General features: G+C 73.7%; 73 protein-coding genes and 1 pseudogene. 29 read left to right on the plus strand and 45 right to left on the minus strand.

Annotated elements, in window-relative coordinates; all coding sequences use genetic code 11:
* The 5 genes from AWH51_RS11625 to AWH51_RS11645 all read left to right on the plus strand — a co-directional run.
* Positions 1-850: class I SAM-dependent methyltransferase (locus tag AWH51_RS11625; RefSeq protein WP_254654555.1), on the plus strand; the 850-nt coding region annotated here is incomplete at its 5' end.
* 158 nt (positions 851-1,008) lie between these two features.
* Positions 1,009-1,839 (plus strand): thioesterase II family protein, encoded by an 831-nt coding sequence (locus tag AWH51_RS11630; RefSeq protein ID WP_063072234.1) that lies wholly within the window; start codon positions 1,009-1,011, stop codon positions 1,837-1,839.
* Positions 1,836-2,609 carry a class I SAM-dependent methyltransferase gene (locus AWH51_RS11635; RefSeq protein WP_063072235.1) on the plus strand — a complete coding sequence of 258 codons (774 nt, stop codon included), beginning with the start codon at positions 1,836-1,838 and terminating at the stop codon, positions 2,607-2,609. Before AWH51_RS11630 ends, AWH51_RS11635 begins: the two co-directional genes overlap by 4 nt.
* Positions 2,606-4,420, plus strand: coding sequence for an ABC transporter ATP-binding protein (locus AWH51_RS11640; RefSeq protein ID WP_063072236.1), 1,815 nt, complete (start codon positions 2,606-2,608; stop codon positions 4,418-4,420). Before AWH51_RS11635 ends, AWH51_RS11640 begins: the two co-directional genes overlap by 4 nt.
* Positions 4,420-6,162 (plus strand): ABC transporter ATP-binding protein, encoded by a 1,743-nt coding sequence (locus AWH51_RS11645; RefSeq protein WP_063072237.1) that lies wholly within the window; start codon positions 4,420-4,422, stop codon positions 6,160-6,162. The genes AWH51_RS11640 and AWH51_RS11645 overlap by 1 nt, the downstream gene beginning before the upstream one ends.
* Here AWH51_RS11645 and AWH51_RS11650 read toward each other — a convergent pair.
* Genes AWH51_RS11650 through AWH51_RS11660 form a run of 3 tightly spaced genes read right to left on the minus strand, consistent with a single transcriptional unit; the run spans position 6,096 to position 9,251 of the window.
* On the minus strand, positions 6,096-6,974 hold the full coding sequence (locus AWH51_RS11650; protein ID WP_254654556.1) for a GNAT family N-acetyltransferase: 879 nt from the start codon (positions 6,972-6,974) through the stop codon (positions 6,096-6,098). The two genes, AWH51_RS11645 and AWH51_RS11650, sit on opposite strands and share 67 nt — an antisense overlap.
* Positions 6,971-8,239 carry a dipeptidase gene (locus AWH51_RS11655; protein ID WP_254654557.1) on the minus strand — a complete coding sequence of 423 codons (1,269 nt, stop codon included), beginning with the start codon at positions 8,237-8,239 and terminating at the stop codon, positions 6,971-6,973. Before AWH51_RS11655 ends, AWH51_RS11650 begins: the two co-directional genes overlap by 4 nt.
* Before the next feature lie 7 nt (positions 8,240-8,246).
* Entirely contained in the window at positions 8,247-9,251 is a 1,005-nt protein-coding gene (locus AWH51_RS11660; RefSeq protein ID WP_063072238.1) for an aldo/keto reductase, read from the minus strand.
* A 169-nt stretch (positions 9,252-9,420) separates the two neighbouring features.
* On the opposite strand from AWH51_RS11660, the gene AWH51_RS11665 reads away from it, so the two are divergent.
* Both AWH51_RS11665 and AWH51_RS11670 read left to right on the plus strand, forming a co-directional pair.
* Entirely contained in the window at positions 9,421-9,771 is a 351-nt protein-coding gene (locus AWH51_RS11665; protein WP_254654558.1) for a hypothetical protein, read from the plus strand.
* 90 nt (positions 9,772-9,861) lie between these two features.
* Positions 9,862-12,045: an alpha-galactosidase gene (locus tag AWH51_RS11670; RefSeq protein ID WP_063072240.1), complete on the plus strand. Its 2,184-nt coding sequence runs from the start codon at positions 9,862-9,864 to the stop codon at positions 12,043-12,045.
* Positions 12,046-12,057: 12 nt separating this feature from the next.
* Here AWH51_RS11670 and AWH51_RS11675 read toward each other — a convergent pair whose 3' ends face one another.
* The 8 genes from AWH51_RS11675 to aztB form a co-directional block, all read right to left on the minus strand.
* Positions 12,058-14,250 carry an AAA family ATPase gene (locus AWH51_RS11675; RefSeq protein WP_081235080.1) on the minus strand — a complete coding sequence of 731 codons (2,193 nt, stop codon included), beginning with the start codon at positions 14,248-14,250 and terminating at the stop codon, positions 12,058-12,060.
* Between the two features lie 78 nt (positions 14,251-14,328).
* Positions 14,329-15,222: a dihydrodipicolinate synthase family protein gene (locus tag AWH51_RS11680; protein WP_063072241.1), complete on the minus strand. Its 894-nt coding sequence runs from the start codon at positions 15,220-15,222 to the stop codon at positions 14,329-14,331.
* 77 nt (positions 15,223-15,299) lie between these two features.
* Positions 15,300-16,328, minus strand: a complete 1,029-nt coding sequence (locus AWH51_RS11685) for an NAD(P)/FAD-dependent oxidoreductase (protein ID WP_063072242.1) — start codon at positions 16,326-16,328, stop codon at positions 15,300-15,302.
* A gap of 85 nt (positions 16,329-16,413) precedes the next feature.
* Complete coding sequence (locus AWH51_RS11690) at positions 16,414-17,610, minus strand: glycosyltransferase (protein ID WP_063072292.1); 1,197 nt, start codon at positions 17,608-17,610, stop codon at positions 16,414-16,416.
* Positions 17,611-17,894: 284 nt separating this feature from the next.
* Positions 17,895-19,106, minus strand: a complete 1,212-nt coding sequence (gene aztD / locus AWH51_RS11695) for a zinc metallochaperone AztD (RefSeq protein ID WP_063072243.1) — start codon at positions 19,104-19,106, stop codon at positions 17,895-17,897.
* 35 nt (positions 19,107-19,141) lie between these two features.
* Complete coding sequence (gene aztC, locus AWH51_RS11700) at positions 19,142-20,074, minus strand: zinc ABC transporter substrate-binding protein AztC (protein ID WP_063072244.1); 933 nt, start codon at positions 20,072-20,074, stop codon at positions 19,142-19,144.
* Positions 20,071-21,303, minus strand: a complete 1,233-nt coding sequence (locus AWH51_RS11705; RefSeq protein ID WP_063072245.1) for a hypothetical protein — start codon at positions 21,301-21,303, stop codon at positions 20,071-20,073. The genes aztC and AWH51_RS11705 overlap by 4 nt, the downstream gene beginning before the upstream one ends.
* Positions 21,304-21,358: 55 nt before the next feature.
* Positions 21,359-22,306 carry a zinc ABC transporter permease AztB gene (gene aztB, locus AWH51_RS11710; protein WP_063072246.1) on the minus strand — a complete coding sequence of 316 codons (948 nt, stop codon included), beginning with the start codon at positions 22,304-22,306 and terminating at the stop codon, positions 21,359-21,361.
* A 55-nt stretch (positions 22,307-22,361) separates the two neighbouring features.
* On the opposite strand from aztB, the gene aztA reads away from it, so the two are divergent.
* On the plus strand, positions 22,362-23,009 hold the full coding sequence (aztA, locus tag AWH51_RS11715) for a zinc ABC transporter ATP-binding protein AztA (protein ID WP_063072247.1): 648 nt from the start codon (positions 22,362-22,364) through the stop codon (positions 23,007-23,009).
* Between the two features lie 42 nt (positions 23,010-23,051).
* Here the strand turns inward: aztA and AWH51_RS16500 are convergent, their stop codons facing one another.
* Both AWH51_RS16500 and AWH51_RS11720 read right to left on the minus strand, forming a co-directional pair.
* Entirely contained in the window at positions 23,052-23,195 is a 144-nt protein-coding gene (locus AWH51_RS16500) for a hypothetical protein (RefSeq protein ID WP_254654559.1), read from the minus strand.
* A gap of 12 nt (positions 23,196-23,207) precedes the next feature.
* Positions 23,208-24,161 (minus strand): GTP-binding protein, encoded by a 954-nt coding sequence (locus AWH51_RS11720; RefSeq protein ID WP_254654560.1) that lies wholly within the window; start codon positions 24,159-24,161, stop codon positions 23,208-23,210.
* Between the two features lie 127 nt (positions 24,162-24,288).
* Here AWH51_RS11720 and AWH51_RS11725 point away from each other — a divergent pair, with 127 nt between their 5' ends.
* Both AWH51_RS11725 and AWH51_RS11730 read left to right on the plus strand, forming a co-directional pair.
* Positions 24,289-24,645, plus strand: coding sequence for an Lsr2 dimerization domain-containing protein (locus tag AWH51_RS11725; RefSeq protein ID WP_063072248.1), 357 nt, complete (start codon positions 24,289-24,291; stop codon positions 24,643-24,645).
* Between the two features lie 49 nt (positions 24,646-24,694).
* Positions 24,695-25,288 (plus strand): GNAT family N-acetyltransferase, encoded by a 594-nt coding sequence (locus tag AWH51_RS11730; protein WP_081235082.1) that lies wholly within the window; start codon positions 24,695-24,697, stop codon positions 25,286-25,288.
* 174 nt (positions 25,289-25,462) lie between these two features.
* Here AWH51_RS11730 and AWH51_RS11735 read toward each other — a convergent pair whose 3' ends face one another.
* The 8 genes from AWH51_RS11735 to AWH51_RS11770 all read right to left on the minus strand — a co-directional run bounded on the left by AWH51_RS11735 (position 25,463) and on the right by AWH51_RS11770 (position 35,920).
* A complete protein-coding gene (locus tag AWH51_RS11735) occupies positions 25,463-25,996 on the minus strand; it encodes a hypothetical protein (RefSeq protein ID WP_063072249.1) in 534 nt (177 codons plus the stop codon).
* Between the two features lie 280 nt (positions 25,997-26,276).
* Positions 26,277-26,834, minus strand: coding sequence for a hypothetical protein (locus tag AWH51_RS11740; RefSeq protein WP_063072250.1), 558 nt, complete (start codon positions 26,832-26,834; stop codon positions 26,277-26,279).
* A gap of 258 nt (positions 26,835-27,092) precedes the next feature.
* Positions 27,093-28,616 carry an alpha-N-arabinofuranosidase gene (locus AWH51_RS11745; RefSeq protein WP_063072251.1) on the minus strand — a complete coding sequence of 508 codons (1,524 nt, stop codon included), beginning with the start codon at positions 28,614-28,616 and terminating at the stop codon, positions 27,093-27,095.
* Positions 28,617-28,803: 187 nt separating this feature from the next.
* On the minus strand, positions 28,804-30,522 hold the full coding sequence (locus tag AWH51_RS11750) for a carbohydrate-binding protein (protein ID WP_063072252.1): 1,719 nt from the start codon (positions 30,520-30,522) through the stop codon (positions 28,804-28,806).
* A gap of 124 nt (positions 30,523-30,646) precedes the next feature.
* Positions 30,647-32,698 (minus strand): glycoside hydrolase family 127 protein, encoded by a 2,052-nt coding sequence (locus AWH51_RS11755; RefSeq protein WP_081235084.1) that lies wholly within the window; start codon positions 32,696-32,698, stop codon positions 30,647-30,649.
* A 62-nt stretch (positions 32,699-32,760) separates the two neighbouring features.
* On the minus strand, positions 32,761-33,522 hold the full coding sequence (locus AWH51_RS11760) for a carbohydrate ABC transporter permease (RefSeq protein WP_063072295.1): 762 nt from the start codon (positions 33,520-33,522) through the stop codon (positions 32,761-32,763).
* Between the two features lie 194 nt (positions 33,523-33,716).
* Positions 33,717-34,658, minus strand: a complete 942-nt coding sequence (locus AWH51_RS11765) for a carbohydrate ABC transporter permease (RefSeq protein ID WP_063072253.1) — start codon at positions 34,656-34,658, stop codon at positions 33,717-33,719.
* Between the two features lie 5 nt (positions 34,659-34,663).
* Entirely contained in the window at positions 34,664-35,920 is a 1,257-nt protein-coding gene (locus AWH51_RS11770) for a sugar ABC transporter substrate-binding protein (protein WP_063072254.1), read from the minus strand.
* A gap of 161 nt (positions 35,921-36,081) precedes the next feature.
* Between AWH51_RS11770 and AWH51_RS11775 the strand changes: the two genes are divergently transcribed.
* Entirely contained in the window at positions 36,082-37,107 is a 1,026-nt protein-coding gene (locus AWH51_RS11775; RefSeq protein ID WP_081235091.1) for a LacI family DNA-binding transcriptional regulator, read from the plus strand.
* Complete coding sequence (locus AWH51_RS11780; RefSeq protein WP_063072255.1) at positions 37,107-37,631, plus strand: hypothetical protein; 525 nt, start codon at positions 37,107-37,109, stop codon at positions 37,629-37,631. Before AWH51_RS11775 ends, AWH51_RS11780 begins: the two co-directional genes overlap by 1 nt.
* A gap of 4 nt (positions 37,632-37,635) precedes the next feature.
* On the opposite strand, the gene AWH51_RS11785 is transcribed toward AWH51_RS11780, so the two are convergent.
* Together AWH51_RS11785 and AWH51_RS11790 are read right to left on the minus strand one after the other, a co-directional pair.
* On the minus strand, positions 37,636-38,877 hold the full coding sequence (locus AWH51_RS11785; RefSeq protein ID WP_063072256.1) for an ATP-binding protein: 1,242 nt from the start codon (positions 38,875-38,877) through the stop codon (positions 37,636-37,638).
* A 62-nt stretch (positions 38,878-38,939) separates the two neighbouring features.
* Positions 38,940-39,860, minus strand: a complete 921-nt coding sequence (locus AWH51_RS11790) for a serine hydrolase domain-containing protein (RefSeq protein ID WP_063072257.1) — start codon at positions 39,858-39,860, stop codon at positions 38,940-38,942.
* 138 nt (positions 39,861-39,998) lie between these two features.
* Here AWH51_RS11790 and AWH51_RS11795 point away from each other — a divergent pair, with 138 nt between their 5' ends.
* Positions 39,999-40,334, plus strand: a complete 336-nt coding sequence (locus AWH51_RS11795) for a hypothetical protein (protein ID WP_063072258.1) — start codon at positions 39,999-40,001, stop codon at positions 40,332-40,334.
* On the opposite strand, the gene AWH51_RS11800 is transcribed toward AWH51_RS11795, so the two are convergent.
* Genes AWH51_RS11800 through AWH51_RS11810 form a run of 3 tightly spaced genes read right to left on the minus strand, consistent with a single transcriptional unit; the run spans position 40,300 to position 41,497 of the window.
* Positions 40,300-40,866, minus strand: coding sequence for a GNAT family N-acetyltransferase (locus AWH51_RS11800; RefSeq protein WP_063072259.1), 567 nt, complete (start codon positions 40,864-40,866; stop codon positions 40,300-40,302). The two genes, AWH51_RS11795 and AWH51_RS11800, sit on opposite strands and share 35 nt — an antisense overlap.
* Before the next feature lie 31 nt (positions 40,867-40,897).
* Positions 40,898-41,296: a polyketide cyclase gene (locus tag AWH51_RS11805; RefSeq protein ID WP_063072260.1), complete on the minus strand. Its 399-nt coding sequence runs from the start codon at positions 41,294-41,296 to the stop codon at positions 40,898-40,900.
* A 9-nt stretch (positions 41,297-41,305) separates the two neighbouring features.
* Positions 41,306-41,497, minus strand: coding sequence for a hypothetical protein (locus AWH51_RS11810; protein ID WP_063072261.1), 192 nt, complete (start codon positions 41,495-41,497; stop codon positions 41,306-41,308).
* Positions 41,498-42,017: 520 nt separating this feature from the next.
* Between AWH51_RS11810 and AWH51_RS11815 the strand changes: the two genes are divergently transcribed.
* Together AWH51_RS11815 and AWH51_RS16315 are read left to right on the plus strand one after the other, a co-directional pair.
* Positions 42,018-45,368, plus strand: coding sequence for an RHS repeat-associated core domain-containing protein (locus tag AWH51_RS11815; protein WP_254654561.1), 3,351 nt, complete (start codon positions 42,018-42,020; stop codon positions 45,366-45,368).
* Between the two features lie 280 nt (positions 45,369-45,648).
* Entirely contained in the window at positions 45,649-45,786 is a 138-nt protein-coding gene (locus AWH51_RS16315; protein WP_175345520.1) for a hypothetical protein, read from the plus strand.
* Between the two features lie 351 nt (positions 45,787-46,137).
* Here the strand turns inward: AWH51_RS16315 and AWH51_RS11820 are convergent, their stop codons facing one another.
* Both AWH51_RS11820 and AWH51_RS11825 read right to left on the minus strand, forming a co-directional pair.
* Positions 46,138-46,674: a GNAT family N-acetyltransferase gene (locus AWH51_RS11820; RefSeq protein WP_063072263.1), complete on the minus strand. Its 537-nt coding sequence runs from the start codon at positions 46,672-46,674 to the stop codon at positions 46,138-46,140.
* 29 nt (positions 46,675-46,703) lie between these two features.
* The gene (locus tag AWH51_RS11825; protein WP_063072264.1) at positions 46,704-47,384 is read right to left on the minus strand and encodes an SDR family NAD(P)-dependent oxidoreductase; all 681 of its coding nucleotides are present in this window, start codon (positions 47,382-47,384) and stop codon (positions 46,704-46,706) included.
* Between the two features lie 101 nt (positions 47,385-47,485).
* Here AWH51_RS11825 and AWH51_RS11830 point away from each other — a divergent pair, with 101 nt between their 5' ends.
* Positions 47,486-48,343 carry a helix-turn-helix transcriptional regulator gene (locus AWH51_RS11830; RefSeq protein WP_063072265.1) on the plus strand — a complete coding sequence of 286 codons (858 nt, stop codon included), beginning with the start codon at positions 47,486-47,488 and terminating at the stop codon, positions 48,341-48,343.
* A 122-nt stretch (positions 48,344-48,465) separates the two neighbouring features.
* Here the strand turns inward: AWH51_RS11830 and AWH51_RS11835 are convergent, their stop codons facing one another.
* From AWH51_RS11835 to AWH51_RS11850, 4 genes are read right to left on the minus strand one after another with little or no spacing between them, the layout of a single operon-like run.
* The gene (locus tag AWH51_RS11835) at positions 48,466-50,844 is read right to left on the minus strand and encodes a glycoside hydrolase family 3 N-terminal domain-containing protein (protein WP_081235093.1); all 2,379 of its coding nucleotides are present in this window, start codon (positions 50,842-50,844) and stop codon (positions 48,466-48,468) included.
* Positions 50,841-51,746, minus strand: a complete 906-nt coding sequence (locus AWH51_RS11840) for a carbohydrate ABC transporter permease (protein ID WP_081235095.1) — start codon at positions 51,744-51,746, stop codon at positions 50,841-50,843. The genes AWH51_RS11835 and AWH51_RS11840 overlap by 4 nt, the downstream gene beginning before the upstream one ends.
* Entirely contained in the window at positions 51,743-52,771 is a 1,029-nt protein-coding gene (locus AWH51_RS11845) for a carbohydrate ABC transporter permease (protein WP_063072266.1), read from the minus strand. Before AWH51_RS11845 ends, AWH51_RS11840 begins: the two co-directional genes overlap by 4 nt.
* Before the next feature lie 10 nt (positions 52,772-52,781).
* Entirely contained in the window at positions 52,782-54,071 is a 1,290-nt protein-coding gene (locus AWH51_RS11850) for an extracellular solute-binding protein (RefSeq protein WP_063072267.1), read from the minus strand.
* A 223-nt stretch (positions 54,072-54,294) separates the two neighbouring features.
* On the opposite strand from AWH51_RS11850, the gene AWH51_RS11855 reads away from it, so the two are divergent.
* The 3 genes from AWH51_RS11855 to AWH51_RS16070 all read left to right on the plus strand — a co-directional run bounded on the left by AWH51_RS11855 (position 54,295) and on the right by AWH51_RS16070 (position 57,269).
* Positions 54,295-55,305: a LacI family DNA-binding transcriptional regulator gene (locus AWH51_RS11855; RefSeq protein WP_063072268.1), complete on the plus strand. Its 1,011-nt coding sequence runs from the start codon at positions 54,295-54,297 to the stop codon at positions 55,303-55,305.
* Positions 55,306-55,333: 28 nt separating this feature from the next.
* Positions 55,334-55,834 (plus strand): tetratricopeptide repeat protein, encoded by a 501-nt coding sequence (locus AWH51_RS11860; protein WP_063072269.1) that lies wholly within the window; start codon positions 55,334-55,336, stop codon positions 55,832-55,834.
* Between the two features lie 598 nt (positions 55,835-56,432).
* Complete coding sequence (locus AWH51_RS16070; protein WP_131798135.1) at positions 56,433-57,269, plus strand: hypothetical protein; 837 nt, start codon at positions 56,433-56,435, stop codon at positions 57,267-57,269.
* Positions 57,270-57,482: 213 nt separating this feature from the next.
* Here AWH51_RS16070 and AWH51_RS11870 read toward each other — a convergent pair whose 3' ends face one another.
* The 4 genes and pseudogenes from AWH51_RS11870 to AWH51_RS16505 all read right to left on the minus strand — a co-directional run.
* A complete protein-coding gene (locus tag AWH51_RS11870) occupies positions 57,483-58,850 on the minus strand; it encodes an MFS transporter (protein ID WP_063072271.1) in 1,368 nt (455 codons plus the stop codon).
* Positions 58,851-58,938: 88 nt separating this feature from the next.
* On the minus strand, positions 58,939-59,808 hold the full coding sequence (locus tag AWH51_RS11875) for an anti-sigma factor family protein (protein ID WP_063072272.1): 870 nt from the start codon (positions 59,806-59,808) through the stop codon (positions 58,939-58,941).
* On the minus strand, positions 59,805-60,311 hold the full coding sequence (locus AWH51_RS11880) for a sigma-70 family RNA polymerase sigma factor (RefSeq protein ID WP_063072273.1): 507 nt from the start codon (positions 60,309-60,311) through the stop codon (positions 59,805-59,807). The genes AWH51_RS11875 and AWH51_RS11880 overlap by 4 nt, the downstream gene beginning before the upstream one ends.
* Positions 60,312-60,744: 433 nt before the next feature.
* Positions 60,745-60,897 (minus strand): annotated as a pseudogene (locus tag AWH51_RS16505) (NADP-dependent oxidoreductase); the annotation flags it as partial.
* A 150-nt stretch (positions 60,898-61,047) separates the two neighbouring features.
* On the opposite strand from AWH51_RS16505, the gene AWH51_RS11890 reads away from it, so the two are divergent.
* Together AWH51_RS11890 and AWH51_RS11895 are read left to right on the plus strand one after the other, a co-directional pair.
* Positions 61,048-61,740: a YceI family protein gene (locus AWH51_RS11890; protein WP_063072275.1), complete on the plus strand. Its 693-nt coding sequence runs from the start codon at positions 61,048-61,050 to the stop codon at positions 61,738-61,740.
* A 294-nt stretch (positions 61,741-62,034) separates the two neighbouring features.
* A complete protein-coding gene (locus AWH51_RS11895; RefSeq protein ID WP_063072276.1) occupies positions 62,035-62,946 on the plus strand; it encodes an alpha/beta hydrolase in 912 nt (303 codons plus the stop codon).
* A 74-nt stretch (positions 62,947-63,020) separates the two neighbouring features.
* Here the strand turns inward: AWH51_RS11895 and AWH51_RS11900 are convergent, their stop codons facing one another.
* A complete protein-coding gene (locus AWH51_RS11900) occupies positions 63,021-63,395 on the minus strand; it encodes a PH domain-containing protein (protein ID WP_063072277.1) in 375 nt (124 codons plus the stop codon).
* A gap of 222 nt (positions 63,396-63,617) precedes the next feature.
* Positions 63,618-64,193: an AAA family ATPase gene (locus AWH51_RS11905; protein ID WP_063072278.1), complete on the minus strand. Its 576-nt coding sequence runs from the start codon at positions 64,191-64,193 to the stop codon at positions 63,618-63,620.
* A gap of 159 nt (positions 64,194-64,352) precedes the next feature.
* Between AWH51_RS11905 and AWH51_RS11910 the strand changes: the two genes are divergently transcribed.
* The 3 genes from AWH51_RS11910 to AWH51_RS11920 all read left to right on the plus strand — a co-directional run bounded on the left by AWH51_RS11910 (position 64,353) and on the right by AWH51_RS11920 (position 69,699).
* A complete protein-coding gene (locus tag AWH51_RS11910) occupies positions 64,353-66,848 on the plus strand; it encodes a glycosyl hydrolase family 95 catalytic domain-containing protein (protein ID WP_063072279.1) in 2,496 nt (831 codons plus the stop codon).
* Between the two features lie 74 nt (positions 66,849-66,922).
* Positions 66,923-68,440 carry an alpha-N-arabinofuranosidase gene (locus AWH51_RS11915; protein WP_063072280.1) on the plus strand — a complete coding sequence of 506 codons (1,518 nt, stop codon included), beginning with the start codon at positions 66,923-66,925 and terminating at the stop codon, positions 68,438-68,440.
* Complete coding sequence (locus tag AWH51_RS11920) at positions 68,437-69,699, plus strand: glycoside hydrolase family 27 protein (protein ID WP_254654562.1); 1,263 nt, start codon at positions 68,437-68,439, stop codon at positions 69,697-69,699. The genes AWH51_RS11915 and AWH51_RS11920 overlap by 4 nt, the downstream gene beginning before the upstream one ends.
* Positions 69,700-69,783: 84 nt before the next feature.
* On the opposite strand, the gene AWH51_RS11925 is transcribed toward AWH51_RS11920, so the two are convergent.
* From AWH51_RS11925 to AWH51_RS11935, 3 genes are all read right to left on the minus strand, one after another.
* The gene (locus AWH51_RS11925; RefSeq protein WP_081235097.1) at positions 69,784-70,689 is read right to left on the minus strand and encodes a carbohydrate ABC transporter permease; all 906 of its coding nucleotides are present in this window, start codon (positions 70,687-70,689) and stop codon (positions 69,784-69,786) included.
* Positions 70,689-71,690, minus strand: coding sequence for a carbohydrate ABC transporter permease (locus tag AWH51_RS11930; RefSeq protein WP_063072281.1), 1,002 nt, complete (start codon positions 71,688-71,690; stop codon positions 70,689-70,691). Before AWH51_RS11930 ends, AWH51_RS11925 begins: the two co-directional genes overlap by 1 nt.
* Positions 71,691-71,757: 67 nt before the next feature.
* Positions 71,758-73,029 (minus strand): ABC transporter substrate-binding protein, encoded by a 1,272-nt coding sequence (locus tag AWH51_RS11935; RefSeq protein WP_063072282.1) that lies wholly within the window; start codon positions 73,027-73,029, stop codon positions 71,758-71,760.
* A gap of 230 nt (positions 73,030-73,259) precedes the next feature.
* Here AWH51_RS11935 and AWH51_RS11940 point away from each other — a divergent pair, with 230 nt between their 5' ends.
* The gene (locus tag AWH51_RS11940) at positions 73,260-74,261 is read left to right on the plus strand and encodes a LacI family DNA-binding transcriptional regulator (protein WP_063072283.1); all 1,002 of its coding nucleotides are present in this window, start codon (positions 73,260-73,262) and stop codon (positions 74,259-74,261) included.
* 48 nt (positions 74,262-74,309) lie between these two features.
* On the opposite strand, the gene AWH51_RS11945 is transcribed toward AWH51_RS11940, so the two are convergent.
* Positions 74,310-75,350: a LacI family DNA-binding transcriptional regulator gene (locus AWH51_RS11945; RefSeq protein WP_081235101.1), complete on the minus strand. Its 1,041-nt coding sequence runs from the start codon at positions 75,348-75,350 to the stop codon at positions 74,310-74,312.
* A gap of 200 nt (positions 75,351-75,550) precedes the next feature.
* Here AWH51_RS11945 and AWH51_RS11950 point away from each other — a divergent pair, with 200 nt between their 5' ends.
* The 4 genes from AWH51_RS11950 (at position 75,551) to AWH51_RS11965 (ending at position 79,322) form a co-directional block, all read left to right on the plus strand.
* The gene (locus AWH51_RS11950; RefSeq protein ID WP_063072285.1) at positions 75,551-77,230 is read left to right on the plus strand and encodes a hypothetical protein; all 1,680 of its coding nucleotides are present in this window, start codon (positions 75,551-75,553) and stop codon (positions 77,228-77,230) included.
* A 57-nt stretch (positions 77,231-77,287) separates the two neighbouring features.
* On the plus strand, positions 77,288-78,097 hold the full coding sequence (locus AWH51_RS11955; RefSeq protein ID WP_063072286.1) for a GNAT family N-acetyltransferase: 810 nt from the start codon (positions 77,288-77,290) through the stop codon (positions 78,095-78,097).
* Positions 78,098-78,144: 47 nt separating this feature from the next.
* Entirely contained in the window at positions 78,145-78,594 is a 450-nt protein-coding gene (locus AWH51_RS11960) for an MSMEG_6728 family protein (protein WP_063072287.1), read from the plus strand.
* A 236-nt stretch (positions 78,595-78,830) separates the two neighbouring features.
* Complete coding sequence (locus tag AWH51_RS11965) at positions 78,831-79,322, plus strand: FBP domain-containing protein (RefSeq protein ID WP_063072288.1); 492 nt, start codon at positions 78,831-78,833, stop codon at positions 79,320-79,322.
* 122 nt (positions 79,323-79,444) lie between these two features.
* Here AWH51_RS11965 and aroQ read toward each other — a convergent pair whose 3' ends face one another.
* The 3 genes from aroQ to AWH51_RS11980 form a co-directional block, all read right to left on the minus strand.
* Positions 79,445-80,035 carry a gamma subclass chorismate mutase AroQ gene (aroQ, locus tag AWH51_RS11970; RefSeq protein ID WP_063072289.1) on the minus strand — a complete coding sequence of 197 codons (591 nt, stop codon included), beginning with the start codon at positions 80,033-80,035 and terminating at the stop codon, positions 79,445-79,447.
* Between the two features lie 187 nt (positions 80,036-80,222).
* Complete coding sequence (locus AWH51_RS11975) at positions 80,223-80,888, minus strand: HAD family hydrolase (RefSeq protein WP_254654563.1); 666 nt, start codon at positions 80,886-80,888, stop codon at positions 80,223-80,225.
* On the minus strand, positions 80,885-82,174 hold the full coding sequence (locus tag AWH51_RS11980; protein ID WP_254654565.1) for an ROK family protein: 1,290 nt from the start codon (positions 82,172-82,174) through the stop codon (positions 80,885-80,887). Before AWH51_RS11980 ends, AWH51_RS11975 begins: the two co-directional genes overlap by 4 nt.
* Between the last annotated feature and the right edge of the window lie 4 nt (positions 82,175-82,178).

Below are 82,178 nucleotides of genomic sequence, written 5' to 3' on the forward strand. Positions count from 1 at the left end.
CGTCGGGCACGGCAATACAGCTTCCCTGAAATCTCTTTCCGCATCGAGTAGATCCTGCATCAAAAGGTCTTGGAGCTCGAAGACTCCCGCCGATCCAGCACCCGCCGACCCCTACGGCCCCGCCGCCGAGCTCTTCGACCTCGCCGCCGCCGCGCACGCGGAGCTCACGGCCGCCGCCGTCTGCCGCCTGCTCGAGGGCCGCGACCTGTCACGGGCGCCCGTGCTCGACATCGGCGCGGGCACGGGCGTCGTGATCCGGGCCGTCGCGCGCGCCCATCCCGAGGCGCGCGTGGTGGCCGCCGAGCCGTCCGAGCCGCTGCGGGCCGTGCTGACCGCGCGGATCCTCGACGCCCCGGGCCTCCAGGAGCGCGTGACCGTCACCGCCGGATCCGCCCCCGACCTCGACCTGCCCGACCGCCTCTCCGCGGTGCTGCTCTGCGGCGTGCTCGGCCACCTCGACCGTGGGCAGCGCGCCCGGCTCTTCGAGCGCATCGCCGCGCGGCTCCTCCCGGACGGGGTCGTCGTCGTCGAGACGATGGGCCTCGAGGCCGGGGCGCGCGTGCCCGAGTCGCGGCTCGCCCGCACGCGCGTGGGCGACGACGAGCTCGAGTGGTGGTTCCGGTCGGATCCCGCGCCCGACGGCCTGCTCGCCCTGCGCACGCGCTGGCGGAGCGTCGAGCCGGGCGGTCGCGCGCGCGAGGTGCACGACGCCTACTCGTGGGATCCGGTGGGCCTCGAGGAGCTCGCCCGCGAGGCCGGCATGGACCTCGTGCGCCTGCCCGCCGCGGCCGACGCCTCCCTGCCGCTGGCCGCGTTCGTCCCGCGGCGCGCGGATCCGCCCGCCGGGTGACGCGTCCCTCCCCATCCGATACCGCTCTTATCGCGGATGGTTCTCAACAAGGGCTACGCTCCTCCCGACCGCCGACCCGCGCGCACGAGCATCCGCACGACCGCCCACCCGCATCCGCACCCGCACCCGCACCCGCACCCGAGCACGAGGAGCCCGCCGTGATCGACACCCCACGCATGGAGGACGCCTGGCTGCGGCGCATCCAGGCGGCGCCCGCGCCCCGCATCCGCCTCGTCTGCCTGCCGCACGCCGGCGGCGCGGCGTCCGCCTACCGCGGGTGGGCGCCGTTCGTGCCGCGGGGCGTCGAGCTCCTCGGGGTGCAGTACCCGGGCCGCGGCGACCGCTACGGCGATCCCGTCAGCCCCGACCTCGACGCGCTCGCCGCCGACGTCGCGACGGCCGTCGGCGCGCTGCCGGACCGCCTGCCGGTCGTGCTCTTCGGGCACAGCATGGGCGCCCTGGTCGCCTACGAGACCGCGCGCCTCCTCGCGGCCGCGGGCCGCCCCGCCGTCCGGCTCGTCGTGTCGGGACGCCGCGCGCCGACCGAGCGGTGGGGCGGCACCCTGCACCGGCAGGACGACGCCGTGCTGCTCGCCGACCTCGTGCGGCAGGGCGGCACCGCGCCGGAGATCCTGGCCGACGACGACATGCGCCGCACCGTGCTCGCCTGCCTGCGCGACGACTACCGGCTGGTCGAGACGCACCGCACCCGCCCCGGCCCGGGGCCCGGCTGCCCGGTGAGCGTGTTCAGCGGCGACGCGGATCCGGAGCTCCGGCCCGCGGAGGCCGAGGCGTGGCACCGGCTCGTCGGCGACGCGGATGCCGGATCCGACGGGGACGCGCGCCCCGACGGGGACGCGCGCCTCCGGGTGTTCCGCGGCGGTCACTTCTACCTGGCGGAGCGGCCCGCGGAGGTGGTGGAGGCGATCGTCTCCCTGCTGGATCCGGCGCTCGCGTTCCCCGCCGACGCGGAGGCGATGTTCCCGTGACGCTCGAGCTCCAGGACTACTCCCCCGGCGCGGAGTTCTACGACCTCGTGGCCCGACGGCACACGGGGGCCATGGCGGGCGTGCTGGCCGAGGCGCTGGCGGGCGCCTCGGCGAGCGGGGCCGACGCGGGCCGCGGCCCCGACGCGGATCCCGACCCCGGCACGATCGTGGAGCTCGGCGCGGGCACCGGCCGGGTCACGCGCCTGCTGGCCGACCTCGTGCCCGGCGCGCCGATCCTCGCCGCCGAGCCCTCCCCCGTCATGCGCGCCGTGCTGCGGAGCCGCGTGCACGAGGATCCGGCCCTCCGCCACCGCGTGACCATCCGCCCCGAGACGGCGCAGGAGGTCGCGCTGCCCGACCGGATCCGGGCGGTCGTGCTCGTCGGCGTCGCCGGGCACCTCGGGAGCGACGACCGCGCCGACCTCTGGCGGCGCTGCCTCGAGCGGCTCGTGCCGGGCGGCGTGGTCGTCGTCGACCTGATGGGGACGAGCGCGCGCTCCCTCCCGCCGACGCGCCTGCTGCGCGAGCGCATCGGCACCCAGACCTACGAGTGGTGGACCACGGCCGAGCCCGGCCGCGACGGCGCCACCCGCTTCACCACGCGCTGGCTCGTGCTCGACGGCGAGCGGACGGTGCGCGAGGTCCGAGGAGGATACGAATGGCACAGCCTGGACCCCGCGACGCTCGAACGGGAGGCGGGGCGGTCGTGGACCGTGCTGCGCGGCGGGGCGGAGGACGCGGCGACCGAGCTCGCGGTGCTGGGCCGATGACGGGCACGGAGGGCGCCCCGGTCGCGACCGGCCAGCCCGCCACCGTGGCGGTCGCCGTCCGCGCGGTCCGCGTCCGGCTGGCGGCCGCCGTGCTCCTGCAGGCCGCGGCCTCCGCGAGCGGGCTCGCCGCCGTCGTCGCGGTCGCCGAGATCGGCCGGGCCGCCGTCGCCGACCCCGGCGGTCCCCCGGCGTGGGGCGGGGTGGTCCTCGCGGCCGTCGCCGGCCTCGCGAGCCTCCTGCTCGGCGCGACCGCCGACACCCTCACCCATCTCGCCGACGCCGACCTCCAGCTCGACCTCCGACGCCGGATCGTCGCCCGGCTCGGCCGCGTGCCCCTGGCCTGGTTCGACGCGCACGACGCAGGCCGCGTCCGCCAGGCCGTTCAGCAGGACGTCGCGGCGCTGCACGCGCTCGTCGCGCACACCCTGCTCGACGTCACGCGCCTGGTCGTGGTCACCGTCGCGTCGCTCGTCTACCTCCTCACCCTCGACGTGCCGCTCGCGCTCGTCTGCCTCCTGCCGCTCGTCGCCGGCGTGTTCCTCTTCGCGCGGGCGATGTCCGGCGCCATGTCGTCGATGGCCGAGTACGGGCGCGCGTCGGCCGAGATCGCGGGCAGCGTGGTGGAGTTCGCCGACGGGATCCAGGTGGTCCGCTCCTTCGGCCGGCCCGGCCGCGCGCACGCCCGCTACCTGCAGGCGGTCGACGCCTTCGCCGCGTTCTTCGGCGCCTGGGTCGCGCGCACCACGGCCGTCACCACGGCGTCGTGGCTGACCGTCTCGCCGATCGGCGTGCTCGCCCTCGTCGTGCCCGTGGGCGGCGCGATGGTCGCGGCCGGCGCGCTGCCCGCCGCGGACCTCGCGCCGTTCCTCCTCCTCGCGCCCGCGATGGCGGCGCCCGTCGGCGTCATCGGCCCGCGCGCGCAGGCCATCCGGGGCGCGGTGGATGCGGCGAAGGCCGTCGACGAGGTGCTGCGCGCGCCCGTCGAGCCGGAGGTCGCCGACCCGCGCGAACCCGATGCCCGCCACGGCGCCGGCCTCGTGCTCCGCGGCGTCGGCTTCTCGTACGACGGCGAGCGGGACGCGCTCCGCGACGTCGACCTCGACCTGGAGCCTGGATCCGTGACCGCGGTCGTCGGCCCGTCCGGATCCGGCAAGTCCACCCTCGCGGCCCTCGTCGCCCGCCTGCGCCTGCCCACCCGCGGCACCCTCGAGCTCGGCGGCGTCGACGTGCGCGACGCGACCCCGGCGGCCTGGCACGCCCAGGTCGGCTGCGTGCTGCAGGACACGGTGCTGCTGCGCGACACGGCGCTCGAGAACCTCCGGCTGGGACGCCCGGACGCCTCGCTCGACGAGGTGCGCGCCGCCGCCCGGATCGCCCAGGTCGACGACGTGATCGACGCCCTCCCGGACGGGTACTCGACCGTGCTGGATCCCCGCGGCGGCCTCTCCGGCGGCGAGGCCCAGCGCATCGCCCTCGCCCGCGCGCTCGTCGCCGACTGCCCGGTGCTCGTGCTCGACGAGCCGATGGCGCACGCCGATCCGAGCACGGCCGCCAGGATGCAGCGCGCCCTCACCGAGGCGACCCGCGGCCGGACCGTGCTGGTCGTCGCGCACCGGCTGGAGACGGTGGAGGACGCGGACCGCATCGTCGTGATGGACGCCGGCCGCATCGTGGAGCAGGGCACGCACGCGGAGCTCCTGGCGCTCGACGGCCTGTACGCGCGGCTCCGGCGCACGGGCGCGCTGGAACCGGCCCCGACCGCCACGACCCGCACGACCCGCACGACCGACACCGACCGGGAGGAGCGCTGATGGGCGCGATCGACGACATCCGCCGCACCCTCGGTCCCGCGGGCGAGCGGGAGCTGCGCCCGGTGGTGGCGCGCATGGCGGCGGCGTCCGTGCTGCACGGCGCGGCGGTGGTCGCCCTCGTGCCGGTGCTGGAGCGCCTGTTCGGGCCGGATCCGTCGTCCGCGTGGCCGTGGATCGCCCTCTTCCTGCTCCTCGCCGCCGCCCACCTCGCCGTGCAGGCGCGGGCGCAGTCGGCCGCGTTCGGCGCGGGCGTGCGGGCGGCGAACGCGCTGCACCACCGCATCGGCGACCACGTGGTGCGCCTCCCGCTCGCCTGGTTCGACGCCGCGCACCGCGCCGAGCTCACGGGTGCGGCGGGCGGCAGCGTGCTCGCGTCGATGGGCGTGCCGGCGTACCTGCTGCGGCCGCTCATCACCGCGACCGTCGTGCCCGCCGTGATCGCGGTCGCGCTCCTGGTGCTGGATCCCCCGCTCGGCGTCGCCCTGCTCGTGCTCGCCCCGGTGCTCGTGCTGGCCCTCCGCCTCGGCGGCCGGATCGTGGCGCGCGCCGACGCCGCGCGCGCCGCGGCCGACACGGAGATCGCCGAGCGCGTCGTGGAGTTCGCGCAGGCGCAGCACGTGCTGCGCGCGCACGGGCGCACGGGACGCGACGCGGGACTCGTCGACGGGATCCTGGTGCGGCACCGCGCCGCGTCCCGGGCGCTCATCGGCCGCATCGTCGCGGGGCTGGTCGCGTTCGGCACGGTCATGCGCGCCGCGCTCGTCGTGGCGCTCGTGCTCGCGGTCGACCGCGTCGGCGGCGGCCCGGTCGACGCCGGCCGCACGGTCGCGACGCTCGTGCTCGTCTTCCACGCCGCCGACCTCGTCGGCCAGGCGGCGGAGCTGGCCGTCGGGGTGCGCGCCGCGCGCCGCGATCTCGGCGCCGTCCGCCGGATCCTCGACGCCGCCCCCATCCCGGAGCGCCCGCTGGGCACGACGCTCCGGCCCGTCGGCGCCGACGTGGAGCTCGACGGCGTCTCCTTCTCCTACCCGGGATCCGCGACCCCGGCCGTCGCGGGCGTCGACGCCGCCCTGCCCGCCGGCCGCATGATCGCGCTCGTCGGCCCGTCCGGATCCGGCAAGACGACGATCGCCCGGCTCCTCGCCCGCGCCGCCGACGTGACCGACGGCGCCGTGCGGATCGGCGGGGTCGACGTGCGCGACATGGCGCTCGCCGACGTGGCCGCGTCCGTGTCCACCGTCTTCCAGGACGTGCACCTGCTCGCCGGCACGCTCGGCGACAACGTGCGCCTCGCGGATCCGGACGCGGACGACGCCGCCGTCACCGACGCGCTCCGCCGCGCCGGCCTGCCGCTCGGCGCCGGGCTCGACCTCGACACGCCCGTGGGCGAGGGCGGCCGGCAGCTGTCGGGCGGCCAGCGCCAGCGCGTGTCCATCGCCCGGGTGCTCCTCGCGGACACGCCCGTGGTCGTGCTCGACGAGGCCACGGCGGCGCTCGACGCGGAGAGCGCCGCGGCCGTGGGCGAGGCGATCCGGCTCCTGCGCGGGCGCCGGACCCTGCTCGTGATCGCGCACCGGCTCGACACGATCCGCAGCGCCGACGAGATCCTCGTGCTCGACGGCGGCCGACTCGTGCAGCGCGGCACGCACGACGCGCTCGCCGCCGAGCCGGGCGTCTACGCGCGGTTCCTCGCCGATCTCGAGGCGGCCGACGGCTGGCGGGTGCGGGCCCAGTACTCGTAGCGCGACGCGGGCTGGAAGCCGAGCCCGTCGTAGAGGGCGAGCGCGCCGTCGTTCTCGGCCACGACCTGCAGCCAGAGGTCGGTGATCCCCCGCTCGACGCCCGCGCCGACCACAGCTCCCATGGCCGCCCGCGACAGGCCGCGCCGCCGGGCCTCGGGGCGCGTCGCGACGGCGAACAGCCCGCCCCAGCGGCCGACGAGCGCGAGGCGCGCGGTGGCGAGCACGCGGTCGCCGTCGCGCACTGCGGCGTACACGGCCGGGCCGCGCGCGAGGATCCCGCGGGCGACGGCGAGCTCGGCGGTTCCGCCGCGCCCGTCGACGCTCCACCACGCGTCGAGCCAGGCGTCGTCGGGCGCGTCCGCGACCGTGAGCGCGAGCACCGGATCCGTGGGGGCCGCGTCCGCTAGAAGCGCCGCCACCGCGCCGGCGTCGGCGACCTGCACGAGCGTCCGCGCCTCGGCGACGTAGCCGCGGGCGGTGAGCCGGGCGGCGAGGTCGGCGGGCTCCGACGCGGGCGACACCTGCACGCAGGGGTCGATCCCGTGGCGGTCCGCGAACGCCTCGACCGCGTCGAGGGCAGCGTCCGTGTCGTCGACCGGGCCGGCCGGGAGCACGGAGTTCGCGCGCTTCGTCACGCCGCCCGCGGCGCGCAGGATCCAGCCGCCGTGCCGCTCGCGGTGCTCCGCTGGCCAGCCGCGGTCGGCGAGGTCGTCGAGGAGCGCGGCCGCGGCGCGCGCGTCCATGGCGCGCAGGGCCGCGGCGGATGCGGCGCCGAGGGCGTCGCCGCCCCGGGCGCCGCCCTCCGCGCTCACGCCAGGTCCCCCGCGTCCGCCGGCGCGCGCGACACCTCGTCGTCCGCATCCGCCGCCCGCAGCACGCGCAGCGCGTTGCCGCCCGCGAGCGCCCGCAGGTCTCCGTCCGACCAGCCCCGCTCGGCGAGCGCCGCGATCAGCGCCGGGTAGCACGACACGTCCTCGAGCCCGTCGGGAGTGCGGTCGATGCCGTCGTAGTCGCCGCCGAGGCCCACGTGCCGGGGTCCGGCGACCTCGCGGATCCGCTCCACGTGCCGCACGACGTCGGCGAGCGTCGCGCGCGGCCGATCCCCCGGGCGGCGCGCGGCGACGGCCTGCACGCCCTCGTGGTCGCGCGGATCCACGCCCTCGGCCACGGCGAGCGCCAGCGTCTCGTCGTGCCACGCCGCCACCGCGGGTGACACGAACTGCGGGACGAAGGTCGCCATGCAGACACCGTCGTTCGCGGGGAGCGCGGCGAGCACGTCGTCCGGCACGTTCCGCGGCACGTCGCACTCGGCGCGCGCCCCGGAGTGCGTGAACAGCACGGGACGGCGGGCGATCCGCAGCGCGTGCCGCATCACGTCGGCCGACACGTGCGAGAGGTCGACGATCATGCCGATCCGCTCCATCTCGGCGACCACGCGCTCGCCGGCCGGGCTCAGCCCGTGCAGCACGGGCGCGTCGGTCGCGGAGTCGGCCCAGGGCACGTTCGCGTTGTGGGTGAGCGTCATGTAGCGGACGCCGAGCGCCCGCATCGCCCGCAGCACGCCGAGGGATCCGCCGATCGAGTGGCCGCCCTCCATGCCGAGGAGCGATGCGATCCGGCCGGACGCGACGACGCGCTCCACGTCGTCGGCCGTCACGGCGAGCGCGAGCCGGTCCGGGTGCGCGGCGACGAGCCGGCGCGCCACATCGATCTGCTCCAGCGTGGAGCGCACCGGATCCACGTCCGGCAGGTCCGGCACCCACACCGACCAGAACTGCGCCGCCATGCGGCCGCGGTCGAGGCGCGGCAGGTCGGTGTGCAGGCCGGGCACGGCGTCCTCCACCGCGAGCCGGGCGAGCACGTCGTCGCCGACGGACGCGCCCCGGCCGCCCTCCCGCACCGCGCGCTCGCGGAGCGCCCAGGCGAGGTCGTCGTGGCCGTCGACGATGCCCTGCGCGTCGAGGATCCGGCTCACCCGGTCGGCGAGGGCGGCGCGGTCGGCCGGAGCGGGGAGAGCGGCGAGGCCGGCGGGAGCGGCGCCCTCGGCGAGGTGGGCGGGGGCGGGGGCGTCCGTCATCCGCGGATCAGCGCCCGGTGCCGTCGACCGCGAGCGGCTCGATGGCCGCCAGCTCGTCGTCGGTGAGCGCCGGGGCGCCGGCCGCGGCCACGTTCTGCTCCAGCTGCTCCACGCTCGACGCGCCGATGAGCGCGCTCGTGATCCCGGGGTGCCGCAGCACCCACGTGAGCGCCAGCTGCGCGAGCGTCTGCCCGCGCCCCTCGGCCACGGCCTGCAGGCCGCGCGCCCGCTCCAGGTAGGTCGCGGACACGGCCGACTCGTCGAGGAACCCGCTCGTGGCGGCGCGCGAGTCGGAGGGGATGGATCCCGACAGGTACCGGTCCGTGAGCAGACCCTGCGCGAGCGGCGAGAACACGATGCAGCCGGATCCGGCCTCCTCCAGCACGGGCAGCAGCCCGCGCTCGACGTGCCGGTTGAACATCGAGTAGCTCGGCTGGTGGATGGTCAGCGGCACCTTGTGCTCGGCGAGCGCCGCCACGGCGCGCTCGGTCTGCTCGGGCGAGTAGTTGCTGATGCCGGCGTAGAGCGCCTTGCCCTGGTGCACCGCGGTCGCGAGCGCGCCCATGGTCTCCTCGATGGGCGTCTCGGGATCCGGGCGGTGCGAGTAGAACACGTCGACGTAGTCGAGGCCCAGGCGCCCGAGGCTCTGGTCGAGCGACGCGAGCATCGACTTGCGAGAGCCCCACTCGCCGTAGGGGCCGTCCCACATGAGGTAGCCGGCCTTGGAGGAGATGACGATCTCGTCGCGGTACGGGCGGAGGTCCTCCGCGAGGATCCGGCCGAACGCGGTCTCGGCGCTGCCGGGGGGCGGGCCGTAGTTGTTGGCGAGGTCGAAGTGCGTGATGCCGAGGTCGAACGCGCGGCGCACGATGGCCCGCTGGGTGTCTATCGGGCGGGCGGTGCCGAAGTTGTGCCAGAGGCCGAGGGAGAGCTCGGGCAGCTTCAGGCCCGAGCGGCCGGAGCGGCGATACGGCATGGACGAGTAGCGATCGGGATGAGCGACGTAGGTCATCCGCCGAGCGTACCGAGGGAGGCCGCCGCACCCGCCCGCCGCGACCGCCCCGACCGCCCCGCGCGGCCCGGGCGGCCCGGGCGGCCGTCGCGCGGGGCGGACCCTCCACCCCCTGTCCGCTGGCGACAAGCCCCTAGGCGACCGGCGGGCGATGGCCTTCACTGAGAGCGTGCACACCATCCACTACGCCGACGGCCGCTACCTGACCGGCGACGACATCGCCAGCGCCGTGGTGGAGTGCGCGCAGGCGCTCGCTCGGGAGGGCACCGCCGCCGCGACCGTCGAGGTGCCCGTGCGGCTGCCCGAGGGCGGGGTGGGCACGATCGAGATCCTCATCGGGCCGGCCAGCCAGATCGTGGTGGAGCCCGCGGGCTCGTCCGACGACGAGCTGCGCGACACCGACGCCGTGGAGCGGATCCGCGCCCGCACCGTCCGCGCCCGCCAGTCGCAGTCGGGCACGAGCGTCAGCGCCGACCGGCAGGACGGCACGGCCGTCCCGGGGCTCGAGGACCTGGACTAGGCGCGGGCACCCGCACCGGCACCGGCGCCGGCAGCCGCACGAGCGCGGGAGGATGGATCCGTCCCCACCCGCACCGACGCGAGGAGCCCCATGTCCGACACCGCCGTCCCCTCCGCCCTCCTGCACCTCCGGGCGTCCGGCGTCTCGCTGGTCCTCGACCTCGTCGACGGCCGCCTCCCCGCCGTCGTGCACTGGGGCGCGGACCTCGGCGAGACGACCGCGGCCGACCTCGAGACCCTGGTGCTCGCGTCCGTCGAGCCGATCGTGGGCAGCATCGCGGACACGCCCGTGCGGCTGTCGATCCTGCCCGAGGCGCACACGTCGTGGATGGGCAAGCCCGGTCTCGAGGGGCACCGCGACGGCGCCGACTGGTCGCCGATGTTCCGCGTCACGGCCGCGACGGTCGACGGCTCGCCGCTGCCGTCGGGCGTCGACGGCCGGCCCGGATCCGCGTCCGCCGGCCCCGCGCTCGTGCACGTCGACGCGGTCGACGACGCCGCGGGACTCGCGCTCGCGATCGACGTCGAGCTGCTGCCCTCCGGCCTCGTGCGGATGCGCGCCGAGGTCCGCAACCTGCGCGACGGCCTCTACTCCGTCGGCGCCCTCCAGCTCGCGCTGCCGCTCCCGGCCGAGGCCCGCGAGATCCTCGACTTCGCCGGACGCTGGGGCCTCGAGCGCACGCCGCAGCGCCGGGAGCTGGTGGTGGGGATCCACGAGCGCGAGGGCCGCAAGGGCCGCACCGGCCCCGACGCCGCGACCCTCCTCTCCGTCGGCACGCCCGGCTTCGGCTTCCGCCACGGCGACGTGCGCGGCGTCCACGTCGCGTTCAGCGGCAACCACCGCCACTACGCCGAGCGCCTCTCCACCGGCCGCCAGGTGATCGGCGGCGGCGAGCTGCTCCTGCCCGGCGAGGTGCGCCTCGCCCGCGACGAGTCCTACGCGAGCCCGTGGGTCTACGCCGCGTACGGGCACGGCCTCGACGATCAGGCCGCCCGCTTCCACCGCTTCCTTCGCGCCCGGGACTCCCACCCGCGCCGCGACCGGCCCATGACGATCAACGTGTGGGAGGCCGTCTACTTCGACCACGACCTCGCGCGCCTGCAGGACCTCGCGGATCGCGCCGCCGCGCTCGGCGTCGAGCGCTACGTGCTCGACGACGGCTGGTTCCGCCACCGCCGCGACGACCACGCCGGGCTCGGTGACTGGTACGTCGACGAGGCCGTGTGGCCCGACGGGCTCGACCCGATCATCGACCACGTCACGGGCCTCGGCATGGAGTTCGGCCTCTGGTTCGAGCCCGAGATGGTGAACGAGGACTCCGACCTGGCCAGGGCGCACCCCGAGTGGATCATGGCCACCGGCGGCCGCCTCCCCCGCCGGGCCCGCGACCAGCAGGTGCTCGACCTCGTGATCCCCGAGGCGTACGCGTACGTGCTCGAGCGGATGACGGCGATCCTCACCGCCCACGACATCGCCTACGTCAAGTGGGACCACAACCGCGACCTCGTCGACGCCGGGGTCCACCCGCGCGGCGAGGCGGGCGTGCACCGGCAGACGCTCGCGGCGTACCGCCTCATGGACGAGCTGCGGGCGCGCTTCCCCGGCCTCGAGATCGAGGCGTGCGCGTCCGGCGGGGCCCGCGTCGACCTCGGCGTGCTCGAGCGCACCGACCGCGTGTGGGTCTCCGACTGCATCGACCCGCTCGACCGCCAGCAGATGATGCGCTGGACCATGCAGCTCCTCCCGCCGGAGCTCCTGGGCTCGCACATCGCCTCGGGCGTGAGCCACACCACCGGCCGTGCGCACCGCCTCGCGTTCCGCGCGGGCTCGGCGCTGCACGGCCACCTCGGCATCGAGTGGGACCTCGCGCAGGCCACCGACGAGGAGAACGCCGACCTCGCGGCGTGGATCGCCCTCTACAAGGAGGAGCGCGCGCTGATGCACACGGGCACGGTCGTCCGCGCGGACGAGAGCGACCCGACGCTGCTGGTCCACGGCGCCGTGGCGCTGGACGCCGCTTCCGCGCTGTTCTTCCTCGCGTCGATCGGCCGCTCCGAGGTCTCCCCGCGCGGCCGCTTCCTGCTGCCGGGCCTCGATCCCGACCGCCGCTACCGCGTGGAGCCCGTGCGCGTCGGCACCCCGGAGCCCGGCTTCACGGCCCCGGCCTGGTGGGACGGCGTCGAGCTGACCGGCCGCGCGCTGGCCGCGTCGGGCCTGCACGCGCCGGCGATGCTGCCCGAGTCGATCGCGATCCTGCGGGTGACGGCGGTCTGAGCCGCGAGGACGTCAGGCGCTCGGCGCCTGCTCCCCCGGCTCGTCGCTCCACGCGCGGCCGACCGTGAGGCCCTCGCCGTCGGGCGCGAGGTCGACCCGCACGGCGTCGCCGTCGCGGATGTCGCCCGCGAGCAGCTCGCGCGCGAGGCGGTCGTCGATCTCGCGCTGCATCAGCCGGCGGAGCGGGCGCGCGCCGTACAGCGGGTCGTGGCCGCGCTCGGCGAGCCAGCGGCGGGCATCCGGGGTGACGCCGAGCGTGAGCCGGCGCTCCGACAGCCGCACGCCGAGGCGGTCGATGTAGAGCTCCACGATCTGGCCGAGGTCCTCCAGCGACAGCGTCTGGAACACCACGATGTCGTCGAGCCGGTTCACGAACTCCGGCTTGAACGTCTGGCGCACGAGCTGCTGCACGGCCTGCTCGCGCTGGTCGAGCGGCAGCGAGGCGTCGCTGATGAACTGCGAGCCGAGGTTGCTGGTGAGCACGAGGATCACGTTGCGGAAGTCGACCGTGCGCCCCTGGCCGTCGGTGAGCCGGCCGTCGTCGAGCACCTGCAGCAGCACGTCGAACACCTCGGGGTGCGCCTTCTCGACCTCGTCGAGCAGCACCACGGAGTACGGGCGGCGGCGCACGGCCTCGGTGAGCTGGCCGCCCTGCTCGTAGCCGACGTACCCGGGAGGCGCGCCCACCAGGCGTGAGACGGCGAACTTCTCGCCGTACTCGCTCATGTCGATGCGCACCATGGCCTTCTCGTCGTCGAACAGGAACTCGGCGAGCGCCTTCGCCAGCTCCGTCTTGCCGACACCGGTGGGCCCGAGGAACAGGAAGGACCCGGTGGGCCGGCCCGGGTCGGAGATGCCGGCGCGCGTGCGGCGCACCGCATCCGCGACCGCCCGCACGGCCGGCTTCTGGCCGATGAGCCGCTTGCCGAGCTCCTGCTCGAGGTGCAGCAGCTTCTCGGTCTCGCCCTGGAGCAGCCGGCCGACGGGGATCCCCGTCCAGGCCGCCACGACCGCCGCGATGTCCTCGGCGGTCACCTGCTCGTTCACGAGCCGGTCCTCCGCCGACGGCACCGACTCGGCGGCCTCCGCCTGCGCGACCTCGCGCTCGATCACCGGGATCTCGCCGTAGAGCAGGCGCGACGCCTTCTCCAGGTTCCCCTCGCGCTGGGCCCGCTCGGCGCGGATCCGCAGCTCGTTCAGCTCGTCCTTCAGCTTGCCGACGCGGTTGACGCTCGCGCGCTCCGCCTCCCACCGCCGCTGCAGGTCGCCGAGGGACGCCTCGCGCACGGCGATGTCCTCCCGTAGCTTCTCCAGCCGCGCCTTCGACGCCTCGTCCTTCTCGCGCTTCAGCGCGAGCTCCTCAAGGCGCATGCGGTCGACCGCGCGCCGCAGCTCGTCGATCTCCACGGGCGACGAGTCGATCTCCATCCGCAGGCGCGAGGCGGCCTCGTCGATGAGGTCGATGGCCTTGTCGGGCAGCTGGCGGGCCGGGATGTAGCGGTTCGAGAGCGACGCGGCCGCGACGAGCGCCGCATCCGTGATGGGCACCTGGTGGTGCGCCTCGTAACGGCCCTTGAGCCCGCGGAGGATCGCGACGGTGTCCTCGACGCTCGGCTCGCCGACGTAGACCTGCTGGAACCGGCGCTCGAGGGCCGCGTCCTTCTCGATGTACTGGCGGTACTCGTCGAGCGTGGTGGCGCCGATGAGGCGGAGCTCGCCGCGCGCGAGCATGGGCTTCAGCATGTTGGACGCGGCGACGGATCCCTCGCCGCCGCCCGCGCCCATGAGCGTGTGCAGCTCGTCGACGAACGTGATGACCTCGCCGTCGGCCTCGTCGATCTCCTTGAGCACGGCCTTCAGCCGCTCCTCGAACTCGCCGCGGTACTTCGCGCCCGCGACGAGCGCCGCGAGATCCAGCGAGACGAGCTGCTTGCCCTTGAGCGAGTCGGCCACGTCGCCCGCGACGATGCGCTGCGCGAGGCCCTCGACGACGGCGGTCTTGCCGACGCCGGGCTCGCCGATGAGCACCGGGTTGTTCTTGGTGCGCCGCGTGAGCACCTGGCTGATGCGCCGGATCTCCGCGTCGCGTCCGATGACCGGGTCGAGCTTGCCGCTCTTCGCGATCTCGGTCAGGTTCACCCCGTACTGCTCGAGCGCGGTCTTCGCGTCCTCGTCGGTGGCGGGTGCGCCCTGCATGTTGGCCACTGCGTTCCCTTCGGTCATACTTGAGTCGTGCGGGCTCAAGTTTACTGCGGGAGTTGGCTCAGCGCCAGCGGACGGAGGTCACTCCCCGAGGCGGAGCGACTCCACGGCCTCGGCGACGCGCGCGCGGGCGACCGAGCCGAGGCCGCGGACGGGTCGCGGGAGCGGGTCGTCGCCGACGAGGCCGAGCTGCGCGGCGATCGCGGCGATCACGCGGTAGCTGCCGTGCTCGGCGAAGAGGTCCCACACCGGCCGCAGCCGATCCGACTCCGCGCGTGCGGCCGCGTGGTCGCCCGCCCGCACGGCGCGCGTGATCGCCGACACCGGGCCGGGCAGCGTGCCGCCGATGGCCGAGTACCAGGTGTCGCAGCCGGCGATCAGGCCGGCCGCGCCCCGCGCGTCACCGGACACGCCCACGGTGACCGACTCGGGGATCCGATCGCGGATCGCCCGCACGTGCGCGGCCGCCGCGTCCGGGTCGACCGGGACGCCGGGGATCTTGATCGACGCGACGTGCGGGAGCCGGGCGATGGCGGCGTAGAGGTCGAGCGTGAACCGGACGTGCGTGGTGCCCGGGTTGTCGTAGACGACGAGCGGCACGGACAGGCTCGCGGTGACGTCCTCGTAGAGGCCGAGCACCTCGTCGTCCGTGAGCGCCTGGTACGTCACGGGCGCCAGGAGCACCGCGGCGGCGCCCGCCTGCTGCGCGTCCTCGGCGAGGGCCAGGACGTCCGACGTGCCGAGCGCCCCGATGCCCACGATCACCGGCACCGGACCCGCGTGCCGGACGGCGGCGGCCGCGACCCGCCGGCGCTCGTCGCGATCGAGGTACATGTACGCCCCCGTCGACCCGAGCGCGGCGATCGAGTCGACGCCGGCGGCGGCCAACCGCTCCACCAGACCCGCGAAGGCGGCCTCGTCGACGGCGCCGTCGCGCAGCGGGGTGAGGGGGAAGGCGCTGTGACCCGTGAGCATGGCGTGTCCGATCGGTCGACGACGGGGATGCCGCCACGGTAGCGCCGCGTGCGGGACGGCCGAGCCCGGGGTCGCGCTCAGGCCGCGGCGGTGCGGGTGATGCTGGCGCCGGGCGCGGCAGCATGCGCGACGGCGACCGCGGCGGCGACGTCCTCGGTCACCATCCCGGCGTTCGCCATCGCGCCCGCCATGGTGCCGGCGGCCATGGCGACGGGCACGTTCGCGGATCCGCTCGACGCGTTGCCGGCGATGAGCAGGCCGGGCACGCTCGTGCGGCCCATCGGATCCGCCGCCACGAACGGACCCCAGGGCGTCTCCTCGGTCGCGGCGCCGAGCGCGCGGGCGAACCCGTCGCGGGGCGCGACGCCGGGCATCGCGAAGAGCGAGTCGAGCGGGAGGACCCGGCCGTCGGCGAGCTCGACGCCCTCGAGCGCGCCGCGCTCGCCGAGCACGCGCGTGACGACCGCCTCCTCGATGCGGATCCCGCGGGCGTCGAGCCCGGCGCGCGTCGCGGCGTCGATCTCGAGCGGCTGGCCGTCCGCCGTCCCGCCCGCGACGAGGAAGGTGATGTCGGCGGACCACTGGCGCAGCATCTGCACGTGGTGGAGGCTGCCGGGCCCGGTGGCGAGCACGCCGATGCGGCGGTCGCGCACCTCCCAGCCGTCGCAGTAGGGGCACACGACGATGCCCGCGCCCCAGTGCGCGGCGAGGCCGAGCACCTCGGGCAGGACGTCGGCGAGGCCGGTCGCGAGGATCACGCGGCGGGCGCGCACCTCGGCGCCGCTGTCGAGGCTCACGCGGAAGCGCGGGCCGGCGGGATCCTCGATCGCCGCGATCCCCTCGACCCGCCCGTCGAGCACGACGCCGCCGTAGCCCTCGATCTCGCGGCGCCCCTCCGCGAGGAGCTGCCGCGGCGGCTTCCCGTCGTGGCCGAGCACGCCGTGCATGTGCGCGGCGACCGCGTTGCGCGGCTGGCCCGCGTCCACGACGAGCACGCTCCGGCGAGCGCGCGCCAGCATGAGCGCCGCGCTCGATCCCGCGGCGCCGCCGCCGACGACGACCGCGTCCCACTCGTGCCGGCCGTCGATCCCTCGTGTGATGTCCATGGCTCGAGCCTCGCGGACCCGGGCGCTCGGCGCACGGCTCCTTGCGGGATCAGCAAGGCGGAGCCGCCTGTCGCGGCCGCCGACCTCAGCGCAGGAGCGCCTCGATGCGCCGCAGCACGTCGTCGGGCGACGGCAGCGCGCGCATCTCCGCGGCGACGGCCGCGGCGGCCGCGCGCGGGGTCGGATCCGCGAGCATCGCCCGGATCCGCGCCGCGATCTCGTCCGGCGTCGCGCGCGCGTCGAGCATCGCGCCCGCCCCGAGCTCCCGCACCCGCTCGCCGTTGGGGAGCTGGTCGGCGCCCAGCGGCAGCACGAGCAGGGGCACGCCGTGCGCGAGCGACTGCGTCATGGTGCCGGATCCGCCGTGCGACACGACGAGGTCGGCCACGTCGAGCACGCCGTCATGCGGCACGTACCGCTCGAGCCGCACGTTCTCGCCCGCCACCGCGAACCCGGCCGGGTCGATGTCGGGCCCGGTCGTGACCAGCGCGCGCACGGGCAGCGTCTCGAGGGCCTGGATGATCCGCGGCAGCAGGTCGCCCGACGCCCTGTTGAAGATCGTGCCGAGGGTCGCGTAGACGCGGCGCTCCTCCTCGCCCGCCGCGAACCAGGCCACGGCGGGATGGTCGCGGTCCGGCCGCGGGGCCTCCGGGCCCATCCGGGTGACGGGCGAGCGGCGCTCGCGGACGCGGCGGAACGACGCGGGGAACGGGATCACGGCGAGCTGCCCGTCGATCACGCGCAGCTCGGGGTCGGGCGCCAGTCCGACCTCCGCACGGAAGCCCTGCATGGGCTCGCGGAGCTGCTCGATCCACCCCTCGGGCGCGGTCGCGAACACCTCGACCACGACGCACGGGATGCCGACGCGCTCGGCCGCGACCATGGCGCCGAAGTCCTGCCCGTCGCAGACGACGACGTCGGCCGGCCAGGCGGACGCGATCCCCGAGACGGCGTCCCGCGCCTCCCGGCCGGTGGGCCCGAGGAAGTACGGCGCCACGTTCCGCAGCACCCCGGACGCGGCGACGGGCGTCAGGACGCCGGTGCCGTCCTCCCGCCAGCTCGGCTGCGCGGTCGACGGCATGGTCGACACCTCGCGCGGGTGGAGGTGGTCGAAGCCGGTCTCGTCGAGCACGACGGACCGCGCTCCGCAGAGGGCCGTCTCGTGGCCCGCCGCCGCGGCCGCGTGCGCGAGGGGCATCAGCGGCCCGAGGTGGCCCCGGCCGCGCGCGAACGAGAAGAGGATGCGCGCGCGGCGGCGGGATCGGGTCGCGGTCGTCGTCATGCGGTCGGGCTCCTCCGGGTCGGCCGATGCCGGTTCGGACCCGACGGGGATCGGGAGTCGGGGCGGGCCGCGGGGATCCGGCGCGGACCGCATGGCGTGCCGGCAGCGGGAACGAGGATCGTGGCACGCCGTCGCCCGCCCGCGGCGACCGTGCCCACAGACGGGTCCGCGTCGCGTGCGCATCCGCCTGCGCACCCGCGGACCTGCGCACCCGCGCACCCGCGGACGCCGGACGCGCGAGGGGCGCGGAGCATCCGCCCCGCGCCCCGCGACGCCCCTGCGGATCAGCCCGCGGCGACCGCCATCTCGTTCGGCGTGACGTCGAGGGTCGTGCTCGAGCGCACCTCGCCCGTCGTGAGGTCCACCGCGTGCACCTCCTGCGCGGCCGGCTCCGTGACGTACCCGATGCCGTCGGCGACGACGATCGCGGGGTGCGGGTCCTGCCACTCGACCGGGCTCTCCCATGCGTCCATGACGGGGAAGGAGCCGGTCAGCTCGCCGGTCGCGGGGTCGAGCACGTGGATCGCGCCGTCCGAGCCCATGATGTAGGCCATGTCGTCCGGGCCGCGCGCGACGTCGCGGAACGTGTAGCCGACGCCCTCCGGCAGGTCGACGACGCGGAGGGTCCCCGCCTCGGTGTCGATCAGGGTCACGGCCTCGAGCAGGTAGCCCTCGGCGTCGCGGTCGGACTTGTAGTCGCCGACGACGATCGGGCTGGTCTCGCTCACGTAGGCGTTGCCCATCCGGCCGTACGGCTGGTCGGGCGCGGTGAGCTTGGTGATCGCGCCGTCGTCGTAGAGGAGCGCGCCGTCCTCGCAACCGAAGACCACGACCTCGCCGGCCGCGGTGCCCTCGCCGTGGACGCCGGGGCACTGGTCGCTCTGCGCGACGACCGCGCCGGACGCGTCGCGGACCTCGATGCCGTTCCGGCCGTCCGCGTTCCCGACGGTGGTGAGGAACGTGCCGTCCTCGAGCACGATCGAGACGCCGTGGTGCGCCTCGACGCCCGCGATCGTCTCGGTCTCGGGCATGCCGTCCGTGGTGGCGAGGGCCGCGGTGTCGAAGACCGTCGTGTCGCTCGTGCCGTCGGCGTAGAGGATCGTCTTGCCCGCGTGGCGGACGACGTGGCCGGGGGTGTCGGCCGCGAAGACCGTGTCCGTCAGCTCGGGCTCGTCGCCGGTGCCGGCCGCGGTGTCGAGCACCTGGAAGCCCTCGCTCATCGTGACCATGACGTGCCGGTCGTCGCCCGCGGGGTTGAGGCGGGTGAACTCCTCGGAGTCGAGGTCGGCGACGGTCTCGAGCGTCTCGCCGTCGAGGACGAGGATGCCGCCCTCGTACGCGACGGCGAGGCGGGGTCCGGCTGCCTCGCCGGATCCGGCCGCGGCGTCGGAGGACGGGGAGCCCTCCGGGGCGGGGGTGGAGCAGGCCGCGAGCGTCGCGGCGAGACCCAGGGTGACGGCGGCGATGCCGGTCCGTCGTAGTCGGGGGGTGCGCATGGTGGTTCCTTCTGTGTGGGAGGGATCGCGGGCACTCAGGGGGAGAGCCCGGTGGCGATGCGCTGCGTGTTCACGCGCATCATGGCGAGGTAGTCGGGGGCGCCGCCCTCGGGACCCGTGAGGGACTCCGTGAACAGCTCGACCACCTCCACGCGGATGTCGGCCTCGCTCGCGAGCGCCTGCACGAGGCGGTCGGGTTGCGAGGACTCCGCGAAGATCGTGGGGACGCCGGTCTCCTCGACCGCGTCGACCAGGTCGGCGAGGTCGCTGGCGGACGGCGCGGCGAGGGTGGTGCCGCCGGGGATCACGGCGCCGACGACCTCGAAGCCGAAGCGGTCGGCGAGGTACCCGAAGACGTGGTGGTTGGTGACGAGGGCGCGGCGCTCGTCGGGGATCGCGGCGAACGCGGCCGTCATCTCGGCGTCGAGCGCCTCCAGCTCGCCGCGGTAGGCGGCGGCCTGGCCGGCGACCACGTCCGGATCCACGCCCTCGATCCCGGCGACCACGGGCTCCAGCGCGTCGACGACGTCGACCATGCGGGCGGGATCCGTCCAGAAGTGCGAGTCGGGCATGCCCTCCGCGTCGCCCTCGGCGTAGTCGAGCACCTCGATGGCATCGCCCGCGACGAAGCTCGGCACGTCGGCGGCGGTGGCCGCGTCGAGGTGCTGCTGCAGCCCCTCCTCCAGTCCCAGCCCGTTGGAGACGACGAGGTCGGCGGAGCGGAGGCGGGCGGCCTCCTGCGCGGAGATCTCGAAGGAGTGCGGATCCGCGTCCGGCTTCATCAGCGTCACGACCTCGGCCTCGTCGCCCACGAGCTCCTCGACGACGTCGCCGAGGATGTTGGTGGAGACGTAGACGGTCGGGCGGTCGTCGCCCGCGGTCGCGCAGCCGGTGAGGGCGAGGGCGGTCGCGGCGGAGGCGGCTGCCGCTGCGAGGGCGGCGGGCAGGCGCCGGGCACGCGCGCTCATCGCCCGGTCTCCGCGGTGAAGGCGGGCTCCGCCTGCGTGTCGAAGGTGCGCGAGACCCGGGCGCCGTCCGCGAAGTCGATCTCGTGCAGCCGCCGTTCGAACGGGCCCGCGAGGTAGGCGCGCTGCTGGTCGGCGACGAGGGTCGGGATCCGCCCGGCCGCCAGCGAGTCGGCGACGAGCGGGCCGGTGTCGGCGATCACGGCGCCGTCGGCCCCGGACAGCACGAGCACGCGGCCGTCGCGGGCGAGGGCGAGCAGGTGCTCGTCGGCGTCGTCGACCGCGGTCACGTGCACGAGCGGAGACGGCGCCGGGAGCAGCCGCCAGGAGCGCTCGCGGGTGTCGAGCAGCCAGATCCCCTGGTCCCCGGCGAGGGCGGCGACCGTCGGCCGGCCCTCGCGGTTGTCGAAGGACGTGGCGGCGGGGGCCGTCGTGCCGTCGGGGTACGGGATCCGCTCGACGCTCAGCTCGTCGCCGTCCACGCTCGCGAGCAGGGCGCCGTCGGAGCAGCCGATCACGGCGCCGACGCGGGTCGTGATGGTGCCGGCCGCGTCCGGGCACGCCTCGACGAGGCCCGTGCGCGCGCCGTCGGCCGTGTATCCGGCCACCGTCGCGTCGGCGCCCCGGCCCTCGGTGACGAGCGCGAGGGACCCGACGGGCACGACCATGCCGGGGCCGGGCTCGCCGTCGAGGCGGAACCGCTCCTCCACCTCGCCCTTCGCGAGCGCCTCGGTGTCGAGCAGCACGGCCTCGCCCGATTCGGGGAAGAAGAGGCCCGTGCCGCCCGTGGTGGAGAGGTTGGTGGTCGCGACCGTCGCGGTGCCGGCACCCTCGACCGTGCCCAGGAGGCGCGGATCCGCCCGGTAGTAGTGGAAGTGGTCCACGTGGTCCCAGGTCCAGACGCCGCTGTCGACGATCTCGACGCCCGCGTCGGTCTGCGCGAAGAGGTACCGGCCGTCGGTGTCCATCGCGGCGGGGGCGCCGACGCTGCCGAGCTCGGCGACCGATCCGTCGAGGAGGTCGAGGTGCGTGACGGCGCCGGCCGGGTCGATGGACGTGAGGCCGAGGCGGGGCTCCGACAGCTCGGCGGCACCGGAGACGGCGCCGTGCCCCTCCCCCTGGTCGTCGGCGGTCGGATCCGCGGTCGGCGCCGCGGCGGGCGCGGTCGAGCAGGCGGTGAGGGCGAGCGCGAGGCCGGCCAGGAGTGCGGGAGCGGTGGTGCGGGGGCGCACGGGGTCCTCTCGGTGGGGTGGATGGCAGGGTCGCGGCGGTCGTCCGCCGCGGAGGTCAGGGGGCGGGGGCGGTGGATCCGGCGGACGGGCCCGCGAGGACCGGGTCGAGGGCGGCGGCGCGGGCGGCGTCATCGCGGTCGACCGCGCCGGCTGCGCTCCCCCGGCCCCGCGCGCGCAGCGCCGTGACGGCCGCCCGCGCCACGCCGGAGAGCGCGGCCACGGCGATGGCGGTGGCCGCCACCGACGCCCCGGCCGCCGTCGCCGCGTGCCAGGAGACGAGCAGCCCGACGAGCACCGAGGCGATGCCGAGCACGGCGGCGAGGGCCATCCGGGTGGGGATCCGCGCGGTCCAGTGCCCGGCCGCGACCGCGGGTGCGAGCAGCAGGCCGACGACGAGCAGGGATCCGACCGCCTGGTACGACGCGACGACCGCGAGCGTCACGAGCCCCACGAGCGCGGCCTGCGCCGAACGGGGGCCGAGGCGGAGCACGGCGGCGATGCGCGGATCCAGCGCGAGCGCCACGAGCGGTCGGTGGAACGCCCACGCGACGCCGAGCCCCACGACCGCGGCGCCGGCCAGCAGGGCGATGTCGACGGGCGCGATGGCGAGGATGTCGCCGAAGAGGATCGAGGTCGCGTCGGTGGCGAAGCTGCCCGAGTGCGAGACTACGACGACGCCGAGGGCGAGCATCGCGACGAAGAGCAGGCCGATGCTCGTGTCGTAGGAGAGCCGGCCGCGGCGCTGGAGGGCGGCGATCCCCAGGCTCATCGCGACCGCGCTCAGCGCGCCGCCGACGAGCACCGGCAGGCCCAGCACCGTGGCGAGCGCGACGCCGGGCAGCATCCCGTGCGCGAGCGCCTCGCCGAGGAACGCCATGCCGCGGATGACGACCCACGTGCCCACGACGCCGCAGAGGATCGCGACGAGGGCGCCGCCGAGGAGGGCGCGCTGGAGGAAGTCGAGCGCGAACGGCTCGAGTATTCCGCGGGTGAGGAAGGACACGATCCCCGACCGTAGTCGAGAATGAGAACGCTTATCAAATGCGTAGGATCGGAGCGTGCCCCCTCCTCCACCCGCCGTCGCCCTCCGCGGCATCCGCGTCGACTTCGGCGACCGGCGCGCGCTCGACGGCGTCGACCTCGACCTCCTGCCGGGGACCCTCACGGTGATCGCCGGCCCCAACGGCGCCGGCAAGTCGACCCTCCTCGAGGTCGTCGCCGGCACCCGCGCGCCCGCCGCAGGGACCCGCTCCGCCGCGGATCGCGCGGCCTTCGTGCCGCAGCGCGCCGCCGTCTCGGACCGGTTGCCCGTCACCGTCCGCGACGTCGTGACGGTCGGCGCGTGGGGTCGATCCGGGAGGTGGCGACGCCTCGACGCGGACGCCCGCCGGGCGGTCGACGACGCGCTCGACCGCCTCGGCCTGATCCCCCTCGCCTCGCAGGGATTCGCCGCGCTGTCGGGCGGGCAGCGCCAGCGGGCGCTGCTCGCGCAGGGGCTGGCGCGCGGCGCCGACCTGCTGCTCCTCGACGAGCCGACCACCGGCCTCGACGCCGCGAGCGCCGCGCGGATCCGCGCGATCATGCGCGCGGAGGCCGACCGCGGGATCGCGGTGGTCGCCGTCTCGCACGACCCGGCGGTGCTGGCCGAGGCGGACCGGGTGGTGCGGCTCGAGGACGGTCGCGTGGTCGGGGACGAGGCGCGCTGAGCGGCGCGCCTCGCCTGCTCCCGGCTCCCGGCGGCGCCCGCCTCAGTGCCGGTGCTCGGTGTCCCAGGCGGGGAACGGATCCGCGTACGCGCGCCACGCGTCCGGCCCCGCGACCAGCTCGGCGGGCTCCAGGAGGCAGGCCCCGAGGATCCGGTCGAGCGCCTCGCCGTCGAGCCCCTCCCCCACGAAGGCGATCTCCTAGCCCGCGGGCGACTCCGGATCCCAGCTCGGCATGCCGGTCGGGTCGAGGCTCAGCACGTCGCCTGCCGTCGACCACTGGCCGACCGTCTCCGGCCGGCTCGCGAGGCGCACGAGCCCGCGCGACCGCACGATGCGCCCCGCCGGTCCCGGCACGAGCTCGCACGCGACGGCCCGGCGCAGGCGGCCGGGGTGGAACGGGCGCGGATCCCGGAAGACGTGCACGCCCATCGGCGCCGCCTGATCCGACGGCCCGTCGGGCGCGGCCAGCACCGCGAGCCGCGCCGGCAGCCGCCCCGCCAGCGCCACCTGCCAGCCCATGCCCGCCGCGAGGCGCCGCACGCGCTGCCGGGCGATCCGCACGGGCACCGGCACGAGGGCGTCGCGGTCGCCGTGCGTGACGATCCGGGCGTCGGGCGCGAGCAGGCCGACCAGCGCGACGACGCGTCGGGCGTCGGCGGTCGGCCGCTCCGGATCCAGGTCCGCGAGCACCACGACGCTCGCGCACTCCAGCCGCCCGGCGAGCCGCTCGCCCGCGTCGAACGGGGCCGCGTCGTCGTCGCGAGGGTCGAGCAGCACGTCGCGGATCTCGGCGACCGAGGAGACGGCCACGACGTCGAGCACACCGATGGGCGTGGATCCGGGATGCCGCGCCTCGACCACGTGCTCCAGGACCAGGGCGACCTCGAGCGGATCCGCGGCGGGCTCGAGCGCGACGACCGCGAGGCCGCGGCGGCCGTCGTCGACGTCCGCGATCAGCCCCTCGGCAAGCACGGCGCCGAGCCGGCCGCTGTCGCCGTCGGGCGCCTCGACGACCTGCGGATCCGCGGCCTCGGGCGATCCGGTGACGGCGGCGGCCACTCGCGAGGCGGCGCGCAGGGTGCTCGCCGAGACGAGGGTCACGGCCAGGCCGCCGCGCGTGACGGGAGGGATGGCGTTCGGGTGGGCGTCCATCCGCCCAGCTTAGAAGAGAACGGTTCTCATCAAGCACCGGGAGGGCATCCGGGGCGGCGACCGGCGGGGCGGCCGGTGTCCCCGGCGCGACCTAGGCTGCGGGAGGGGGACGACGACAGGGAGACGCATGGCCGACGACAGGGATCCGCAGCGCGCCGACGAGGGCTCCGCGCCCGGCACCGAGCCGCTCGAGGCCGTGCGCTTCGGGCTCGACGGGTGGGTGCTCGAGGTCGACCTCGACGAGGCCGACGCCCGCGCGCTCCGGTCGACGCTCGCGCCCTACGCCACGGCCGGGCGGCGCACCACCGTGACGGTGACGCCCGTGGCGGATCCCCCGCCCGTGTCCTCCGGCGCGAGCCCGGCCGCGACGGGCGAGCGCGCCGCCGCCCGCGCCTGGCTCGAGGCGAACGGCCACCGCATCGGCACCCGCGGCCGCATCTCCGCCACCCTCATGACCCTGTACCGCGCGCGCGACGGGCGCTGACCGGCGCGACCCACGTGGCGGGTGCGACCCGTCCGGGCACGATGGAGGCGTGAGCGCCGCCGACCCCCGCCTGTTCCCCGTACTCCCGCGCCTCGAGGGCGAGCGCGCGGTCCTCCGCCCCTTCACCCCCGCCGACGTCGAGGCGATGGGGCCGATCCTCGCCGACCCCGACGTGATACGCCTCACCGGATCCGCGCACACGAGCGCCGAGGTCGCCGAGATGGCCGGGCGCCCTGAGCTCGACGACCGCACGCGCACCTGGTACGCGACGCGCGCCGACCAGCCCGACCGCCTCGACCTCGCGCTCGTCGACCGCGCGACCGACGCGTGCGTGGGCGAGGCCGTGCTCAACGAGTGGAGCCCCGAGGACCGCAGCGCGAACCTCCGCATCCTCATCGGCCCCGCCGGCCGCGACCGCGGGCTGGGTTCGGAGGCCGTGCGCCTCCTGGTCGACCACGCGTTCGCCGCGACCGACCTCGCGCGCATCTCCCTCGAGGTCCTGGACGTCAACCCCCGCGCCAGCCGCGTCTACGCGCGCGCGGGCTTCGTCGAGGAGGGCCGGCTCCGCGCGGCCTTCCGGTTCGACGGCGAGCCGGTCGACGTGATCGTGATGGCGGTGCTGCGGTCGGATCGGCGGGGCTGATCCGGCCTCGTCCCGGTCCCAAGGGGAGCGCGACGGGCGCGACCGGGCCGGGACGATGACAGCCGCCCGGGAGCCGCCCGCGCGCTGAATCCCGGAGATGCACCGCGCTGACGCGCCGACGGCCGGCGTCCCCGCGAGGGAGACGCCGGCCGTCGGTACGTGCGGATGGTCCGGTCAGCGACGCCAGGTCGGCGCGTGGCGCGTGAAGAGGGTCCAGCTGTGGTGCACGGTGTCGATCTGACCGAATCCGTCGACGAACTGGCCTTCGCAATTGGGGTTGGGGAAGCTGACGACGCTGGTGCCGTACTCCGACGGGATGAAGACATTCACGTGACTGTCGGTGTCGAGGTTGTTCCGGTAGTTCGGGAAGGTCTCGCAGTAATGGAAGCTCGGACGGTCGGCCCCGTTGACCCACTTGTTGCTGGGGCCCGCGACCATGAACGACTCGACGTTCTGCCCGCCGCGGGAGACCGGGGTCCAGTGCGTCGTGAACGTGTACATCTGGGTGGCGACCTTGGATTCCGTGGGGTCCCCGGCCGGGCTGGTGCTCACGGAGGACTCGGCGGCGTGGGTGGTCGACGGGGCCGCGGACGCCGGCGCGATGCCGAGGCCGACGGTGGCGGAGAGCGCGACGGCCGCCGCGGCGGCGACGGTCCCCGCTCGGCGGCGGAGGCGCGAGGGTCGGGTGGAGTGCGTGGTGGATGGCATGACGATGATGCTCCGTTCGTGGGTGGGAGATCAGAGGCTAAGGAGCCCGCCGATCCCGCGGACGGGCGCATCCACACCGAGCGGGTGATGGGGACTCTCGGCACCCACGCACCGCGGATGTGCATGCGCGCACGACCCGCGACGCCGCGCACGCGCCCCGCCGCGCGAGGCCGAGCTGGTGGAGGGACCGACCGCACCTCGTCGGCGGGTCGCGCTGACGGACGACGGCCGACGTCTCCGCGGGGGAGACGTCGGCCGTCGGTGCGTGCGGATCGTCCGGTCAGCGAGGAGCCGGCGCGTGGTGCGTGAAGAGCGTCCAGTGGATATCCCCCCTGTCGATCGGACCGCTTCCGCCGACCTTCGAGTAGTCGTAGCCGGTGCACGAGGGGCCGGAGTAGCTGGTGACGGTGGTGTTGAGGATCTGCGGCAGGACGATGCCCACGTTGCGGTAGTCAGTGATCTTGGGGTCATATCCGGGGTACGTGACGCATTCGTTGATGTCGTTGACGGCCAGCCCACCCGGCCTGACCGAGTAGCCCCGGATGCGGAAGGACCGGATGTTCTGCCCCCCGTCGGCGACCTTGACCCAGTGCGTCTGGAACACGAACCGGTACTGCGCGCCGGGCCACTTGGGCGCCGGTCCGGGCTTGGCTCCGGGGATGGTGATCTGGGAGGCGTCGGTGGGGGTGGACGCCGGGGCCGCGGCGGCCGTGGCTGCGGATGCCGGCGCGATGCCGAGGCCGAAGGTGGCGGAGAGCGCGATGGCCGCGGCGGCGGCGACGGTCCCCGCCCGGCGGAGGCGACGCGAGGATCGGGTCGAGGGCGCGATGGATGGCATGGCGATGGTGCTCCGTTCGTGTGTGGGTAGAGCGAGAGGTTAGGGAACCATCCCGATCCCGCGGGCGCGCCCATCCACAGCGAGCAGGCGCTGGGGACACCGCCGTACCCTTCCGTCTCGGATGTGCATGCGCGTTCGCGTACGCCGCGCACCGCGCCGGACGCATGCGCACCGCGAACGATCCGCGCCCGCCCCATCACGCACGACGCCCGCCGGCCGCGGATGCGGCGCGACGGGCGCGTGGTCGAGCGGGTGCGGCTAGCCGAGCGACACGGCCGTCCACGACACGGGCGGCAGCGTGATCGTGAGGGTGCCGTCCGTCAGCGACGCCGAGGCGTTCGGCGTGAGGCCCACGCGCTCGCGGTCCTCGAACGTGTTCTTCGCGTAGACGTCGTCGTCGTGGATCCCCACGGCCTCGAGCACCTCGGACACGGCGAGGCCGGCGACGTCGACCTCGATGGAGAGGGCCTCGGTCAGGCTGCGGTTCACGAGGAAGACCGCGGCGCGGCCGGTGGCCTCGTCGAAGGTCGCGACGGAGTCGACGAGCGGCGCGGTGCCGTGCACCTCGGTCTCGTACGTGCCCACGTCGATGCGCGGGCGCAGCACCTCGCCCTGCGCGAGCCGGCTCGTGACCGAGAACGGGAAGAACGTGGTCTGGCGCCAGGCGCCGCCGCCGGTCTCCGTCATGATCGGCGCGATCACGTTCACGAGCTGCGCGAGGCTGGCCGACGTGACGCGGTCGCTGTGCTTGAGCAGCGTGATCATGAGGTTGCCGAGCACGACCGCGTCGGCGACCGAGTAGACGTCCTCGAGCAGGTGCGGCGCGTAGGGCCAGCCCTCGGTGATGACGCCGGACTCCTGGTGCTCGTCGAGGTACCAGACGTTCCACTCGTCGAACGAGATGTTGATGGTCTTGTCGCTCTTGCGGCGGTACTTGACCTGGTCGGCGGAGGCGACGACCGTGCGGATGAAGTACTCCATGTCGAGCGAGGAGGCGAGGAAGCTGCCGAGGTCGCCCTTGCGCTCCTGGTAGTAGGCGTGGGCGGAGATGAAGTCGACGTTGTCGTACGCGTGCTCGAGCACGGTGCGCTCCCACTCGCCGAAGGTCGGCATGCCGGATCCGCTGCTGCCGCACGCGACGAGCTCGAGCGTGGGATCCACCATCTTCATGGCGCCGGCGGTGCGGTTCGCGAGCTTGCCGTAGTCGTCGGCGGTCATGTGGCCGACCTGCCACGGGCCGTCCATCTCGTTGCCGAGGCACCACATCTTCACGCCGTGCGACTCGGGGGATCCGTTCGCGATGCGCTGGTCGGAGAGGGCGGTGCCGCCCGGGTGGTTCGCGTACTCGAGGATGTCGAGGGCCTCGAGCACGCCGCGCGTGCCGAGGTTGACGGCCATCATCAGCTCGCTGCCGGTGAGCTCGCACCAGCGCGCGAACTCGTCGAGGCCGACCTCGTTGGTCTCGAGCGAGTGCCAGGCGAGGTCGAGGCGCTTCGGGCGCTCGGCGCGCGGGCCGACGCCGTCCTCCCAGCGGTAGCCGGAGACGAAGTTGCCGCCGGGGTAGCGGATGGTGCTCGATCCGAGCTCCTTGACGAGGTCGACGACGTCGAGGCGGAAGCCGTCGGCGTTCGCGGTGGGGTGGCCGGGCTCGTAGATGCCGTCGTAGACGCAGCGGCCGAGGTGCTCGACGAAGGAGCCGAAGGTGCGGCGGTTGACGGGGGCGACGACCGCGGTGCGGTCGATGGCGATCCGGGCGTCGGGGGCGGGACGGGCGTCGGTCATGGAGTGGTCCTTCACTTCATCGGGAGCGGGGCCGATCGACGCCGGGGGTGCCGGGTGGATCCGAGCCGTTACAACGTTGTAAGAGCAACGCGGGTCCATTCTCGCGGGGGCGTCGGGGCGGTGTCAACGCGACGCGGGCCCCGCGGCCGGGGAGGCCGCGGAGCCCGCGTCGGGTCGGTGGCGCGGATCAGCGCCGGGTGACGGTGATCGAGTCGAGCTCGGCGAAGCCGCTGCCGCCCGCGAAGTTCGGCGACCCCTTCGCCAGCCGGATGACGTTCGACCCGGCCTGGAGGGTGACGGACGTGGACACGGTCGCGAAGCGCCCCCAGCCCCCGGTGGTCGGGTACGACAGCGACGTGAACGCGCCGCCGTTCGACGCGAGCCCCTGCGTGGACGTCGCCGTCCCGCCGTTGGCGTAGCGCACGCCGAGCGCGTAGGAGCCGGCCGTCGGCACGTCGACCGTGAAGTCGACGAAGCTGTCGCTCCGCATGTCGGCCGAGCCGTCGATCCCGCCCACGTACGAGCCGTTCGAGGCCGCCGAGGATCCGAGGATCTGCGCGTTGACGACCGTGGCGTTCTCCGCCTCGTACGTCTGCTGCGTGCCCTGCAGCATGCTCGTGGTGGGCCCGGACGCGGGCGTCACGACGACCTGGTACGCCTGCGTCGCATCCATCCCCGCCACCGGGATGGAGACCGCGCCACCGACGACGGGCAGCGTCTGCGTGGAGAGGGTCGTCGGGGCGGCCACGTTCGTCTTCCGGCCCGTGCCCGGCGTCGAGGACAGCGTCACGCGCACGCTGCTGCCGAAGGACCCGATCCCGGTGACGCGCACGGTGTTCGTGCCGGAGTCGCCACCGAACACCCCGTTCACCACCTTCCGGGAGCCGTCGAGCGACGCGATCCCGTCGAGGTCGCCCGCCGCCGTCACGGGCAGCATGTTCCCGCTCATGTCGCCGTACCACTTGTACATCCAGTAGGAGGCGGTGGGCTTGCCCTGGTAGAGCAGGCCGTTCATCGTCCCCGACTCGTACCAGTACGCGCGCTCGGCGTCGTGGACGCCCGCCCGCTCGAACTGGGCGATGTAGTGCAGCGCCGAGCTCGGCACGTCGACCTCGCCGGTCCCCGCGTACTCGTTGATGGAGATCCGCCGCGGCGAGATGCCCAGCGACCTCTCCAGCGCCCGGTAGTCGGCGACGTGCTCGTCGACCCCCTTCCAGCCCTGGGACAGCTCGTGCCAGACGATCACGTCGGGGAGCGTGCCAGTCGCCTTCGCGTTCTGGAGGAACGAGCGCATGAAGGTCGGGTTGTAGACCGTCGTGCCGGGACCGATGATCGGCGTCACCGTGTCCTTGGCGCGGATCTGCCGGTAGGTGCGCGTCCAGCCGTCGTTGTAGGGCCCCGCCTTGGCGGTGTCCCAGGTCCCGTCGGGCTCGTTCCAGATCTCCCAGCCGTCGATCCCCGTGTTGCCGGTCGCGGCCAGGCGCGCGTCGACCATCGTGTCAACCTTGCTCAGCCAGTCCTGCCAGCTCACCCACTTGTACGGGAAGTTCGGGTAGATGTCCGGCATGCGGACGTACTGCTGCCCGCCGGTCGCGGTGACGCTCGGCGCGACCTTCAGCGCGTCGCCCGTGGGGACGGTCGCGCCGTTGCCGAGCTGCTGCACCCCGGGCGGCGGCTGCGTGTGCTGCCGCAGGCGGAGCGGCTGCAGGATCGACGGATCCGGCATCGTGCTCGTCGCGAACCCGTAGAGGCCGCCCGCGGCGACGTGCGTGACCGGCCGGAGCGAGCTGCCCGCGTCGATGGTCAGCGTCCCTCCCGCCGCGGCAGCCGGGCCGGCGGAGGCGACGAGGCCCGTCGTCGCCAACCCGATGCTCATGATCCCCGCCAGCAGTGCTCTTCTTCTCATCCCATGCTCCTTCGCGTGGTGGTCGCGGTGCCGCCCCGGTGGGCGGCGATCCCGATGACCGGTGCCGTGCAGATGTGCTGGTCGTCCCGTCGGGCCCGTGGGCCGGCGGGGACGCTGAGGCGGGTCACCGATCGCCGGTCGCCGGGGCGACGGGGATCCAGACCCGCATGGTCGAGGGACCGCGGTTGGCCCAGGAGGCATACGGCACGAGGTCGACGAGGCCGAGGTCGTCGACGCGGGCGCCGCGCTCGTCGCGGGCGCCGCGGTCGTCGGGCGCGCCGGCCGGGCCGTACGGCCAGTCGGCGGGATCCGCGACCCGGCGGGAGAGCCGCACCCGCGCGCCGCGCCGGGTGGGCTCGGGCGCCGTCGCCGTGTCGACGGACACGTCGCCCACCTCGCCCGAGGGCAGGTCGGTGGACTCCAGCGCGAGCACGAGCGGCCCGCGCTCCACCGCGACCTGGCCTCGCACGGCGTCGATGCGCGGATCCGGGGCGACGAACCGGGCGGTCACGGGCAGGTCGACGGTCACCGTCTCACCCGCGCGGAACCGGCGGCGCATGACGACCCGCCGCCCGCGGGCCTCGACCGGGGAGCCGCCCGGCTCGGTGACGGTCGCGGTGCGGGCCCACGCGGGGATCCGCACGGCCAGCTCCACCTCGCGCTCCGTGTCCTCGCGGAACGTGATCGCCACGTCCCCGGCGTACGGGTAGCCGCTGCGCACCGACAGCGCGACGCGCGTGCCGTCGTCGAGCGCGGTGTCCACGTCGTAGGAGCCGAGCTGGTGGATCTGCACCCCCTCCGGCGAGCGCGTCGCGAAGGTCAGCTCCATGCTCGCGAGCGTGCGGGCGACGTTCGTGGGGCAGCACGACACCTCGAACCACGGCGCGCGGAGGCTCGCGAGGGCGCGCGCGTTCACCACGTCCTCGTCGGGCGCGACCCCGGGGGTCCGCTGGTGCAGCGTGTTCGTGTAGAAGAAGGCGCGGCCGTCCTCCCGGGGGGAGGCGAGCACGGTGTTGAGGAGCGTGCGCTCGATGAGGTCGGCGTAGCGCGGGTCGTCCTCCTGCAGGAGCAGCCGCCACGACAGCATGTTCGAGGCGATGCCCGCGCAGGTCTCGGCGTACGCGCGGTCCGGCGGCAGCTCGAAGTCGGCGCCGAACGCCTCGTCCTGGTGGTGGGATCCCATGCCGCCCGTCACGTACGTGCGGGTGCGGACGGTCTCCTCCCACTGGCGGCGCACCGCGTCGGCGAGCTCGGCGTCGCCCGTCTCGACGGCCACGTCGAGGGCGCCGGCCGCGAGGTAGAGCGCGCGCACCGCGTGGCCGCGGAGCACGTCGGCGTCCCGCACCGGCACGTCGTCCTGGAAGTACTCGGCTCCGTACTCGATCTGGTCGAGCAGCCCGTGGCCGCGCCGCTCGACGAACAGGCGCGCCAGCTCGACGTAGCGCGGCTCGTCCAGCGCGCGGCCGAGCTCCACGAGCGCGACCTCCACCTCCGGGTGGCCGCACACGGCGACCCGGCCGTCGGGCCCGAACGCCTCCCACAGGTGGTCGGCGACGCGCGCGACCACGCCCACGAGCTCGGGTGACGCGCCCGTGCGGTGCGCCGCGACGCCCGCCTGGATCAGGTGCCCCATCGAGTACAGCTCGTGGCCCCACTCGAGGTCGGAGTAGCGCGGCCGCTGCCACGCGCGGCCGAACGACGTGTGGAGGTAGCCGTCGGGATCCTGCGCCGCGGCCACCCGGGAGACGAGCCGCGCGAAGCGGCCGGCGAGGTCGGCGCGCGCGGCGACGGCGGCCTCGTCGCGGGCGTCGACGGACCGGCCGAGCTCCCACGCCATGCCCTCGAGCAGCTTGTGGATCTCCGAGTCGACGAACTCGATGCCGGCGTGCCCCCACCCCTCCTCCCCCGATGCCGCGCGGTCGAAGTTCGAGGTCCAGCCGATCCGCTCCATCCACTCCTCGCAATGGCGGAGGATCACGTCGGCGTTCAGCCGCTGCCGCTCGCCCCAGAAGCCGTCGACGAGGCGGATCTCGGACGCGTCGAGCGGGGTCAACCGCGACGCGCTCGGCGCGACGGGGCCGCCCGGGCGGGCAGGGCGCGAGCCCGGGCGGGCAGGTCCCGGGCCCGGGGCGGCGGGAGGGGCGACGGTCGGGTCGACGGCGGCGGTGCGGGTCACGGGGTGTCTCCTCGTAAGGGAAGGGGGATGCGGATCGGGGACCACAGCGCGCGGATCACGCGTCAGTCCTTCACGGCGCCGGCGGTGACGCCCGCGGCCACGTAGCGCTGCGCGACGATCAGGAGGACGGTCGCCGGGATGGACGCGACCACGGCGGTGGCCATGATCGAGTTCCACTCCTGGTTGTTGTTGCCGATGTAGCGGTAGATGCCGAGCGTGATGGTCTGCGCGGTGCCGCCGCTGTTCAAGGTGGACGAGAACACGAAGTCCGACCACGCCCACAGGAAGGCGAAGAGGCCCACGGTCACGACCGAGTTGCGGCTCACGGGCAGCACGATCGAGACGAAGGTGCGCCAGGTGCCCGCGCCGTCGAGCTCGGCGGCGGACAGCAGCTCGTCGGGGATCCCGCGCATGAACGCCGTGAAGATGAGCACCCCGAACGGCACGGCGAGCGTGCTGTCGGCGATGATCAGCCCCCACCACCGGTTGAGGATCCCGGCGTTGAGGTAGATCGCGTAGAAGCCCATCGCCATGATCACCTGCGGGATCATCTGGGCCACGATCATCACGAAGCCGAGCACGCCGCCGCCCACGGGCCTCAGCTTCGCGAGCGAGTAAGCGGCCGGCGCCGAGAGCGCGATGGTGACGATCACGGTGCCGAAGCCGACCACGAGGCTCGTGCCGAGGTACGGCAGCTGGTCGCGCATCACGGCCGCGTAGCCGTCGAGGGTGGGCGTCAGGGGGAACAGCTGCGGCGGGCTCTGCCGCATCTGGGCGGTGGGCGTCAGCGAGACGTTCACCATCCAGTAGACGGGGAAGAGCATCACGGCGGTGAGCAGCACGCCGATCACGGTCGTCGCGGCGCTGCGGCGGCCCCTCCGGCGGATCTGCGCGGCGCGCTCGGGCGAGCGGGCCGACGCGGACGCGGGACGGCGGCCGACGGGGGCGGGGCCGGCGGTTCCGGTGGGGCCGACGGATCCGGCGGATCCGGCGGGTCGGGCGGGAGCGGCGGTGGACATCAGCTCTCCTGCTTCCTCTGCACGCGCAGGTAGACGAGGCCGCAGACGAGGGCCATGACGATGAGGAGGTTGCCGACCGCGGCGGCCGGCCCGAAGGTGGGCAGCGTCGACCCGAAGCCGAGCTGGTAGGACCAGATGGCGAAGGTCGTCGAGGTGTCCCCGGGGCCGCCGCGGGTCATGATCCAGATGATGTCGAACACCTTGAGCGTGTAGACGAGGCCCAGCAGGATCGTGATCGCCGACACCGGCGCGAGCAGCGGGAACGTGATGCGCCGGAAGCGCTGCCACGACGTCGCGCCGTCGAGCGACGCCGCCTCGTACAGGTCGCTCGGGATGTTCTGCAGGCCGCTGTAGAGGATCACGAGGTTGAACGGGATCCCGATCCAGATGTTCGCGACGATCACCGACGTGAGCGCCCACTGCGGCGAGGTGAGCCAGTTGACCTGGCCGCCGCCGAGCGCGCGGATGGCGGCGTTCACGATCCCGCTCTCGCTGTTGAGCATCCACGACCAGGTCGACGCGCTCACGATGAGCGGCAGCAGCCACGGCACGAGGAACAGCGCGCGGAGGGTGGCCGAGAGCCGGAACCGCTGGAAGAAGAACACGGCCAGCGCCATGCCGATCGTGAACTGGAAGGCGATGGAGACGAGCGTGAAGGTGAGCGTGTTCGCGAGGGCCGGGCCGAAGGTGGGGCTCCGGACGATCTTGGCGAAGTTGTCGAGTCCGATGAACGGCGCCGACCCGTCGATGAACGAGCGGATCGTGTAGTCGCGCACGGACAGGTCGACGTTCCGGATGAGCGGGTACGCGTAGAAGACGGCGAGGTAGACGACGACGGGGACGAGGAACGCCCACGCCGTGAGCTGACGAGGTCCGACGCGGCGGGGCCGCCGGGCGTCGACCCGGGGCGCCTCGCGGCGGGTGATGGCGGGGGCGCTCATCCGGGTCAGCCGTTCGCCGACTCGGCGGCCTTCTGGGCCTCGTCGAGCGCGTCCTGGGGGCTGGCCGCTCCGCTGAGGCTGTTCTGCACGGCCTTCCAGAGCTGCTCGGAGATGCGCGGGTACTTCGTGCCGAGGTCGTCGCTCGTGCGGCCCTTGGCCTCGCCGACCGCGGTCACCCAGGGTGCGAGGTCGGGATCCGCCGCCACCTGCGCCTTCTGCGCGTCGGCCGTCGGCGCGACGTAGGAGAGCGTGGTGTCGGTGGCGACGAGGTTGTCCGTGCTGGTGAGGCAGGCCTGGATCCGCTTCGACACGTCGTACCTGGCCTGGTCCCGCTGCACGGGGACGGTGAGGAACTCGCCGCCGGTGGGCGCGGGGGCCGAACCGCCGTCGCTCGCGGGGATGGAGAGGATCCCGTAGTCCATCCCGGAGTCCTTCACGCCCTTCAGCTGCCACGTGCCGTTCTCGCCGAACGCGTACTCCCCGGTGAGGAACTCCTGCCACGAGGTGGTCTGCGTGTTGCCGATGACGCTGTTGGGCGCGAGGCCGCGCTTCACCCAGTCGGTCCAGAGGGTGAGTGCCTGCACGGCCCGGTCGGAGGAGAGGTCGGTGAGCTCGGCGCCGGATCCCCAGAAGAACGGCAGGAACTGGAAGCTGCCCTCCTCCGTGCCGATGCCGGAGAACGTGATGCCCTTGCCGCCGGACGCCGTGACCTTCTCGAGCGCCGCCGTGAGGGAGGCCCAGTCGGTGATGGTGGCCGGATCCACGCCCGCCTTCGCGAGCACCGTCTTGTTGTAGTAGAGCGCGAGGGTGTTGGCGCCGATGGGGACGCCGTACGTGTCCTTCCCGATCTGGCCGGCCGCGAGGACGTTCTCCTCGAAGCCGGAGACGTCCGCGCCGGTCTCGTCCGTCGTGGCGAGGAGGCCGCCCTCGGCGAGCGTGGAGACGACCGGGTTGTCGACGAGCAGCAGGTCGGGTGAGTTGCCCTGCTGGCCGGCGAGGAGCGCCTTGCTCGTGAGGTCGGAGGTGTCGTAGGCGGTGCGCTGGACGGTGACGCCCGCCTCGGTGCCGCACGTGTCGACGAGCTTCGCCCAGGCGGAGGAGGCGTCGAACTGGGGGTACGGGTCCCAGAACGTGTACGTGCCGCTGGCGGCGGATCCACCGGAGGCGGCGCTGCCTCCGGTGGAGCAGCCGGCCAGGGCCAGTCCGGCGACGAGCGCGCCGGCCGCGACGGCCGCGCGCGTGGAGCGGGGGAAGGAGTTCACGGGTTGTCCTCTCGGGATGCTGCAGGGCAGGCCCCCGAGGAGTCCGCGCGCGTCGCGCGGCCGCCTCCCCGATGAGGACTGCAAACCGAAACCGGTTTCGGTATGGAAGGTACGACCGCCTCGTTTGCTTGTCAACATCTGGATGAACTATTTTCGAACTCGTGACCATCGACGGGCCGAGGCCGGGATCCGGCCCGGTGACCCTCGCGGACGTCGCGCGAGCCGCGGGCGTCAGCGTCGCGACCGCCTCCAAGGCGCTCAACGGACGGGCGCAGGTGCGCGAGTCCACCCGACGACGCGTCGAGGAGGCCGCGACCGCGCTCTCCTTCACGCCGAACTTCTTCGCGCAGGCGCTCAACTCCTCGCGCACCGGCACCATCGGCATGGTCACGAGCGACCTCGACGCCCGCTTCGTGCTGCCGATCCTGCTCGGCGCCGAGGACGCGTTCGGCAAGGGGTCGCTCTCGGTGCTGCTCGCGGACGCCCGCGACGACGCGCTCCGCGAGCAGATGCACCTGCAGTCGCTGCTCACGCGCCGGGTCGACGGCCTCCTCATCGTGGGGCGCACCACCAACCCGCGGCCGCCCGCGCCCGTGATGGCCGGCGTGCCCGTCGTCTACGTCTACGCGCCGTCGACGGGAGAGGGCGACGTGTCGTTCACACCCGACAACGTGATGGCGGGGCGCCTCGCGGCCGAGCACCTCATCGCGCGGGGGCGCACGCGCATCGCGCTCGTCAACGGCGAGTCGTCCTACGCGGCGGCGCACGACCGGGCCGAGGGAGTGATGGCGGCGCTCGCCGACCACGGGCTCGAGCTGGTCGGCGGATCCTCGCTCTACGGCCAGTGGGGCGAGGCGTGGGGCCGGGACTGCGCGCGCCTGCTCGTGCGCGGCGGGGACCCGGTCGACGGGATCATCGGTGGCAGCGACCACATCGCGCGCGGCGTGCTCGACACCCTGCGCGACGAGGGCCGCGACGTGCCGGGCGACGTGGCGGTGATCGGCTTCGACGACTGGGACCTGCTCGTGAGCGAGGCACGGCCGCCGCTGTCGAGCGTGGCCATGGAGCTCGAGCACCTCGGCCGGATCGCGGCGCAGCGGCTGGTCGACATGATCGACGGGGAGCGCACCGCCGGCGTGCACCGGGAGCCCGTGCGGGTCGTGGCGCGGGCGTCGACCGGCGCGTGATGACGGCACCCACGCAGGCCCTGTTCCTCGGCGGGCGCTCGGGCGTCGGCAAGTCGACGGTGGCGGCGGAGGTGGCGCGGATCCTCGCGGCGGCCGACGTCGCCCATGCGCTCATCGAGGGCGACGCGCTCGACCAGGCGCACCCGGAGCCGTGGCGGCACGGGATCCCGCTGGCCGAACGGAACCTCGCATGCATGTGGCGGAACTACCGCGACGCGGGCTGGACGCGCGTGATCTACGCGAACACCGTCAGCGTGCTCGAGCTCCCGGGGCTCACGGCGGCGCTCGGCGGCGAGGTCGAGGCGGTGGGCGTGCTGCTCACCGCGAATGACGCGACGGCCGCCGCGCGGCTGGCGGGGCGCGAGATCGGGTCGGGGCTGGCGGAGGCGGTGGAGCGCAGCGCGGCGGCCGCGCCGCGGCTCGAGGCGGCGGCGGATGCGGTGCACCGCGTGGCGACCGACGGGCGGACCGTCGCGGAGATCGCGGCGGAGGTGGTGGCGCTCAGCGGGTGGACATCGGGCTGACGCTTCAGACGATCCGCGGCCACGTGCTGGTCAGATGCGCCTCGATCGCCCGGTGCCGGAAGCCGTAGGACGTGCCCCGGTCGATGATGCCGCGCACGGTGTCCAGGCGCTGCGCCGTGGTGCCGACCTCCGCGGCCCTCGACCGGCCCATCTCCTTCGCGATGCGGGTGAGCGTGCGCTCCGCGGCGGGCAGCGCGGCCATGGCCTCCACGAAGGCACGCTCCCGCGGGGGCAGCCGCTCGAGGATCCGCTCCACGTGCGCGGCCGCCTCGCGCTCCGCGCCCCGCCAGCCTGCGTGGACCTCGGCGCGGGTGATCGTCGTCCCCGATCCGGCGTACCAGGCGCGCTCCCCCGCCAGTTGGAAGAGGAACGGCTCCCCTCGGCACAGGTCGACGACCGCGGCGACGGCGTCCTGGTCCATGCGGATCCGACGGGTGCGACCGGAGCCCTCCGCGACCTCCCAGCCCGGCAGGACGAAGTCCTGCAGCGCCGCCCGGATGTCCTCGTCGTCGATCGCGGTCAGGACGGTCGTGCGGAAGCGGCGCGCGAACGTCGCCGCCTTGTGCGCGCCCGCCCGGTCCTCGAAGTCCGGCAGGCCCGTGAGGTACACCGCGATCGGCAAGGACCTGCGCACGTGAGCGCCGCCCGGGACCACGACGTCCTGCTCGTGCGTGATCGCGTCGCCGAGGGCGATGAGGAGCTGGGAGAGCGTCCGCTCGTCCGTGATGTTCTGCACCTCGTCGATGTGCACCAGGACGACCCGCTCCTGCCGCATCGCCGCTCGCCCGACCTCGACGAGCAGCGCGGTCAGCGCCGTGTGCGGCTCGGGGCCGGCCTGCTCGGATCCCGCGCGCACCGTCAGCGACAGCCCGGCGGCGGCGACCGCCTCCACCCTCGCGATGGACTCCTTGATCCGCTTCTCACGCACCGAGGGCAGCCCCGCGGCGCGAGCGAGCTCCAGCACCGCGGCCGCGACGGGCTTCAGCGGGTCGACGCCGAGGGGGATGCGGAGCTGCGGCGTGACCCAGTCCCCGTCGCGAGCAGCGGCCTGCGCGATGCGCCGCACGAGCGAGGACTTGCCGAGGCCGGGCTCCCCGAGCACCGTGCGCCCGCGCTCGGGGAGCCCGCGGAGGAGCCGGGGGCGGACCACGTCGCGCCAGTCGCTGAGCTGCTCGGTGCGGCCCGCCCAGATCTCCGGGACCGTGTCGGAGCCGGGGCTGAAGGGGTTGTCGGTCGCGTCACGCATGTTGGTAATGTTACCAAGGTCGCCTGGTGTTGGTAACATTACCGATGTTAGTGCTTGGTGGTTCAGGCCCTCCTAGCCGCGTCCGCGACCGCGGTCACCGCGGTCACCGCGGTCACCGCGGTCACCGCGAGCTCCGCGAGCCGGTGGTCGCGCTCCTCCTCGTGGGCCGTGATGGTGACGACCGCGTCGCGGGATCCGTCGACCAGCACGTACTGGCCGTAGCGGCCGTCGAGGCGCCACGCGTCGCCGGGGCCGTCCCAGGTCGCGAGGCTGTAGCGGGCGAAGGGCGCGTGCGGGTCGTCGGCGCCGGTGGCGACCCAGGATGCGTGCATCCGGTCGATCCACTCCGCGCTCACGAGCTGGCGGCCCTCCCAGGCGCCGCGGTCGCGCAGCAGCCGGCCGATGCGCGCGAGCTCGCCGGTGCGGAGCTCCAGGCCGCTGCCGCCCACGATGAAGCCGAGGGGACAGCGGTGCCACTGCGGGTTCTCGATGCCGAGCGGATCGAACAGGCGCGGGAGGAGCCAGTCGCGGACGTCGCCGACCGCGGCGGCGAGCACCCGCAGGGCGACGTAGGGGCTGGCGTCGCTGTACCGGAAGACGCGGCCGCGGCTCGGGAGCCCGAGCATCGCCTGCGCGAGGTCGGGGCCGGGCACGGGCTCGTCGCCGAACCAGGCGAAGTCGATGCCGCTCGTCATGGTGAGGAGGTGCTCGACGGTGACACCGTCGACGCCCGGGCCGAGGTCGAGATCCGGCAGCAGCTCGGGCACGCGGGTGTCGAGCCGGAGGATCCCCTCGTCCACGGCAATGCCGACGGCGAGCGCGCACACGCCCTTGGACACCGAGTGCAGGTTCTCGCGGTCGTCGCTGCGCCAGCGGTGCGCGACCTCGTCGTCGCCGATCCGCACGACCGCGCCGTATGCGCCGAGCCGCTCGCGGTCGATGCCCTCGACGAGGCGGGCGAGGGCGTCGGCGGCGATGCTCATGGATCCAGTGTGGCGCGCGGCGGCATGGTCGGACCGGCGGGGGCGCGGGTCTTCCCCGGGCGGGGGAACCGTGCGAGGGTGGCGGCTCGGCATCGGCGCGGCGGACGCGAGCGGCCGATCGGGGCGGTAGGGGACGGCATGCGGCTCGCGACGCGGATCACCATCGGGGTGCTGGCGGGGGAGCTCGTCGCGCTGGCGGTGCTGCTGCTCCTCGCCGATCGGTGGGAGGACATGGGCTGGCCCGTTCTCGGGATGGAGCACCCGCTGATCGCGGTCGGGTTCGCGCTGCCGCCGCTCGTGGTGCTGACCGCTGTCGTGCTCGTGCTGCTGGCGGGGACGCGGATCGTCGTGGCTGAAGCCGGCGCGTGGCGCGCGCGGCGGGAGTGGGACCGGGAGCAGGCGGATGCCGCGGCCGCCGGTGCCGCAGCCTCGGCCGGGCTCAGAGCATCGTCGCGTCCCGCTGCCCGTCGGTGAGGGCGCGGTCGGCGTAGACGAGGCGCATCACGGCCGGGTCGGGATTGCCCGGATCCCGCCCGCGGTGCACGAGCACCAACCCGGCCCGCTCGGCCACGGCCGCCGAGGCCCGGTTGTGGGCGACGAGGTAGGCGACCACCGGCAGCTCGGGGCGGAGGATGCGCGCCCGCTCGATCGCCCGCCCGGCCATCTCGGTCGCGTAGCCGCGGCCGTGCACGGCCGGCGTGAAGCGGTAGCCGAGGTTCCAGAAGGCGTCGTGCGCGATGCCGCAGCCGCCGAACCCGACGACCGCGTCGGCGTCCCGTTCCCGCACGATCCAGGTGCCCAGGCCGTCGCGCTCCCAGTCCTCGACGCGCGTGCGGAGGAAGCGGTCGGTCTGCGCGGGATCCGTCACGCGGAGCGACGGGTAGTGGGTCCAGACGGCGGGGTCGGAGAGGATCGCGTGCACCTCGGCGGCGTCATCGGCCGACGGGAGGTGGAGGTCGAGCCGGAGGGTGCGGTCGTCGGGGTCGGCGAGGCGGGCGGCGGGCATGCGTCGACGGTAGCGGCGACCCGGCCCGGAGTCAGCCGCGCGCGACCAGCGCCGCGAGCCGGTCGAGGTCCGCCGCGACGAGCGCCGCGTCCTCCGCGAACGTGACGTCGGTCATGCCCGGCCGCCGGAAGAGCGTGAACACGACCTCGCTGCCGTCGTCGTTCGGGAGGACGCGCAGCGGGTTGCGGACCACCGTGCCGTCGGGGAGCGTCACGTCGTGGTCGAGGATCCCGAGCTCTCGCGGGCCCGTGAACGCGATCTCGATCGCGCCCATCGGCGAGTCCGACAGCCAGCGCCCGCCCTCGAGCCGGATCCCCGCGCTGACGCCCGCCGCCCACTCCGGCAGCCGGGCCGGATCCCCCGCGACGGCCACCACGGAGGCCACGTCGGCGTCGACGGATCGGGTGATGTGCAGCGCGGGCCAGGTCACGCTCCGACGCTACCCGGGAGCGGCACGAGCGCGGGAGCCGCCCCGAGAGGCCAGCACGCTCGCGAGCACGACGGGGAACGCGCCGGCGAGGGCGACGAGCGCGTAGCCGTCGCCGAGCACGAGGGCAGACGCCGCGGCGATCATTTGCAGGGCGAAGCCGACGACCAGCGCCGCTACGCCGACCAGCGTGACGTTCCGCAAGAAGCGTCGTGAGGACGCAGGGCTGTCAATGCCAGAAGAAACGTCGGCCGGGATCACAGTCGCGGTGGACAGCACCACCAGCGCCGTCCCGCCAGCACGATTCAAGGAAAGGGGTGCGTCATGTGCAGCGCTGTTCTCCAGCACGCTTTCCGCGAATCCGGATGTCGCGACGCGTGTGTGCCACGGCGCAAGCTCTATATCCGGCAGATGACACGTCGGGCCCCGAGATGGCGGGGATGCATAGCACGGGGAAGCCTTGGTTGACAGTCACATGCCCGTCTCATGCCGTGTCCGCATATATGAGGACTTGCATTCACGCCCGCTGCCCCATACGACGATTGCGCATGAGTCGGCTGATTCCCACGCCTCGCCCCCAGACCGGGGGTCAATGCACTCGTTCGTGCCGAGTGGGTTGGTGCACCACGTAGCTTCGAAAAGGCACAGATGCCTGTGCAAAGAAGCTGAGGGGAAAGACATGCGCGTCACAAAACGCGGTGAGGGGACGAGCTTCGCTCGTCAAATGAGGTGCACGCTCGCGATCTTCGCGACCAGTGCCGTGATGATCACCGGGCTCGGCGCGATGCCGGCCTCCGCCGAGACGGCCGCGGCCGGCCCGGTGCAGATCGAGGACCAGACGCAGGACCCTGCGCAGGTCGACAAGAAGATGCAGGACGAAGCCCAGAAGGCCGCGAAGGACGCCGTGTGGACGCCGGGCACGATCCCGGCCGAGCCCGCCGACGCCGACAAGCCCGCGGCCGAGCCGACCGAGTGGAAGATCCCGAACGCGGACCGCAAGCTCAGCCAGCCCGTGACGACCCAGCGCGTCCCTGCGGGCACGCCGGTCGGCGCACCGGGCCTCGGCGCGCTCCCCTACATGTCCTTCGAGGACATCACGCTCTCCGACGACACCGTCGCCCGCGTGAACCTCGCGAACGGCAACCTGCTGCTCACCGCCAACGACGGCACGAGCTCCGCGGCGGGCATCGGCGTCCGCGCCGACCGCTACTACAACGGCCTCTCCAGCTCCGCCGGCGCCCTCGGCGGCGGCTGGTCCTCCACCATGAGCTACGTCGACTTCGGCCTCACCGTGAACAGCGGCGAGACCGAGGCCACGTTCGTCGGCCCCTCCGGCTTCTCCGCGAAGTTCACCAAGAGCGGCACCACCTGGGTCGCCCCGTCCGGCTTCAACGCCACCCTGAGCAAGGGCGACACCTGGAAGCTCACGTACAAGGAGACGGGTGAGTTCTTCACCTTCGATCTCAACCTCAAGCGCCTGGTCAACCACGTCGACCGCAACGGCATCGGCCTCAGCAACGACTGGACCACGTCGGCCACGACCTACACGGTCAAGGACACCTCCGGCCGCTTCACGCGCGTGAACCACACCACCGGCTCCGACCCGAAGATCACCTCGATCGTCGACTCCACGAACCGGACCACGACGTACACGCGCAACGGCGCCGGACAGCTGACCAAGATCGAGAAGCCCGGCGGCGCCGTCACCACCATGACGTACGACTCCACCGGCCGTCTCGCGACGATGACCGTCCCGTCCGCGCCCGGCACGACGACGATCACGTTCGGCTACAACACCGCGCACAAGATCACCAAGATCACGCAGAAGTCCACGTCCCCGACCCACGGCGCCAAGGCCGACGTCGTGACGAACTTCGCCTACAACAGCGGCAACACGGTCGTCACCAACCCGAACGGGAAGGCCTCGACCTACGCCTACGACACCCAGGGCCGCGTGACCTCGACCAAGGACCCGCTGAACCGCACGAAGTCGCAGACCTGGACCGCGAACAGTGACGTGCAGACCTCGACCGACGCCCTCGGATCCGGCAGCACGCCCGGCAACGAGACCAAGTTCCAGTACGACGGCCTCAACAACGCCACGAAGACCGAGCTGCCCACCGGCGCCGCGGCCTCCGCGGTCTACACCGCCGGCGCCGGCTGCGCCTCCACCGGTGGCGACGCCTTCCAGGTGAAGTGCTCCACCGACGCCAGCGGCAACACCTCGAGCTTCGACTACGACGCGGCCGGCAACCCCACGAAGAAGAAGGACACCACCGCCGGCGGCACCGGCGCGGTCGAGTTCGAGCGCACCTACGACAACTGGGACCGCACCATCTGCGGCGGCTGGGCCGGACAGCTCTGCTCCGCGAAGGACGGCAACGGCAACGTCACCACCTACAGCTACGACAAGGTCGGGAACCTGACCAAGGTCACCCCGCCCGCACCCCAGGGTGCGACGACGTACACGTACGACGCCCTCTCCCGCGTCACCAGCGTCACCGACGGCAAGGGCGACATCACCAAGTACGCCTACGACGTCCGCGACCGCCAGACCCTCGTCACCTTCGACAACGGCGGCACCCTCGCGAAGACGTACTACCCGAACGGGCTCGTCCAGTTCGACTCCGACAGCTTCGCCGGGACCAAGCAGTTCGAGTACGACACCCTCGGCCGCACCACCCAGCAGATCGGCTCGCTCGCCGGCCTGAACCAGAAGTACACGCACGACGCGGCCGGGAACATCCTCACGTTCGAGGACACCAGCGGCATCACGACGAACACCTACGACGCCGCCAACCAGCTCACCAGCCAGCGCGAGCCCGGTGGCGTCTGCCCGACCAGCGGAACGCCCGCAGCCAACAGCGGCTGCACCCTGTTCGAGTACGACGGGAACGGAGCCGAGACCAAGCGGATCTTCCCCGCTGGTGCACAGGTCGTGACCACGCTGGACAAGTCCAGCCGCCCCACCCAGGTGCAGGCCAAGAACGCGGCCGGCAACGTCACCGCCGAGGTCGCGTACTCCTTCGCCAAGAACGGCACCGACACCACCAACATCCAGACCCGCACGAGCACGAAGGAAGAAGGCATCCCCGCGGGGGCCGTCACGGCCTACCAGTACGACTCCATGGACCGCATCACGAAGGCGGAGGAGAAGGCGGGATCGACGGTGAACGCCTCATGGGCGTACGCCTACGATGCTGCGGGCAACCGCACGAGCCAGACTCGCGCCGGGAACACCGGTGCCGATGCCGGCACGATCGGCTATACGTACAACGGAGCGAACCAGCTCACGAAGACCACCGAGGACACCACCGCGTGGGTCTATGACGCTGTCGGCAACCAGGTCAAGAACGGCATCACCGGTGTCGTCGCGACCTACGGCGACCGTGCACAGGTGCAGTCCATCGGAGACACCAGCTTCGCCGCCTTCGGCGAGGGGAACACGGACACGCAGAGCGCGACCGGCGGACGATCGTTCTCCAACTCGCTCCTCGGCCTGTCCCGCCAGACGAACTCCTCCACGAACGTCGTCCAGAACTACGGACGCACGGGATCCGGAGAGGCAGTGGGCTTCCGCATCAACTCGAGCCACTACTACGTCTCCGATCTCCTCGGTTCCGTCATCGGGATGTTCTCCGGCGCCGGCATCTGGGAGGGCGGGTACTCGTACAGCCCCTACGGTGAGACCCGCGGCGTCACCGACGCCTCGCCCATCACGCTGAACTCGCTGCGCTACATCGGCGGGTACATGGAGTCTGAGAACCTGTACAAGCTCGGAGCGCGTTACTACGACGCGACCACGGGTCGATTCACGCAGTACGACCCGTCCGGCCAGGAGAACAACCCGTACACGTACGCAGCAGGAAATCCCGTCAACTCCCTCGACCCCTCCGGGCTCGGCGAAGTCGACTGGGAGGAAGCCGGCAAGGTCGGTCTGACCGCAGGCGTCGGAGGCGCAGTGGGCGGATGTGTTTCTACGCTTGCCGCCTGCCCCGCTGGTGCGGCCACGGGCTTCGTCGGTGGCGCCATCGCCGGATACATCGGCAGCGTCGGCTATCAGCTCCTCTCATAACCCGTCCCACATCAGAGAGCAGAAGGGCAAACAGATGGATATCACGTTCTACGTGGGAATATTCGTACTGGCAGCAGTGACGGTAGGAATAGTCACGTACATTCGCAATAAGCGCAAGAAGACCACTCTAAAGTGATCTAACTGCGGAAGCGCGACCAGCCCGGGCACTGACGTGCTCGGGCTGGTTCCGTCAAGGCGTCGTCGGTGATCGACCGTATGCTCACTCGCGAGCGTGGCCGGGCGCTCCTACATCGACTCGATCGACGAAGGAGACCACCCGGTGGACAGGGCGAAGAGCGACACGCGCCTGGTGCGCGGCGTCGAGACCCACCCGTGGGCGCACCAGGAGGCCGGCTACTGGCATGTCCAGGCCGAGGGCCCGTCCGTCCTCGGGTACGTGATTCGGGTCCGGGCGTAGCTCGAGGACCCGTTCACGTAGGAGGTCCACGCGGATGCGGCGACGAGCGTGGACGACGGATCCGGGTCCATCGGGAAGCGTCCGTGGACGCGGCCGTGGCGGTCGATCCGCTCGTCCGGGCGGGCTGTGCGCGCCGGCGGCCGCGGAGGTCTCCAGGCGTGCCCGGCTGCGTGTCGGTCATCGGATCATCTCGTCAGCGATGGCGCTGCATGCATCGAGCACGGGGGCCATTCCCGGAGCTCTCCCCACCGCTCCCCCGTGAGGCCCGCCCCTGGGACGATCGCCCGCTGGGGCACGGGAGGGCGAAGGAGCATGCCGGTCTCGCGAGGCCGCGTCGGACGCTGCCGACGCTCACATCGCGACGCCCAGCGGCATCACGCCGGGCGCCGGATCCGTCGCCAACCGCGCGTGCGTCTCGACGTCGAACCGCTCGTCGCCGTACCGGAGCTTCGCGCGCTCGATCCCCTCGGCGCCGAAGCCGGCGCGCGTCGCGACCCGGCACGACGCCGGGTTGTTCACCCGGTGCCCGAGCTCGAGGCGGAAGAGGCCGTCGGCGAACGCCCACGCGGCCGCGCCCGCGAGCGCCCGGGTCGCGAGGCCGCAGCCCCGACCGGATCCCGCCAGCCAGTAGTGCAGCCACGCGGTGTCGTGCCGGCGGTCGATCGCGGAGACGCCGACGCTGCCGACCGCGACTCCCCCGTCGACGATCGCCCAGGCGCGGTGCGCGTCGTCGAAAGCGAGCGGACCCGTGATGTGCGCCTCGGCGCTCGCGATGGTCGACAGGTCCACGCCGCCGAGCTGGGTCACGAGATCCGGCGTGGTGACGAACGCGTCGCGGAGCGCGTCGGCGTCGGACGCGATCCAGGGGCGGAGGTGGGGGCCGGGCATGCCCCCACCCTGCCAGCGCGCGCCCGGCCTCAGTACTCGATCCGCCCGTGCCGGCTGTGGAACTCCCCCGTCGGCCCGTCGGGTCCCACGAGCGCCATCGCGACGGTCGCGTCCGTCCCCTCGGTCACCGTCTGATGCCCGGTGTTGCCGTTGAAGTCGGTCGCCGTGTAGCCGGGGTCGGTCGCGTTGATCCGGAACCCCGGCAGGTTCTTGGCGTACTGCACGGTCGCGGTGATGAGGGCGGCCTTCGAGGTCGCGTAGGGCACGGTCATCACGTGGCTCTCGTCGGTCCCGTCTCCCGCGAGGGCGCGCGGCCAGCCCACGCCCGAGGCGACGTTGACGATCACGGGGGCGGCGGATGCCCGCAGCAGCGGCAGCGCGGCCTGCGTCACGCGCACCACGGCGACCACGTTCGTCTGCAGCACCGCCAGCATCGCCTCGGGGGTCAGGTCGTCGACGCCCTGGGTCGTGCCGAGGATCCCGGCGTTGTTGACGAGCACGTCGAGCGTCGGCAGCGACGCGATGGCGCGCTCGACGCTCGCCTGGTCGTCGACGACGAGCTGCACGGGGTGGGCGCCGACGGCGCGGGCGGCATCGCCGTCGGCGGTGTCGCGCATGCCGGCGTGCACGGTGTGGCCGGCCTCGACGAGGCGGCGGGCGGTCTCGAGGCCGAGGCCCCGGTTGGATCCGGTGATCAGTGTCGTGGTCATGTCCCGAGCCTGCGCCTCCGCGTCCGCGCCGCCCAGGCACCGGTCGACGGGAGGACCGGCGGTACCAGGCTGATCCGCCCGCCAGCGCGGAGGATGGCAGCATGACCGAATTCGCGAGCGTCCTCCGCTCCTGGCGCGAGCGCGTGCAGCCCGCGGACGTGGGCCTGCCCGCGGGATCCCACCGCCGCACCGCGGGCCTCCGCCGCGAGGAGCTCGCCGCGCTCGCGGGCGTCAGCGTCGACTACGTCGTGCGGCTCGAGCAGGGCCGGTCGGTGAACCCGTCGCCGCAGATGCTGGGCGCGCTCGCCCGCGCCCTCCGGCTCACCGAGGACGAGCGCGACCACCTCCACCGGGTCGCGGGCGTCGCCCCGCCCGGCCGCGACGAGGTCCCGCGGCACATCACGCCGGGCGTGCACCGCATCGTCGACCGGCTCGGCGACGTGCCCCTCGCGGTGTTCACGGCGACGCACGACCTGCTGCTCTGGAACCCGCTGTGGGCGGCGCTCAACGGCGACCCGTCGACGCGCACCGGCTGGGACCGCAACCTCGTCTGGACCTACTTCACCCAGGGCCACGGAGGCACCGACTTCGACGCCGTGCACGAGGAGGAGTTCGCGCGCGACCTCGCGGCCGACCTGCGCACCGCAGTGGGCCGCTACCCCGCGGATCGCGCGCTCGCCCGGCTCGTCGCCCGGCTGCGCGCCGAGGTCCCGGAGTTCGCACGCCGCTGGAGCGAGGCGCGCGTCGCCGAGCACCGGTCGAGCCGGAAGACCGTGACGAGCACTCCGGTCGGCCCCATCACGATCGACTGCGACACCCTCTCGGTGCCGGGCAGCGACCTCCGCATCGTCGTCTACACGGCGGAGCCCGGCAGCACGGACGAGGCGCGGCTGGACCTGCTGCGCGTCACGGGCCTGCAGGCGCTGACGACGGCGCCCGTGGAGGCGGCGGGGGCCTGATCCGCCGCCGGCTTCGGGCCGCAGGCCGCAGGCCGCCGGCTCGACGCCGCCGCACGACGGAGCCCCGGCCGCCGCGCGTCGAGGGCGCGGCGTCCGGGGCTCCGGTGCGGACGGGATCGGGATCAGCTCGGCTTGAGCACCCGCTCCGGCACGGTCGACGAGCCGGCGGACGCACCGACCGGCGCCACCGACGTGCCCACGTACCGCTCGTCCGCGATGGTGACGTGATACGTGGATCCGGTGATCTGGATCTCGCCTTCCGTCTCCTTCACCGCGCTCGACGGCCCGACCCACAACTCGACCGCGCCCGGCTCGACCACGCGGCGGTACCTGAGGTCGGTGAGCGCGAGGCGGGTGGTGGGCACCCGGAACGTGACCTCCGCGGACTCGCCGGCCGCGAGATCCAGCCGCAGGTAGCCGAGCAGCTGCGCGACGGGCCGCGTGACGCTGCCCTGCACGTCGCGCGCGTAGAGCTGCACCACGTCGGTGCCGTCGCGGTCGCCCGTGTTGCGCACCACGACGGTCGCGGTGAACGCCTCCCCCGCGGCGACCTCGGCCGACGCCACGGACAGGTCGCTGCGCGAGAACGTCGTGTACGACAGCCCGTGCCCGAACGGGAGGACGGGCGTGGGATCCGCGCTCGTCACCTCGCTCGGGCCCCCGAGGATCGGGTGCAGGTACGAGAACGGCTGCGCGCCCGCGGACCGCGGGAGCGACACGGGCAGGCGGCCCGACGGCGACACCCGGCCGGAGAGGACGCCCGCGATCGCGGATCCGCCCTCCTCGCCCGGGAAGAATGCCTGGAGCACGGCAGCCGGAGCCGACTCGCCCTCGAGCGCCCACGCCACCGCGTACGGCCGGCCGGTGAGCAGCACCACGACCACGGGGGTCCCGGTGGCGCGCACGGCCTCGACCAGCTCGCGCTGCACGCCGGGCAGCTCGAGGCTCTCGACGTCGTTGCCCTCGCCGACCGTGCCGCGGCCGAAGAGGCCCGCCCGGTCGCCGACGACCACGACCGCGAGGTCGGATCCGCGCGCGGCCTCGACCGCGGCGTCGAAGCCGGAGCGGTCGTCGCCCTCGACGTCGGCGCCGTGCGCGAGCACGACCTCGCTGTCGGGCAGCTCGGCACGGAGCGCCTCGGCCACGGTCGGGATCGCGAACCCGAGCGGCGTGCCGGGGTGGTGCGCGAGCACGTGGTTCGCGAACGAGTAGCAGCCCATGAGCGCCTCGGCGCTGTCGGCGTTGGGGCCGATGAGCGCGATCCGTCCGGGCGCCGTGCGACCGGCGCCGGCGAGCGGCAGCGTGCCGTCGTTCGCGAGCAGCACCACGGACTCCTCAGCGAGCCGGCGCGCGACGTCCCGGTGCGCCGGGGTGTCGAGGTCGATGCTCGTGGGCGGATCCTCGAACGTCGCGTCGAGCAGCCCCAGCTCCTCCTTCTCGTCGAGCACGCGGAGCACCGCGCGGTCGACGAGCGACTCGTCGGCGAGCCCGGCGCGGATCCGCTCCGCCAGCGGCGCGAGGTACGCGTCGCCCGTGGGCAGCTCCACGTCGATGCCGGCCTCGAGGGCCAGCGCCGCCGCCTCGCCGCGATCGCCCGCGACGGCGTGCATCACCTGGAGGAACGCCACGGAGAAGTAGTCGGAGACCACGACGCCGTCGAAGCCCCAGCGGCCGCGGAGCACGTCGGTGAGGTACTCCGTCGTGGCGCCGACGGGCGCGCCGTCGATCTCCGCGTACGAGTTCATCACCGAGCGCACGCCGCCGTCGCGCACCGCCATCTCGAAGGGCGGCAGCAGCACGTCCTCCACGAAGCGCGGGCCCACGTGGGCGGGCGCGTGGTTGCGTCCCGACTGCGAGACCGAGTAGCCGACGAAGTGCTTGAGCGTGGCGTGGATCCCGGCCGACTGCAGCCCCTTCACGTACGCCGTGCCGATGGTGCCGACCACGTACGGGTCCTCGGCGATGCACTCGTCGACGCGGCCCCAGCGGGCGTCGCGGATCACGTCGAGCACGGGCGCGAGGCCCTGGTGCACGCCGAGCTCCCGCATCGACCCGCCGATGAGCGCGGCCATCTCCTCCACGAGGCCCGGGTCGAAGGACGCGCCCCACGCGAGCGGCGTGGGGAACGTCGCGGCCTGCCACGCGGCGAGCCCGGTGAGGCACTCCTCGTGCACGAGCGCCGGGATGCCGAGCCGCGTCTCCGTCTGCAGCCGCCTCTGCTCGGCCCACAGCCACGACGCGCGCTCGACGGGATCCACCGGACGCGTGCCGTACACGCGGGTGAGGTGCCCGAGGCCGTGCTCGGTCGCCTCCTCGTAGCGGCCGGTCGTGGCCATCTCGCCCTGCATGGGCGCGACGACCTCGCCGCCCTGGTCGACCCAGTAGCCGACGATCTGCGCGAGCTTCTCCTCGAGGGTCATGCGCGCGTGCAGCGCCCGGACCCGCTCCGACACCTCGGGCAGCGCGACGGCGCCGGGTGCCGGGGCCTCCGCCCCGGTCACCCCTTCACCGCGCCGGTGAGGCCGCCGACGATGCGGCGCTCGAAGATGGAGAAGAAGATGAGCGCGGGGATCATCGACAGCGACGTGAACGCGAGCACCTTGGCCGTGTCGACCGAGTACTGCGACGAGAACGACTGCACGCCGAGCGGCAGCGTGTACGCCGACGCGTCGCTGAGGATGAACAGCGGCAGCAGGTAGCTGTTCCAGCTGCCGATGAACGCGAGGATGCCGACCGTGATCACGCCCGGCATCGACAGCCGCACGACCATCCGGAAGAAGAACCCGAGGCGGCTGCACCCGTCGATGAACGCGGCCTCCTGGATCTCGTCCGGGATGGCCCGCAGGAACGGCACCAGGATGATGATCGTCGTCGGGAGCGCGAACGCGATCTGCGGGAGGATGATCCCCGGCAGCGAGTTCGTGAGCCCGAGCGAGCGGATCACGATGTACAGCGGCGTGATGGCCACCGTGATGGGGAACATGAGCCCCGACGCGAAGATCGCGTAGAGCGCCCCCCGGCCGAAGAACGTGTACCGCGCCAGCACGTAGCTCGCCATGAGGCCGAGCACGACCGCGCCGACCGTGGTGCCCACGGCCGCGATGAGCGAGTTGCCCACCTGCCGCCAGAACATCGAGCCCGAGAGGACGTCGAGGTAGTTCTGGATCTGGAATGGCGACGGGAACCCCGCCGGGTCGGTCGTGATCTGCGCGTTCGTGCGGAACCCGCCGAGGATGATGTACGCCACCGGCGTCAGCATCAGGGCGATGAGCACGACCGCGACCAGGTACGGGATGGGGTTGTTGCCCTGCCCGGGTGTGCGCGCCCGCTTGGGCTTCGGCGTCTTGGCCGAGTAGGTGGGATCCAGGTCCGCGTTGCGCGGAGCGGCGGTGGCGACGGTCACTTCTTCGCCTTCCTTCCTGCACCCGTGAGGGCGCCGGCGGTGTCGCGGTTGAGCACGAACCGCTGGTAGACGAGCGCGACGACCAGGGAGATGAGGAACAGCACCACGGCGACGGCGTTGCCGTACCCGTAGTTGCCGGATCCGCGTCCGTTCGCCACGAGGTACGTGGCCATGGTCGAGGTGCCCGCGGTGGCCGAGATGTACTGGCCCCAGATGATGTAGACGAGGTCGAACAGCTGCAGCGAGCCGATGATCGACAGGAATGCCCAGATGCGCAGCGTCGGCGCGAGCAGCGGCAGCGTGATGCGCCGCTGGATCTGCCAGTAGGAGGCGCCGTCGATGGCGGCCGCCTCGCTGAGCTCCTCCGGGATGCCCTGGAGGCCGGCGAGGAAGAGGATCACCGCGAAGCCGATGTACTTCCACGTGATGATCGTCATGAGCGACCAGATCGCGATGTCCGGGTTCGCCAGCCAGTCCTGCTGGAGGTCCGCCAGGCCGATGTTCGCGAGGAAGCCGTTGAGCGCGCCGGAGCCCTGGAGCATGAGGCTCCAGCCGGTGCCGACGACGACCTCGGAGATCACGTACGGCACGAAGATCAGCACGCGGATGATCGACTGGCCGCGCAGCTTCCTGTTGAGCAGGAGCGCCACGAGGATCGCGACGGGGCCCTGGAGCACGAGCGACAGCACCACGATCACGGCGTTGTGCATCAGGGCCTCGTGGAACGTGGGGTCCTGGAGGATCGTGATGTAGTTCCGGAAGCCCACGAAGATCGTGGGCGGGCCGAAGCCCTGCCAGCTGAAGAAGCCGTAGTAGGCCGCCATCACCACGGGGTAGATGACGAAGCCCACGAAGAAGAGGAGGGCCGGGCCCACGAGGATCAGGACCTCGAGGCGCCCGGACCAGCCCAGGCCGCGGCGTCGACCCCGCACCGCCGAGGGCGGCGTCGTCGCGACGCCGCCCTCGGGGTGTGCAGGATCAGCCGCGGGACGCTGCTCGTCGAGCGAGCTCTCGCGGAGTGCCATGTCGGGTCGCCTAGGCCTTCTTGGCCGCGTCGCCGACGGTCTGGATGAGCTTCTCCGGGCTGCCGTCGCCGGCCATGAGGTCGACCACGCCGACGTTCATCGCGTTGCCGACGTTCAGGCCGTAGACCGTGTCGAGCCACTGGGACACGTAGGGCGCGTCGTTGTACGCCTTCAGGATCTCCTGCAGGTACGGCTCGGTGACGGCGGCCTGCGCCTTGGTGTTCACGGGCGGGGCGTTGAAGTTCTTGTAGTACTCCTCCTGCACCTCGGGGGTCGCGATGTAGTTGAGGAAGTCGACGCACTCCTTCGGCGCCTGCGCGGAGCAGGAGTAGCCGTCGATGCCGCCCATGATGGAGCCGGCCTCGCCCTTGCCGCCGGAGATCTCGGGGAAGGGGAACCAGGAGAGGTCCGCCAGCGGCTTCTGGTCGGGGGTCAGGCCCGCGATGACTCCCGGGTCCCAGGCGCCCATGAGCTCCATGCCGGCCTGGTGGTTGGCGATGAGGCCGGCCGAGCTGCCGGCGCCCTGCTGCGCCGCGGTGGTGAGGAAGCCCTCGTTGAAGGGGTCCGTTCCCGTGAGGTCCTTGAGGTCCTCGCCGGCCTTGACCCAGCAGTCGTCGCTGAAGTCCTTGTCCTTCGCGGCCTTCTCGAGCGTGTCGGAGCTGCACTCGCGGAGCGCGAAGTTGAAGTACCAGTGCGCGGCGGGCCAGGCGTCCTTGCCCCCGAGCGCGATGGGCGCGACGCCCGAGGCCTTCAGCTTGTCGACGGCGGCGTCGAGCTCGTCCATCGTCTTCGGCGTCTCGGTGATGCCCGCGGCGGTGAAGAGGTCCTGGCTGTAGAAGATGCCGCTGGGGAGCACGGCGACGGGCATCGCGTAGGTCTTGCCGTCGAGCGTGTTCGCGTCGAAGGAGCCCTTCGAGATGTCGGCCTTCGCCTCGGAGGAGATGCCGCCCGTGATGTCCATGATCTGACCCGCGGCGACCATGGCGGCGAGCTTGCCGCCACCGCGCTGCAGGAAGATGTCGGGAGCGTCGCCCGAGTTGAGCGCCGTCTGGAGCTTGCCGTCGAGGTCCTCGTTCTGGATCGACGTGGACGTGACCGTGACGCCGGGGTGGGCGGCGTTGAAGTCGGCCGTGGTCTTCTCCCAGAACGCCTTGCCGGGTCCGGTGGTGGAGTTCTGCCAGAGCGTCATCTCGACGGGACCGCCGTCGTCGCCGCTGGAGCCGCTGCCGCTGCAGCCGGTGAGGGCGAGGGCCCCCACGAGCAGGGCCGCGGATCCCGTGAGGATCTTCCGTGCCTTCATGTCGTTCTACCTGTCTCTTCATTGAGCGCACCCTGGCGGGTGTCGGGGGTGACGTGCACGAGCCGCGCGCCTGGTGCTGTGGTGGTGCGGCTCTGCCGGGCCCGCTGTCGCGTCATCGCGTCGTCGCTCCGTCGTGACGGGGGCCGGTGCGGCAAGTCTCGGTCGTGCGCGGATGTCCGTCAAACGTTTTCGAAATCCTTTTCGGCGGGCGTAGTGTCCAGCCATGACCCGCCGCGTCACCATCCACGACGTCGCCGCTGCTGCCGGCGTCTCGGTGTCCACCGTCTCCAAGGCCGTGAACGGGCGGTACGGCATCTCGGCCGAGACCTCCCGCCGCGTGATGGAGGTCGTCGAGCGCCTCGGCTACGAGTCGAGCCTCGTCGCGAGCAGCATGCGCTCCCACCGCACCGGCGTGATCGGCGTGCTCGTGGCCGGCTTCGAGCCGTTCAGCGCCGAGATCCTGAAGGGCGTCGGCGCGGCCCTCCGGGAGTCGCGCTACGACCTCCTCGCCTACAGCGGCTCCCGGCAGGTGGACAACACGGGCTGGGAGCGCCGGTCGCTGAGCCGGCTGAGCGGCACCCTCATCGACGGCGCGATCATGGTGACGCCCACGGTGGTGACGGCGTCGACCGAGATCCCCGTCGTCTCCATCGACCCGCACACCGGGCCCGCCGACCTCCCGACCGTCGAGTCCGACAGCCTCGGCGGCGCGCTCCAGGCCACGCGGCACCTGCTCGAGCTCGGGCACCGGCGGATCGGGTTCCTCGCGGGCCGCCCCGACCTCCGCTCGGCGAGCCTCCGCGAGGCCGGCTATCGGCGGGCGCTGCAGGACGCGGGCATCGCGTTCGACCCGGCGCTCGTGCGCGCGGGCCTCTTCCTCACGGCGGCCGCCCGCGAGCCGGCGCGCGCGCTGCTGTCGCTGCCCGACCGGCCCACCGCGATCTTCGCCGCCAACGACCTCTCCGGCATCGGGATCCTGCAGGTGGCGGCGGAGCTCGGGATCCGCGTGCCCGAGGACCTGTCCGTGATCGGCTTCGACGACATCCCGGAGGCGTCCCAGATGACGCCGTCGCTCACCACGATCCGCCAGCCGATGCAGCGCCTCGGCACCACCGCGGTGGACCTGCTCATGTCGCTCATGGCCGGGCAGGAGCCGGACGCCATGCGGATCCAGCTGCCCACCCGCCTCGTGCGCCGCGCCACCACGGCGCCCCCGCCGCCGCGGCGCAGGTGACCGGCGGTCGCCCTGCCAGGCTGGGCGCATGGACCACGACGACTGGGACGCCCAGGTCGCCGCCTTCTGGGCGACGGCCGACGACGAGCGCGCGGACGAGACCGTCGCCGGGATGCGGGCCCTGGTCGCGGAGCGGCCGGCCGACGATCCGCGCGCGCTCTACGAGCTGGCCAGCGCACACGACCTCGTGGGCCGCGAGGCGGAGGCCGTGCCGCTGTACCGTGCGGCGATCGCCGGCGGGCTGGATGCGGCGCACCTGCCGTTCGCCGTGATCCAGCTGGCGAGCTCCCTGCGCAACGTGGGCGAGCCCGCCCAGGCGATCGCGCTGCTCGAGGCCCTGCCCGACGACGACCACGCGCCGGGCCGCGACGCGTTCCTCGCGCTCGCGCTGCACGACGCGGGCCGTCCGACGGAGGCGCTGGCCGTGGCACTGCGGCGGCTCGCGCCGACGCTGCCCGAGTACGGGCGCGCGGTGGCGGCGTACGCGGACGAGCTCGGGGAGCGGTCGACGGGCGCCGGGGAACGCTAGGCGTCGGGATCGGCGGATCCGCGCCCGTCGCGGAGCCCGAACGCCGCCATCGCCTCGGCATGGCTTGAGGCGGATCGCGGCTTCATCGCTGGAGACCGCTCACGGTCGTCTCTGCCACCAGCGCCTTCTACCAGCAGCCTTCTCATACGGCGGCAGCGGGGTCGCGTGCCCATCGAAGGCATCCGGTCGATCACCCCTGCTGTCATCGGAAGCCCGGCCACTCTCGGCTCGCTGACGCCGCGCCTGCGCTTCCGCTAGGGCGGCCGAGAGCCGTCCATTGAATCCCATCAACTCATCGCTCCTGACTCCTCTGCCTAATTCCGCACGTGTAGATACAACGCACGCGACACCCCGTCATTTCCTACCACGAGGATATTGTCTGCACATCGCGGGCCTCCATCTTGCCCCTGAGTCGCAGCGGAGATGTGGTCACGGCGACGTGTTTCGATTTGTTACTGGGACACTCTTCGGATATGTGATGGTTTCGGCGAGTTGGACCTCGAAGCTCACAGCCAGAAGAGCCACCGACGAAAGGGACCATCTGATGAACAGAAATCGAATCGCGATAGCATCATTTATATCTGCTGCCGCATTGGCGATGACCGTCGCGACGCCAGCGCAAGCAGCGACCGCAACTTTCTTCGACGGAAGCGCGGCTCCTGACACAACATACACAGAAGGGACGGTTTATCAGAGCCGCACCGGGATCACGGCCGGATTCACCGAGCAGACGATAACCGGGTTGGCCAACATACAGGTCTGGCTCGGTACAGCCACTACGAACGCTTGGAGCTATGAGGCCACGATCTACGACACCCGGAACTACCGAAAGGGTGCTTTCAGGTGGAAGTCGCCAGGCGAAACTGCCAGCCTCAACGCAAGGGCCACGGCCTTGGATGTCGGTCGGATCCGCAGTGATGCGGATACCGATTCCACAGCCATCGAGGACCATGTAGAAGGCCCTGCCGTCCCGACTTCTGCCTTAGCCCATGTTGCCTCCACGTACGGATTCTCGAAGGATGACCTGGTCCCCATCGGTCAGCATGAGGGTGTGCAGCTCTGGAAGGCGTCGAACGCGACCGACACCTTCCTGTTCACCTCCGGCCAATCCGAGGACGACTACGTCACATCCGCCCGGGCGTCGAACAGCAGCTTCTCTCAGCGCGCGATCTCCGTCCGAAACAGCATCCCGAAAGCAGATGGCGCCGTTGAGACTCATCAATTCGTTCTCACGGATGACGCCCACGAGGCAGAAGTCGCGTCCGTCGATGGCCTGCGCAACGTAGGCCACGACCTGTTCGTAGACACCAGAGCCGACGACCGCGGAGAAGATCAAATCACCACCTTCGGCGCAGAAGGCACCGTTCTGACGAGCGACGCCGGTGACGCACGTGAGCCCGTCAGCTATGCGCTTGCGCTCTCCGGTACGCAGTGATCGCATACGGGCGGATGCCTGACTGACCTCGACACGATCTGGGGGTGGTCTCGACTCTCCCCACTCGATGGCCAGGGGGCGCAGCTATTGTCGCGATGGCTGCGCCCCTCATCGGCCTCGGCCCGTGGATGCGGCTCGCCTCTCGCAGAACGACATCCATGGCGCGACGCGGCACCGCGGCCCGCCTAGCTGCGAGTCAACGCTGGGGAATTGCTAGGCAGCCGGGGTCGTACGGGGAGGCTCCACCGTAGTGGTCGAGGCTTCGTGAGCCGAGGCGTCCCCCGCGTCCGCCTCCGCCTTCTTCGCGCGGGCCAGGCGGATCGCCGCGCGGCCCGACGGCAGGGAGATGGCCACCGAGATCACCACGACCGTGATGATCCCCGCGGCGACGAGGAGCTCCTGCACGCTGAAGACGTCGGCGAGCGGGCCGAACGCGACCGCGCCGATCGGGGTCGCGAGCGCCATGACGATGCCGACGTAGCTGAAGACGCGGCCGTGCATCTCGGGCGCCACGGTCTCCTGCACGAGCGTCATGAACGGCGCCGAGAACAGCGGCACGAAGAGGCCGATCGCGAACATGAAGCCGTAGAACACCCAGAGGTTCGGGCTGAGGCCGAGGCCCGCGGTGAAGATCGCGAAGCCGAAGCAGCTCACCAGGATCAGGGTCATGCGGTCGGACTTCGCGAACACCGTCGACACGAGCGCGCCGCCGCCGAGCATGCCGACGCTGAACGCGACCTCGAGCACGGTCACCATCCACACCTCGGTGCCGTAGGTGCGGGCCACGAGCAGCGGCGTGATGAACGACGGCGCCACGGTGAGCAGGAAGATGATCGCGAAGACCACGAGCAGCCAGCGGACGACCGGGTTGCCGCCGATGTAGCGGATCCCCTCGACGAGGTCCTCGCGGTAGCTCGACGTCTTGTCGGCGATGGAGGCGAGCGTCGGCACGGCCACGGACAGCAGGAAGGCGATGCCGATGGCGGCCGTGATCGCGTCGACGAAGAAGAGCGGCACGAGCCCGTAGGCGGCGAAGATCGCGCCCGCGGCGGCCGGTGCCAGCAGCGCCATGGCCGACTGGATGGTGCCGAAGATGCCGTTGACCCGCAGGAGCTGCTCGGGCGGCACGATCTGCGGGATCATCGCCTGCACCGCGGGCGTCTGGAACCCGGCGCCGACGGAGCGCACGGCCACCGCGAGCAGGATGATCCAGAGGTCGGTGACGCCGTTCATCATCAGCAGCGCGAGCGCGAGCGTGACCACGGCGATGCTGCTGTCGGAGACGATCACGAGCACGCGCCGGTTCATCCGGTCGGCGAGCGTGCCGCCGAAGATCGAGACGATGCCCTGCGGCAGGAACGCGCAGACCGCGTAGAGCGCGACCGCGAGGCCCGAGCGGGTCTCGAAGGTGACGTACCACATGACCGCGTATTGGACGAGCATCGAGCCGAACAGCGAGACGGTCTGGCCGCTGAGGAAGAGGGTCGCGTTGCGCCGCCAGCGCGCGGCGACGACGGCCTGGTCGGCCGCGCTCAGGGCGGGCGCGTCGGGCAGGTCGGCGTGCGGTGCCGGGTCGCTCATCGGGTCCTCGTGCGCTCGATTTTCCTCGGGTGTGGGACGCCAGGGTACGGCCCCGCGACGGCGGCGCGCCAGGGGTGGGCGCCGTGGATCAGAGGTCGCGGCTCGCCAGCACCACGTCGGAGTCGGAGGGCGTGATCTGCACGGAGCGGATCCGGTCCATCGGGAGGCTGGAGGTGGCCGCGAGCAGCCGCGACTCCGTCTGGCCCGCGCCCCAGGTGGCGACGACCGTGCGGGAGCCGGCGTCGTCGATGGCGACGAGGTCGTAGGAGCCCTGACCGACGCCGCCGCCCGCGTAGGCGCAGCTCCAGTCGAAGCGCGTGCCGTAGGGCTTGGCGGTGACGGCGAGCTGCGCGGTGACCCCGACGTCGAGGTCGGAGCGCATGCTCACGGCGTCTTGGGGCAGGCCCGCGGAGAGGTCGCCGGAGGGCGAGGAGGCGACCGGGGTCGGATCCGCGAGGGGCGCGCTCACGCCGGCACGGAGCGCGGAGCCGAGGCCCGCACCGCCCACGAGGAGCACGACGGCGGCCGCGGCGAGAAGCCAGCCTCCCGTGCGGCGGGTGAGCCGGGCGGGGCGGGACAGGGATCCGGGGAGCCGCCGTCCACTGCTCGGGCGCCGACCGCGGGGCACGTGGTGCGACGCGGACGCCGCGGTGGACGGCAGGGGCACCACGGGCGCGGGGCCCGCCGCCGTGGAGCCGGCGGCAGCGGCGGACGGCGCGGCGTCACGGGCGGCGTCGGCGGCGTCGGCCACCGGATCCGGCTCGTCGAGCAGCGCGAGCGCGTCCTCGACGGGCAGCATGCGCAGCACGCCGGGCAGCCCGGCCAGGTCGGCGAGGGAGCGGGTGCACGCGTCGCAGCGCGTGAGGTGGGCCTCGAACTGCGCGCGGTCGGTGGCGCTGAGGCTGCCGAGCACGTACGCGGCATCCCACTCGTGGATGTCGTCGGCGCGGTCGTTCATCGGGTGACTCCTCGTTCTTGCAGGGCGAGACGGAGCGCCTTGAGCGCGTAGTGGAGGCGGGACTTGATCGTGCCGGGCGGCACGCCCTCGCGTTCCGCCGTCTCCGCCACCGTCCGTCCGAGGTGGTAGCAGCTGACGACCGCACGGCGGTGCTCCGCGGAGAGCGACGCGAGCGCCTCGGCGACGAGCAGGCGGTCGATGATGGCGTCCGAGGCGTCCGCGACGGGATCCTCCGGCAGCACGTCGGTCGGCGTCTCGCGTCCGCGCCAGGCGCTGCGGCGGTCGTCGATCACGAGGTTCCGCACGACGGTGAAGAGCCAGCGGCGGGCCGACTCGTCCTCCTCGGCGAGGATCGCGGGCGAGCGCCAGGCGCGCAGCAGGGCCTCCTGCACCACGTCCTCGGCGAGCGCCGCGTCCCCCGTGAGCCGCAGCGCGTAGCGCTGGAGCGCGGGGGCGTGCGCGTCGTGCAGCGCCCTCATGCGTGCCGTGCTCTCCGTGGTCATCCGTACCTCCTCCTCCCACGACGAGACGGACGGCCGGAAGGTTCACCGCGGTGCGGGAATCATCTCAGGCGGATCGTGGATCGACCCGCGCGTGCCCCCGTCGACCCCTGGCGGGCCGCGTCACATCCGCACGATCACGTTCCCGCGGGAGTCCCCGCGGAGGAGGTCGTCGAACGCCGCGGGTGCCGCCGCCAGCCCGCCCTCGACGATCGTGTGCGGGAACACGATCCGCCCCTCCCACAGCCAGCGCGCGTAGCTCTCGTCCCACGCCCGGATCTGCTCGGCGGTGTGGTGCGTCGAGAACGGGCGGATCCAGCTGCTTCACGAAGGCCGTCATCACGGCGAGCCGCGGCGTGCCGCCCTGACCGCCTCCGACCTGTCCGGCCAGCGCGCCGCACAGCACGAGCCGCGCGCCCGGGGCGGCAGCCTGCACGGCCGCCTCGAAGCCGAGCTCGTCGACGAGCCGGGCGGCCTTGGCGGCCGAGCCCGCGGATCCGATCACCGTGCTCGCCCCGCGGGCTCGCGCGATCTGCCCGGCGAGGGAGCCGACCCCGCCCGCGGCGCCGGTCACGAACACGACGCCGCCCTCCCCGACGCGGGATTCCCCGCATCCGCAGCCGCGAACCTGGCAGACCCCTGAGCGCGTGAACGTTATCCGGAGCTGGCCCGTCGTCCTCCATGTCGGCGCAACATCCCGCGGCGGACGAAGACGCACCACCCGGATCAGGAGAACCCCATGCAGAAGAAGACCAAGATCATCCTCGGCACGAGCGCAGCCGTCGTCGTCGTGCTCGGTGTCAGCGCCGCCGCGTTCGGCCCGGCGTTCTACCGCGACGTGATCGTCGGCGCACCCGCCGCCGCCCCGTCCGTCTCGGCCGCCCCGGCCGACTCGTCGCTCGACACGAGCAACCTGTCGGGCGACTGGAAGATCGGCGCCGGCAGCACCGCCGGCTACCGCGTCGCCGAGGTGCTGAACGGCACCGACGTCACCGTCGTCGGCAAGACCGAGAAGGTGTCCGGCACCATCACGGTGGACGGCTCCACCCTCAAGTCCGCGACGGTCACGGTCGACGTCGGCTCCGTCGCCACCGACCAGGCCGCCCGCGACGACTACTTCCACAGCACCGCCATGGAGGTCTCGAAGTACCCCGACGCGACCTTCACGCTCACGCAGCCGGTCGATGCGGCCGTGCCCGCGAGCGGCAAGGTCGCGACCGTCGAGGCGACCGGCGAGCTCACCATGCACGGCGTGAAGCAGACCGTCACCGTGCCGCTGCAGGCCGCGCTCACCGCCGACGGCGTGCAGGTCAGCGGATCCATCCCCGTCACCTTCGCCGACTACGGCGTCGAGGCCCCCAGCCTCGGCTTCGTGAGCGTCCAGGACAAGGGCACCGTGGAGTTCCTGGTGAAGGCCACGCCCGCGAAGTAGTCGCGGACCGGCCCACGGGGCCGCCCCAGACGAGGGGAGGAGGAGCGCGTTCGGGGCGCTCCTCCTCCCTTTTCCGCGTCCCCGGGCGGGTGCGCCGGCCAGCCGGACGCGCGTGCCGGGCCCCGTCGCCATGCACCTCCGCGGGTCCTCCGCTGCATCTGTCCACGGGCAGCGGCACCTGGGGACGGGCAGGCGGTTCCCCAGGATCACCGCGCTTAAGGTCATGGCGGTCCGGCGCGGGTCTTCCCGCCGAGACGCCATTCACTGCCCATCACAGAGAGAGATGACACGACCATGTCCGTCACCCGCTCCGCGTTCCGCACCCGCCCCGTGGCCGTCGCCGCGCTCACGACGCTCGCCCTCCTCGGCGTGCCCGCGGCCGCCCAGGCCGCCACCCCCGCCCACGCCGGCACCGCCGACAGCGCGTCCGCCCACCACCACCACGCTCCGTACCCCCTCAGCCAGTACACGATCCCCGCCACGGACGGCAGCGGCTTCGGCGACGCCACCCTCTACGCCCCGCAGAACACGGGCAAGAAGACCCTCGGCGCGATCGTCGTCGCCCCGGGCCTCAAGGGCGACCAGTCCGACCTCGCCTGGCTCGCCAAGGACCTCGCCGGCGAGGGCTACATCGTGCTGAACATGAACACCCTGGGCGGCTACGACCTCCCGCAGCAGCGCTCCTACGAGATGCTCGCCGCCGCCAAGTACCTCGCCACCGCCAGCCCGGTCAAGGACCAGGTGAACCCGGCCGACATCGGCGTGGTCGGCTACTCGCTCGCCGGCGGCGGAGCCCTCAACGCCGCCGTGGAGCAGCACGGCCTCAAGGCCGCCGTCGCGCTCATGCCGTACGACTTCCCGGCCGGCACCACCGACCCGTACCACCCCACCGCCTCGCCGTCGTACCCCACCGACACCACCCCGACCCTGATCATCACCGGCCAGACCGACCAGACCGCGCCGGCGTCGTTCATGGGCAAGCCCGCCTACGAGTCCATCCCCAACACCACCGCCAAGCAGTACCTGGAGCTCCGCGGCGCCGACCACCTGGCGTTCCGCAACAAGGAGAACGGCACCGTCCGCGACGCCGTGACGAACTTCCTCAAGGTCTACATGGACGGCAACAGCGCGTACAAGCCGTACGTCTGCCCGGCACAGCCGATCTCGGCCGCCATCAGCGACTCCGCCAGCTCCTGCCCCAAGTAGGACCGATCCCCGGCCTCCGGGCCCCATGAGAGCGGCGTGCGACCTCGTGTCGCACGCCGCTCTCGGCGTTCCGGTCAGTGCGCCTGCAGCACGGCCCAGGCGATGAGGCCGTCGATGCGCCGGATGTCGGCGCCCTTGCCGAGCTTCACCTTGATGTGGCCGGCGCGCGTCCACAGCTCCAGCTCCGCATTCAGGTCGAACCTGCCCGCGTTCTCCGTCGACCACATGTTGATCGCGCTGTAGGGCAGCGAGTACAGCTCGACCTTCTTCCCCGTGATCCCCTGTGCGTCGCGCACGATGAGCCGCTTGGTCGTGAAGGTGGCCGAGTCGCGGAAGGTGCGGAACGAGGCGACCGCCTGCTCCCCCTCCACGAGCAGCTCGTGCACGTCGTCGGGCACGGGGATCTCGTCGGCGAGGGTCCAGGTCAGGAGGGGTGCGGTGGCGTCCATCCTCCGATGGTGGCAGCCGGGCGCGCGCCCCGCAGGCCCCATTCCGGGCCGCCCGCTCGCCACGGCGTCCGCGGACGGCGGGTCACGCGCGGAGCGCCCCGCGCAGGAGCTGCGCCTCCATCGGGGCGCCGTCGAGCAGGGCGCAGAACGGACACGGCGTCTCGGGGGTCACCGGTCCGTGCCCACCGGCGTCGCATCCGTCGCTCCGACCGGCATCAGCGCTCAGGCCGTCGTCGGCTGATCCGAGCGCGGCAGGCCGCGCAACCAGAGGTCGACCTCGCGGGTGGAGCGGAGGCGCACGATCCGCAGGTGCGGGTGGTCGATGGCCGCGTGCACCACGCGCTTCCGCACCTTCGCGCGACCGCGCCAGCCCCAGCGGACGATGTGGTCCGGGTCGGTGAACACCGTGCGCATCGGCGGCTCGACGTTGTCGTGCCAGAGCGGCTCGCGGCGCCAGCGGCGCATGACCGTGCGGCGGATCAGCCGCCCCATCTGCACCTGGACCGGCAGGTCGAGCCACACGAGCGTATCCGCGCGGGACGGCAGCAGCGGCCCGAGCTGCGTCGTGTACTGCCACTCGGTGACCCAGGCGTCGCACGAGGTGAACGCCTCGACGTCGTCGCGGAAGGTGGGCAGCTCGGTCCAGCCGGGCCCGTGGAAGAGCGCGTCCATCTCGGTGTGCGGGAGGCCCGTGCGCTCCTGGATGCGCCGGGCGAGCGTGGTCTTGCCTGCTCCCGAGGGTGCGGCGATGAGGATGCGCCGGGCGGGCGGATCCAGGCGCTGCAGGGGTCCGAGCATCCGCCGATCCTAGGGCGGCCGGATGCGGAGCCGCCGGGATCCGTCCCCGTCCTTCCCGCCGCGCATCCCGGCCGGTAGCGTGGTGCGGCCCGCGACGAATCGCCGACGAACCGGAAGGGGCCGATCATCCGATCGCTCTCGCGCGACGACGCGCACCCCGTGGATGCCCACCCCGTCCTCACGACCGCGACCGCGGCGCCCACGTGGGAGGAGGGCGTGATCGTCGGCAGCGGCCGGATCGGCGCGGTGGCGCACGGCCCGGCCGACGCGATCACGGTCTCGCTCGCGCACGAGCGCTGGTTCCCGCCGGTGAACCCGCGGCCCGCCGCCCCGGACCTCCGGCCGCGCCTCGACGGGATCCGCCGCGCGCTCCTCGCGGGCGACGCGGACACGGCGAGCGCCGAGCTCGAGGCGGCCGCGCGCGACGACGGATACGGCGACGGCCTCGTCTGGACCGACCCGCTCGGCATCTGCGCGACCCTCGTGATCCGCACGCCCGGCGGCGCGGTCGGCATGCGGCGGAGCATCGACCCGGTCGGCGGCGAGGTCGCGATCGCGTGGGTTGATCGAGACGGCGGGCGGCACGCAGTGCGGATGGTCGCGCCGCGGGCGGGCGCGGCCCGGGCGGGCGGCGCTCCTGCGGACGCGGCGGACGCCGGCACGGACGCGGACTCGGGCGTCGGCTCCGGCGGCCCCGGCGGCGACACCCTCTGGATCGGGCTCGAGTCGGACCGCGAATGCCATGTCGCGATCGAGCTCGGCCTCGGCGCGGGCGACGCGACCTCGTTCGACACGGGCGTGCCGGACGCGTCGGCCGCGGTGCGCGCCTCCGTCGCGGGCGGCGGGCGCGGGGTCCTCACGGCCGAGGCGGGCGAGGGGTCCGTCGCGGTGCGGGCGGTGACGGCGGTCGACGCCGGCGTCGCGTGGGTGGAGGCGGGCGGATCCGCGCGCGCTACGCTCCGGGTCGGACCGGGCGGCACGCGGCTGGTCCGGTTCGCCGTGGGCACCGGCCCGGCCGACGCGACGGCGGCACCCGCCGAGCCCCCGCCCGGATGCGCCCCCACCTGGGACGACCTCCGCGCCGCCCAGCGCGCTTCCCACGGCCGCCTGGTCGGCGCCTCGACGCTCGACCTCGACGGCGCGGCGCCCGCGGAGCACGACACCGACACCGACGCCGGCTCCGACACCGAGGCCATCTGGTCCGCCGCCCGCGCCGGCGACCCGGCCGCGCGCCGCCGCGTGGTGGAGATCGCCTACCTGAGCGGCCGCGCGAACGTGATCGCCGCCACGGGCGAGCTGCCGCCCACGCTGCAGGGCGTCTGGCAGGGCACGTGGCGCCCCGCGTGGTCGGCCGACTACACGCTCAACGGCAACGTGCAGGACGGCGCGATGGCCGGCATGGTCGCGACCGGCACGCCGGAGCTCGCCCGCAGCATCCTCGCGCTGGTGCTCCCGCACCTCGACGACTTCCGCGAGAACGCCCGCCGCGTCTTCGGCGCCGAGGGCATGCTGCTGCCCGCGCGCATGTCCACGCACGGCCGCGCGGACCACCTCTCGGCCGACTACCCGCACCCGTTCTGGATCGGCTGCGGCGGCTGGATCCTCCGCATCGCCGCCGACGCCGTCTCCGCCACGGGCGACCGCGGCATCGTCGACGACCGGCTGTGGGAGCTCGTCGAGGGCGTGCTGCGCTTCGCCGAGACGGGGACCGTGCTGGTCGACGGCGTGCGCCGCCTCGTCCCCTCCTACTCGCCCGAGAACACGCCCCGCGGCGAGCGCGTGCCGGCCGCGACCGACGCCACCATGGACGTCGCGATCCTCCGCGACGCCGCCCGGGCCACCGCACTGCTCGGACAGGCCCGCGGCGACGCGTCGCTCGACGCGCGCTGGGACGCGCTGGTCCGCGACCTGCCGCCGTACCGGGTGGCCGACGACGGCACGCTCGCCGAGTGGCTGGATCCGCGCTGGCCGGAGGAGGTCGCGCACCGCCACGCGTCGCAGCTGCACCCCGTCGGCACGGGCACCGATCCGGCGTTCCACGGCGACGACGCGGAGGCGGTGCGCCTGCGGGCCGCGGCCGCGCGCACGGTGGCGGCCAAGATCGCGTGGCGCGCGGAGCATCCGACCGCCCCGCCCGGACGGATGGAGATGGCGTTCGGCCTGGTGCAGGTGGGCCGCGCCGCCGCCGCGCTCGGCGACGCGGAGTCCGCGCTGACGTGCGCCGAGTGGCTCGCGGTCGACCACTGGAGCCCGACGCTCACGACCCGGCACGACGCCGGCCGGATCTTCAACCTCGACGCGAGCGGCGGCCTGCCGGGACTCGTGGCGGCGATGCTGCTCGGATCCGACGAGGGGTCGCTCGCCGTGCTGCCCGCGGTGCCGGCGGCGTGGCCCCGCGGGTGCGTCACCGGGCTCCGCGCGCGCGGCGGCGTCGTGGTCGACCGGTTCGCGTGGGATCCGGCCGGCGCGACCCTCGTCCTGCGCCGCCTCCCCGCGGCCGCGTGGCTCGCGCCCGCGGGCGGCACGGCGCTCCGGCTGCCGCGGTCGGCGACCGTGCGCGTCGACGGCGCGGTGCACGACGCGGCCTCGCCCCTCGTGATCGGCGAGGAACCCGTGCGCGTCGAGGTCGGATGGGCCGGGCGGAGCGTACTGTGAGATCGATCTCTCACCCCGGGGCCGCGGTCCCGGACTCGTAGCGGCACCGTCGCCGCCCCAGCGCAGGAGCATCCGTGACCACCACCATCACCGTCGACCTCGACCGCCCCGGCGCCACCATCAGCCGCCACCTCTACGGGCACTTCGCCGAGCACCTCGGCCGCTGCATCTACGACGGGTTCTTCGTGGGCGAGGACTCGCCCGTGCCGAACGCGGGCGGGATCCGCCTGGACGTGGTCGAGGCGCTCAAGGCCCTCGACATCCCCAACCTGCGCTGGCCCGGCGGCTGCTTCGCCGACCGGTACCACTGGCGGGAGGGCGTGGGCCCGCGCGAGGAGCGGCCGAAGCTCATCAACACCCACTGGGGCGGTGCGGTCGAGGACAACTCCTTCGGCACGCACGAGTTCATGGCGCTCTGCGAGCTGCTGGGCGCCGACGCCTACGTCTCGGGCAACATCGGCTCGGGCACGGTGCAGGAGATGTCCGACTGGGTCGAGTACCTGACGGGCGCGGGGCGGTCGCGCATGGCCGACCTCCGCCGCGCGAACGGCCGCGACGAGCCGTGGACCGTGCCGTTCTGGGGCCTCGGCAACGAGGCGTGGGGCTGCGGCGGCAACATGCGCTCGGTCACCTACGCCGACCTCGCCCGGCAGTTCGGCACGTTCTGCGAGAGCGGCGGCGCGACCCCGCTGCACCGCGTCGCGGCCGGCGCCGACACCATGGACACCGCGTGGACCGAGACGCTCATGCGCGTGATCCCGGAGATGGACGCGCACCCGTTCTCGTCCGTGCCGTGGGAGTCGATCTCCGTCCACTACTACACGCTCGGCGGCAGCTGGACGGCGAAGGGCAGCGCCACGGGCTTCGACGAGGAGGCCTACTGGAGCACCATCGTGGCGGCCCAGGGCATCGAGCCGCTGCTCCGCGCGCACGCCACGGTGATGGACGTGCACGACCCCGCCAAGGAGTACGGCATGGTGCTCGACGAGTGGGGCACCTGGTGGGACGTCGAGCCGGGCACGAACCCGGGCTTCCTGTTCCAGCAGAACACCATCCGCGACGCCATGGTCGCCGCCTGGCACTTCGACGTCTTCCACTCCTTCGCCGACCGGCTGCGCATGGCGAACATCGCGCAGACCGTGAACGTGCTGCAGGCGATGCTGCTCACGGATCCCGACGGCGGCGAGATGGTGCGCACCCCCACGTACCACGTGTTCGAGATGAACCGCGGGCACCACGACGCCACCTCGCTGCCGACCACGGTCGTCGGCCCGGCTCGCGCGGTCGACGGCGGCGAGATCCCGCTGGCCTCCGCGTCGGCGAGCGCCAAGGACGGCCGCGTGCTCGTGTCGCTGACGAACGTCGACCTCGATGCGCCGCAGGAGGTCGTGGTCGCGTTCCGCGGCGGCCGCGCGGTCGACGTCGCGGGCCGCATCCTCACGGCCGACCGGCCCGACGCCCACAACCGCCCGGGCGACGCCGACGCCGTGCACCCGGTCGCCCTCGAGGGGATCGAGACCACCGCCGACGGCGTGCGCCTCACCCTCCCGCCGCACTCGTTCGCGACCCTCTCGCTGCGGCTCGAGGCGTGACCGCGCCGGTCTGCGCGGCCATCCCGCCCCTGGGATGGAACAGCTGGGACTGCTTCGGCGGCTCCGTGACCGAGGAGGAGGTGCTCGCCAACGCGCGCTTCCTCGCCGCGCACCTGCTGCCGCACGGCTGGGACACGGTCGTCGTCGACATCCAGTGGTACGAGCCGGATCCGGGCGCGCACGACTACCGGGAGCGATCCGCCGCCGAGCTCGACGCGTGGGGCCGGCCGCAGCCCGCGGTCGGCCGCTTCCCGTCGGCGGCGGGCGGGCGCGGGTTCGCGGAGCTCGCGCGGCGGATCCACGCGATGGGCCTCCGCTTCGGCGTGCACCTCATGCGCGGCGTGCCCCGGCGCGCGGCCGAGGAGGCGCTGCCGATCCTCGGATCCGACGCCACGTGCGCCGACATCGCCGACCCGGCGAACCCCTGCCCCTGGAACCCCGACATGCACGGCGTCGACATGACGAGGCCGGGCGCGCAGGAGTGGTACGACTCCGTGTTCGCGATGCTCGCCGAGTGGGGCGTCGACTACGTGAAGCTCGACGACGTGCTGTACCCGCCGGTCCAGGCCGCGGAGATCACCGCGATCTCGCGCGCGATCGCCGCGTCCGGCCGCCCGATGACCCTCAGCCTCTCGCCCGGCAAGCGCCTCAGCCTCGAGCACCTCGACCTGCTGCGGGAGACCGCGCAGCTCTGGCGGATCTCGGACGACTTCTGGGACGACTGGGCGCACCTCCGCGAGCAGTTCCAGCGCGCGGCCCGGTGGGCGCCGCACCAGCGGCCCGGCGGGTGGGCGGACGCCGACATGCTGCCGCTCGGCCGCATCGGGATCCGCGCCCACGTCGGCGGCGACCGGCAGAGCCGCTTCACCCCGGCCGAGCGGCGCACGCTCGTGTCGCTCTGGTGCCTGCTCCGCTCGCCGCTGATGTTCGGCGGGCACCTGCCCGACACCGACGCCGCCACGCTCGCGCTCCTCACCAATGACGACGTGCTCGCGCTCCTCGGCAGCGACGCGAGCCGCGAGATCGTGCGCGACGGCGACCTCGTGATCTGGGCGGCCGAGCAGGGCGCCACCCGCTGGCGCGCGGTGTTCCAGCTGGGCGACGCGCCGCTCCGGGTGACCGCGCACCTGGCCGACCTCGGCTGCTCGGACGCGACGCACGCCACCGACCTCTGGACGGGCGAGGAGCTCGCGGTCGTCGACGGCGGGATCCCGCTCGAGGTCGAGGCCCACGGCGTGCGGCTGCTGCGGCTCGTCTGATCCGCGCGGCGCGACACCGACACGACGACGCCGGCCGCCGATCCCCGAGGGGGACGGCGGCCGGCGTCATGGCGGGCCCGCGCCTCAGCCCTTGAACGCCCCGTCCATGATCCCCGTGATCATCCGCCGCCCCACGAAGAAGAACAGGATCAAGAGCGGCAGCGTCGCCATGAACGAGCCGCCCATCGCGAGCGCCACGTCGATCGACCGGTTCGCCTGCAGCTGCTTCAGCGCGATCTGCACCGTGAACAGCTCCGGCGACTTCAGCACGATGAACGGCCACATGAAGTCGTTCCACACGCCCGTGAAGGTGATGAGCCCGAGCACGAACGCGGCCGGCCGCACCACCGGGAACGCGACGCCCCAGAACAGCTGCCACGAGTTCGCGCCGTCGAGGCGGGCCGCCTGGATGAGCTCGTCGCTCACCGTGGTGGACATGTGCTGCCGCATCCAGAAGATCCCGAACGCGCTCGCGAGGCCGGGCACGATGATCGCCTGCAGCGTGTCGACCCAGCCGAGCTGGCTGATGATCAGGTACTGCGGGATCACGCTGAGCTGCGCCGGCACCGTCATGGTGAGCAGCACGATGAGGAACAGCGTGTTCCGACCCGGGAAGGTGAGCTTCGCGAACGCGAACCCGGCCATGGCGCAGAGCACCGCGGAGAGCACGGCGACGGTCGTCGACACCAGCACGCTGTTGAGCAGCGACAGCATGAACGGCACCGTGTCGAACACCTTGCCCGCGACCTCGAAGAAGTTCGTGCCCGGGAACAGGCGCGGCGGGATGGAGGTGACGGCGGTCGCCCCCACCGAGGCCACCACGAGCATGTAGTAGAGCGGGAACACCGAGATCAGCACGGCGATGCTCAGGAACACGTAGACGATCGGGCTGATGCCGCCGCCCTTGCCCCGACGGCGCGGCAGGGCCGAGCGCTTCGTGACGGGGGCGGCGACGACGGGTGACACGGTCTGGTCGATCACGTCGGACATCAGCTCGCCTTCCTGGTGCGGGTGGACAGGTAGAAGTTGAGGAGCGCGACGACCACCACGATCACGAACAGCACGACGCCGATGGCGGATCCGTAGCCGAACTTGAACTGACCGAAGCCCTGCTCGTAGAGGAACAGCGCGAGCGTCTGGCACTGCCGCCCGGCGCCGCACGTGAGGCCCGACTCGGGCGCCGCGAGCAGCGGCTCCGTGAAGATCTGCAGGCCGCCGATGGTCGACATGATCACCGTGAAGATGATGATCGGGCGGAGCGCGGGGATCGTCAGGTGCCGGAACTGCTGCCAGCTGGACGCGCCGTCCACCGCCGCCGCCTCGAACATCTCCCGCGGGAGCGCCTGGAGGCCGGCGAGGTAGAGCAGCGTGTTGTAGCCGAACCAGCGCCACATGACCATGGCCGAGATGAGGATCCACGAGCCGTGGTTGGTCGCCATGAAGTTGATCGACGGGAGTCCGAAGATCCCGAGCACCCAGTTGATGAGGCCGAAGTTGCGGTCGAAGATCTGCGCGAACACGATCGCGGTCGCGGCGACCGAGGTGATGTACGGCACGAGCAGCGCCATGCGGAAGAAGTTCGCCCACTTGAGCCGGGCGTGGTTCAAGAGGTGCGCGAGGAAGAGCGCGAGGAGCAGCTGCGGGATCGTGGATATCAGGAAGATCGCGAACGTGTTGACGAGCGCGTTCCAGAACCGGTCGTCGGCGAACAACTGCTGGAAGTTCGCGAGCCCCACGAAGGTCTGCTTGCCGATCGGGTTCCAGTCGAACAGCGAGACGTAGAACGTGAAGACCAGGGGGAACAGGCCGAACACGATGAAGATGATGAAGAAGGGCGCGACGTAGGCGTACGGCGCGATGCGCTCGGAGAGCGACTGCTGGATCCTCCGGGTCGTGCTCGCCTCCGGCGCCTTCCCGCGGCGCTGGCGCTGGCGCGGGGCGGGAGGTGCGGGTGGCTCGGTGCTCGTGCGGGGTGATGTCGCCGTCGACATGGGGTACCTCCGTCTGAGGGCGGCCCGGAGCGTGAGCGCGCCGGGCCGCCGGATGGGTGGGACGGGATCAGCCGCCGATGGCGGTCTTGGCCGAGGCGAGCGCCTGGGCCCACGCCTTGCCGGAGGTGACGTTGCCCGACTCCAGCTCGACGAGCGTGTTGAGCAGGGCCGCGTTGATGGGCGACGTGTCGGGTCCGTTGTAGAACGACGGGAACTCCGTCACCGACTGCGACATCACCTCGCCGATCCGGGAGTCGCCGAAGAAGTCGTCCGTGTAGGCCGAGACGGCGTCGCTCCCGATCGCGGCGGTCGCCGCGGGGAACGTGCCGGTGCGCTCGAAGTGCTCCTGCTGGGCCTCGCCGGACATCATCGTCTCGATGTACTGCCAGGCCGCCTGCGGGTGCTCGGCGCGGGCGGGGATGGCGATGACGCTGCCGCCCCAGTTGCCGCCGACGCCGGGCACGCTCGCGACGCGCCAGTCCCCCGCGGTGTCGGGGGCGTCGGTCTTGATGCCCTGGAGGATCCACGAGGGCGCCACCGTGACGGCGAACGCGCCGTTCGCGCGGCCCGGGGCCCAGCCCGACGACCACGCCGCGATGCCCGCGCTGATGCCGGCGTCGTGCGCGTCGACCGCGACCTGGAACGCGTCCTCCACCTGGGGGTTCTTGTCGTAGACGAGCTCGCCGTCGGGCGAGTAGTACTTCTCGCTCACCTGGTTGACGGTGGAGAAGAAGACGCTCGTCTCGATGTTGTCGACGAACGGCTTGCCGGTCGCCTTCGTGTACTGCTCGCCCATCGCGATGAACGACGGCCAGTCCTTCCACATGGCCGCGACCTCGTCGGGCTCGGTCGGCAGGCCGGCCTGCTCGAAGAGGTCGGCGCGGTACGCGAAGCCGAGGCCGCCGACGTCGGTGGGGATGCCGATGACCGAGCCGTCCTCCGCGGTGGCCGCCTTCGCCGCCCACGGCAGGTAGTCGCCGGCGATGCCGTCGCCGCCGAGCGTGCGGAGGTCGAGGAAGTTGGCGCTGTTCTCCACGAACTGCGGGAGGTCGTCGTTCTGGATCATGACGAGGTCGGGGACCTTGCCGCCCGCGAGGGCCGCGGTGAGCGCCGTCGCGGTCTCGGTGGTGGAGCCGACCTCGGTCAGCTTGATCTTCGCGTCGGGCTTCTTCTGCTGGTACTCGGCGACGCCGTCCTTGGCGCCGATGCCGGTGAACGACCAGAAGGAGGCCTCCGCGTTCGGGTCGTCCGACCCGGCGCCGCCTCCGCCGGACGAGCATCCGGTCAGGGCGACGGCGACTGCGGCGGCGGCGATGACGGCCGTCAGGCTTCTTCTCACGATGATTCCTCTTCGTCGGGGATTCGCGCGGCGTGGTCGGAGCGCCGGTGCTCCCGCCGAGAGAACGATCTCTTGGCGTCACCGTAGCTCGCGTGCCGAGCTCCTGCAAGCGACGATGCGCAAACGAGACCGGCGCCCCAGACATCGATCTCCGCCTAGGATCAGGGAGGCTCCGCGCCCGGGGCGGCGCCGATCCGGGAGGGATCCATGACCAGCACGGCGGCCGCCGCATGACGCGCCCCACGCTCGTCGACGTGGCGAAGGCCGCCGGGGTCTCCCGCGCGACCGCCGCGCGCGTCCTCTCCGGCGGCACGAAGGTGGACGCCCGCATGGCCGCCGCCGTGGTGCACGCCGCCGAGCAGCTCGGCTACGAGGCGAACAGCGCGGCCCGCATGCTGCGCGGCGGCCGGGCCGGCGCGATCGGGCTGATCATCGCGTTCAACGAGCTCGACAGCCTCACCGGCACGTTCTTCACGTCGGTGCTCAAGGGCGCCGCGAAGGCGCTGCACGCCGCCGACCTCCAGCCCGTCCTCCTGCCGGCCGACCAGGACGACGCCGACCGGATCCCGCGCTTCCTCCGCTCGCGCGCGGTCGACGGCGCGGTCGTGATCCTCCAGCACGAGATCACGCACCTCGCCCCGACGCTCGCGGACTCCCCCGTGCCCATCGGCTGGGTCGGCCGCCCGCGCGGCGCCCTCGCGGACGACGCGATCATCGTCGACTCCGACAACCACGGCGGCGGGCGGCTCGCGGCCCGCGCGCTCGCGGACGCCGGGCGGCGCCACCTCGGGATCATCGCGGGGCCGCACGACATGGAGCCCGCCCGCGACCGGATCCGCGGATGGCGCGACGAGCTCACCGACCTCGGCATCGAGCACGGCGCCATCGTGCACGCCGAGTTCACGCTCGAGAGCGGGTCGGCGGCCATGGCCCGCCTCCTCCACCGCCACCCCGACATCGACGGCGTCTTCGCCTCCTCCGACCTCATGGCCGTCGGCGCGATCCGCATGCTCCAGGCGTCCGGGCGCCGCGTCCCCACCGACGTCTCGGTCGTGGGCTTCGACGACGTGATCATCGCGACGACCTCGGATCCGCCGCTCACCACCGTGCGCCAGCCGCTCGAGGAGATGGGCCGCGTCGCCGCCGAGACGGTGATCGCCGCATCGCTCGGGCAGGAGATCGACCGGCAGCCGGTGCTCCCGACGACGCTCGTGCGGCGCGAGTCGGCGTGAGCCGCGTCACCGGATGACCCACGCGAGATCGATCTCGGGCGCGGCGGCCTAGGGACGCGGCGGCGCCACGGATCCGCGCAGCACGAGCTCCGTCTCCAGCTCCATCCGCGACGCCGGCGACCCCGTCGCGCGCGACCTCGGCGACCGGTGCGCCTGCTCGAGCATGTGGAACGCGGTGGCGCCCATCCCGGCGATCGGCTGCCGCACGGTCGTCATGGGCGGCATCGCCCACGCCGACTCCTGCACTCCGTCGAAGCCGAGCACGCTGAGGTCGTCCGGGATCCGCAGCCCCGCGTCGTCGGCGGCCTCGTAGACGCCGAGGCCCATCACGTCGGAGCACGCGAAGAACGCGGTCGGCCGGTCGCGCGCGGCGAGCATGGCGCCCGCCGCCGAGCGCGCGCTCTCGCGGTCCCAGTCGCAGAACGCGATGCGCTCGTCCGGCACCCGGATGCCCGCCGCGCGGAGCGCCGTCATCAGGCCGTCGATGCGCGCGCTGCCGAACAGGTGCGAGCGGAGGCCGCCGATCACGCCGATGCGCGTGTGGCCCTGGGCGATGAGGTGCTCGGCCGCCATGCGCCCGCCCTCCCAGTTGGTGGATCCGACGCTCGCGACCTCGGCGGGCGGCCGCGTGCTCGGGTCGATGACGACCACCGGGATCCCCGCCGTCGTGAGCGTGTGCAGGCCCGCGGCGGAGACGTCGACCAGCACGAGGATCGCGCCGAGCGACGGGCGGCGGAGGAGCCGGCGGATCCACTCGCCGTCGGGCCGCGCGCGCGTGAGCACGAGGTCGACGCCCGCCGCGGACGACTCCTCCTCGATGGCGCTCAGCACCGGGCCGATCCAGCTGCCCTCGATGTGGCCGACCACGACGTCGACGATGCGGGCGGCGCGCGGATCCGGGTCGGTCGCGCGGGCGCGCGGCCGGCGGCGGTAGTCGAGGGCGTGGGCGGCGGTCATCACGCGCTCGCGCGTCGCCTCGGAGACGTCGGTGCCGCCGTTGAGCACCTTCGAGACGGTCGGGACGGTGGTGCCGGCCCGCTCGGCGATCTGCGCCATGGTCGGCCGGGGCGCGGCCGCTCTGCTGTCCATGGGCGGAGCCTAGCCGAGCGGCGGTTGTAGTTGCGCAACTTTGACACGCTCCCGATGCCGGATCGAGACCCGACGCCCTCTTGCCGCCCGACGAGTCGGGGTGGACAATGACGGGACGCCGTGCGGAGCTCGTAGGAGTTGCGCAACGACTGTTCGATGACGAACTGCGGAGCGATCCGCCCGGCACCCGGAGGACGACGATGACCGCCACCCCGCTCATCGAGCTGCGTCCGCGATCCGCGACCTCCCCCGCGCTCGCGGAGACCCCGCCGGCCGATCGGGGCCGCGCCTCCGCCGCCTCCGGTGCCGCCGCCTCCGCCCGTCGCGTCCCCCCGAGCGGGACGACCGCCGCCGTGCAGCGCGACGGCCGCCGCGCCCGCATCGCCGGCCGCGCCGCCCGCCCCGGCAGCGCGCCCGACGACCGGCGCGACGACCTCGTCTGGCGCAGCGGCCGCCTCGAGCTCCACCTCCGCCGGGCGCCCGACGGCCCGGTCATGCTCGGTCGGCTCGTGGCGGGATCCGTCGAGACGGTCGTCGCGGAGCCGGTCCCGCTCGTCGACGCGCGGGTCGCCGCGGGCCCGGGCGCCGCGGCGGGCGTCGGCGCCGACCTGCGCTACGTCGCGCACTCCGTGTCCGCGGACGGCGCGACCCTCGTGGTCGTGCAGGCGACGCCCGCCGGGATCCGCGTGACCGCCACCCTGCGCGGCCGCGACGGCGCCCTCCGCAGCACCGCGGTCGTCACGAACGACACCGGCGCACCCGTGCGCGTCGAGGCCGTCAGCTGCTGGGCCGCGCCGCTCGGCGTGCGGCTCGACAAGGGAGACGTGCCGGATCCGGCCGCCGACTGGGAGCTCCTCGAGGGCCGGGTGGATGCGTCGGGTGCCGAGCGCTGGTCCGTGCGCGACCTGCGGAGCGCCGAGCTGCTGCCGTGCCCGCGTGCGGGAGGCGCGGAGGCGGGAGGCGCGGAGGCGGGACGCGGATCCGTCGACCGCGCGTCGGGTGCCGCCGCGGACGCCGTGCACGCCGCCGCCGCCCTGCCCGTCGCCGCCCTCCTCTCCGAGCGGCAGGAGGTCGCCTGGCTCTGGGAGGTCGCGGCCGACGGACCCTGGCGCTGGCAGCTGCACGAGGGCACGGCCGACTGCCGGCTCGCGCTCTCCCGACCGGCCCACGCGGATCCCGCCGGCGCGGAGATCCTGGCCCCCGGCGCCTCCACCGCGGCCGCGTCCGCCCTCGTCGCCGTGGGCACCGACCTCGAGGACGCCGCCGCGGCCATGACCCGCGCCCGCCGCGCCGAGCGCCTCGCGTCCGGCGCGGTCCCCTCCGACCGGATGCACGACGCCACCGCCGTCGCGACCGCGGCGCTCTCGACCCTCCCCGAGGAGACCGTGGTCCCGGTGCACCTGCGCTCCGGCATGACCACCGCGGAGACGACCGCCGCGCTCGTCGCCGGGCTCGCGGGCGCGCTCCGCCTCGACGCCGACGGCGACCTGCGGCCGGATCAGCGCGCCCTCGCCGCCGACGCCGTCCGGGTCGCCGACGACCTGCGCGACGGCCTCGCCCGCTCGGTGCCGCTCTGGCCCCGCGGCGTCCCCGCGGGCGGCGAGCGCTGGACCTGCGCGGCCCGCGACACCGGGGAGGCGGTCGTCGTCGCGATCGGCGACCGCGGCGACGACGCGGACGCCGCGCTGCTCTCCTTCCCGTCGCTCGTGGGCCGCCGCGTCGACGTCGCCGTCCTCTTCCCGCGGGACCTCGCGGACGGCGGCGCGGACGAGGCCGCGGACGGCGGCGCCGAGTGGGACGCCGTGCGCGGGATCCTCACGGTGCGGTCGGCCCCGGGCGGCCCGTCCGCGCGGCTGCTGGAGCTGCGTCGCCGATCGTGAGCCGGGCACGGGTGCGATCCCGCCCGCGATCGCCGCCTGGTGCGGCAGGATCGGCGCGTGACCTCCGCCACCGCACCCGACGCATCCGCCGCCCGCCTCCTCGCCGCCTACGACGCCCAGCTCCGCACCGACGCGGAGACGCCGAACGCCCTCGACGTGCGGGAGCTCGGCCCGCTGCGCCTCGCGGTGTTCCCGGGCGGGCGCGGCTTCGTGACCTACCGGGACCTCGGCGACCTCGACGAGCCCGGCCTGCGCGACCTCGTCCTCGAGGCGCTCGCGCGCTTCCGCGAGGACCCGGCGATCACGGGGGTCGAGTGGAAGACGCGCGGCCACGACCGCGCGCCCGGGCTCGACGGGATCCTGCGCGAGAACGGCTTCGTGCCCGAGGAGCGGGAGACGATCATGCTCGGCGAGGCGCGGGCGCTCGCGGTCGACGTGCCGCTGCCCGCGGGCGTGACCCTCCGACGCATCACCGCGGAGGTCGACGTGCGGGCGATGAGCGCCATGCAGGCCGAGGTCTTCGGTGACGTGGACTCCGCCGACCAGGCCGACGCGATGATCCGCCGCCTCGGGCTCGACGACGGCATGGAGATGTGGGTCGCCTGGGCCGCGGGCCGGATCGTGTCCGCGGGCCGGCTCGAGCCCGTGCCCGGATCCGACTTCGCCGGCATCTGGGGCGGCGCGACCGTGCCGGAGTGGCGCGGCCGCGGGATCTACCGCGCGCTCACGGCCGCTCGCGCGCGCTCGGCCCTCGCGGCGGGCCGCACCCTGATCCACAGCGACTCGACCGACTTCTCCCGCCCGATCCTCGAGCGGTCCGGCCTCCTCGCCTGCTCCACGACCACGCCGTACGCCTGGTCGCGGTGACCTCCGGGCGCCGACCGACCCCGCGCCCACCGGAGTTGACTGGCCGGGTGCAGACGTTCCTCCCGTACCCCGAGCTCGACGCGAGCATGGCCGTGCTCGACGACAAGCGGCTCGGGAAGCAGCGCGTGGAGACGCTGCAGGTGATGAAGGCCGTGACCGTCGCCGGCTACGGCTGGCAGAGCCACCCGGTCACGCGCATGTGGCGCGGGTACCGGCCCGCGCTCATGGAGTACCAGGAGGCGACGTGCGCCGAGTGGATGCGGCGCGGCTTCGCGGACACGTGCTTCGAGAAGACGCTCGCGGTCATCGCCGAGGTGCCCGCGGACCTCGCCGCGTACGCCGAGGGCCGCATCGTGCGTCCAACGTGGTGGGGCCGCCCCGAGCTGCACCTCTCCCACCGCTCGAAGCTGCTGGCGAAGGCGCCGGAGCTGTACCGGCCGGCCTTCCCGGAGGATCCCGACGACCTCGACTACGTCTGGCCGGTCGCGAGCGGGTGAGGCATTCCCCCGCCCGGGGTACCGTTGCCTCGTGAGCCACATGAGCAGCGCGACGCCCGCGGGGCGTGGGGAGGTCGTCGGCGGCACGTCCGTCGGCACCAGGTAGTCACGGAACCGTCGCCGCGCCTCCTCGGGCCGGCCGCTCCCGGCACGCCGTGGATCCTCGTGGGATCCGGCCGCCGTCACCTGACACCCGTTCCCGCGGCACCGCCGCGACCCCGCCCGAAGGGCCCACCATGCTCCCCCTGACCGAATCCGCCATCCGCGCCTCCCTCGTGAACGCCTCCCAGCGCGAGGCGCGCGACGTCCGCCTCCCCGAGGGCTTCGCCGACCTCGCCTGGGACCGCCTCGACTTCCTCGGCTGGCGCGACCCGAAGGCCCCGCAGCGCGGCATCGTCGTCGTCCCCGTCGGCGACGAGCTGATCGGCGTGCTGCTGCAGCAGGCCGGCGCCGCCCCGCGCTCCCGCGCCCAGTGCTCGTGGTGCCAGGACGTGCGCCTGCCCGCGCCGGTCGTGTTCTACGGCGCGCGCCGGGCCGGATCCGCGGGCCGCAACGGCAACACCATCGGCACGCTCGTCTGCACCGACTTCGAGTGCAGCGCGAACGTGCGGAAGCCGCGGCCGATCCCCTACCTCGGCTTCGACCCCGAGGCGGCGACCGCGCAGCTCATCGACGACCTGCGGACGCGCGTCGCGTCGTTCGCGGCCGACGTGGCGTCGACGGCCTGACGCGGCGCGCGGCCCGCCGGCCCGCGCACGCGGAGGGTGGGTCGGCCGGGCCAGCGCATCGGGGCAGCGGACCCGACCGGGTCGGTGGGCGGGTCAGCGGACCCGACCTGGTCGGTGGCGGGTCAGGACTCCGGGGAGCAGACCGTCGCGAGGGCCGTGCGGAAGGCCTTGCGGTGCGCGTCGTCGAGGCCCTGGCCGAGCTCGCCGCGCGCGTCCTTCACGAGGTGGCCGCACGCCTGGTCGTCGAGCGCGTCGTGCGCGGCGCCGATGGCCGGGATGAGGCGGGCGTCGACGGCGTTGATGCGCGGGCGGACGCTCGTGGTCAGGTCGGGCGCCGTGGTGGGCGCCTCGTCGGGGTGCGCGTGCCAGCGGGCGATGAGGGCGTACTGCACCTGCTTGCTCGCGGTGATCTGCGCCCGCATGATGCGCTCGGCCGCCACCGGGTCGACCCCGTCGGCCTTCGCGGCCGCGATGGTGGCGTCGATGACGGCCTGCTCGCGCGCGGGGTCCGCCACGGCCTTGCCCGACAGGTACTTCGACGCAGCCACGTCGTCGGCGATCTCGAGGCGGTCGAGCGCGGCGGACGCCACGGCGGTGACCGCCTGCTGCTCGGCCGGGTCGCGCGGGCATGCCTGCGCGGGCGCGGCGGCGCCGAGCACGGCGGCGAGGGAGACGGCGAAGGCGGACGACACGAGCAGGGCGCGGTGGGGCATGGGAGGGGATCCGTTCTGCGGAGGATGTGCGGGCCGGGGGCCGCGTCGGGTCGGTCGGGTTGCCGTGAGCTTAGGCACACGACGCGCTCGGACGGACGGCTGCGTCCACAGCCCGGCGGCGGATCGTGGGAGCGGCCGTGCGTGGGGCCGGGCGGGTCGATGAGCGGACCGGGGCGCGCCCGGCCGGTCAGCCCGCGAGCCCGCGCAGCAGCCGCGGCAGGTCGCGCATGTCGTCGAAGACCGTCGCGCCCGCGTCGCGCAAGCGGTGCGCGGGCGTGAGCCCGCCCGCGTAGCCGAGCGCGCGCATGCCCGCGGCCCGGGCGCCCTGCACGCCGTACGGGCTGTCCTCCACGACGACGCAGCGCGCCGGATCCGCGCCCATGCGCGCGGCCGCGAGGAGGAAGAGGTCGGGCGCGGGCTTGCCATTCACGACCTCGGTGGCGCTGGAGAGCCGGCCCTCGAAGCGCGGCAGCAGGCCGGTGCGGGCGAGGTTCGCGCGGATCTTCGGGAAGCCGCCGCTCGAGGCGACGCACGTCGGCGTCGCGATGCGGTCGAGCGCGTCCACGATGCCGTCGACCGGCCGCAGGTGCTGCTCGAACGCCTCCGTGTACCAGTGCGCGTACGGGGCGTCCCAGTCGTCGGCGAGCTCGCGGCCGAGGTGCGCGGCGACCTCGGCGGTGAAGGACGCGTGCGACTTCCCGACGAAGCGCTCGACGACCTCCTCGGTCGTGATGTCCCAGCCGAGCTCGGCGAGGATCCGCCGGTCGACCTCCACGGCGAGCACCTCGCTGTCGACGAGCACGCCGTCGCAGTCGAGGATCACCAGGTCGACGGGCGCGGCGGGCACGCTCACGCGGTGGTGCGCTCCGGGTCGGCGGCGGCCTCCCGGGCGACGCCGGACGGATCCACGAGCACGCGCGCGAAGGCCAGCTCGGCCGCGCCGATCATCAGCCGGTCGGGGCCGAGGGCGGCGCGGCGGATGCGGAGCGCCTCGCGGGCGCCGGGGAGCGCCTGGGCGGTGGCGCGGGCGAGGATGCGGTCGGGATCCGCCGCGTGCAGCGACCCGAGGAACCCGCCGAGCACCACGAGCGACGGGTTGAAGATGTTGACGACGTTGCGCAGCGCGACCGCGAGGTTGTCGATCTGCCGCTCCACCTCCGCCGTGACGGCCGCGTCGCCCGCCGCGAGGGCGGCCGCGAGCGCGTCGCCCAGCTCGTCGGCGCGGGCGCGCGGCAGGCCCGTGACCTCGAGCAGCGCGTCCTGGCCGACCGTGGTCTCGAGGCAGCCGACGGCGCCGCAGTGGCACAGCTCGCCGCCGGAGTCGACGAGCGTGTGGCCGAGCTCGCCGCCGTAGCCCTCGGCGCCGCCGAACGGGCGCCGGCCGATGAGCACGCCGCCGCCGACGCCCGACGCGCCGCCGTTGAGGTAGACGAGGTCGTCGACGTCGCGGCCGGATCCGAAGCGCCCCTCGGCCACGGCCGCGAGGCTCGCGTCGTTCGCGGCGAGCGCCGGGAGCCCGGTGGCCTCCGCGAGCAGCGCGGCGAACGGCTCGTCGACCCAGCCGAGGTGCGGCGCGAGGCGCACGAGGCCGCCGTCGAAGCGGACCAGGCCGGGGACCGCGACGCCGATGCCGAGCACGCGCGCGTCGGGTCGGGTGGCGCGGAGGTCGGCGCGCAGCTCGGCGATGATCGCGCTCGCGAGCGTCGCGGCCTGCGCGGCCGTGGGGATCCCACAGGTGTCGCGGCGGACGCGGCGCTGCACGACGCCGTCGAGCCCCACGAGGCCCACGGTCACGGCGTCGATCTCGGGGTTCACCGCGAAGACGACGACGCGCGGATCCGCGGAGACGATGGGGCTCGGCCGGCCGACGCGGTTGGTGCCGGGCGGCTCCGACTCCACGACGAGGCCGAGGTCCTGCAGCTCGCCCACGAGCGCGGCGATGGTCGAGCGGTTGAGGCCGGTCTCGCGCGTCAGCTCGGAGCGCGACGCGGGGCCGGTCTCGTGCACGATCTGCAGCACGGTCGCGAGGTTGGAGCGGCGCACGTGGTCGGGCGTGGTGCCGCGGGAGCGGGCGTCGCCGGCGGGCGGGATGTCGCGGGCCCGCGGATCCGGCGCGAGCGGCACGGCGCGGGCGGGCACGGCG

It is taken from the genome of Clavibacter tessellarius, from assembly GCF_001618005.1.
GTDB classification, from domain to species: Bacteria; Actinomycetota; Actinomycetes; order Actinomycetales; family Microbacteriaceae; genus Clavibacter; species Clavibacter tessellarius_A.

What these genes read in the sequence shown, in the direction of transcription:
- AWH51_RS11690 (WP_063072292.1), bottom strand. Translation starts at nt 17,610, where the DNA reads ATGACGACGACCGCGACCCGATCCCGCCGCCGCGCGCGCATCCTCTTC.
- AWH51_RS11765 (WP_063072253.1), bottom strand. Translation starts at nt 34,658, where the DNA reads ATGAGCGCCCCCGCCATCACCCGCCGCGAGGCGCCCCGGGTCGACGCC.
- AWH51_RS11900 (WP_063072277.1), bottom strand. Translation starts at nt 63,395, where the DNA reads ATGGACGCCACCGCACCCCTCCTGACCTGGACCCTCGCCGACGAGATC.
- AWH51_RS11795 (WP_063072258.1), top strand. Translation starts at nt 39,999, where the DNA reads ATGCGGCTCGCGACGCGGATCACCATCGGGGTGCTGGCGGGGGAGCTC.
- AWH51_RS11950 (WP_063072285.1), top strand. Translation starts at nt 75,551, where the DNA reads ATGACCGCCACCCCGCTCATCGAGCTGCGTCCGCGATCCGCGACCTCC.
- AWH51_RS11725 (WP_063072248.1), top strand. Translation starts at nt 24,289, where the DNA reads ATGGCCGACGACAGGGATCCGCAGCGCGCCGACGAGGGCTCCGCGCCC.
- AWH51_RS11760 (WP_063072295.1), bottom strand. Translation starts at nt 33,522, where the DNA reads ATGCTCTTCCCCGTCTACTGGATGGTGAACGTCTCGCTGACGCCCACC.
- AWH51_RS11845 (WP_063072266.1), bottom strand. Translation starts at nt 52,771, where the DNA reads ATGGCACTCCGCGAGAGCTCGCTCGACGAGCAGCGTCCCGCGGCTGAT.
- AWH51_RS11750 (WP_063072252.1), bottom strand. Translation starts at nt 30,522, where the DNA reads ATGAGAAGAAGAGCACTGCTGGCGGGGATCATGAGCATCGGGTTGGCG.
- AWH51_RS11880 (WP_063072273.1), bottom strand. Translation starts at nt 60,311, where the DNA reads ATGACCACGGAGAGCACGGCACGCATGAGGGCGCTGCACGACGCGCAC.
- AWH51_RS11680 (WP_063072241.1), bottom strand. Translation starts at nt 15,222, where the DNA reads ATGCTCACGGGTCACAGCGCCTTCCCCCTCACCCCGCTGCGCGACGGC.
- AWH51_RS11685 (WP_063072242.1), bottom strand. Translation starts at nt 16,328, where the DNA reads ATGGACATCACACGAGGGATCGACGGCCGGCACGAGTGGGACGCGGTC.
- AWH51_RS11965 (WP_063072288.1), top strand. Translation starts at nt 78,831, where the DNA reads ATGCTCCCCCTGACCGAATCCGCCATCCGCGCCTCCCTCGTGAACGCC.
- AWH51_RS11945 (WP_081235101.1), bottom strand. Translation starts at nt 75,350, where the DNA reads ATGGACAGCAGAGCGGCCGCGCCCCGGCCGACCATGGCGCAGATCGCC.
- AWH51_RS11660 (WP_063072238.1), bottom strand. Translation starts at nt 9,251, where the DNA reads ATGACCTACGTCGCTCATCCCGATCGCTACTCGTCCATGCCGTATCGC.
- AWH51_RS11740 (WP_063072250.1), bottom strand. Translation starts at nt 26,834, where the DNA reads ATGCCATCCATCGCGCCCTCGACCCGATCCTCGCGTCGCCTCCGCCGG.
- AWH51_RS11815 (WP_254654561.1), top strand. Translation starts at nt 42,018, where the DNA reads ATGAGGTGCACGCTCGCGATCTTCGCGACCAGTGCCGTGATGATCACC.
- AWH51_RS11745 (WP_063072251.1), bottom strand. Translation starts at nt 28,616, where the DNA reads ATGACCGACGCCCGTCCCGCCCCCGACGCCCGGATCGCCATCGACCGC.
- AWH51_RS11930 (WP_063072281.1), bottom strand. Translation starts at nt 71,690, where the DNA reads ATGTCGACGGCGACATCACCCCGCACGAGCACCGAGCCACCCGCACCT.
- AWH51_RS11790 (WP_063072257.1), bottom strand. Translation starts at nt 39,860, where the DNA reads ATGAGCATCGCCGCCGACGCCCTCGCCCGCCTCGTCGAGGGCATCGAC.
- AWH51_RS11860 (WP_063072269.1), top strand. Translation starts at nt 55,334, where the DNA reads ATGGACCACGACGACTGGGACGCCCAGGTCGCCGCCTTCTGGGCGACG.
- AWH51_RS11855 (WP_063072268.1), top strand. Translation starts at nt 54,295, where the DNA reads ATGACCCGCCGCGTCACCATCCACGACGTCGCCGCTGCTGCCGGCGTC.
- AWH51_RS11820 (WP_063072263.1), bottom strand. Translation starts at nt 46,674, where the DNA reads ATGCCCGGCCCCCACCTCCGCCCCTGGATCGCGTCCGACGCCGACGCG.
- AWH51_RS11830 (WP_063072265.1), top strand. Translation starts at nt 47,486, where the DNA reads ATGACCGAATTCGCGAGCGTCCTCCGCTCCTGGCGCGAGCGCGTGCAG.
- aztC (WP_063072244.1), bottom strand. Translation starts at nt 20,074, where the DNA reads ATGAGCGCGCGTGCCCGGCGCCTGCCCGCCGCCCTCGCAGCGGCAGCC.
- AWH51_RS16070 (WP_131798135.1), top strand. Translation starts at nt 56,433, where the DNA reads ATGACCGTCGCGACGCCAGCGCAAGCAGCGACCGCAACTTTCTTCGAC.
- AWH51_RS11780 (WP_063072255.1), top strand. Translation starts at nt 37,107, where the DNA reads ATGACGGCACCCACGCAGGCCCTGTTCCTCGGCGGGCGCTCGGGCGTC.
- AWH51_RS11905 (WP_063072278.1), bottom strand. Translation starts at nt 64,193, where the DNA reads ATGCTCGGACCCCTGCAGCGCCTGGATCCGCCCGCCCGGCGCATCCTC.
- AWH51_RS11670 (WP_063072240.1), top strand. Translation starts at nt 9,862, where the DNA reads ATGTCCGACACCGCCGTCCCCTCCGCCCTCCTGCACCTCCGGGCGTCC.
- AWH51_RS11735 (WP_063072249.1), bottom strand. Translation starts at nt 25,996, where the DNA reads ATGCCATCCACCACGCACTCCACCCGACCCTCGCGCCTCCGCCGCCGA.
- AWH51_RS11645 (WP_063072237.1), top strand. Translation starts at nt 4,420, where the DNA reads ATGGGCGCGATCGACGACATCCGCCGCACCCTCGGTCCCGCGGGCGAG.
- aztD (WP_063072243.1), bottom strand. Translation starts at nt 19,106, where the DNA reads ATGCGCACCCCCCGACTACGACGGACCGGCATCGCCGCCGTCACCCTG.
- AWH51_RS11870 (WP_063072271.1), bottom strand. Translation starts at nt 58,850, where the DNA reads ATGAGCGACCCGGCACCGCACGCCGACCTGCCCGACGCGCCCGCCCTG.
- AWH51_RS11925 (WP_081235097.1), bottom strand. Translation starts at nt 70,689, where the DNA reads ATGTCCGACGTGATCGACCAGACCGTGTCACCCGTCGTCGCCGCCCCC.
- AWH51_RS11875 (WP_063072272.1), bottom strand. Translation starts at nt 59,808, where the DNA reads ATGAACGACCGCGCCGACGACATCCACGAGTGGGATGCCGCGTACGTG.
- AWH51_RS11640 (WP_063072236.1), top strand. Translation starts at nt 2,606, where the DNA reads ATGACGGGCACGGAGGGCGCCCCGGTCGCGACCGGCCAGCCCGCCACC.
- AWH51_RS11940 (WP_063072283.1), top strand. Translation starts at nt 73,260, where the DNA reads ATGACGCGCCCCACGCTCGTCGACGTGGCGAAGGCCGCCGGGGTCTCC.
- AWH51_RS11895 (WP_063072276.1), top strand. Translation starts at nt 62,035, where the DNA reads ATGTCCGTCACCCGCTCCGCGTTCCGCACCCGCCCCGTGGCCGTCGCC.
- AWH51_RS11890 (WP_063072275.1), top strand. Translation starts at nt 61,048, where the DNA reads ATGCAGAAGAAGACCAAGATCATCCTCGGCACGAGCGCAGCCGTCGTC.
- AWH51_RS11655 (WP_254654557.1), bottom strand. Translation starts at nt 8,239, where the DNA reads ATGACGGACGCCCCCGCCCCCGCCCACCTCGCCGAGGGCGCCGCTCCC.
- aroQ (WP_063072289.1), bottom strand. Translation starts at nt 80,035, where the DNA reads ATGCCCCACCGCGCCCTGCTCGTGTCGTCCGCCTTCGCCGTCTCCCTC.
- AWH51_RS11850 (WP_063072267.1), bottom strand. Translation starts at nt 54,071, where the DNA reads ATGAAGGCACGGAAGATCCTCACGGGATCCGCGGCCCTGCTCGTGGGG.
- AWH51_RS11825 (WP_063072264.1), bottom strand. Translation starts at nt 47,384, where the DNA reads ATGACCACGACACTGATCACCGGATCCAACCGGGGCCTCGGCCTCGAG.
- AWH51_RS11720 (WP_254654560.1), bottom strand. Translation starts at nt 24,161, where the DNA reads ATGGACGCCCACCCGAACGCCATCCCTCCCGTCACGCGCGGCGGCCTG.
- AWH51_RS11800 (WP_063072259.1), bottom strand. Translation starts at nt 40,866, where the DNA reads ATGCCCGCCGCCCGCCTCGCCGACCCCGACGACCGCACCCTCCGGCTC.
- AWH51_RS11785 (WP_063072256.1), bottom strand. Translation starts at nt 38,877, where the DNA reads ATGCGTGACGCGACCGACAACCCCTTCAGCCCCGGCTCCGACACGGTC.